This is a genomic window from Streptomyces sclerotialus, assembly GCF_040907265.1.
GTDB lineage: Bacteria > Actinomycetota > Actinomycetes > Streptomycetales > Streptomycetaceae > Streptomyces > Streptomyces sclerotialus.
This window is the reverse complement of record NZ_JBFOHP010000002.1, coordinates 4888190-5003532: the sequence shown is the minus strand read 5'-3', so window position 1 is coordinate 5003532 and position 115343 is coordinate 4888190. Positions and strand designations below refer to the sequence as shown.

93 protein-coding genes, 1 pseudogene and 1 riboswitch (2 of these 95 running past the window's edge) are annotated in these 115343 nt (G+C 72.8%); of the genes and pseudogenes, 41 read left to right on the top strand and 53 right to left on the bottom strand.

Annotation, left to right across the window (positions count from 1 at the left end; translation table 11 throughout):
- The 9 genes from AAC944_RS22235 to AAC944_RS22195 all read left to right on the top strand — a co-directional run.
- Positions 1-535, top strand: the 3' portion of a protein-coding gene (locus AAC944_RS22235; RefSeq protein WP_030609736.1) for a hypothetical protein. 608 nt of this gene lie to the left of the window's left edge; the window shows 535 of its 1143 coding nt (coding positions 609-1143); the start codon falls outside the window, past its left edge; the stop codon is at positions 533-535.
- A 36-nt stretch (positions 536-571) separates the two neighbouring features.
- Positions 572-1099, top strand: a complete 528-nt coding sequence (locus tag AAC944_RS22230; protein ID WP_030609739.1) for a phage baseplate assembly protein V — start codon at positions 572-574, stop codon at positions 1097-1099.
- Between the two features lie 55 nt (positions 1100-1154).
- Entirely contained in the window at positions 1155-1499 is a 345-nt protein-coding gene (locus AAC944_RS22225; RefSeq protein ID WP_030609741.1) for a hypothetical protein, read from the top strand.
- Positions 1496-1882 (top strand): GPW/gp25 family protein, encoded by a 387-nt coding sequence (locus tag AAC944_RS22220; RefSeq protein ID WP_030609743.1) that lies wholly within the window; start codon positions 1496-1498, stop codon positions 1880-1882. The genes AAC944_RS22225 and AAC944_RS22220 overlap by 4 nt, the downstream gene beginning before the upstream one ends.
- Positions 1879-5103: a putative baseplate assembly protein gene (locus AAC944_RS22215; protein WP_078888346.1), complete on the top strand. Its 3225-nt coding sequence runs from the start codon at positions 1879-1881 to the stop codon at positions 5101-5103. The genes AAC944_RS22220 and AAC944_RS22215 overlap by 4 nt, the downstream gene beginning before the upstream one ends.
- Complete coding sequence (locus AAC944_RS22210; protein ID WP_030609752.1) at positions 5100-8885, top strand: putative baseplate assembly protein; 3786 nt, start codon at positions 5100-5102, stop codon at positions 8883-8885. Before AAC944_RS22215 ends, AAC944_RS22210 begins: the two co-directional genes overlap by 4 nt.
- Positions 8885-11080: a hypothetical protein gene (locus AAC944_RS22205; protein WP_030609757.1), complete on the top strand. Its 2196-nt coding sequence runs from the start codon at positions 8885-8887 to the stop codon at positions 11078-11080. The genes AAC944_RS22210 and AAC944_RS22205 overlap by 1 nt, the downstream gene beginning before the upstream one ends.
- 73 nt (positions 11081-11153) lie before the next feature.
- Entirely contained in the window at positions 11154-12779 is a 1626-nt protein-coding gene (locus AAC944_RS22200; RefSeq protein WP_030609760.1) for a DUF6519 domain-containing protein, read from the top strand.
- 116 nt (positions 12780-12895) lie between these two features.
- Positions 12896-13822 carry a peptidoglycan-binding protein gene (locus AAC944_RS22195; RefSeq protein ID WP_030609763.1) on the top strand — a complete coding sequence of 309 codons (927 nt, stop codon included), beginning with the start codon at positions 12896-12898 and terminating at the stop codon, positions 13820-13822.
- 224 nt (positions 13823-14046) lie between these two features.
- Here the strand turns inward: AAC944_RS22195 and AAC944_RS22190 are convergent, their stop codons facing one another.
- The 5 genes from AAC944_RS22190 to AAC944_RS22170 form a co-directional block, all read right to left on the bottom strand.
- Positions 14047-15510, bottom strand: coding sequence for a hypothetical protein (locus AAC944_RS22190; RefSeq protein ID WP_037771489.1), 1464 nt, complete (start codon positions 15508-15510; stop codon positions 14047-14049).
- Positions 15511-15668: 158 nt separating this feature from the next.
- Positions 15669-16607 (bottom strand): hypothetical protein, encoded by a 939-nt coding sequence (locus AAC944_RS22185; protein ID WP_030609766.1) that lies wholly within the window; start codon positions 16605-16607, stop codon positions 15669-15671.
- A 365-nt stretch (positions 16608-16972) separates the two neighbouring features.
- Entirely contained in the window at positions 16973-18181 is a 1209-nt protein-coding gene (locus AAC944_RS22180; protein WP_030609769.1) for a VWA domain-containing protein, read from the bottom strand.
- A complete protein-coding gene (locus tag AAC944_RS22175; RefSeq protein ID WP_078888347.1) occupies positions 18178-20820 on the bottom strand; it encodes a DUF5682 family protein in 2643 nt (880 codons plus the stop codon). Before AAC944_RS22175 ends, AAC944_RS22180 begins: the two co-directional genes overlap by 4 nt.
- On the bottom strand, positions 20817-21974 hold the full coding sequence (locus AAC944_RS22170; protein WP_030609775.1) for an ATP-binding protein: 1158 nt from the start codon (positions 21972-21974) through the stop codon (positions 20817-20819). The genes AAC944_RS22175 and AAC944_RS22170 overlap by 4 nt, the downstream gene beginning before the upstream one ends.
- A 153-nt stretch (positions 21975-22127) precedes the next feature.
- Between AAC944_RS22170 and AAC944_RS22165 the strand changes: the two genes are divergently transcribed.
- Together AAC944_RS22165 and AAC944_RS22160 are read left to right on the top strand one after the other, a co-directional pair.
- Positions 22128-23666 carry an SWIM zinc finger family protein gene (locus AAC944_RS22165; protein WP_051871485.1) on the top strand — a complete coding sequence of 513 codons (1539 nt, stop codon included), beginning with the start codon at positions 22128-22130 and terminating at the stop codon, positions 23664-23666.
- A gap of 102 nt (positions 23667-23768) precedes the next feature.
- Positions 23769-25586 (top strand): DUF5691 domain-containing protein, encoded by a 1818-nt coding sequence (locus tag AAC944_RS22160; protein ID WP_368396402.1) that lies wholly within the window; start codon positions 23769-23771, stop codon positions 25584-25586.
- A gap of 146 nt (positions 25587-25732) precedes the next feature.
- Here AAC944_RS22160 and AAC944_RS22155 read toward each other — a convergent pair whose 3' ends face one another.
- Positions 25733-26200, bottom strand: coding sequence for a cobalamin B12-binding domain-containing protein (locus AAC944_RS22155; protein ID WP_438272749.1), 468 nt, complete (start codon positions 26198-26200; stop codon positions 25733-25735).
- Between the two features lie 871 nt (positions 26201-27071).
- Here AAC944_RS22155 and AAC944_RS36550 point away from each other — a divergent pair.
- Together AAC944_RS36550 and AAC944_RS22145 are read left to right on the top strand one after the other, a co-directional pair.
- Entirely contained in the window at positions 27072-28076 is a 1005-nt protein-coding gene (locus AAC944_RS36550; protein ID WP_078888366.1) for an alpha/beta hydrolase, read from the top strand.
- Positions 28077-28329: 253 nt separating this feature from the next.
- Entirely contained in the window at positions 28330-30075 is a 1746-nt protein-coding gene (locus AAC944_RS22145) for a M23 family metallopeptidase (protein WP_030609791.1), read from the top strand.
- A 123-nt stretch (positions 30076-30198) separates the two neighbouring features.
- Here the strand turns inward: AAC944_RS22145 and pcrA are convergent, their stop codons facing one another.
- On the bottom strand, positions 30199-32685 hold the full coding sequence (pcrA, locus tag AAC944_RS22140; protein ID WP_030609794.1) for a DNA helicase PcrA: 2487 nt from the start codon (positions 32683-32685) through the stop codon (positions 30199-30201).
- Positions 32686-33015: 330 nt separating this feature from the next.
- A riboswitch (cyclic di-AMP (ydaO/yuaA leader) is annotated at positions 33016-33210 on the top strand.
- Between the two features lie 8 nt (positions 33211-33218).
- Between pcrA and AAC944_RS22135 the strand changes: the two genes are divergently transcribed.
- Positions 33219-34400 carry a C40 family peptidase gene (locus AAC944_RS22135; RefSeq protein WP_030609797.1) on the top strand — a complete coding sequence of 394 codons (1182 nt, stop codon included), beginning with the start codon at positions 33219-33221 and terminating at the stop codon, positions 34398-34400.
- Positions 34401-34538: 138 nt separating this feature from the next.
- On the opposite strand, the gene AAC944_RS22130 is transcribed toward AAC944_RS22135, so the two are convergent.
- Together AAC944_RS22130 and AAC944_RS22125 are read right to left on the bottom strand one after the other, a co-directional pair.
- Positions 34539-34892, bottom strand: a complete 354-nt coding sequence (locus tag AAC944_RS22130) for a hypothetical protein (protein WP_030609800.1) — start codon at positions 34890-34892, stop codon at positions 34539-34541.
- 584 nt (positions 34893-35476) lie between these two features.
- Positions 35477-36277: an alpha/beta fold hydrolase gene (locus AAC944_RS22125; protein WP_196942832.1), complete on the bottom strand. Its 801-nt coding sequence runs from the start codon at positions 36275-36277 to the stop codon at positions 35477-35479.
- Positions 36278-36486: 209 nt separating this feature from the next.
- On the opposite strand from AAC944_RS22125, the gene AAC944_RS22120 reads away from it, so the two are divergent.
- A complete protein-coding gene (locus AAC944_RS22120) occupies positions 36487-37239 on the top strand; it encodes a GNAT family N-acetyltransferase (RefSeq protein WP_030609806.1) in 753 nt (250 codons plus the stop codon).
- Here the strand turns inward: AAC944_RS22120 and AAC944_RS22115 are convergent, their stop codons facing one another.
- A complete protein-coding gene (locus AAC944_RS22115; RefSeq protein WP_037771492.1) occupies positions 37240-37428 on the bottom strand; it encodes a DUF397 domain-containing protein in 189 nt (62 codons plus the stop codon).
- Positions 37421-38218, bottom strand: a complete 798-nt coding sequence (locus tag AAC944_RS22110) for a helix-turn-helix domain-containing protein (RefSeq protein ID WP_030609809.1) — start codon at positions 38216-38218, stop codon at positions 37421-37423. Before AAC944_RS22110 ends, AAC944_RS22115 begins: the two co-directional genes overlap by 8 nt.
- A gap of 90 nt (positions 38219-38308) precedes the next feature.
- Here AAC944_RS22110 and AAC944_RS22105 point away from each other — a divergent pair.
- Positions 38309-38551, top strand: a pseudogene (locus AAC944_RS22105) (ATP-binding protein); the annotation flags it as partial.
- 171 nt (positions 38552-38722) lie between these two features.
- Here the strand turns inward: AAC944_RS22105 and AAC944_RS22100 are convergent.
- The 3 genes from AAC944_RS22100 to AAC944_RS22090 all read right to left on the bottom strand — a co-directional run bounded on the left by AAC944_RS22100 (position 38723) and on the right by AAC944_RS22090 (position 42661).
- Positions 38723-39427 carry a LuxR C-terminal-related transcriptional regulator gene (locus tag AAC944_RS22100; RefSeq protein WP_030609812.1) on the bottom strand — a complete coding sequence of 235 codons (705 nt, stop codon included), beginning with the start codon at positions 39425-39427 and terminating at the stop codon, positions 38723-38725.
- Positions 39424-40749, bottom strand: coding sequence for a PspC domain-containing protein (locus AAC944_RS22095; protein WP_030609815.1), 1326 nt, complete (start codon positions 40747-40749; stop codon positions 39424-39426). The genes AAC944_RS22100 and AAC944_RS22095 overlap by 4 nt, the downstream gene beginning before the upstream one ends.
- 85 nt (positions 40750-40834) lie before the next feature.
- Positions 40835-42661: a protein kinase domain-containing protein gene (locus AAC944_RS22090; RefSeq protein ID WP_368396400.1), complete on the bottom strand. Its 1827-nt coding sequence runs from the start codon at positions 42659-42661 to the stop codon at positions 40835-40837.
- Positions 42662-42900: 239 nt separating this feature from the next.
- Here AAC944_RS22090 and AAC944_RS22085 point away from each other — a divergent pair, with 239 nt between their 5' ends.
- A complete protein-coding gene (locus AAC944_RS22085) occupies positions 42901-44433 on the top strand; it encodes a PspC domain-containing protein (protein WP_078888349.1) in 1533 nt (510 codons plus the stop codon).
- The gene (locus AAC944_RS22080; protein WP_030609824.1) at positions 44420-44665 is read left to right on the top strand and encodes a hypothetical protein; all 246 of its coding nucleotides are present in this window, start codon (positions 44420-44422) and stop codon (positions 44663-44665) included. Before AAC944_RS22085 ends, AAC944_RS22080 begins: the two co-directional genes overlap by 14 nt.
- Here AAC944_RS22080 and AAC944_RS22075 read toward each other — a convergent pair.
- The 7 genes from AAC944_RS22075 to guaA all read right to left on the bottom strand — a co-directional run bounded on the left by AAC944_RS22075 (position 44655) and on the right by guaA (position 51729).
- A complete protein-coding gene (locus AAC944_RS22075; protein WP_030609827.1) occupies positions 44655-45200 on the bottom strand; it encodes a DoxX family protein in 546 nt (181 codons plus the stop codon). The two genes, AAC944_RS22080 and AAC944_RS22075, sit on opposite strands and share 11 nt — an antisense overlap.
- 138 nt (positions 45201-45338) lie before the next feature.
- On the bottom strand, positions 45339-46706 hold the full coding sequence (locus tag AAC944_RS22070) for a hypothetical protein (RefSeq protein WP_368396399.1): 1368 nt from the start codon (positions 46704-46706) through the stop codon (positions 45339-45341).
- 164 nt (positions 46707-46870) lie between these two features.
- Entirely contained in the window at positions 46871-47656 is a 786-nt protein-coding gene (locus AAC944_RS22065) for a class II aldolase/adducin family protein (protein ID WP_030609833.1), read from the bottom strand.
- Positions 47657-47781: 125 nt separating this feature from the next.
- Positions 47782-48666, bottom strand: a complete 885-nt coding sequence (locus AAC944_RS22060; RefSeq protein ID WP_030609835.1) for a 2-hydroxy-3-oxopropionate reductase — start codon at positions 48664-48666, stop codon at positions 47782-47784.
- A 94-nt stretch (positions 48667-48760) separates the two neighbouring features.
- Positions 48761-49366, bottom strand: coding sequence for a Uma2 family endonuclease (locus AAC944_RS22055; RefSeq protein ID WP_030609838.1), 606 nt, complete (start codon positions 49364-49366; stop codon positions 48761-48763).
- An 88-nt stretch (positions 49367-49454) separates the two neighbouring features.
- Positions 49455-50042, bottom strand: coding sequence for a Uma2 family endonuclease (locus tag AAC944_RS22050; RefSeq protein ID WP_030609841.1), 588 nt, complete (start codon positions 50040-50042; stop codon positions 49455-49457).
- A gap of 103 nt (positions 50043-50145) precedes the next feature.
- Positions 50146-51729, bottom strand: coding sequence for a glutamine-hydrolyzing GMP synthase (gene guaA / locus AAC944_RS22045; protein WP_030609844.1), 1584 nt, complete (start codon positions 51727-51729; stop codon positions 50146-50148).
- A gap of 272 nt (positions 51730-52001) precedes the next feature.
- Here guaA and AAC944_RS22040 point away from each other — a divergent pair, with 272 nt between their 5' ends.
- Together AAC944_RS22040 and AAC944_RS22035 are read left to right on the top strand one after the other, a co-directional pair.
- A complete protein-coding gene (locus AAC944_RS22040; protein ID WP_196942837.1) occupies positions 52002-52415 on the top strand; it encodes a chorismate mutase in 414 nt (137 codons plus the stop codon).
- Between the two features lie 741 nt (positions 52416-53156).
- Positions 53157-54188, top strand: a complete 1032-nt coding sequence (locus AAC944_RS22035) for an LAETG motif-containing sortase-dependent surface protein (protein ID WP_030609849.1) — start codon at positions 53157-53159, stop codon at positions 54186-54188.
- Positions 54189-54251: 63 nt separating this feature from the next.
- Here the strand turns inward: AAC944_RS22035 and AAC944_RS22030 are convergent, their stop codons facing one another.
- The 3 genes from AAC944_RS22030 to AAC944_RS22020 form a co-directional block, all read right to left on the bottom strand.
- Entirely contained in the window at positions 54252-56063 is a 1812-nt protein-coding gene (locus tag AAC944_RS22030) for a GMC oxidoreductase (protein ID WP_030609852.1), read from the bottom strand.
- Positions 56064-56103: 40 nt separating this feature from the next.
- A complete protein-coding gene (locus AAC944_RS22025) occupies positions 56104-57741 on the bottom strand; it encodes a succinic semialdehyde dehydrogenase (RefSeq protein WP_030609854.1) in 1638 nt (545 codons plus the stop codon).
- 139 nt (positions 57742-57880) lie between these two features.
- The gene (locus AAC944_RS22020; RefSeq protein ID WP_030609857.1) at positions 57881-59518 is read right to left on the bottom strand and encodes a serine/threonine-protein kinase; all 1638 of its coding nucleotides are present in this window, start codon (positions 59516-59518) and stop codon (positions 57881-57883) included.
- A gap of 95 nt (positions 59519-59613) precedes the next feature.
- Between AAC944_RS22020 and kilB the strand changes: the two genes are divergently transcribed.
- The 4 genes from kilB (at position 59614) to AAC944_RS22000 (ending at position 63439) form a co-directional block, all read left to right on the top strand.
- Positions 59614-60087 (top strand): plasmid transfer protein KilB, encoded by a 474-nt coding sequence (kilB, locus tag AAC944_RS22015; protein ID WP_030609861.1) that lies wholly within the window; start codon positions 59614-59616, stop codon positions 60085-60087.
- A 182-nt stretch (positions 60088-60269) separates the two neighbouring features.
- Positions 60270-61274 carry a hypothetical protein gene (locus AAC944_RS22010; RefSeq protein ID WP_051871487.1) on the top strand — a complete coding sequence of 335 codons (1005 nt, stop codon included), beginning with the start codon at positions 60270-60272 and terminating at the stop codon, positions 61272-61274.
- 285 nt (positions 61275-61559) lie between these two features.
- Positions 61560-62213, top strand: a complete 654-nt coding sequence (locus tag AAC944_RS22005) for a response regulator (protein ID WP_030609867.1) — start codon at positions 61560-61562, stop codon at positions 62211-62213.
- On the top strand, positions 62210-63439 hold the full coding sequence (locus tag AAC944_RS22000; RefSeq protein WP_030609870.1) for a sensor histidine kinase: 1230 nt from the start codon (positions 62210-62212) through the stop codon (positions 63437-63439). The genes AAC944_RS22005 and AAC944_RS22000 overlap by 4 nt, the downstream gene beginning before the upstream one ends.
- Before the next feature lie 363 nt (positions 63440-63802).
- On the opposite strand, the gene AAC944_RS21995 is transcribed toward AAC944_RS22000, so the two are convergent.
- Positions 63803-64177, bottom strand: a complete 375-nt coding sequence (locus AAC944_RS21995) for an STAS domain-containing protein (RefSeq protein ID WP_030609872.1) — start codon at positions 64175-64177, stop codon at positions 63803-63805.
- A gap of 428 nt (positions 64178-64605) precedes the next feature.
- On the opposite strand from AAC944_RS21995, the gene AAC944_RS21990 reads away from it, so the two are divergent.
- Both AAC944_RS21990 and AAC944_RS21985 read left to right on the top strand, forming a co-directional pair.
- Complete coding sequence (locus AAC944_RS21990) at positions 64606-65223, top strand: sigma-70 family RNA polymerase sigma factor (protein WP_030609876.1); 618 nt, start codon at positions 64606-64608, stop codon at positions 65221-65223.
- A gap of 69 nt (positions 65224-65292) precedes the next feature.
- Entirely contained in the window at positions 65293-66660 is a 1368-nt protein-coding gene (locus AAC944_RS21985) for a zf-HC2 domain-containing protein (RefSeq protein WP_368396398.1), read from the top strand.
- Positions 66661-66704: 44 nt separating this feature from the next.
- On the opposite strand, the gene purU is transcribed toward AAC944_RS21985, so the two are convergent.
- Positions 66705-67577: a formyltetrahydrofolate deformylase gene (purU, locus tag AAC944_RS21980; protein ID WP_030609882.1), complete on the bottom strand. Its 873-nt coding sequence runs from the start codon at positions 67575-67577 to the stop codon at positions 66705-66707.
- 36 nt (positions 67578-67613) lie between these two features.
- Positions 67614-68126 (bottom strand): SCO4402 family protein, encoded by a 513-nt coding sequence (locus AAC944_RS21975; RefSeq protein ID WP_078888350.1) that lies wholly within the window; start codon positions 68124-68126, stop codon positions 67614-67616.
- A gap of 121 nt (positions 68127-68247) precedes the next feature.
- Here AAC944_RS21975 and AAC944_RS21970 point away from each other — a divergent pair, with 121 nt between their 5' ends.
- Positions 68248-69597 (top strand): ABC transporter substrate-binding protein, encoded by a 1350-nt coding sequence (locus tag AAC944_RS21970; RefSeq protein WP_030609889.1) that lies wholly within the window; start codon positions 68248-68250, stop codon positions 69595-69597.
- A 119-nt stretch (positions 69598-69716) separates the two neighbouring features.
- Here the strand turns inward: AAC944_RS21970 and AAC944_RS21965 are convergent, their stop codons facing one another.
- A complete protein-coding gene (locus tag AAC944_RS21965; protein ID WP_051871488.1) occupies positions 69717-71954 on the bottom strand; it encodes a hypothetical protein in 2238 nt (745 codons plus the stop codon).
- Between the two features lie 292 nt (positions 71955-72246).
- Positions 72247-73635 carry an NsdA family TPR-like regulatory protein gene (locus tag AAC944_RS21960; RefSeq protein WP_030609894.1) on the bottom strand — a complete coding sequence of 463 codons (1389 nt, stop codon included), beginning with the start codon at positions 73633-73635 and terminating at the stop codon, positions 72247-72249.
- Between the two features lie 506 nt (positions 73636-74141).
- On the opposite strand from AAC944_RS21960, the gene AAC944_RS21955 reads away from it, so the two are divergent.
- From AAC944_RS21955 to AAC944_RS21945, 3 genes are all read left to right on the top strand, one after another.
- Entirely contained in the window at positions 74142-74816 is a 675-nt protein-coding gene (locus tag AAC944_RS21955; RefSeq protein ID WP_030609897.1) for a bifunctional DNA primase/polymerase, read from the top strand.
- A 274-nt stretch (positions 74817-75090) separates the two neighbouring features.
- A complete protein-coding gene (locus tag AAC944_RS21950; RefSeq protein ID WP_051871489.1) occupies positions 75091-75915 on the top strand; it encodes an ABC transporter ATP-binding protein in 825 nt (274 codons plus the stop codon).
- Positions 75912-77555: a hypothetical protein gene (locus AAC944_RS21945; RefSeq protein WP_030609903.1), complete on the top strand. Its 1644-nt coding sequence runs from the start codon at positions 75912-75914 to the stop codon at positions 77553-77555. Before AAC944_RS21950 ends, AAC944_RS21945 begins: the two co-directional genes overlap by 4 nt.
- A 173-nt stretch (positions 77556-77728) precedes the next feature.
- On the opposite strand, the gene AAC944_RS21940 is transcribed toward AAC944_RS21945, so the two are convergent.
- Complete coding sequence (locus AAC944_RS21940) at positions 77729-78619, bottom strand: alpha/beta fold hydrolase (RefSeq protein ID WP_030609906.1); 891 nt, start codon at positions 78617-78619, stop codon at positions 77729-77731.
- A 771-nt stretch (positions 78620-79390) separates the two neighbouring features.
- A complete protein-coding gene (locus tag AAC944_RS21935; protein ID WP_030609908.1) occupies positions 79391-80083 on the bottom strand; it encodes an iron-dependent transcriptional repressor DtxR in 693 nt (230 codons plus the stop codon).
- 387 nt (positions 80084-80470) lie between these two features.
- Here AAC944_RS21935 and AAC944_RS21930 point away from each other — a divergent pair, with 387 nt between their 5' ends.
- Positions 80471-81235, top strand: a complete 765-nt coding sequence (locus AAC944_RS21930) for an SIS domain-containing protein (protein WP_030609911.1) — start codon at positions 80471-80473, stop codon at positions 81233-81235.
- Between the two features lie 109 nt (positions 81236-81344).
- Here AAC944_RS21930 and AAC944_RS21925 read toward each other — a convergent pair whose 3' ends face one another.
- Both AAC944_RS21925 and pdxH read right to left on the bottom strand, forming a co-directional pair.
- Positions 81345-82697 carry a PAS domain-containing protein gene (locus AAC944_RS21925; protein WP_037771573.1) on the bottom strand — a complete coding sequence of 451 codons (1353 nt, stop codon included), beginning with the start codon at positions 82695-82697 and terminating at the stop codon, positions 81345-81347.
- Between the two features lie 526 nt (positions 82698-83223).
- The gene (gene pdxH, locus AAC944_RS21920; RefSeq protein WP_438272748.1) at positions 83224-83904 is read right to left on the bottom strand and encodes a pyridoxamine 5'-phosphate oxidase; all 681 of its coding nucleotides are present in this window, start codon (positions 83902-83904) and stop codon (positions 83224-83226) included.
- A 403-nt stretch (positions 83905-84307) separates the two neighbouring features.
- Here pdxH and AAC944_RS21915 point away from each other — a divergent pair, with 403 nt between their 5' ends.
- Positions 84308-85411 (top strand): citrate synthase 2, encoded by a 1104-nt coding sequence (locus tag AAC944_RS21915; RefSeq protein ID WP_030609919.1) that lies wholly within the window; start codon positions 84308-84310, stop codon positions 85409-85411.
- A gap of 12 nt (positions 85412-85423) precedes the next feature.
- Here AAC944_RS21915 and AAC944_RS21910 read toward each other — a convergent pair whose 3' ends face one another.
- The 11 genes from AAC944_RS21910 to AAC944_RS21860 all read right to left on the bottom strand — a co-directional run bounded on the left by AAC944_RS21910 (position 85424) and on the right by AAC944_RS21860 (position 101114).
- A complete protein-coding gene (locus AAC944_RS21910; RefSeq protein WP_030609922.1) occupies positions 85424-86026 on the bottom strand; it encodes a TetR/AcrR family transcriptional regulator in 603 nt (200 codons plus the stop codon).
- Positions 86014-86766, bottom strand: coding sequence for an enoyl-CoA hydratase family protein (locus AAC944_RS21905; protein ID WP_030609925.1), 753 nt, complete (start codon positions 86764-86766; stop codon positions 86014-86016). Before AAC944_RS21905 ends, AAC944_RS21910 begins: the two co-directional genes overlap by 13 nt.
- Positions 86763-88340 carry a 4-coumarate--CoA ligase family protein gene (locus tag AAC944_RS21900; protein WP_030609928.1) on the bottom strand — a complete coding sequence of 526 codons (1578 nt, stop codon included), beginning with the start codon at positions 88338-88340 and terminating at the stop codon, positions 86763-86765. The genes AAC944_RS21905 and AAC944_RS21900 overlap by 4 nt, the downstream gene beginning before the upstream one ends.
- 81 nt (positions 88341-88421) lie before the next feature.
- Positions 88422-89585, bottom strand: a complete 1164-nt coding sequence (locus tag AAC944_RS21895; RefSeq protein ID WP_030609931.1) for an acyl-CoA dehydrogenase family protein — start codon at positions 89583-89585, stop codon at positions 88422-88424.
- Between the two features lie 49 nt (positions 89586-89634).
- Complete coding sequence (locus AAC944_RS21890) at positions 89635-91488, bottom strand: ATP-binding protein (RefSeq protein WP_030609933.1); 1854 nt, start codon at positions 91486-91488, stop codon at positions 89635-89637.
- Between the two features lie 8 nt (positions 91489-91496).
- The gene (locus AAC944_RS21885) at positions 91497-93095 is read right to left on the bottom strand and encodes an acyl-CoA carboxylase subunit beta (RefSeq protein ID WP_030609936.1); all 1599 of its coding nucleotides are present in this window, start codon (positions 93093-93095) and stop codon (positions 91497-91499) included.
- A complete protein-coding gene (locus tag AAC944_RS21880; RefSeq protein WP_078888351.1) occupies positions 93092-94813 on the bottom strand; it encodes an acyclic terpene utilization AtuA family protein in 1722 nt (573 codons plus the stop codon). Before AAC944_RS21880 ends, AAC944_RS21885 begins: the two co-directional genes overlap by 4 nt.
- Positions 94810-95616, bottom strand: a complete 807-nt coding sequence (locus tag AAC944_RS21875) for a TIGR03084 family metal-binding protein (protein WP_030609939.1) — start codon at positions 95614-95616, stop codon at positions 94810-94812. Before AAC944_RS21875 ends, AAC944_RS21880 begins: the two co-directional genes overlap by 4 nt.
- A 211-nt stretch (positions 95617-95827) precedes the next feature.
- Complete coding sequence (locus tag AAC944_RS21870; RefSeq protein WP_030609941.1) at positions 95828-96910, bottom strand: phage baseplate protein; 1083 nt, start codon at positions 96908-96910, stop codon at positions 95828-95830.
- Positions 96911-97105: 195 nt separating this feature from the next.
- On the bottom strand, positions 97106-97936 hold the full coding sequence (locus AAC944_RS21865; protein ID WP_078888369.1) for an EamA family transporter: 831 nt from the start codon (positions 97934-97936) through the stop codon (positions 97106-97108).
- A 277-nt stretch (positions 97937-98213) separates the two neighbouring features.
- Positions 98214-101114, bottom strand: coding sequence for an FAD-binding and (Fe-S)-binding domain-containing protein (locus AAC944_RS21860; RefSeq protein ID WP_030609945.1), 2901 nt, complete (start codon positions 101112-101114; stop codon positions 98214-98216).
- A gap of 124 nt (positions 101115-101238) precedes the next feature.
- Between AAC944_RS21860 and serC the strand changes: the two genes are divergently transcribed.
- Positions 101239-102357 (top strand): phosphoserine transaminase, encoded by a 1119-nt coding sequence (gene serC / locus AAC944_RS21855; protein WP_030609947.1) that lies wholly within the window; start codon positions 101239-101241, stop codon positions 102355-102357.
- A gap of 99 nt (positions 102358-102456) precedes the next feature.
- On the opposite strand, the gene AAC944_RS21850 is transcribed toward serC, so the two are convergent.
- Complete coding sequence (locus AAC944_RS21850) at positions 102457-103314, bottom strand: ABC transporter permease (RefSeq protein WP_368396397.1); 858 nt, start codon at positions 103312-103314, stop codon at positions 102457-102459.
- Entirely contained in the window at positions 103311-104342 is a 1032-nt protein-coding gene (locus tag AAC944_RS21845) for an ATP-binding cassette domain-containing protein (RefSeq protein ID WP_078888352.1), read from the bottom strand. Before AAC944_RS21845 ends, AAC944_RS21850 begins: the two co-directional genes overlap by 4 nt.
- A 119-nt stretch (positions 104343-104461) precedes the next feature.
- On the opposite strand from AAC944_RS21845, the gene AAC944_RS21840 reads away from it, so the two are divergent.
- The gene (locus AAC944_RS21840) at positions 104462-105217 is read left to right on the top strand and encodes a TetR/AcrR family transcriptional regulator (RefSeq protein WP_030609954.1); all 756 of its coding nucleotides are present in this window, start codon (positions 104462-104464) and stop codon (positions 105215-105217) included.
- Positions 105218-105228: 11 nt separating this feature from the next.
- Here the strand turns inward: AAC944_RS21840 and AAC944_RS21835 are convergent, their stop codons facing one another.
- Positions 105229-106278, bottom strand: coding sequence for a hypothetical protein (locus tag AAC944_RS21835; RefSeq protein WP_030609957.1), 1050 nt, complete (start codon positions 106276-106278; stop codon positions 105229-105231).
- Positions 106279-106368: 90 nt separating this feature from the next.
- On the opposite strand from AAC944_RS21835, the gene AAC944_RS21830 reads away from it, so the two are divergent.
- Positions 106369-107064: a GDSL-type esterase/lipase family protein gene (locus tag AAC944_RS21830; RefSeq protein WP_030609960.1), complete on the top strand. Its 696-nt coding sequence runs from the start codon at positions 106369-106371 to the stop codon at positions 107062-107064.
- Between the two features lie 13 nt (positions 107065-107077).
- On the opposite strand, the gene AAC944_RS21825 is transcribed toward AAC944_RS21830, so the two are convergent.
- Together AAC944_RS21825 and AAC944_RS21820 are read right to left on the bottom strand one after the other, a co-directional pair.
- Complete coding sequence (locus tag AAC944_RS21825; protein WP_030609962.1) at positions 107078-107548, bottom strand: VOC family protein; 471 nt, start codon at positions 107546-107548, stop codon at positions 107078-107080.
- A gap of 99 nt (positions 107549-107647) precedes the next feature.
- Positions 107648-108067, bottom strand: coding sequence for a hypothetical protein (locus tag AAC944_RS21820; RefSeq protein WP_030609965.1), 420 nt, complete (start codon positions 108065-108067; stop codon positions 107648-107650).
- A 132-nt stretch (positions 108068-108199) separates the two neighbouring features.
- Between AAC944_RS21820 and AAC944_RS21815 the strand changes: the two genes are divergently transcribed.
- From AAC944_RS21815 to AAC944_RS21800, 4 genes are read left to right on the top strand one after another with little or no spacing between them, the layout of a single operon-like run.
- Positions 108200-108964, top strand: coding sequence for a helix-turn-helix domain-containing protein (locus AAC944_RS21815; protein ID WP_368396395.1), 765 nt, complete (start codon positions 108200-108202; stop codon positions 108962-108964).
- Complete coding sequence (locus tag AAC944_RS21810) at positions 108961-109155, top strand: DUF397 domain-containing protein (RefSeq protein ID WP_030609970.1); 195 nt, start codon at positions 108961-108963, stop codon at positions 109153-109155. The genes AAC944_RS21815 and AAC944_RS21810 overlap by 4 nt, the downstream gene beginning before the upstream one ends.
- A complete protein-coding gene (locus AAC944_RS21805) occupies positions 109152-109370 on the top strand; it encodes a DUF397 domain-containing protein (RefSeq protein ID WP_078888353.1) in 219 nt (72 codons plus the stop codon). The genes AAC944_RS21810 and AAC944_RS21805 overlap by 4 nt, the downstream gene beginning before the upstream one ends.
- Positions 109352-110350 (top strand): aldo/keto reductase, encoded by a 999-nt coding sequence (locus tag AAC944_RS21800; protein WP_030609974.1) that lies wholly within the window; start codon positions 109352-109354, stop codon positions 110348-110350. Before AAC944_RS21805 ends, AAC944_RS21800 begins: the two co-directional genes overlap by 19 nt.
- A gap of 213 nt (positions 110351-110563) precedes the next feature.
- On the opposite strand, the gene thpR is transcribed toward AAC944_RS21800, so the two are convergent.
- The 3 genes from thpR to AAC944_RS21785 all read right to left on the bottom strand — a co-directional run bounded on the left by thpR (position 110564) and on the right by AAC944_RS21785 (position 113192).
- Positions 110564-111136: an RNA 2',3'-cyclic phosphodiesterase gene (thpR, locus tag AAC944_RS21795; RefSeq protein ID WP_030609977.1), complete on the bottom strand. Its 573-nt coding sequence runs from the start codon at positions 111134-111136 to the stop codon at positions 110564-110566.
- A gap of 114 nt (positions 111137-111250) precedes the next feature.
- A complete protein-coding gene (locus tag AAC944_RS21790; protein WP_030609979.1) occupies positions 111251-112657 on the bottom strand; it encodes an MFS transporter in 1407 nt (468 codons plus the stop codon).
- Positions 112658-112754: 97 nt separating this feature from the next.
- Entirely contained in the window at positions 112755-113192 is a 438-nt protein-coding gene (locus AAC944_RS21785; protein ID WP_030609982.1) for a MarR family winged helix-turn-helix transcriptional regulator, read from the bottom strand.
- A 131-nt stretch (positions 113193-113323) separates the two neighbouring features.
- On the opposite strand from AAC944_RS21785, the gene AAC944_RS21780 reads away from it, so the two are divergent.
- Entirely contained in the window at positions 113324-113512 is a 189-nt protein-coding gene (locus AAC944_RS21780; protein WP_030609984.1) for a hypothetical protein, read from the top strand.
- A 42-nt stretch (positions 113513-113554) separates the two neighbouring features.
- Here the strand turns inward: AAC944_RS21780 and AAC944_RS21775 are convergent, their stop codons facing one another.
- Positions 113555-115027: an NCS2 family permease gene (locus AAC944_RS21775; protein WP_030609986.1), complete on the bottom strand. Its 1473-nt coding sequence runs from the start codon at positions 115025-115027 to the stop codon at positions 113555-113557.
- A gap of 255 nt (positions 115028-115282) precedes the next feature.
- On the opposite strand from AAC944_RS21775, the gene AAC944_RS21770 reads away from it, so the two are divergent.
- Positions 115283-115343, top strand: the 5' end (the start) of a protein-coding gene (locus AAC944_RS21770; RefSeq protein WP_037771498.1) for a DUF2530 domain-containing protein. It continues 224 nt past the right edge of the window; the window shows 61 of its 285 coding nt (coding positions 1-61); the start codon lies at positions 115283-115285; the stop codon falls past the right edge of the window.

Below are 115343 nucleotides of genomic sequence, written 5' to 3'. Positions count from 1 at the left end.
GTCGACCGCGTTCTGGGGGCCTGAGCAGCGGCTCGGGCAGCGGCAGCATGCGCTGAACGTGAACATGGATGTGAATTCGACCGTTGATCAGCTGACCTTTGCCTATGACGGGACGGCGAGAGAAGAGCCGCAGGTGCGGGTGCAGGACCCCGTGACGCGGCAGGCGCCGTTGCTGGCACAGCCTGATATCAGTCCGCTCCGGCCGCCGCTCGGGCGGCGGGCCTCGCCGGCGCTGAAGCGCAAGACGCTCACGGGTACGGCGAAGAAGGACGAGGCGCTGGCTAAGGCGGAGGCGTTGGGGCGGGCTGCGACCAGTGCCGATGCGATCAGTGGGTCCGGGCAGTTGGACGTCAATCGGCACGGATACGTGCTGCGGCCGCGGGAGTTGGTCGGAGTGCGGGGAGCTGGTGTGACGTATGACGGCGATTACTACGTCAAGAGCGTCACTCATAACCTCCGGCCCGGGTCCTTCCAGCAGAACTTCACCCTGTCGCGGGAGGGCCTGATCGCCCGCAGCAACGTCGTTCGCCCGTGACGCCCATTCGTACCGCCCAGGAGAAAGACACCGCGCATGGCTGCTGCATCGAACAATCGCTTCCTCGGCAAGTTCCGGGGCCGGGTGGCGAGCAACGACGATCCGTTGCGGATGGGCCGGATCACCGCCCATGTGCCCGACGTGCTCGGGGACGAGGCGTCGACGTGGGCCATGCCGTGCTTTCCGTTCACGGGCGCGCAGGCGGGGCAGTACGTGATCCCGAGCGAGGGCGCGGGAGTGTGGATCGAGTTCGAGCAGGGGGACCCGAGTTTCCCGGTCTGGACGGGGTGTTGGTACGGGTCGGAAGCCGAGATGCCGGTGGATGCGCAGGCCGGGGCGCGGGCGGGTGCCGAGCCGGTGGTCATCGAGACGCAGGGGCATCACAAGATCGTGCTGTCGGACGTGCCGGAGGAAGGGATTCTGCTGCAGGCGCCTGGTGGGGCGTATGTGCGGATCAATGCGGCGGGGGTGCAGATCAACAACGGTGCCGGCGCGTCCATTTCCCTGGTCGGGGACCAGGTCGACATCAACGAGGGCCGGCTGACCGTGCCGAAGAAGCGATGACCCGAAAAGCCAGGATCAGGAAGCGTCAGCGGAGACGGGGGAGCGAGAAGACGTGGTGACCGGGAATCTTGTGCACGGCGGGGCGGTGATCAGCTGTCCGCACGGTGGCCGTGCCGTGGCCGCCGCTGCCGCCGCCGGCACGTCCGTACGGGTCGACGGCCTGCCGGTCGTCACCGCCGCCGACCTCTTCACGGTCAGCGGCTGCCCGCACTCCGTCGGCGGTCGCCCGCAGCCGTGCACCAGCGTGCGCTGGACGCCGGCCGGCGGCGGTGACGAGGTACGGATCGACGGGGTGCCGGTACTGCTGGACACCTCGGCGGCGATGTGTTTCAGCGCCGGGCTGGTGCCGCAGGGCCCGCCGGTCGTGGCGCCCGTCCACCAGGGGGTGTCCAGCCGATGAGGGCTGTGAAGAAGATACGGACCGAGGTCGCTTTTCCGTTCCGGGTGGACCGGCGGGGGCGGACGGCGCATGCGGATCATGACGAGCATGTGCGGGACCTGATCGAACAGTTGCTGTTCACGAGTCCGGGTGAGCGGGTCATGCGGCCGGACTTCGGGTGCGGGCTGCTGGACCTGGTGTTCACGCCGAACAGTCCGGAGCTGGCCTCGGCCGTCGAGCTGTCGGTGCAGGCGTCGTTGCAGCGGTGGCTCGGTGATCTCATCGACGTCGAAGCGCTGGACGTGGTGAACGAGGAGAACGTCGTACGGGTTCATCTGCGCTATGTCGTGCGCTCCACCGCGAGCCGGCGCGATGAGGTGTTCGAGGGGCGGGGCGAGATATGAGTGAGCAGCTCATCAGCGGTGACGTCAGCGGTGACATCAGCGGTGGGCTGGTGTGCCGTACCGACCGGCGGCGGGGGCGGATCAGAGCCGCGCGGCTGAACGGCATCGATGGAGTCGAGGTCGCCGATGACGGGGTGACGCTGACCGTCACCTTCCTGGGCAAGGCGCCGCACGGGCTGTGCCCGGAGAACGTCCGGATCGACGGCGGCCGCCGGATCACCGGGATCGAGGCGCTGGAGGTGTCGGTCGAGCGGGAGGAGGACCCCGAGCTCGACGATCGCCTGCACGTCACCCTCGACCGCACGGGGGACACCTCCCGGTACCGGCTGTCGATCGTCGACACGGATCCGTACGGGCGGCCGGGCACGGAGCCGTACGAGGGGTTCGACCAGCGGTACTTCACCGCCGACTTCCGGTTCCGGACCGACTGCCCGAGCCCCTTCGACTGCGCCGACCCAACGCCCGACGACTGCCCGGACACGTTCAGGCCCGCGCCCGTCATCGACTACACCGCCCGGGACTACGAGACGCTGCGCCAGCTGGTCCTGGACCGGCTGCGGCTCACCACGCCGGACTGGGTCGAGCGAAATCCGGCGGATCTGGGGATGACGCTGGTCGAGATGCTGGCGTACACCGCCGATCAGATCAGTTACCAGCAGGACGCGGTCGCGACGGAGGCCTACCTCGACACCGCGCGGCGGCGGGTCTCCGTGCGGCGCCACGTGCGGCTGATCGACTACCCGATGCACGACGGGTGCAGCGCGCGGGCCTTCGTGTCCGTCGAGACGGTGCGCGACCTGGTGCTGCTGCCGGGCACGTTCCGGTTCGCCGCGGTGGACTTCCGTACGTACGGGCCGCGGGACCGGCCCGCGCTCGGGACCGTCATCGACGACCGGGACCTGGCCGTGCTGGACGAGCGCGGGTCGGTGGAGGTCTTCGAGCCGGTCGGCGACGCGCCGCTGCGGCTGCGTCCGGAACACAACGCCATCCGGCTGTGGACCTGGGGCGATGAGGTCTGCGCCCTGCCGAAGGGGGCGACCTCGGCGACGCTGCGGGACGAGTGGGCGGACGAGGAGTGCGAGAGCCGCTCCCTGCGCCTCTCCCCCGGTGACCTGCTGCTCTTCGAGGAGGTGAAGGGTCCGCGTACAGGGACGCCCGGTGACCAGGACCCGGCTCACCGGCAGGCCGTCCGGCTGACCTCGGTCATCCCGGCCGTCGACCAGCTGGACGGACAGCCGGTGCTGGAGGTGACCTGGGCGCAGGAGGACGCGCTGACGTTCCCGCTGTGCCTGTCCACGCGGGGCGGGACGGACTGCGCGCCGGTGGCGGACGTGAGTGTGGCGCGCGGCAACGTCGTCCTCGTCGACCACGGGCGGTCGCTCACCTTCGGGGAGTGCCCGGAGGGCGTGCCGGAGACGGTGACCGTGCCGCCGGTACCCGCCGTGACCGGGTCCTGCGAGCCGCCCGCCTTCGGGTGCGGGGACAGCAAGGACGGCGGGAACGCCACCGCGCGGACCATCACCCACCTGCTCGACAAGACGAAGCACCACCGCGCGCTGACCGCCGACGACATCCGCGAGCTGTTCGAAGCCGTCGGGGAGGAGGCGACCGCGCGGGCCGGGCTCGGGCTGGAGCTGGCCGGGCAGCGGCGCGAGAAGGTCGTACCGGGAACGGTGTACGCGCAGGCCCAGGCGCTGCGCACGCTGCTCGCGCAGTCCGTGTACCCGGGCATCGGGCCGCGCTTCCGGCCGCTGCTGCACCGCTCCCCCGTCGCGCAGACCGTGCCGTTCCCGCGGCCTGAGCTGGTGGCCGCTGGGCAGGCGGAGCGGCTCGCCGGTATCCCGGAGCGGGTACGGGCGCGGCTGGTGGAGCTGTGGCGCAGCGCGCGGGACCACGACGGGCTGGCGGAGGCGGAGATCGCCGAGCTGACCGTGCTCTTCGGGCTCCGCATCCTGGAGCGCCTCGAACTGCACCGGCATCCCGTACGGGCGCTGCGCGAGCTGCTGCACCGCAGTGACCGGCTGCTGGCGGCCAAGCTGCGGCGGCTGGAGGTGCTGACGGCCCGGGCGCGGGCCGGTGCGGTACTGGACGGACGGATCGCCTGGGAGATCGCGCACAGCTGGGGCCCGGGGTACGCGGCGGGGCTGCATCCGGACGAGCCGGTGCTGCACGGCCCGGCGGCGAGCCTGGCGCCCGATCCCCGGGCCGCGCTCCCCGCCGTACGGATCGAGGACGGCGAGCACACCTGGGAGCCGCGCCGGGACCTGCTGGACAGCGGGCCGCGCGACCGGCACTTCGTGGGCGAGCTGGAGGACGACGGGCGGATCGCGCTGCGCTTCGGGGACGGCCGGTACGGCGCGCGTCCGGAGCCCGGCAGCCGGCTCACGCTGCACTACCGGCTGGGCGGCGGCACGGCGGGCAACGTGGGCGCGGAGGCCATCAACCACCTGGTGCTGAGTCGCCCGGCCGAGGAGTCGGACGGTGGGGAGCCGATGCCGGTGGCGGGCGTACGCAATCCGCTGCCCGCTATCGGCGGCGCCGCGCCCGAGTCCGTCGAGCAGGTGCGGCAGCTCGCGCCGCTCGACCTGAAGCGCACCCGGCGGAGGGCCGTCACCGCGGCGGACTACGCGGAGCTGGCGTCCGCGCTGCCGGGTGTGCAGCGGGCGGCGGCCGAGATCCGCTGGACCGGCAGCGCACAGGAGGCGCACGTGGCGATCGACGCGGCGCGTACCGGTGAGCCCACGCCCCAGCTGCTGGACTCCGTCGCGTACGCGCTGGAGAGCTGCCGGCGGATCGGGCACGACCTGGTCGTGGAGCCGGCCCGGACGGTGCCGCTGGACATCGAGATCGAGGTGTGCGCGGCGCCGGGCCATCAACACGGCCGGATCCTGGCCGAGTTGACCCGCGTACTCGGCAGCCGGCGGCTGTCCGGCGGACGCCTCGGCTTCTTCCACCCGGACGCGCTGACGTTCGGCGAACCGGTGCGGCTGAGCCGTCTCACCGCGGTCGCCGCGGCCGTACCGGGCGTGGAGAGCGTGCGGGTGACCCGCCTGCAGCGCCTCTTCTCCCGAGGAACCATCGACAACACCGACAACAGAGCACTGGAGGACGGTGTGCTGCGGCTCGGCCCGCTGGAGATCGCCGTGTGCGACAACGACCCGGAACGGCCGGAGAACGGCCGGCTGGTCATCGAACTCGGAGAGCTCGGGGGTGCGCGATGAGCGCCACGTGCGGCTGCGGCTGCGGGGGCGGCAGCGACGAGCGGCGCGCTCCCGACGCCCTCTACAACCCGCCGGGGCGTACCGCCCTGGACTACCGGGTGGGGACGTACGGCACGTTCCTGGCCGGGATGCTGGACCGGCTGGCCTCGCCCGCCTACCCGGCGCTGCGCGGCCTGACCGTCCGCACCCCGGACGACCCGGCGATCGGGCTGCTGGACGCCTGGGCGGTCCTCGGTGACGTGCTGACGTTCCACAGCGAGCGGATCGCGGACGAGGGGTACCTGCGGACCGCCAACGAGCACCGGTCGCTGGCGCTGCTCGGGCGGCTGGTCGGGCACCGGCCGCGGCCCGGCGTCGCGGCCGACACCCACCTCGCGTACACCCTGGACAAGGACCCGCGCGCCGAGGACGTGCCGGTCGTCATCCCGCGCGGGGCGCGCAGCCACAGCGTGCCGGCGGCGACGGGCGAGGAATCGCAGACGTTCGAGACGACGGAGGACCTCACCGCGCGCTGGGCGTGGAACGAGCTGAAGGTCCGCAGGCGGCGGCCCGCGCTGCTGGTCGCCGAGGACCTGAAGACTCGGTCCGAGCTGTACGTCTCGGGCACGAACACCTCCCTGCAGACCGGCGACCAGCTGCTGTTCGACTTCGGCGGCAGGGAGCAGCGGCTGCTGCCGGTCGCCAAGGTGCGCATCGACCGGGAGGAGGACGTCACCGCGATCGGGCTCCAGCAGTCCGCGCCGCCCACGCTCAGGGAGCTGGTCGACGAGCTGAAGCAGTGGATCACCGAGCCGGAGGACGGCGGCGATCCGGACGACCCGGACGAGCCCGGGCCGCCCACCCCGGAGACGCCGAACCCGCGGCCGGTCAGCAAGCTGATCGAGACCTTCGACACGCAGGTGCTGGCGCCGCTGCGCAAGGACCTGGAGGGTGACGCGGCCAGGACCCCGGCCGCGTTCGCCGAGCGGCTGGCCGGGCCGCACGAGCGGCTGGCCGAGGCGCAGGCGCTGGCCGCGCCGTACGAGGAGGTCGCGGCCTGGTTCGAGCAGCTCGAAGCGGTGGTGGGAGAACTGCGGGAGCGCGCCGGGGACTTGGAGCCCGCGCGGACCGTGCCGCCGTCGGAGCCGCAGCCGAAGAAGACCGGGGCCGGGCAGCCCACGCCCGCGCTGCGTGCCCTGGACGCCGTACTGCCCGCGCTCCGTACGAGCGTGGTGCGGCCCCCGTCCGGCGCGCGGGCCGTCTCGCGCGATCCCGGGCGCCTCTTCGCGCCCGGCTCGGACCTCACCGCGCGGCTGCTGTCCGCGCTGGACCCGAGGCTGTCCGACGGGATGTACACGGCGTGGCGGCAGGCCGCGCCCGCGACGCCCGCCGCGCTCCGCGCGCTGCTGGCGATGCGGGTGACGGCCGCGCCCTTCGGGGCCACCGCGCCGCTCAAGCCGGTGCAGGACGAGGCGGGCCGGGTGATCCGTACCGCCGACTGGCCGCTCACCGGCTCCGTGCTGACCAGCGTGCGGATCGTCTTCGACACGGCCGGCAAGGTGCCGGTGAAGGCGGAGTTCCAGCACGCCGAGACCGGCAACTCCGTGCAGTACTCGGAGAACCTGCCGTCGGAGAACTCCTTCGACCTGGGTCCGGGCCGGGTCCAGGTGTCCACCCGTACCGGACAGGACCGCGACCTGAGCTGGCTGGGCCGCCGCCCGACCGAGTCCCAGGAGCCGGGGGTCACCGTCCGGCTGCTCGCGGGGCTGCCCGAGCGCTCCCTGTTCGTGGCCCGCCCCGACGAGGAGGGGAAGGTCGAGGTCGCCGTCAACAACGGCGAGACCAAGACGTGGCACCTCGCGCCGGGCGAGAAGGACCAGTTCCGGCACGGCGAGTACGAGGTGACCGTGCGGCGCACGCCGGGCAGCGAGCCGCCCGCCGTGGAGATCGGCATCGCCACCGTCCCCGAGCCCGCCAACCGGTACGTCCTGCCGCTGGACTCCGTCCAGGACTCGATCACGGTCGGCAGCTGGGTGGCGGTCCAGCGGCCACGCAAGGGCGCCGAAGGGCCCGACGGCATCCCCGGCGACAAGAAGCTGGCGTTCGTCACCACCCGCGTGACGGCCGTGCGCACCGCCGCGTACACCAACTTCGGCATCACCGGGCGCGGTACGGAGCTGACGCTGGCCGACCCGTGGCTGGACGAGCACGACGTGGTGCTGTCGGCGATCCGGGACACCACCGTGCACGCGGGCGGCGAGCCGCTGCGGACGGCGGACGAGCCGCTGGGCGAGGACGTGCACGGCAACGAGCTGGAGCTGGCCGACCTGTACGACGGGCTGCGGCCCGGCCGGTACGTCGTCGTCTCCGGCGAGCGGACCGACATCCCCGGCTCGGCCGGGGTGCGCGGCACGGAGCTGGCGGTGATCGCCGCGGTCGACCAGCGGCTGGACGAGGAACTGCCGGGCGGCCATGTCCACACCGTCCTCACCCTGACCGCCGACCTCGCCTACCGGTACCGCCGCGACACCGTCCGCATCCAGGGCAACGTCGTGCCGGCCACCCACGGCGAGAGCCGGGACGAGGCGCTGGGCAGCGGTGACGCGGAGAAGACCAACCAGACGTTCGCGCTCTGGCAGTCCCCGCTGACCTGGCTGCCCGCCGACAACCCGCTGGGCGCCACCCCGGAGCTGGAGATCCGGGTCGACGGACTGCGCTGGCACCAGGTCGACAGCCTGGCCGGACGCGGGCCGCGCGAGCGGGTGTACGTGCTGGGCTCGGCCGGGGACGGGCGGGCGACCGTGACCTTCGGCGACGGGGTGCACGGCGCCCGGCTGCCCACCGGGCACGAGAACGTCCGGGCCCGCTACCGCTTCGGCACCGGCCACGCCGCCAACGTCAAGGCCGGCCGCATCACCCAGGCGATCACCCGCCCGCTGGGCGTCACCGGCGTCACCAACCCGCAGCCCGCCACCGGCGGCGCGGACGCCGACGGCCCCGGACTCACCCGCCGTACGGTCCCGCTCGCGGTCTCCGCGCTGGACCGGCTCGTTTCGCTCCCCGACTACGAGGACTTCGCGCGCTCCCGGGCCGGCATCGGCCGGGCCTCGGCGGCCCAGCTGTACGACGGGCGGCGGCAGGTGCTGCACCTCACCGTGGCCGGGGTGGACGACAACCCGGTCGCGGCCGATGCCGAGGTGCTCCAGGCCCTGCGGTCCTCGCTCGCCGAGTACGGGGACGCCGCGCTGCCGGTCCGTGTCGACGTGCGCGAGCTGGTCCTGCTCCTGCTGGTCGCCAAGGTCAAGGTCGCGCCGGACCACTCGTGGGCGGTGGTCGAACCACGGTTGCGGGCCGCCCTGTTGCGCCGGCTCGGCTACGAAGGGCGCGAACTGGGCCGGCCGGCCCGGCTGTCGGAGGTGCTGGCCACCGCCCAGTCCGTGCCCGGCGTGGACTACGTGGACGTGGACGCCTTCACCGGCGTACCGGCCTCCGCCACCCCCGCCGACCTGACGCGGCTCGGCGAGCGGCTGACGGCCCCGCAGACCACGGTCCCGGCCCGCCGGGCCACGTACGACGAGCAGGTGTACCGGGTCACCGACGACAGGGGCGAGTCGCTCAGCTCCGTCGCGGGCCGCAACGGGATCTCCCTCGCCGAACTGCTGCGTCTCAACCCCGACATCACCGATACGCGGCCGCTGGCCAAGGGCCGCTCGGTGTGTGTCTTCCGCGGTATCCGGCCCGCCCAGCTCGCGCTGTTCTCGCCGCAGGTCGCGGACACCATGATTCTGACGGAGGTCAAGTGATGTCCAGGGAGCCGGACGGGCTCGCGGAGCTGCTCCCGCAGTGGCACCGGCTGCGGGACGCGGAGAACGGCGAGCCGCTGCGCGCGCTGCTCGCCGTCATCGCCGAACAGGTCGATCTCGTACGCGACGGGGTCGAGCAGCAGTACGACGACTGGTTCGTGGAGACGGCGGCGGAGTGGGTGCTGCCGTACCTCGGTGACCTGGTCGGCTACCAGCCGCTGCCCGGATACGAGCGGGTGCTGGCCACCGGCCTGAAGGACGGCGGGCTGCCGGACTCCTCGCGGCGGCGGCTGGCCGAGGCGCTGGCCCCGCGCCGCGACGTGGCGGCCACGGTCGCCAACCGCCGCCGCAAGGGCACCCTCGCACTGCTGGAGGAGCTGTCCGCCGAGGTGGCCGGGTGGCCCGCGCGGGCCGTGGAGTTCTCCCGGCTGGTCTCGCACGCCCAGCCGGTGAAGCTGTACGGCTCGGGCACCGCGGCCGTCAACGGGCGGCGGGCCGCGCGCGGCCGGACGGTCGACGTACGCGACTCCTCAGCGCTGGACCTGGCGGGCGGGCCCTTCGGGACGGTCGCGCGCTCGGCGGACGTCCGCCGGGCCGACTCGCGGCGCCGCCAGGGCGGCCTCTCCCCCGCCGGGGTCGGCCTGTACGTGTGGCGGCTGAAGCCGTACTCGGTGACGCGGGCGCCCGCGTACTGCATCGACCGGGCCCGCAACCTCTACACGTTCTCCATCCTCGGCAACGACACCCCGCTGGTCACCAAGCCCGAGCCGGAGCCGTCGGCCACCCACATCGCGACCGTCGACAACGTCCCGGCGTACGTCCGGCGGCGGCAGCTGCACGACCGGCTCGCGGACTACTACGGGCCCGGCAAGTCCTTCACGATCTGGCGGGACGGGCAGCGGGAGCCGGTCGACCCGTCCGACATCGTCGTCGCCGACCTCAGCGACTGGCGCTACCGGCCCAAGCGCGGGCAGGTCGCGGTCGACCCGGAGCTGGGCCGCATCGCGTTCGGCTCGCGCTCGGCGCCGCGCCAGGGCGTGTGGGTGACGTACCACTACGCCTTCGGGGACGACCTGGGCGGCGGCGAGTACCTGCGCGACCGGGAGACGCCGGCGGGCGCGGCCGTGTACCGGGTCGGGCCCGGCCAGACGTACCAGCGGATCATGGACGCGTACGGGCAGTGGCAGAACGACCGGCGGGCCGGGCGCTGCGGCCCCGACGGCATCATCGAGATCACCCACAGCGGCGCCTACCAGGAACAGCTGGACTTCGACCTGGACCCGGGCGACCGCCTGGAGGTGCGCGCCGCCGAGGGCACGCGGCCGGTGATCCGGCTGCTGGACTGGTACAGCAACCGGCCCGACGCGCTGAACGTCCGGGCGCGCGAGGAGGACTGCGAGCCGGGCGCCGAACGCGGCCCCGCGCCCCGGCTCGTGCTGGACGGACTGCTGGTCACCGGCCGCGGCATCAACGTCCAGGGCCCGGTCGGCGCGCTCGTGCTGCGGCACTGCACGCTCGTCCCCGGCTGGTCGCTGGAGCCGGAGTGCGACCCGCACTCCCCCGAGGAGCCCAGCCTCGTCCTGGACCGCACGACCGCGTGCGTGGAGATCGACCGGACGGTCCTCGGCACCATCGAGGTCATCGGCGACGAGGTGTCCACCGACCCGCTGCCGATCCACATCAGGGACAGCGTCCTGGACGCCACCGGGCACGACCGTGAGGCGCTCTCCGCGCCGGACTGCCGGCACGCGCACGCGGTCCTGCACGCGCACCGCACCACGGTGATCGGCGAAGTCCACGTGCACGCCGTGCAGATCGCGGAGAACTCGCTCTTCACGGGGCGGCTGCACGTCGCCCGGCGGCAGCTCGGCTGCATCCGGTACTCCTACGTCACGCCGGGCTCCCGGACGCCGCGCCGGTACCGCTGCCTGCCCGACCTCGTCGGCCCCGAACAGGCCGGTGCCGTACGGCCGGTGCTGCGCAGCGAGCGGTACGGCACGCCCGCGTACGGGCAGCTGACCGCGCCGGGCGCGGACGGGCCTGCCGGGCAGGGCTGCCGGCGGGCCGCGGAGGACGGGGCCGAGCTGGGCGCCTTCCACGACCTGTACCAGCCGCAGCGCGAGGACAGTCTGCGGGCGCGGCTCGCGGAGTACACACCGGCCGGAACGGATGCGGGGATCTTCTTCGTGACCTGAGCCGATCCGCCCACCCGCCAGCCGACAACCACGAGCCTCATCACGAGCTTCATCACGAGGGGGAACCCTTCCCATGCACGCAGATCTCTCCCGCATCACCTTCCGGCCGGACGCCCGGTACTCCGCGGTCCTCGCCCAGCAGGGCCGCGTCCAGCTGGACGCGGACACCAACGAGCAGACCGCGATCCAGCTCTACCAGGCCCGGGTGACCGCCACCGACCTGATCGGGCAGCACGGCGGCCCGGCCGGCGACGCCGGCTTCAAGATCGACATGACGGGCGGCAGCCGCGAGCTGGACGACCTGTCGATCAGCCCCGGCCGGTACTACGTCGACGGCATCCTGGTCGAGGCGTACCGGCCGCAGCCGGGCGTCCCCGTACCGGACCCGGCCGAGGCCGACGCCAAGGACGACGACAAGGACGGCGAGAGCGCGGCCGCCGAGCCGCCGGCCACCTGGACGTACTGGGACCAGCCCGACGCCTACCGCGACGCGGAGCGCCCCGAGGACCGGCTGCCCACCCAGTTCCCGTACCTGGCCTACCTCAAGGTCTGGGAGCGCTCGGTCACCGCGGCCGAGGACCCGGCGCTGCGCGAGGTCGCGCTCGGCGCGGCGCTGCCGGACACCGCGGCCCGGCTCAAGGTCGTCTGGCAGGTGCTGCCGCTGCCCGGCGGCGAGCTGGACATCGAGGGCGACGAGACGAAGAAGGCCCCGGTCCGCGAGGCGTTCCGCAAGTGGGTCGCCGAGCAGCGCAAGGCCACCGCGCGGCTCGCCGTGCGCAGCGAACGCCCCGACCACGCCGACGACGACCCGTGCCTGGTCAAGCCGGACGCGCGGTACCGCGGCCCGGAGAACCAGCTGTACCGGGTGGAGATCCACGACGGTGGCGCCGCCAAGGACGCCACCTTCAAGTGGTCCCGCGAGAACGGCTCGGTGACCTTCCCGGTCGACGGCCTGGACGGCACCTGGGTCGAGCTGGCCACCCTGGGCAACGACGACAAGCTGGACCTGGACGTCGGCGACCTGGTGGAGTTCGTGGACTCCGCCGTCGCCAGCCGCCTGGAGGCGCACCCGCTGCTGCGCGTCGAGGAACTGGACCTGCCGGGACGCCGGGTACGCCTCTCCGGCGAGCCCGCGCAGGGCGTCGGGCGGCGGCCCGAGCTCCACCCGTACCTGCGCCGCTGGGACCAGCGCGAGGGCGGCCGTGCCCAGGAGCGGCAGACGAAGAAGGGCGCCGCGGGACAGCTGCGGAACGGCGCGGTGCGCGTCGAGGAGGGCGCCTGGCTGCCGCTGGAGGACGGCGTCGAGGTCTACTTCGCGGCCGGCGGCACGTACCGCACCGGTGACTTCTGGCTGGTCCCGGCGCGTACGGCCACCGGCAGCGTCGAGTGGCCGACCGACGCGGCCCGCCGCCCGCTGCTCCAGGGACCGCTCGGGCCGCAGGTGCACTACGCGCCGCTGGGCTGGGTGATGGGCGAGAAGACCGTGTCCGACCTGCGGCTGGCGTTCAAGCCGCTGGCGGCGGAGATCGCCGCGGCGAGCGAGGAGGAACTCGCCGCCGAGGAGGAGGCACGGGCCGCCGACGCCGCCGCCGAAGCGGAGAACGAGCCGGCCGACGTGGCGTCAGCGGGTCCGGCGCACGGCGCGGCACTCCGCTCGCAGACGACGGCGGAGGCGGAGGCCCTGTCGGAGGAAGGCTGAGCAGGCCTTTGACGTCACTGACGTCGGAGAGGTGAACGGGCGGCGCGCGGGAGGACCCGCGCGCCGCTGACCGGGGGACCGGCCCGCAGGAGCCGGGTCGAGGAAGGAGCACGACGATGGCCGAGCCGCTGAGCGCGTCGCGTTTGGTGGAGGTCCTGCGCAAGGAGGGCCTGACCGTCCATGAAGTCCGCAACTGGCGCCGCCACAACAGGAATTCCAAAGGCCCGTGGGGCCCGCTGAACGGCGTGATGATCCACCACACCGTCACCAAGGGCACCGAAAGCTCCGTCAACCTCTGCTACGAGGGCCGGTCCGGACTGCCCGGACCGCTGTGCCACGGCGTCATCGACAAGAAGGGCGAGGTGTGGCTGGTCGGCAACGGCCGCGCCAACCACGCGGGGCTCGGCGACTCCGACGTCCTGCGGGCCGTGGTCAACGAGTCGAAGCTGCCGAACGACAACGCGGCCAACACCGACGGGAACCGCCACTTCTACGGCTTCGAGTGCATCAACCTCGGCGACGGCGACGATCCCTGGCCCGAGGAGCAGAAGGCCGCCATCGAGAAGGTGTCGGCGGCGATCTGCCGGGCGCACGGCTGGACCGAGAGATCCGTCATCGGCCACAAGGAGTGGCAGCCGGGCAAGACGGACCCGCGCGGCTTCACGATGGACGGGATGCGGGACCGCATCAAGAAGCGGCTCGCGGGCAAGCCCGGCGGCGGCAAGGACGAGAAGCCCGCACCGGAGAAGCCGGCGCCCGAGAAGCCGGCACCGGAAAGGCCCCGCCCCGGCACCCGTTACGAGCGGTTCCCCGGCAGCGGCTTCTTCCAGGCCGGGGCGCACAGCCCGATCATCACCGCGATGGGCAAGCGGCTGGTCGCCGAGGGCTGCTCGCGCTACGAGGAGGGCCCGGGCCCGTACTGGACCGAGGCGGACCGGCAGTCCTACGCCGCCTGGCAGCGCAAGCTCGGCTTCTCGGGCAAGGACGCGGACGGCGTACCGGGCAAGGTGAGCTGGGACCGGCTGAAGGTACCGAAGTCCTAGCCACCGGCCTCGTGGGCCCGCACATACGGACGCCGCCGGGCTCCCCCTCCCCAAAGAGGGCGCCCGGCGGCGTTTCCGTTCCGGTTCGAGTGACCGCTCACCTCACGGACATGGCGCGTCCGTGCCGGCGTCCGTCCGGACGGCGTCCCCACAACGCCGTCCCCCGGACATGCGGCCCCTCGCGGTACCGGTACCGCTCCGGCTCACGCCGGAAATCGGGGGCTTCAGCCCGCCAGGGCCGGCAGCACCGGCAGGGCGGGGATGTTGGCGGGGCTGGTCAGGTCGCCCTGGGCGACGTCGACCGGGATGACGCGCTGCACACCGGCGACGGCGTCGCCCGCGGTCTCCTGGCCGTCGGCGGCCACGGTGGTGCCCAGACCCTGCGCGAACGGCACGGCGTCGGCGGCGACACCCTGCGCGTACGGGGCGGCGTCAGCGGCCACGCCCTGGGCGAAGGGGACCGCGTCGGTGACGGTGCCCTCGGCCAGGCCCTGCGCACCGGCGACCGTGCCCTGCGCGAACGGCACCGCGTCGGTGGCCGCGCCCTGCGCGAAGCCCTGCGCGTCGGTCAGCTTGCCCTGCGCGAACGGCACGGCGTCGGCGGCCGCGCCCTCGGCGAACGCCTGGGTGCCGGCGACCGTGCCCTGCGCGAACGGGGTGGCCTGGCCGGCCGCGTCACCGGCGAGCAGGCCCGCGCCGCCCACCGCGTTCTGGGCGACCGGCACGACCTGGCCGACGGCGCGCTGGGCGACGGGCGGCAGCACGTCGGCGGCGGCCTGGTCGACGACCGGGCGGGCACCGGCCAGGGCGCCCTGGGCCGGGTTGGTCAGCGTGCCGGGACGCAGGTCCGTACCGGCCGCGGAGGTGACGAGACCGGTGGCGGAGCCGACGAGGCCGGTGGCGGCGGAGGCGTCGGGCAGCTCCGAGGTGGCGGGCAGCTCGGCGGGGAGCTGGGCGGGGAGCTCAGCGGGGAGCTGGTCGGCGGAGAGACCGGCGGGCAGGTCGGCGGGCAGGTCGGCCGGGAGCTGGTCGGCGGAGAGACCGGCGGGCAGGTCCGCGGGGAGCTCGGCCGGCAGGCCGCTGGGCAGCTCGGCCGCGGGGACCTCGACCGGCAGGCTGCGCAGGTCGAGGGCGGGCACGCCCTCGACGGGCAGGAACGGCACGGCCGGGAGGCGGCCGCCGGCGGTCTCCTGGACCTGGCCGACGGTGCCCTCGGCGGTCTTCTTCACCTTGCCGACGGTCTTGCTCACCTTGCCGGCGCCCTTGACGGTCTTGGTGACCTTGCCGGTCTTGGCGACCTTGCCCAGGTCGGCCTTCTTCTGGACGCCGTTCAGCGTGCCGGTCACGTCGCCGAGACCGTCGGTGGGCAGCGCGTCGGTGGCGGGCAGGCCGTCGGTCAGGGCACCGGTGGCGGGCAGGCCGTCCATGGTGTGCACGTCGCCGCCGCCCAGCGCGCCGGTCACCTGGCCGGCCGTGTTCTCGACGGTGTCGGTCGCCTCGCCCGCGGTCTTCTTCACCGTGTCGGTCAGCTCGCCGGCCGGCAGCTTCTGCTGGAGGGTGCCGGTGAGGGCGCCGGTGTCCGAGGTGCTGACGGGCAGCTCGGCGGCGTTGGCACCGGCGGTACCGAGGGCGAACAGGCCGGTGGCGGCAGCGGCGACGACGATGGAACGGCGGATGTTGTTACGCATGATGGCGATGAGCCCTTCGGATTCCAGGGATGTGACGGGCAGACCTGTCCCGCCCCCGCGCGGCAGGTCAAGGGGTGCTGACGGCCGTCGGATCCCTGTGCGCGTCGTACGTCGACGAAGGCGCGTGTGTACGTCGGGGATCCGGCGGGAGGTCTGCCCTAGCCCGGGAATTCGAGGATGTCGGTGCTGCGCTCGCGCGTCGGCGCGCCGCTCGCGGCCCGTACGCCGCCGGGCACCAGCCCGAAGCGCGGGTCTCCGCCCGGCAGGACGGCGTGCTGGTCCCCGCCTCGGGGGCCGTGGCCGTCACCGGTGAGGTGCTGGGCCGGTGCGACCGGGCCCTGCGGAAGCTGGCCGGGCGGTCCGCCCTGGCCGGGGGTGTCACCGGACCGGTCGTCCGTGGCGTGCACGGCCGTACGGTCCTGGCCGCCGGTGGCGTCCGGGAGGACCGCCGACCGGTCGCCGCCGGTACGGTCCGTGCCGCACCGCTCGGGTACGGCCGCGTGCAGCCGGCCGCCGTCCCGCGCGTCGCTGTGCCGCGGCCGCTCGCCGCTCCCGTCCTGCCCCGCGCTGTCACCGGGCAGCCGCACCGGGAGCCCGGTGGCGTGCCGTACGCCGCTGACGACGTCGTGCACCGGAGCGGTGACCTGGTCGGTGACGGGCTTCAGCCGGTCCGTGAGCGGACGTACGGCCTCGCCGAGCCGCTCCTCGGACGCCTGCGCGCCCTCGGACAGCCGGGCCCCGGCCTGTTGCGCGATGCCCGGCTCCCGCTCCGTCACCGCGCCGGCCTCCGGCTGCCACGCCGCCCCGCCACCGCCGAGCGGCGAACGCCCGTCGGTGGCGGTGTCGGTGGTGGCGGCCGAACCGGTGTCGGTGGCGTCGGCGGAGCCGATGCCGGTGCCGGTGGAAGGAGTGGTACCGGTGGTGGCTTGCGTGAAGGCGCCCTGCGTCTGCTCGGTACCGCTGTCCGCCGCGTGTGCGGTGCCGCCGCCGAAGGCGACGGCGAGGACGACGAACCCGATCAGGAAGAGCCCGGTCAGCAGCGCACGCCGCACGGCCACGGTGCGCGGCAGGCGCACGGCGGCAGGCAGAGCGAGCACAGCAGACAAGGGGGACCTTCCCGGATGGACGGCGACCGGGACCAGGGCGTCAGGCGCCCCGGATCAACCAGCACGTCGCGGGTGATCGAGCGATACGGAGATACTTGCACGAGCAGCCAGGGGCGGCGCAAGTCCCCTGTGCCACCTGTCACTGTTACTCCGCCATGTCCGGTATCGACAGTGACGAAAGGGTGTACGACCTGCGAACACGCCCCTGTACCGGGGCCGGTGGGCCGCCTCGGAACCGCCGCGGCGCCGACTCGCCCTGGCACCGCATCGTCGTCAGGGGCGATGGCTGTCGTCATCGGCCCGGGCGGTCACCGCGTAGCGGGCCCGGGCGGTCACCCCGTGACGGAGCCGTGCGGTCACGCCGTCGTGTCGGGGACCGGCAGCGGGCGCTTCTCCAGCGCGGCCGCCATCACCTCCGGGAACAGATCGGGCGTACAGGCGAACGCCGGTGCACCCAGCGCCCCGAGAGCCGCCGCATGCTCCCTGTCGTACGCGGGCGCCCCCTCGTCCGACAGCGCGAGCAGCGTCACGAACTGCACGCCGGACGCCTTCATCGCCGCGACCCGCTTGACCATCTTGTGGCGTATCCCGCCCTCGTACAGGTCGCTGATGAGCACGACGACCGTCTCCGTCGGCCGGGTGATCCTCGACTGGCAGTACGCCAGTGCGCGGTTGATGTCCGTACCGCCACCCAGCTGCGTCCCGAAGAGCACGTCCACCGGATCGTCGATCTGGTCGGTGAGGTCGACGACCGAGGTGTCGAAGACCACCAGCCGGGTGGAGAGCGCGCGCATGGACGCGAGTACGGCCCCGAACACCGAGGCGTACACGACGGACGCCGCCATGGAACCTGACTGATCGATGCAGAGGATGACCTCCTTCTTGAGGGACTGTGCGGCCCGCCCGTGACCGATCAGCCGTTCCGGCACGACCGTGCGGTGTTCGGGCAGGTAGTTCTTGAGGTTCGCGCGGATCGTGCGGTCCCAGTCGATGTCGCGGTGGCGAGGCCGGCTGATCCGCGCGGAACGGTCCAGCGCGCCGGTCAGGGTGGCCCGCGTCCGGGTAGCCAGCCGCTTCTCCAGCTGCTCGACGACCTTGCGCACGACCGCCCGGGCGGTCTCCTTCGTCGTCTCGGGCATGGCCTTGTGCAGCGAGAGCAGGGTGCCGACCAGGTGTACGTCGGCCTCCACGGCCTCGAGCAGCTCCGGCTCCAGCAGCAGCGTGGACAGGCCCAGCCGGTCGATCGCGTCCCGCTGCATCACCTGGACGACGGAGGCCGGGAAGTAGCGCCGGATGTCGCCGAGCCAGCGGGCCACGGCGGGCGCGGATCCGCCGAGCCCCGCCGACTGCGTCCCGCCGCCTATCCGGTTGCCGCGCCCACCGGGCCCTCCCCCGTCCCCGGCGCCGGGCCCCTCGCCGTACAGCGCACCGAGGGCACCGTCCATCGCGGCGTCCCGCCCCCGCAGTTCACACCCGGTACCGTCGCCCTCTCCCCCGCCCAGCACCAGCCGCCAACGCCGCAGGCGCTCGTCGGCGTGGTGGGTGCCGTCCGTCTCGCTGGTCATCGCCTCTCCCCCGATGCTGTGGTGGTCCGGGCCGGGCCGGTGGTGCCGTGGCCCAGCAGGGCGTGCAAGGTCGGCAGGACGGCCGCGGCGCGGTCACGGTCCAGGCCGGGCCCGAAGCCGGGGGCCGCCGCTTCCTCGGCGCCGGCCCTGCCGTGACCGGCTGCCGTACCGCTGCCGCCGGCCGTTCCGGCGCCGGCGGGGCCGCGCCGGGCGAGCTCGCCCAACGTGCGCCGCACACCCGGCTCGAACTGCGAGAACGTCCGGCGCAGCAACGGCAGTACGTCCGTGAACGCCGCCCCCGGCACCCGCGTCAGCCAGTCGTCCAGCAGCGCCAGCAGCCGCTCGTCGTGGACCAGCAGCATCCCCCCGCCGGCGCCGCCCCCGACGAACCCCTCGATCCAGGCCGCGGCATCACCGGGCGGCACGCCCGGCGAGAGCGCGAGCCCCATGAGCCGCCCGGCACCACCGCCGTCCGCGAGGTCCTCGGTGCCGTCTGCCGGTACTCCGCTGTCGTCCGCCGGTTTTCCGCTGTCGTCCGCCGGTCCTCCGGTGTCGTCCAGCGCGCCGTCGTCGACGAGCATCCGCGCCGCGCGTCCCCGTATGAGCCCGGGTACCGCCTCCCGCTCCGCCAGTACGCGCAGCACGGCGGTCCACCGCTCCCGCAGGCCTGACGCGCCGTCAGGCGACGACAGCCCGGCCCCCTGATCTGCGCGATCCGACTGGACCATGCGGGGCAACTGATCGTGGGACAGCAGTGCCACGGCCTGCTGCGTCGCGTCGAGGTGCGTCCGCATCTCCGCCGCGCCCTCCGCGTCCAGCGACGCGCAGGCCGGCGGCAGACCCACGAAGACACGCTCGGCCAGGCCGGCCGCGACCTCGCGCAGCGCCGCCGCGTCCGTGCCGCGCACGTCGCCGTACCGCACCGACCGCACCAGCGCGGGCAGCGCCTGGGCGAGGTGGCCGACATCGGCGTCGAGCGCGGCCCGGTCGGCCAGTACCCGCATCACCACGGGGAGCGCGTCCGGCAGTTCGGCGAGCAGACAGCGCTCCGCCAGCGCCGTGACCTCGGCGAGCGCGTCGGCGTCCGCCGCGTCGGAGGCCGCCCGCGCCGTGGCGGCGGCGAGCACGGTCGTGCCCCAGATACCCGCCTCCGCGACCCGCACCGACAGCTCCGGCTCCCAGCGCAGCCGCCAGGTCTCCCGGAACGTGCCCGTGCTCGCCCGGGAGTGGGCGGGCACACCCCACGGGATGTCCAGCAGCCGCAGCCGGTGCAGCAGACGGCTGCGCGCGGCGTCGGTCTCCTTGCGCAGATCGAGCTCCAGCTCGCGTTCCTTCGCCTCCGGCTTGAGCCGCAGGGAACGCTGGAGCCGCGCGATGTCGCGCTGCAACGGCACGGCAGGCGCCGACCGCGGCACCTCGCCGAGTACGTCGCCGACCACCAGGCGGTCGTGGATCAGCGAAGCGGGGACGTCCGAGCCGTCGCCCATGACGGCGCGGACCGCGTCCGCGGCCTCGGTGAGCCCGGCGAGCGGGCGGCCGCGCATCGCCGCGAGCGACTCGGCGAGGCGTACCGCTTCGATGACGTGCGCGGTGGAGACCGCGTAGTCCTCCTCCCTGAGCAGGCCGGCGACCTTGGTCAGCCAGCGCTCCATCGGACGGTCGGGGCTGGAGAAGAGGTGGCCGTACCAGCCGGGCGAGGCGATCCCGGCTCCGTAACCGCTGTTCCTGGCCAGCCTGCGGTGCGTCCAGGGCACCCAGGTGACCGACACCTTCGCCTTCGGCAGGCCCTTGAGGAGGGCCCGGTCGGCGGTGACGGCCGTACGGCGGGTGAGTGCCGGGACGTGCCACGCGCCGCAGACGACCGCGATGTCGTCCCCGAACTCCCGCCGCGCCTCGCGCAGTCGGAGCCGCATGTGCGCTTCGCGCACGGCGTCCCTGGTGTGGGAGCCGCGACCCGTGCCGTCCCCGCCGTCCCCGTGCTCCTCCCGCAGCGCTCCCATGGCCTCGGCCAGCGCCTCGAACGGCGCGAGCGCGTCACCGGTACCACCGGCTTCGCCGCCCGTACCGCGGTGCTCGACCACGTCCTCCCACCAGCGCTCCGCGTCGTCGTACCCGGCCGCCGACGCGAGCACCCCGATCGGGTCGACCCGCGCGTCCGGCTCCGGGACAGCGGCCGTTTCCCGCTCCGGGACAGCGGCCGTTTCCGGCTCCGGCGCAACGGCCGTTTCCGGCCCCCGCTCCGGCCCCGCGAGGGAATGCGCCGCCGGAAGGTCGATGAAGCGGACCGGGACGCCGCGCCGTACTGCCCACTGGAGCGCCACCCACTCCGGGGAGAACTCCGCCATCGGCCAGAACGCGGCACGTCCCGGGTCGTCGGCCACGTGCGCGAGCAGCGCGACCGGCGGCCGCATCTCCTCGTCGGCGGCCAACGCCACCAGCGCGTCCGCCTCCGGCGGGCCCTCGATGAGCAGCGCCTTCGGCTCGTACTGCGCCAGGGCCGCGCCGACCGCACGGGCCGAGCCGGGACCGTGGTGCCGCACCCCGAGGAGCCACGGCCCGGCGGTCCGGCGCCCTGCCCCGTCGCGCCCCGCCGCCCCGCGTTCCCCCGCGTCGCGCTCCCCCGGGCCACGCTCCGTCATGCGCTCACCTCCCGGCAGGCGCGGTAGAAGTCCTTCCAGCCGTCGCGCTCGCGGACGACCGACTCCAGGTACTCCTGCCAGACGACCCGGTCAGCCGCCGGGTCGCGGACGACCGCGCCGAGGATGCCCGCCGCCACGTCCGCCGGCCGCAGCACGCCGTCACCGAAATGCGTGGCCAGCGCCAGCCCGTTGGTGACGACGGAGATCGCCTCGGCGGTGGAGAGCGTCCCGGACGGCGACTTGAGCTTCGTACGCCCGTCCGCCGTCAGGCCGTCCCGCAGCTCGCGGAAGACGGTGACGACCCGGCGGATCTCGTCCATGCCGTCCGGCGCGGCAGGCAGGTCCAGCGAGCGGCCGATCTGCTCGACGCGGCGCGTGACGATGTCGACCTCTTCGTCCGGCGTGGCCGGCAGCGGCAGCACGACGGTGTTGAAGCGGCGGCGCAGCGCACTGGAGAGCTCGTTGACCCCGCGGTCGCGGTCGTTGGCGGTGGCGATGAGGTTGAAGCCGCGGACCGCCTGCACCTCCTGCCCCAACTCCGGTACGGGCAGCGTCTTCTCCGACAGCACGGTGATCAGCGTGTCCTGCACGTCCGCGGGGATCCGCGTCAGCTCCTCGACCCGCGCGGTCATGCCCTCGGCCATCGCCCGCATCACGGGGCTGGGCACCAGCGCGTCCCGGCTGGGGCCGTGCGCGAGCAGCTGCGCGTAGTTCCAGCCGTACCGGATCGCCTCCTCCGGGGTACCGGCCGTGCCCTGGACCAGCAGCGTGGAGTCACCGCTGACCGCCGCCGCGAGGTGCTCCGACACCCAGGTCTTGGCCGTGCCGGGAACGCCGAGGAGCAGCAGCGCGCGGTCGGTCGCGAGGGTGGTGACCGCCACCTCCACGATGCGGCGCGGGCCGACGTACTTGGGCGTGATGACCGTCCCGTCGGGGAGCGTGCCGCCGAGCAGATACGTGGCCACCGCCCACGGCGAGAGGCGCCAGCGCTCGGGCCTCGGGCGGTCGTCCGCGGCGGCCAGCGCGGACAGCTCATTTGCGAATGCATCTTCTGCGTGCGGCCGCAGGGCCGTCCCGGCACCCTCCGCCGGCCCGGCTGCCGCGCCCGCCACGCGAGCGCTTTCCGCGCCGTTCTCCGTCTTCGCGTAAGACATGACTCCCCCTCGTCCCAGGCCGTCCGGCCCGCACCCCGCAACCCGCGGGCCGCTTGCGGATTCCAGACTGCACCATGCCACTGACAATCCGCCTCGGCGTGACAAACCAGCAGGTCAGAGCGATTGTCAGTGGCTGGGTCTAGCGTTTTCGACATGCTGGGAACGGATGGGGAACAGACCCTGAAACCCCGAGCGCAGGGGGAACGCTGGACGACCGGGCAGGTGCTGGCGGTGGCGCCCGACGCGGCGTCGCGCAAGGCCGGCGGAAAGCTCGCGACGCCCGGCCCGTGGACGGAGACGGGCGCGGGCGACGGAGCGGTGTGGGGCGTGTGCAAAGGGAGCGGCGGCACTCCCTACCGCACGATGACGGACACGACGGGGCCCGCCTTCAAGTGCAGCTGCCCGAGCCGCAAGTTCCCGTGCAAGCACGCGCTGGGACTGCTGTTGCTGTGGGCGGGAGAGGACGGTTCCGAGGGGGACGCGGAGCGGGCGGTGCCGGCCGGTGAGCCGCCGCAGTGGGTGGCCGAGTGGCTGTCCGGGCGGCGTGAGCACCGCGAGGACCGGCCGGGCACGGGGGACAAGGACGGGGGCAAGGGGGACAAGGGGAGCAAGGGGCTCGCCGATCCCGAGGCGGCGCGGCGGCGGGCGGAGCGCCGGGCGCAGCGGATCGGTGCGGGGGCCGAGGAGCTGGAGCGGCGGCTCGCTGACCTGCTGCGGTCGGGGCTGGCCGCGGCGGACCGCACGGGGTACGGCAGTTGGGACGAGACGGCGGCCCGCATGGTGGACGCGCAGGCGCCCGGACTCGCGGCGCGGGTGCGCGAGTTGGGGTCGATACCGGGCTCCGGGGCCGACTGGCCCTCCCGGCTGCTGGAGGAATGTGCGCTGCTCCACCTCCTCGACGAGGGGTTCCTCGGTATCGAGCGGCTGCCGGAGCCGCTGGCGGCCACGGTCCGCACACGGGTCGGCCTGCCGGCCGACGCGGCCGGCACCGGAGCCGCGGACAGGGCCGGGGCCTCGGACACGGCCGCGGACGGGGCCGCCAGTGGTTCCGTCCGCGGCTCCGCCGATGGTTCCGCCGTCCGCTCCCGGGAGCGGACGGTCCGGGACCGGTGGCTGGTACTGGCGCAGCAGGACCGTGAGGAAGGCCCACAGGGGAAGCTGACCACGCGGCGCATATGGATGAGGGGCGAGCGGACGCGGCGGATGGCGCTGCATCTGTCCTTCGCGGGACCGGGGCGGGCCCACGACCTCGCCCTGCCGCCGGGGCTCGTCCTGGACGCCGACCTGACGTACCACCCCGGCGCCCGCCCGCTGCGCGCCACCTTGGGCGAGCGGTACGCACCGGCCGCTCCGGGGGACATGCCGGCCGGGTGCGGTACGGACGCCGCGCTCGCGGCCTACGGTGACGCGCTGCGCGATGACCCGTGGCTGGACTCCTGGCCGGTGGTGCTCGCCGATGTCGTACCGATACCGGCCCGGCCGCCGGCGCCCGGGCGGCCGGGTACGGGCTGGCAACTGGCCGACGCGGACGGCGAATCGGCCCTGCCCGTGGACCCGCGCTGCGAGGGCGGCGCGGGCCTGTGGCAGCTCGCCGCCGTCTCCGGCGGCGGCCCCGTCACCGTCTTCGGCGAGTGCGGCCACCGCGGCTTCGTCCCGCTGACGACGTGGGATCCGGCCCCGGTGGCGCTCTGAGGGAAGCGGGCGGAGGGACGGGCAAGTGGGCGATCGAGCAAGTGGGCATCCGGGCAAGCGGTGAGCGGGAGGGGTACGGAGGCCGTGAGTGAGGCGAGAGGGATGAGTGGAAGCGCTGCTCCGTGGGGGGAGCTGGTCAGTGCCGCGCTGCTCGGGACGGAGCGGCGGACACCGGACGTTCCGGTGCGTGCGGGGCAGGACCCGGCCGCCGCGCTGCTGGACGCGGCCGCGGTGAGCACGGTACGGCGGCGGGCCGGCCTGCGCCCCGCCCCGGCGGCGGAACGGCCGGCCCCGGCCCCGCCGGACCCGCGCCCCGAGCTGCCGGACGCGGCGCGGCGCAGGCTCGCGCTGTTGCTGGCCGACCGTGGCGGGCACGCCGGCAGTCGGCGGGGCGCGGCCCCCGACCTGACGGAGCTGCTGCCGCAGTGGCTCGCCGCTGCCGGGGAGCGGGGGTACCGCGCGCCTGCCGCGCTGCTGCCCGCGCTGCTGGACGCGGCCAGGGCCCGTACGGATCTGCGGCCCGCCGCGCTCGCGCTGGCCGGGCCGCGTGCGCTGTGGCTGGCGCGGCTGAACGACGACTGGAAGTTCGCGCTGCGCGGCATCGGTGGCGCGGCGGCGATACCGGCCCGGCGGGACCAGGAGGCGAGTCGGCGCCTGTGGGAGGAGGGGCTGTTCGCTGAGCGGGTGGCGTTGCTGTCCGCGACCCGGCGCCTCGATCCGGCGGCGGGCCTGGCCCTGCTCACGAGTACGTGGGCCACCGAACGGGCCGAGGACCGGCTGATGTTCCTGGACTCGCTCCGGGACGGGTTGTCGTCCGCCGACGAGCCCTTCCTGGAGAAGGCGTTGTCCGACCGCAGCCGGAACGTCCGGGCGACGGCGGCCGAGCTGCTGTCCGCCCTCCCCGACTCCGCCCTGGCCGCCCGTATGGCGGAACGCGCGACGGCCTGCCTGCGGCTCGCGGTCCCGGGAGAGGAAGGGGAGGAAGGCCCGATGGCGGGACCAGGGGGAGGCCCGGAAGAGGGGACGGACGGGAGTACGGCCCGGTCGGGCGGGGATACGCCCCGGTCGGGCCGGGATTCGGCCGAGTCGGACGGGCGCGGTGCGGTCCTGGTCGTCGGGGCGCCGCAGGCCTGTGACGCGGGGATGGAGCGGGACGGGGTGGTGGCGAAGGCTCCCGCCGGGCGGGGCGAACGGTCCTGGTGGCTGGGCCAGTTGCTGGAGTCGGCGCCGCTGGGGGTGTGGTCCGGGCGGCTGGGCGGCCGCGGTCCGGCGGAGATCGTCGCGCTGCCGGTGACCGACGGGCGGCGTACCGAGGTGCACGACGCCTGGTGCCGGGCGGCGGTGCGCCAGCGGGACGCCGCCTGGGCGCGGGCGCTCCTGGGCCCCCCGTCCGCGGCAGCCGCGTCACAGGGCACCGACGTCACAGGCAGGGGCGCCACGAGCGCGGGTCTCTCGGGCCCCGGCACCCCGGGCGCCGGCGGGGAGGCCGGGTCGTCGCGGGACGCGGCGAAGCTGCTCGGCGTGCTGCCGGAGGAAGAACGTGCGGCGTGGGTCGCGGAGTTCATCGCGTCGCACGGGCTGTCGGACGCGTTCCGGCTGCTGGGGGTGTGCGCCGTGCCCTGGACGGAGCCGCTCGGCACGGCGGTCGTGGACGCCCTGGACATCGCGCGGGACGCCGGGAGTTACCCGTGGAGCTTCAGCGGAGTGATGGGGCTGGCCGAGCGGTGCCTGGACCCGGCCGCCGCCGACCGGCTCGACCGGCTCACGGCGCGGGGCGACGAACCGGAGGACGGCTCGCCGGGCGCTGACGGCTACTGGTCCGAGGCCTTCCAGCGCCTCGTCGGCACCCTCCGGCTCCGCGCCACGATGCACGCCGAGCTCGCCGGGCCGGGGCCGCGGTCCGCCGAGGCGGAGTCATGAGCCCCCGCGCGGCGCCGCGGCCCCGGGCGCCCGGACACCCCGAGGCCGGCCCGGCTCCCGCACCGACGCACAGGTCCGCGCCCGGACCGACGCACAGGTCCGCGCCCGGCCCGGTACCCGTCGCCGCAGTTCCCCGCGGCGCCCGGTCAGGCCGTCAGCTGGCGGACGTTGGCGGTCACCCATTCGACGATGGAGGCCGTCGTCGCGCCGGGGGTGAAGATCTCCGCGACGCCCTGCTCCTTGAGCGGGGGGATGTCGGCCTCCGGGATGATCCCGCCGCCGAAGACCTTGATGTCCTCCGCGTCGCGCTCCTTGAGCAGTTCGATCACCTTCGCGAAGAGGGTGTTGTGCGCCCCCGAGAGGATCGAGAGGCCGATCGCGTCGGCGTCCTCCTGGATCGCGGTGTCGACGATCTGCTCCGGCGTCTGGTGGAGCCCGGTGTAGATGACCTCCATACCGGCGTCACGCAGTGCCCGCGCGATGACCTTGGCACCGCGGTCGTGGCCGTCGAGCCCCGGCTTGGCCACCACCACACGGATCGGACCGGCGACGTTCGCTCCGCTCACTCCGCCTCGGCTCTCCGATTGACCCACTTGATGCCGAGCCACACCCATCACTGCCTCCAAGCCAAGCGCGGCACATGCCTTGACCAGTGCCGTCGAGCCGACAACCGAATACGCGGCCACCCGGGCGGCCGCCAGCGTGAACGAACGTTATCCCCAGCATCGCGTACGGAGCCGTTTCGCGACATGGAGGGAGGGGGAAATCACACGTGGGACACGTTCGCTACGCGCCGTACGCCGCATCACCTCCCGCCGCCGCGAGGCGGCGGGGGCGTCTGCGGGGCGGCGCAGGGAGCCGCAGCAGGTCGTCGCACCGCCGCGTCGTGAGCCGCGCGGCACGGAGGTGCGCATTCCGGGTACGTACAGGCCCTATGCACACGCACGGTGTGCGGGGAACAGGTACCGCGTCACGTACGGATGGGACGTACGTCAGACGTAGGAGCAGCGGGGACACACGTCGGGCCGGGTATCCGTCGGGTGCCGCCCTCGGTGACAACCACCGGCTGGTCCGTACCGGTACCGCAACTCACAGGCGAGCACGGTGTACGGGGACCGTGTACGCACCCGACGGCTCCCCATGAGGGCATGACGGGGGACAGAGGCGTCCTCCGCGTGCCGTTCGGGAGGTCGGCCGATGAAGGCCTTGCCCTTTCTCTGCTGTCTGATCCGCCCCTCCGCCGCCATGCTGCGCGTCACGGCCTGGGAGCTGGCGGTGCTCGCCGGGCACCTGCTGCTGTACCCCACGGGCGTCTCGCAGGAGCAGGCCGCGGCAGCGGCGGCACGCGCCCGTGCCCGTGCGGCCGCCGCTGCCACCACCACTGACGCCGCCGGTACCCACCCCGACGCCCCCGCCGCGCTCGACGCGGTCGACGGGGCCGCCGGCACCACCGTCGGCGCGGTACGGCACGCCGTGACCGATGACATCGCCCGCGCCCGGGGGGCCAGAACCAGAGCGGACACCGCACCGGGCGCCGAACCGAACACCGGGGCGGACGCCACAACGGGCGCCGCAACGGGCGCCGGGACGAAGACGACCGGAGCCGGCCGTCGGCCGCGCGCCAAGGCAGCGGCCGCAACCGGCACCGGGACCGGAACAGGCGCCGGGACCGCACCAGGTACCGACGCGGGAGCGCAGGCCGGGTGCGGGGCTGAGCGGCTGCCCGCGCCGGCTCTCCTGCCGACCGAGGGCCGGTCGCACCCGCCCGTGCTGCTGCTGCACGGCTTCATCGACAACCGTTCCGTCTTCGTACTGCTGCGCCGTTCGCTGCGCCGGCACGGCTGGCGCCACCTGGAGGCGCTCAACTACTCCCCCCTCACGTGCGACATACGCAAGGCCGCCGAGCTGCTGGGGCGCCACGTGGAGGATCTCTGCGAGCGGACCGGTCACCGCCGTATCGACATGGTCGGACACAGTCTCGGCGGTCTGATCGCGCGGTACTACGTGCAGCGGCTGGGCGGGGACGCACGGATCCGGACACTGGTCACGCTCGGTACGCCGCACGGGGGCACCCGCCTCGCGGCGCTGCTCCCCGCGCACCCGCTCGTGCGCCAGATGCGGACGGATTCGGACGTGATCAAGGATTTGGCCCGGCCCGCGCCGAATTGCCGGACGCATTTCGTCTGCTTCTGGAGCGATCTCGATCAGATGATGGTTCCGGCCGAGACGGCACGGATCGATCATGAAGATCTCCGGGTCCGGAACATCCATGTCTCCGGTGTCGGACATCTGGCCTTTCCGGTCAACGGTGCGGTCGCCGCCGGCATCCGCGAGGCGCTGGCCTCCCCGGATCCGACGGACCCGGCACAGCCGGCGAGTCCCGGCATCCCGCCCGGCACATCACCCGTGCCCTCGTCCGGGTCCTCGTCCGGGGCGCCGCCCGGGACCTCCCCCGGAGAAACCGCCTCCGACCAGGCATCCGTCGCCTGACCTCCCGGATCCGGCCAACCCGGCCCGTCGTCGGGTCGAGCGTCCGAACCCCCGCGCCCGACCCGACATCCACACCAATTGATCTCGAACATTCTTCGAACGCGGCGCCAAGAACGCGCCTGACGTCCTCCGAAAGACGGCCAAATGCCCGGTCTGGAAGGGCCCGAAACCTACGGAAGATTGTCGCCGTCGCATACCGCCGGGTACAGTCGCCGCTAATTCTCCTGCTGCCGAGGCGAAAGAGAAGTTGGTGGTGAACGACCGTCACCCGTCGGGGAACCAAGACCCGACCGGCTCTGCTGCTGACGCCTCGTACGGGCCCCATCCCGGTTACGAGTCGCACGGGCAGCAGGACACCCAGCTCGGTTACGCCGCGTACGACGGGTACACCACCGGAACGTACGACACCGGGGCGTATGCCACCGGAGCGTACGACCCGACCATGTACGAAGCGGCCGCCTACGACTCCGGGGCCTACGGCACGGTGACCTACGACGGTGGGCCGACGCACGACGGCGGAGCGTACGACACCGGCAGCTACGACGTGAGCGGTGCGTACGACGCCAACGCGACATACGACACCGGTACGTACGCCACCGGGTACGGGACGGGCGCGTACGACCCGTATGCGTACGGGTCGTACGACAACACCGGCAGTGACACCGGCACCGGCACCGGTACCGGTACCGGTACCGGCAGCTTCGACATGAGCGGTGCGTACGATCCGAGCGCGTCGTACGACGCCGACACCGGTGCGTACGACACCACTGGCGCGTACGGCATCGCTGGTACGTACGATGCCGCCGGTTCGTACGACGGGTACGCCGCGCAGGACGCCGGTGCCGCCACCGGGCAGTGGGACAGTGAGGCCTGGTCCGGCGCCGAGGGGTACGACTCGGCCTATCAGGGCGCGCAGTTCGAGACGGCCCAGTACGAGCCAGGCCAGTTCGAGGCGGACCCGTTCGAGACGGCCCAGTTCGACGCGACGCAGTTCGGGACCGGCCCCTTCGACACCGGACAGTTCGACACCGCGCAGTTCGACATCGGTCAGTTCGATGTCGCGGGCGACGACGCGGCAGCCGCCGTCGGCGAAGCCGCCCCCGACGGCACGGCCTACGACGAGGCCCCCGACGACGATCTCCACTCCGCCGTCACCACGATCATCCCCGCCCCCGCCGTCTCCCCCGAGGGCGCTCCCGAAGGCGCCGGGGCCGCTCCCGGTGGCCGCCGGGCCGCCCGGCGTGAGGCGCACGGGAGCGGCGGCGGCCGGGGCCGGCGGCGTACGCCGAAGAAGTCCGCGCTGCTGACCGTCGCCGTGCCGTCCGTGGCGGCCATGGGCGTGTGCGCCGTGGCGGCCGCCTCCGTCTCCGGAGCGACGGACAAGGACGAGGACACCGCCGTGCAGGCCGCGTCGGACGCCTCGGCCGTGAAGCCGTCCGCCGCGAACAACAAGCTGGACTCCCAGCTCTCCAACCTCAGCGCGGACGCGAACGACTTCGCCGACCGTGCCAGCCGTACGCAGGAACGTCTCGACCTGCAGGCCCGGGCGGCCGCCGAGAAGAAGCGCAAGGCCGAGGAGGCCGCGCGCAAGGAGGCGCTGCGTCCGAAGTTCGCATTGCCGGTCAAACAGCACGGGCTGAGCGCGCTGTACGGGCAGGCCGGCGTCAACTGGATGTCGCTGCACTCCGGGATCGACTTCCCGGTCAGCTACGGCACGCCCGTGATGGCCGCGACCGACGGCACGGTCGTCACCAAGTGGAACCCCGCCTACGGCAACATGGTGGAGATCACCGCGCCGGACGGCACCGAGACCTGGTACTGCCACCTGAGCAGCGCCAAGATCCGCTCGGGCACGGTCAAGGCCGGCGACGTCATCGCGTACTCGGGCAACTCCGGCAACTCCACCGGGCCGCACCTGCACTTCGAGGTGCATCCGGGCGGCGGTGACGCGATAGACCCGCTGCCCTGGCTGCGCTCCAAGGGCCTCGACCCGAACTGAGGGTCTCGTCTCCAGGGGCCTCGTCCCCGGGGGCCTCGTCCCCACTGAGCCGACCGGAACCACGTACGCCGGTGGCCCGGTCCCCCGAGGGGGCCGGGCCACCTGTGCGTACGGCGCGGACTGCTACAGCTTCTCCACCGGCGCGTACCGCAGCAGCAGCCGCTTCGGCTTCTCGCCGCCGAAGTCGATCGTCGCCTCGGCGTTGTCGCCGCTGCCCTTGACCCCGACGACCGTGCCGAGCCCGAAGCTGTCGTGCGAGACGCGGTCACCGATGGCCAGCGCGACCACCTGCCGGTCCTTCGCCCGCCGGGTCGCGAAGCCGCTCGGCCCGGCCTTGCTCCGCGAGGAGGTGACCGAGGAACCGAAGCCGCCGCCGGACAGGCCCGAGGAGAGCCCGCCCATGGAGGCGGACGGCGTCGCCGGCCCGGTCCGCTTCCATTCGACGTACTCGTCCGGGATCTCCTCCAGGAAGCGGGACTGCGGGTTGTACTGGGGCTGGCCCCAGGCGCTGCGCATCGTGGAGCGGGTGAGGTAGAGCCGCTCCTGGGCGCGGGTGATGCCGACGTACGCCAGCCGCCGCTCCTCCTCCAGCTCCTTGGTCTGGCCGAGCGCGCGCATGTGCGGGAAGACGCCGTCCTCCATGCCGGTCAGGAAGACGGTCGGGAACTCCAGGCCCTTGGCGGTGTGCAGGGTCATGAGCGTGATGACGCCCGTGCCCTCCTCGTCCTCGTCGGGGATCTGGTCGGAGTCGGCGACCAGGGCGACCTGCTCCAGGAAGTCGGAGAGCGTGCCGGGTCCCGGGGCGGCGGCCCCTGATGTCTCCGTCTCGGCGCGGTCCTGCTCGAATTCGAGGGCGACCGCCGCGAGCTCCTGGAGGTTCTCGATCCGGGTCTCGTCCTGCGGGTCCGTGGACGCCTGGAGCTCGGCCAGATAGCCCGTACGCTCCAGGACCGCTTCCAGGACGGTCGCGGGCCCGGCGCCGGACTCCGCGATGGTCCGCAGCTCCTCCATGAGCGTGTTGAAGCGCTTGACGGCGTTCGCGGAGCGGGCGGCCATGCCGTACGCCTCGTCGACGCGGCGCAGCGCCTGCGGGAAGGTGATCTTCTCGCGCAGCGCGAGCGCCTCGATCATGGCCTCGGCGCGGTCGCCGATGCCGCGCTTGGGCACGTTCAGGATGCGGCGCAGCGGGACGGCGTCCTCGGGGTTGGCCAGCACGCGCAGGTACGCGAGGACATCCCGGACCTCCTTGCGCTCGTAGAACCGCACGCCGCCGACGACCTTGTAGGGCAGCCCGACCCGGATGAAGACCTCTTCGAAGACACGGGACTGGGCGTTGGTGCGGTAGAAGATCGCGACGTCGCCGGCCCTGGTCTCGCCCGCGTCCGTCAGCCGGTCGATCTCGTCGGCGACGAACTGCGCCTCGTCGTGCTCGGTGTCGGCGACATAGCCGGTGATCTTCGGGCCGGTGCCGGCGTCCGTCCAGAGGTTCTTCGGGCGGCGGTTCTCGTTGCGCTCGATGACGGCGTTGGCGGCCGAGAGGATCGTCTGCGAGGAGCGGTAGTTCTGCTCCAGCAGGATCGTGGTCGCGTCCGGGTAGTCCTCCTCGAACTGGAGGATGTTCCGGATCGTGGCGCCGCGGAAGGCGTAGATCGACTGGTCGGCGTCGCCGACGACGCACAGCTCGGCGGCGGGCACCTCGGGCGTCCCGGGGCCCACCAGCTCGCGCACGAGGGTGTACTGGGCGTGGTTGGTGTCCTGGTACTCGTCGACCAGGACGTGCCGGAAGCGGCGGCGGTAGTGGTCCGCGACGTCCGGGAACGCCTGGAGGAGGTTCACCGTCGTCATGATGATGTCGTCGAAGTCCAGGGCGTTGGCCTCGCGCAGCCGTGCCTGGTACATCGTGTACGCCTCGGCCAGGGTCTTCTCGAAGCCGTCCGCGGCCGTCGCGGCGAAGTCCTCGTGGTCGATGAGCTCGTTCTTGAGGTTGGAGATCTTCGCACTGAAGGACTTGGGCGGGAAGCGCTTGGGGTCCAGGTCCAGATCGCGGCAGACCAGGGCCATCAGCCGCTTGGAGTCGGCGGCGTCGTAGATCGAGAACGACGACGTGAAGCCCAGCTTCTTGGACTCGCGGCGCAGGATGCGCACGCAGGCGCTGTGGAAGGTGGAGACCCACATGGCGTTGGCGCGCGGGCCGACCAGCTCCTCCACGCGCTCCTTCATCTCGCCCGCGGCCTTGTTCGTGAACGTGATCGCGAGGATCTGGCCGGGGTGGACGCCGCGTGCGCCGAGCAGATGCGCGATGCGGTGCGTGAGGACGCGGGTCTTGCCGGAGCCGGCGCCCGCGACGATGAGCAGCGCGCCGCCGCTGTGCACGACGGCGGCCTTCTGCTGGTCGTTCAGCCCCTCCAGCAGCGCGGCCGGGTCGACCGCCGGGCGGGCGGCGCCGTCGCGGTAGTACGCGTCCCTCGGCGCGGGTGCGTCGTAGCGGCCGCCGAAGAGGTCGTGCGGCACCTCCTCCGCTGCCGGACGGTCCTCGTCCTCGGGAGGCGGCGGCTCCTCGTCCTTGGGCTCGAGGTCCGCCAGGAAGCTGTCGTCAAAGAGGCTGCTCATCGCCCACCGAGTCTAGGCCGCCCCACCGACAGCCCGGCCCCGCCCGCGGAATTCGGGGGCAAGGACACACCTGGGGCGGGGCGGACGGGCGGCCGCGGAGCATACGGCACGCGGCATCCGGTCACGGACGGACAACACCACCGGACAGTCCGTGGTCACAGCCGGGCGCACATCGGCACGGACACGATCAGGTCACGAAAAGATTGCGGGCAAATCGAACATCAGCCTTCACAGGAGTCACACGAGTTGGTTACCGTGCCGACCGGGCAGCCCGCCCCACCGCCGGTGACAGCACCGGCACGGGCCGCCCCGCCGAGTCCGGCCTGTCCGTACGCACGACAGCCGGAGCCGGGGACCCTCCCTCCTGTCGCCGCCTTCGGCCCAGGAGGGCCCACGTACGACCGGGGTGAATCGGCCGCTGCGGAGCGATCCGCACGGCCGTAGGGCACCTTCCGTAGTACGCCGCAGCAATGCGGCATCGCCCGAACCCGACAGCTAACCCGGTAGGCGGTCCACGGAAGGAGTCGCCGGCCTTGGCGTCTCATCGCAAGCCGCGCACCCGCATGCTCACCGTGCCCGCGCACCGCCGCACGGCGGCCGGGCTCACCACCGCAGCGCTGGCCTCGGTCACGCTGCTCACCCAGACCGCGGACGCGGCCCCCAGGAAGCCCGAGCCCTCCATCGAGGAGGTCAAGAAGAAGGTCGACGGCCTGTACCGGCAGGCCGAGGTCGCCACCCAGAAGTACAACGCCGCCAAGGAGCGCGCCGGCACCCAGCGCGAGAAGGTGGACGGGCTGCGGGAGGCCGCGGCCCGGCGGACCGAGAAGATGAACGAGGCCCGGCGTGAGCTGGGCACCTTCGCCTCCGCGCAGTACCGCTCCGGCGGGCTGAGCCCGACCGCGCAGCTGATGCTGGCGCAGGACCCGCAGCAGTTCGTGGACCGCAACCACCTGATGGAACGGCTCACCGGCCGCCAGCAGGAGGCCGTCGCCGACTACCAGGACCAGCAGGCGCAGGCCGCACGTAAGCGGACGCAGGCGGTCAAGGGCCTGGAGGAGCTGCAGAAGTCCCAGGAGACGCTGAAGACGGCCAAGCAGGACGTCCAGGGCAAGCTGACCGAGGCCCGGGAGCTGCTGTCCCGGCTGACCGCGCAGGAGAAGGCGCGGCTCGCGGAGCTGGAGCGCAAGAAGGAGGCCGAGGCGCAGCGCAAGGCCGAGGAGCTGGCGCGGGAGCAGGCCGAGCGCGAGCGGCAGGAGCAGCAGGACGGCGGTACGGGCGGCGGCACGGGCGGTACGGACGGCGGGTCCGGGTCCGGGACGGGCAGCGGGTCCGGTACCGGCTCCGGGACGTCCGACGGTGCGTACGCCACCAAGGCGGAGAAGGCCATCGCCTTCGCCCGCGCGCAGCTGGGCAAGCCGTACGTCTGGGGCGCGACCGGCCCCACGTCGTACGACTGCTCGGGGCTCACCCAGGCCGCGTGGAAGGCGGCGGGCGTTTCGCTGCCGCGGACGACCTGGGACCAGGTGAAGACCGGCACGCGGGTCGCGACGAAGGATCTGCAACCGGGTGACCTGGTCTTCTTCTACGACGACATCAGCCACGTCGGGATGTACATAGGCGACGGCAAGATGATCCACGCCCCGAAGCCGGGCACGAACGTCCGCGTGGAGTCGATCTACTACATGCCGATCTACGGGAACGTACGACCGGCCTGAGCCCCTGGCCAGCCCCCGGAACGACGAAGTGCGCGGCCGCCCTCGGGCAGCCGCGCACTTCGCGTGTCGTGTGTCCGTCGCGCCGGACCGGGCCGGGTGTACCGGGACCGGGCCGGGTGTGCCGGAACGGGCCGGGTGTCAGGTCCAGAGCACGGCGATGCAGATGTTGACGACCGTGAGCAGGCCGACGAGCCCGAAGAGCGGCTTCTCGACCTTCTCCTCGTCCCGCTTCACGTAGACCAGGCCGAGGATCACGATCAGGACGGCGAGCTTGACGCCGATCTTGATGTTGTCGACCGCGTAGTCCTGCATCTGGTTCAGGCCCACCAGGACGACGCCGGTCACCAGCATCGTGATCGCGCCGTGCAGCATCGCGGGCACGAAGCGGGCGGTGCCCGCGCCCATCGCCTTCATCTGCGTGAGGAAGCCGCCGAGCAGCGAGGCGATGCCGATGATGTGCAGGATGACGAACACATTGATCACTACGTCCATAGTGGTCGATCGTAACTGCGCCGCCGCGCCGCCCGGCGGGCAGGTCCGCCCCGCCACGGCTCGAACGGTCGCTCGCCTTCCGGTCGCACTGTCGCACGTCGCCGGTCAGCAGCGTTCACCCGGCGGCGGAAGCGGGCACGGCCCAGTGAGGGAACGGGCAATCGGCGGCAACGACCGCCCGGCCGCCGCCGGGAGGTTTAGCGTCCTCGTTCAGGCGGCCGGCTCCCCACCACCGTCGGATCCGCCCCGGCGGCCGCCGGCCGCCCCCGCCGAAGGTACGGCGGTGGTCCGCTCCCCCTTGAACACGGACCGCCGCCGTACCAGGGGAAGCAGCGGGGCCTCAGGGGCGTCATGACGCTTTGCTGACGCGAGTGGGCCTACGGAATTACTGAGACAACTGACGTCACATGGCACCGTTTCAGCCACCCGCGCCGCCCGTTTTCCGATCTGGTCCAGCGGTCGATCAATTCCGCCGCGGAATTCGACCGCCCGGTCGCATTTGGTCCTCCGCGCCACCCGGCCAGCCGGTAACACCGGGCCTTCCGGCCATATTCAGCCACAGAGAAACCGCACCGGCGCACCGGTCAATGCAGTCGCGGCACATGGCCGCTCACCACGAAGTCCCGCAGCAGGTCCATCGACTGTTTCGGCGCCTCACGGAAGACGCCGTGCCCCGCGTCGGCCAGCACGTGCAGCCGTACGTCCGTGTGGCTCAGCCGGTGCGCGAAGCGGCGGGCCGCCGAGGCGGTCGCCACCGGGTCCTGCTCGCCCGCCAGGATCATCGTCCGGCACGCCAGCCGGTCCAGCCCGCGCCACGGGTCGAAATCCCGCGCCAGCACGGTCCTGAAGTGGTCCAGCACGTCATCGTTCCAGCGCACCCGGCGCAGCCGGTCCCGGCCGGCCGCGTCCCCGCCCGGCTGCCGCGAGTACAGCGGCAGACAGATCCGCTCCCACGCGTCGGTCGTCTCGTCGCCCACGTCACCCGCCCAGTACCGCAGCGCCACGTCCCGCGCCTCAGGCCCTCCCAGCCGTTCGAACATCTCCAGCCGTTCGTACGTGTCGCCGGGCATCACGCTGTCCAGCACCAGCCCCGCGAACCGGTCCGGGTGCCGGATGGCCGCCAGCAGCGCGACCCACCCCCCGCTGGCCGAACCGACCAGCACGGGCCGCTCGATCTCCAGCGCGTCACAGAAGTCGATCGCGTCGTCCGCCCACCGCTCCCACGTCCACTGCCGCGGCTCGCACCGCACCGAACGGCCGCTGCCCCGCTGATCCAGATAGATGACCTGAGCGAAACCGGCCGCGGCGGAAAGCTCCGGCTTGAACAGGGTGTGATCAGCGCCCGGTCCCCCGTGGAGCAGGACGATCGTCGGCCGTTCGGCCATGTCCGGACCGTCCGTCACCAGTTGGGCCCCCTCCACATCGAAGTAGAGCCGAACACCATCACCGATATGTACCCGCACGGCCCTTGACCTCTCTCAAGCAGCCTTCTTTTTCCAAGGATTCGGGTGGCCCCGGCAGCGTTATGCAAGGGGGCCGAATTCGACCGTCACTATTGCGAAGCTCTCGCAATACGATCGGGTCCGTGGACACAATGACCGAGCACCACCGCGTGCCCGTGGCACGGCCCGAGGTCGTGCGCGCCTGGGTGGACGGCTGGGTGCGTTCGCGCGGCACGGACGGCGCGGTCGAGGTACCGGGCGGCTTCCGGATAGCCGTCGGCCGCACCGACCAGGTCGCGCGGTACGTCCTGCCCTCGGCGGACCCCGCGGTGCTGCGCCGCCTGTCCGTCGCGCTCATCACGCCGGGCCTGTGGCTGAAGGTCTGCGCGCCTCGCTCGGCCGTCGAGCCCGCGCTGCCGGCCTCCTGGGAGTTCCGGACGCCGGAATATCTGATGACCGCCCCTCTGGTCCGCGCGGTGCGCGACGGCTCGGGAACGGCGGGGGTGCCCGACGGGCTCGGGGACGGCCTGGTACCGGGCGCCGCGCCCGCACCGCCGCCGGACCCGGCCGTGCTGCCGGGCGGGTACGTCGTCGAGACGGTCGCCCAGGGCGGCCTCGTCGACGCGCGTGCGTTCGCCGCCACGGGGGAGGTGGCGGCGGGCGGCCGCGTCGCGCTGGCCGGCGCGACGGCCGTCTTCGACCAGGTCCGCACGGACCCGGCACACCGCCGCCAGGGCCTGGGCCGGGTCGTGATGACGGCCCTGGCTGCCCGCGCCGCCCAACGGGGGGCGACGCAGGGCGTCCTGGTGGCCCGGGACGACGGTCTGTCCCTGTACCGGGCCATGGGCTGGGAGCTCCACTCTCCGGTCACCACGGCGGTGCTCCGCAGACGGGGTACGCGGTGACTATTCGCCTCCGGCGGCGTACGCGACAAATGCCGCCCAGGCCGCGGGGGCTATCGCCAAAAGGGGGCCTTCGGGCCCCGCTTTGGAATCCCTCACGTATACGCGTGCCGCGTGGGCAGCGACCTCGACGCAGGCACCGCCCTCGTCGTCGCTGTAGCTCGACTTGCGCCACACGAGCTCGTCACTCATATTCCGCCGCCACCTTCCTCACGAACTCAGCCGACTCCTCGACGCAGAGGGCATGTTGGCGGATCATGCCATGCCGCTGCGTCAACTCACTGACCTTCTCGGCGTCAGCGTAGAGCGCGCTCGTCCGCTGGCCTTCGACGTAGACGTACCGGTCGTGGTCGGTCGTCTCCAGGAGCACCATGGGGCCAATGAGGGCCACTCCGCTGCAGCGGCCCATGGGGAGCACCTGGATCGAGATGTTCCGCAACTCACCGATCTCCAGCAGCCGGCAGAGCTGCCGGTGCATGACCTTGCCGCCGCCGACGCCGGTCCGCAGCGCTGCCTCGTAGATGACGAAGTCGAACACCGCACGCGGCCGGGGCCACAGCGCCTCCTGGCGGCGCAGCCGGGCACTCACCCGTTCCTCGACCGTCTCGTCGTCCGAGGGGGGATAGGTCTCGCTCATCAGGACCCGGGCGTAGTCCTCGGTCTGGAGCAGGCCGGGGATGAGCAGCGGCTCGTACCAGTGCACGGCGATGGCTTCGGCTTCCAGGGCCATGTACTCCTGCGAGCGCGTCGGGTACGGCGCCGGTTTCAGGTAGCTATGCGCTGCCAGGAGCAGGCCGCGTGCGCTGCACATGTCGTCGGCGACCTGGAGGAGGCGGAGGGACGGGCGGCGGCGGCCGAGCTCCATCGACTTGACGGTCTCGTACTCGTAGTTGGCCTCCCGGCCCAAGTCCTCCCGGGAGACACCCGCCTGGGTCCGCCACAGCTTGATCTGGTTACCGCAGTAGCGCCAGGCGTCCGACACAGCCCACCTCCGGGGTCGCGCCGTGTACAACGTCATCGTGTACACGAGTCGTGGCTCCATAACGTAAGCCCGAGCGGTCACGCTCTGCGCATGACTGACGGAACACCTCAGGACATCGAGTGGCGTTTGCCGCGAAGCGCACGGAGCGTCGGGAGGGCGCGTACACTGCTCGCCGCACAGGCGCGGGCGTGGAAGATTCCCGACGAAGTCGCGGACACCGCCGTGCTGTTGCTCAGCGAGCTGGCGACCAACGCGTGCCGGCACGCGCACGTGTCACCGGGCCGGGAGCTGCGCGCACGCGCCGTCGTGCGCGGTGGCCGGCTACGCCTGGAGGTCGCGGACGCGAGCAGCGTGCCGCCGGAGCCGCGGGACGCCGGGCCCGGCGACAAGTCGGGGCGGGGCTCGCCCTCGTCGCCGCGCTCGCGGACGCGTGGGGCACCGCGCCCCGCCCGTACGGCGTCGGCAAGACCGTGTGGTGCGAACTCCGCCTGCCGTCCGACGACGTCAGATCAGGCGGCGGGCGGTCGCCCAGCGCGTCAGCTCGTGGCGGTTCGAGAGCTGGAGCTTGCGGAGGACCGCCGAGACGTGCGACTCGACCGTCTTGACGGAGATGAAGAGCTGCTTGGCGATCTCCTTGTACGCGTAGCCGCGGGCGATCAGCCGCAGCACCTCGCGCTCGCGCTGCGTGAGGCGGTCGAGGTCCTCGTCGACCGGCGGGGCGTCCGTGGACGCGAACGCGTCGAGGACGAAACCGGCCAGGCGGGGTGAGAAGACCGCGTCGCCGTCCGCGACGCGGAAGATCGCGTCGACGAGGTCGGTCCCCGTGATCGTCTTCGTGACGTAGCCGCGCGCGCCGCCGCGGATGACGCCGATGACGTCCTCCGCCGCGTCGGAGACCGAGAGGGCCAGGAAGCGGACCGGGCGTTCCGGGTCGGCCATCAGGGACGCGGACCGGCGCAGGACCTCCACACCACCGCCTCCGGGCAGGTGCACATCCAGCAGGACGACCTCCGGCCGGGTGGCCGTGATCACCGTGACCGCCTGGTCGACGTCGGCGGCCTCGCCGACCACCTCGACGCCGGTCACGTCGGTCTGCCCGATCTCGGCCTGGACGCCCGTACGGAACATCCGGTGGTCGTCGACGAGGACCACCCGTGCCCGCCGGGCCTCCCCCTCGCCGCTCCCCTGCGCTGCTTCGGTGGCGTTCATTCCGCGGCCCTCTCCATTTCCAGTTCCACTTCCGTCCCCCCGTCCGGGGCCGAGCGCAGCCGTGCCGTACCGCCGTTGCGCTGCATCCGCCCGATGATGGACTCCCGTACGCCCATCCGGTCACCCGGCACCGCGTCCAGGTCGAAGCCCGGCCCCCGGTCGCGTACCGAGACGAACACCGTCCGGCCCTCCACCTCGGCGAAGACCTGCACCGCGCCGCCGCTGCCACCGTACTTGGCGGCGTTCACCATCGCCTCGCGCGCGGCCTGCATCTGGGCGCCGAGCTTCTCGTCCAGCGGGCAGTCGCCGACGACCACGACCTCGATCGGCACGCCGTGCGCGTCCTCGACCTCGGCCGCCGCCGTGCGGACGGCGTCCGCGAGCCGGTCCGGCTCCTCGTCCTCGTCCTTGCCGCGCCCCTCCGGCTTGTAGAGCCAGGCGCGCAGCTCCCGCTCCTGGGCTCGGGCGAGGCGGGCCACCTCCCGGGGGTCGTCGGCGCTGCGCTGGATGAGCGTGAGGGTGTGCAGGACGGAGTCGTGGACGTGGGCCGCGACCTCGGCCCGCTCCTGGGCACGAATGCGCATCAGGCGCTCCTCCGAGAGGTCCTGCGTCATGCGCACCAGGTAGGGGCCCGCGAGCAGGGCGATGCCGACGACGACGGCGAGGGCGGCCTGGAGGACCGAGCCGAGGTTCCGCACCGAGCCCTGGAGGATCACGATGGCGGTGACGCCGATGCCGACCAGGAGGACGCCGGCCGCGCCGCGCACGAAGGGCAGCACGCCCTTGCGTCGGCCCAGCTCCAGCCACTGGGCGCGGCGGGCGTTGTCGGCCTGCCGCCACACGAGGGCGACGCCCGCGCCGATCAGCACCACCGGCCACAGGTAGGCGTTGGCCCGCCCGCCGAGCTCGAAGTTCGACGCGAGGACGAAGGCGCCGATGACCAGCGCGATGAGGGCGAAGAGCTGGCCCTTGTCGGGGCGGCGGACGCGGCGGCGGCGCCCGTCGGGGCCCGCACCCTCAAGGCCGTACGCGCCGTACGCGCCGTACGCCGGGTGCCGGTGGGCGTCGACGCCGCCGACCCCCAGGGGCACGAAGAACCAGAACGCGGCATACAGAAGGGCGCCCATGCCCTGCGCCACGAGGAGCGCGACGAAGACGACCCGTACCCAGGAGACGGGCAGCCCCAGGTGGCCGGCCAGGCCGCGGGCGACACCGCCGAGGAGCCGGCCGTCGGCGCTGCGGTAGAGGCGGCGCGGGGGCGGGCCGTCGGGGTCGGGCACCGGGGCGTAGGGGCCCTCGGTACGGGGTGGGGCGGTCGTCATGCTCCCGATCGTCACATGCGGACGGACGCCCGGGCATCAGGGTCGTCCCTGATCGTCCCCTGATCGGTCGCGTGCCTGCTTCCGCCTACTTCTCCCGGAAGCCGTCGCGGGCCACGTTGAAGACGTTCTGGTACTGCGCCCACTGGGCCTTCGGCGCGGACAGGTAGAGCGCGTACTCGTTCTCGCCCTCCTTGCCGAAGCCGAGGTCGATGGCGCGGAACTCACGCGCCCGGCCCTGGAAGGTGAACTCCCAGATCGCGGCGGGCTGCCCCTGGAAGAGCGTGTCCTGCAGCCGCAGCCGCTCGTACCCCTCCGACTTGGCCTTGAGCTGCTGCTCGACCTGCTCGAAGTGGCGGACGTGGTTGGAGCTGGCGAAGCCCAGCACGCTGACCTTGAGGCCGACGAGGCCGGACGGATGGAGGTAGTCGACCTCGTTGCGGTCCGGCATGGCCTTGCGGGTCCAGCCGTCCGGCACCGGGAAGGAGACGCCCATCTTCTTCTCGGTCACGAGGTGGTAGCCCTCGGGGACCTTCGGCGGGGCCTGCTCGCCGGCGCTCGCGGAGGCGGACGGCTCGTCGGATCCGCCGGGGACCGCCTGGACCCCGCCGCCGTCCCGCAGGAGGTGCAGCACCCCGGCCGTGACCGCGCCCGCTGCCACGACGGCCACCGCGCCCCACAGGACGAAGCGCAGGGGGCGGCGGCGGGCGGGGGCCGGCCGGTCGGCCGCCGCCAGGTCACCCACGGGGACACGGCTGGTGGCGGAGGTGTCGCGCTGGGCGGGGACGCCGGAAAGACCGCCGGCCTGGGTGTCACGGGGACCGATGGCCGTGCCAGGGTTCGTACCCGCACCCGTACCGACGCCCCAGCTCGTGCGCGCACCCGGGCCCGTGCCATGACCCGGGCCCGTACCGGCTCCCGGGCCCGTACCGGCACCTCTGTCCGTGTCCGTAGCGGTGTACGCGGTGGCCTTCGCAGGGTCGGTCCCCGGGTCGGCCCCCGGGTCGGTCTCCGGGCCGGTTCCCGAGCCCGTTCCCGTGCCTGCCCCCGTCGTCGTGAAGTTCGTCGTGAACGCCTCCGTGGTGGCCTCGGAGGCGGGTGCGCGGAGGGTGCGTTCGACGGCCTCGGCCGTCGGGCGGTCCGCCGGCTCCTTGGCGAGCAGCGCCTCGATGAGGGCCGTGAGCGGTCCGGCGTTGCGGGGCGGCACCAGCGGGTCGACGGCGATCGCGTACGCCGTCTCGACCGCGGTGCTCTTGCGGAACGGCGGCCGGCCCTCGACCGCCTGGTACAGCGTCGCGCCCAGCGCCCACAGGTCGGAGGCGGGGCCGGGGGTGCCGCCCTTCACCCGCTCGGGGGCCAAGTAGTCGATGGAGCCGACCAGTTCGCCGGTCTTGGTGAGGGTGGACGTACCGGAGGCCACCGCGATCCCGAAGTCGGTCAGCACCACCCGGCCGTCCTCGCCGAGCAGGACGTTGCCCGGCTTCACGTCGCGGTGCAGGACGCCCGCCGAGTGCGCGGCGCGCAGCGCGGCGATCATGCCGCGGCCGATGCGGGCGGCCTCGGCGGGCGGTACGCCCTCCCCGGCGAGCACGGCTTCCTTGATGACGTCGCCGAGCGTCACGGAGGGCACGTACTCCATGACGATGCAGGGCAGGCCCGCGTCGTCCACGACGTCGTGCACGCCGACGACGTTGGAGTGGTTGATGCGCGCGGCGGCCCGGGCTTCGCGGCGGGTGCGCTCGTTGCGCATGGCCAGCTCGTCCGGCTCCAGCTGGAGCGAGGAGGCGTGCAGGCGCTTGACGGCGACCTGACGGCCGAGCAGTTCGTCCTGGGCCCGCCAGACGGTGCCCATGCCGCCCTGACCGATGCGTTCGAGCAGGCGGTACCGCCCGGCGACCAGCCGACCCTCGTCCACCGCAGCCTCCGACACCGCACGCCCTCCGGCTCCCCCATAACCCGTCAGGTAACAACGATAGTCAACGGAGCCACACCTGTTACGGGCCGGTCATGGTCGACTGTCGAGCATCGGCAGTCGTAGACGATCAGAACCGGTCGATATCCGGCGGCCCTCGGACCGCACCCCCGGGTGATCTCAGGGACCGGCCAGGGTTGTCACTGATACCGGGCGCCGGTTCCGCTTGCCACCATGGGCGCATGAACGATGCTCCCCCTCCCGGGCCGCAGACCGGCGCGACCGCCGATCCCCCGCCCCCGCCCCCGCGCCCGTTGCGGCGCAGCCGCCAGAAGGTGGTGGCCGGGGTGTGCGGCGGCCTGGGGCGGCACTGGGACCTGGACCCGGTGATCTTCCGCATCGTGCTCGCCGTACTGGCCGTCAGCAGCGGCATCGGCCTCATCGTGTACGGCTTCGCCTGGCTGCTGATCCCGGTGGAGCACGAGGACGAGAACGAGGTACGGCGGCTGCTGTCCGGGCGCGTCGAGGGCGCGGCGCTGACCGCGATCCTGGTGGCGCTGGTCGGCTGCGGGCTGTTCCTCTCGGTGCTCGGCCGGGGCGGCGGCCTGGCGTTCACGGTCATGCTCGCGCTCGCGGTGGCCGGTTCGGCGTACTGGTCGAAGCAGCGGCGGGCCGCGGCGCACGGCGCCGGACCGGTGGACCCGGTGACCGCACAGGCCGTCGCGGACGCGCCGCCCGAGACGCAGGCACCGCCCGCGCCGGGCAGCCCCTCGTGGTGGCGGGACCCGCTCACGAAGGACGGCCCGGCGGCGGGCACGCACGCCGGCCGCACCGGCTATCTCTGGGGGCCCGCGGACACGCCGTCGTACGAGGCGTCAGCGGGCGGCGCGCCGGGCCGGGCCGGTGCGTACGGGGACGGCCGGGGCGCGGGAGCCACGGCGCGGCGGGACGCCCCGGAGGGGCGGCGGCCGAAGCGCGCCGGGCGGTCGATCGGCGGCCTGACGTTCCTGCTGGCGCTGGCCGTCGGCGCGACGGCCGCGACGGCCTCCTGGCACGACGCCTCGGTGCCGGAGAGCCTGCAGGCGGGTCTGGCGGCCGCGCTGGTGGTGTTCGGGCTCGGCATGGTGCTCAGCGCGTGGCTGGGCAGGACCGGCGGCGGCACGGTGTTCATGGTCGTGGTCACCGCACTGCTGCTCGGCGCGACGGCCGTGCTCCCGCGCGACATCAGCACGGACTGGGACGACCGTACATGGCTGCCGTCGTCAGCGGCGGAGGTCCGGCCCTCGTACGAACTGGGCGCGGGCCGGGGCAGCCTGGACCTCGGCGCGCTGCGGCTCACGCAGGGGCAGACCGTCCGGACCCGTGCCGAGGTGGGCGCCGGGCTGCTGCGGGTGACGCTGCCGGACGGCGTACGGACGCGGGTGCACGTCGAGGTCGGGCTCGGCGACATCCAGCTGCCGGACGAGGCGCCCGAGGACGTGGACGTCTCGGCGGACCGGTCCCGTACGGTGACGCTGCCCGCGCACGGCCTGAAGAAGGGCGAGCGGCTGCACGGCACGCTGGACCTGCACCTCGAAGTGGGGCTCGGACAGGCCGAACTGCATTACGGGCCGACGCCGGGCACCCGGCCGCCGGCTCCGGGAACACCGGCGGTTCCGGCAACACCGACAACTCCAGGCACACCGGCAGCTCCAGGCACACCGACGGATCCGGGGACACCGCCGGTTCCGGGCACGCCGGGACGAGAGGAGGCGGCAGACGGTGCTGCGGCATGAATTCCGGCCCGGCAGGCTCGTGACGGGCCTGACCGCGCTGGGCATCGGCGGCGTCTACGTACTGGACTCTGCGGGCCGGGTCGCCGTACCCGGCGCCTGGCCCCTGATCGCCCTGCCCGCCGGGCTGTTCCTCACGGGAGCGGTCTCGGCGCTGTACGGCCTGGCCCGCCGGGGGCGGCGCAAGGACGGGCAGCCGCCGCCACCGGAGGACGGGGCCCCCGTCAGCCGATGAGGTGCCGGCCGAACCGGCGGCGGCGCTTGGCGAGCAGGGCGTCGAGGGAGAGGTACGGCGTACCGGCCAGCACCAGCGGCAGCCACGCCATCAGGTACGCGAGGTCGTTGCCGAGGTAGTACGGCGTGACCGACCAGCTGACGGTCAGCCAGAGGCTCAGCGAGATCAGCGCGCCGCCGAGCGCCGCGACCCGGCCGAGGACCCCGAGCAGCACCCCGATGCCGACGGCCAGCTCACCCGCCGCGAGCGCGTAGCCGAAACCGGCGGGGCTGTTGAGCGCCAGGTCGACCAGGGCCGGCACCCCGGCGGCGTCCCGCGACTGGCGCATCGTCTCGCCGATCGAGCCGGTGCCGGAGGCCGCGAAGAACCCCGGATCGGTGAGTTTGTCCAGGCCCGCGTAGACGAAGGTGACGCCGAGGAAGATCCGCAGCGGCAGCAGCGCGTACCGTCCGAGCGCGCCGCGCAGCCCGCCGGGGCCGTGCCCGCCGCCCGTTCCTCCGTGGTCGATCGCGAGCGATCTGCCCGTGTGCACCATGATGTCCTCCCGCCTCTGCGTCGCCGCCCGGCGCGGACGATTCTGCCCACGGGCAGGCGTTCGAAGACTGATACGGGCCGGGCGTCACAGAACATTCAACGGAACCGCCCGGATCAGGGTGCGCCGATCACCCGTACGTCACTCCTGCACGAAGAGCGGGTAGGCGGCGGATTCGGCGCCGGCCGCCGTGATGACCCGTACCTCGGCGCGGCCCGGTTCCACGTCGGCCGGTACCGGGACGACCAGCACCCCGTCCGACGGGTTGGCGAAGCCGCCGGGGACCGGCACCAGCGGTACGTGGACGTCGACCGTTCCGATCCGGACGACCGTGCGGGCCAGCCGGTGCGGCGGCTGGGCGCCCGGCGGCACGAAGCCGCTGCCGCGGATCTCGATGTCGTCGCCGGTACGGACCGGCCCGTCCAGGCCGCCGATCTCACGGGCCCGCACGACGGAGAGCACGACCGGGCGGGCGCCCTCCGCGTACTTGCCCGCCAGGTACGTCACCGCGCTGACCGCCGCCAGCACCACCAGCCCCCACGGGAGGTCCGGCAGCCGGTCCGGTTCGGCGGCGAGGCGGACCGCGGCGAAGACCACGGCGACCGCGTTCAGGAGCACGTACTGCGCGTCGGCGAAGCTGCCGCGGCCCGCGTCGTCGGTCAGCAGGTCCCCGGCGCGCGGGTACTCGGCGGGCACCTTCTGCTGCCGCCCGGTACGGATACGGACGGACGCCAGCCGGGCCGCGGCGACCGTGGCGGCGCAGGCGAGCGCCACCACGGTGAGCAGCCCGGCGCCGCGCGAGAGGTCGAGCCCCGCCAGCAGCCGGCGGCGCTCGGCGGCGTCCGGGGCCAGCGCCAGCCGCGCGGCGAACATCAGGACGGCCCAGACGACGGGCAGCAGCCAGGCCGTGGCGACCGCACGGGAGGTGGACAGCCGGTTGTCCGGGCCGGTGACGGGCGCGAGGAGACCGCCGTGGTGCCACCGGGCGGCCGCGGTGAGCAGCGCGGCCAGGACGACGGCAGCCGCCAGCGCCGCCGTACGGGAGTCCGTCCAGCCCGCGCCGATCGCGGTGAGCGACTGCACGACGAGCAGGGCGCCGACCGCGCCCCACAGGACCAGGGGCGTACGGCGCCGGACCGCCTCGCCGCGGGCCCGGCCCGCGGCGGCGGCGCGCTCGGCGACCGCCCGCGCCGACTGGGCCAGTTCGTCGGAGATCCACTGGCGCGCCGCGCCCGCGGAGTGCGCCAGGCCGTACGGTACGCCGCGCCCGGCGGCGAAGTCCTCGCGCAGCGCGAGGAACGCGGCGACCGCCTGCCGGTGTCCCGTGCGGGCGCCGCGCGGACAGTCCCCGCAGTCGCACTCCGTACGCGTACCCGCTTCCGTGGCCCGGCCCGCTGCCGCGGCCGTGGCGGACCGGCCGTGCCCGCCCGCCGTGCCCTGCCCGTGCTGCCCGTGCTGCTCGTACGGCCCGTGCTGTCCGGCCTGTCGGCCCGCCGCGTCCACCGACATGTCCGTACCGCCCGCTACCCGTAGTCGCCGTCCACCGCTCCCTGATGGCAGCGTTGGCAGCGCATTGTGCCGAGCGCGCGGGGCCGGCGCCAACCGCCCTGTTCCGAAGGGTGAGACCGGCCGCGCGTACGTTTCGGACGGCCGCGCGTACGGGCCCCGGGCGCTCAGCCGAACAGGTCCGGCTCCTCGCGGCTGATCTGCTGGAACAGCGGCTGGTAGTTGATCCAGGCCACCAGGTCGCTGCCGAGCTGCTCCCTGGTGCGCAGCGCACTGCCGTGATCGATGAGTACGGGCTTGCCCGCGGCCTTCGCCGCCAGCTGCACCTGGCAGCACCGTTCCATCGCGAGGAACCACCAGGCCGCCGCGTCCACCGAGTCCCCGACCGTCAGCAGCCCGTGGTTGCGCAGGATCACCGCCTTGTGCGGCCCCAGCGCGGCCGCGATCCGCCGCCCTTCCGCCTCGTCCACGACGACACCCGTGTACGCGTCGAAGACCGCGTGGTCCTCGTAGAACGCACAGACGTCCTGCGTGATCGGCTCCAGCGGCTCGCCGAGCGAGGCCAGCGCCCGGCCGTAGGTGGAGTGGCTGTGCGCAGCGGCGACCACGTCCGGGCGGGCGGCGTGGATCTGCGCGTGGATCGCGAACGCGGCCTGGTTGACGTGGTGACGGCCCTCGACGACCTGCCCCTGGCCGTTGACGAGGATCAGGTCGCTGACGGTGACGTGCCGGAACGACATCCCGAAGGGATTCGCCCAGAAGCAGTCGGTGAACTCCGGGTCCCTGGCGGTGAGGTGGCCCGACACCCCCTCCTCGAAGCCGTACCGCCCGAAGAGCCGCAGCGCAGCGGCGAGCCGCTCCTTGCGGTACCGGCGCTCCTCCTCCAAGGTCGCATGCGTCGGCGGCATCGCGAACCGCAGCTGGTCGGTGGGTATCGGCGTCGGCTCAGGCATCCCGGCTCTCCCTCGTGCGTGACTCGCACGGGAAGCTACGCCGGGGTAGGTGAAGAGACCAGACGCGGCACGGGCGGGTGCCGTGGAGGTGAGGTGAACTCCCGGCTCCCGCCCGTCCGCCGTGCTTACTTCTCGTCCTCGCCGCTCATCAGGCGGACGCCGCGCAGCAGCGCCGAGTGGTCCAGGTCGCCGTCGCCGCGCGCCACTGCCGAGGCGACGAGCTGGGCGGCGGTCGCGCCGACGGGCAGCGTCGCGCCGACCGCGCGGGCGGCGTCCGTGACGATGCCCATGTCCTTGTGGTGCAGCGCGAGCTTGAAGCCGGGGCGGTAGTCGCCCTCCAGGAAGTTGGCCATCTTGCGGGTGAGGACGGCCGAACCGGCGAGCCCGCCGTTCAGCACCTCCAGGGCGGCCGGCAGGTCGACGCCGGACTTCTCCAGGAAGCCGACGGCCTCGGCGCAGGCCTGGAGGTTGACGGCGACGATCAGCTGGTTGGCGGCCTTCACGGTCTGGCCGGCGCCGTGCGGGCCGCAGTGCACGATGGTCCTGCCCATCGCCTCGAAGACCGGGCGGGCGGCGTCGAAGTCGGCCTGCTCGCCACCAACCATGATCGAGAGCACTCCCTCGATCGCGCCGGCCTCACCGCCGGACACGGGCGCGTCCAGCACCCGCACGCCGCGCTCCTTGGCCCGCGCGGCCAGGTCGATCGACGTCTGCGGCGTGATCGACGACATGTCGATCAGCAGCGCGCCGTCCTTCGCATGGGCGAGGATGCCGTCGTCCCCGTACGCCACCTCTTCGACCTGCGGCGAAGCGGGAACCATCGTGATGACCACGTCGGCGTCCCGGACGGCCTCGGCGATGCTCGCCGCCTCCGTCCCCCCGGCCTCGACGAGCGCGCCCGCCTTGCCCGGGCTGCGGTTCCACCCGCGCACGGTGTGCCCGGCCTTCGCCAGGTTGACCGCCATCGGGCTGCCCATGATCCCGAGTCCGATGAAACCGATGGTGCTCATGCCGTACGCCCCACTTACTTCCGCATCGCGGAGTCTTGTTGCCGTAGTACGGAATCAATTTTCCGCGCAGAGGGGTGGAGCGTCAACAGCCTGATCACACGCTCCGCCTGCCGCCGACGGCGGTGAGGTCGATATCGATGGGGAAGGGGACGGAGACTTTCAAGTGGTCGTGATAGATACCTGTCGGCGTATACACCCTGGTAGCGGGATCGATCTCGTAGACGTAGACGACCGGCAGGCCGTAGCTCTTCTCCACCCGCCAGAAGTGGGGGATTCCGGCTGCTGCGTACTTGCCCGGCTTGACCTCGCGGTCGCGCTCCCTCGAGTCCTCCGACACCACCTCGATCACCAAGATGACGTCCTCGGGCTTGTACCAGCTCTGCTCGACCCCCGTATCGGCGTCCGCTCGGTATACCAGGATGTCGGGCTCCGGCCGGTTCTTGTCATCCAGCTTCACCGTCATCTCCCGGTCGACGTCCAAGCCTTCCGGCATGTGCGACAGCAGCGCGTACTCCAACAGCCACATGGTGCGGGTGTGGAACTTCAGCTGCGGGCTCATGAAGACGAGGCTCCCGTCGATCAGCTCCGTGTGCGGAGGGAGATTCGGAAGCCGGTCGAGATCGTCCGCGGTCCAGCCGCCCTCGGGCGGGCGGGGCCACTCGTACTGGTCGTCCAGCCCGTACTCGCGTGCGGCGCTCATGGTTGCTCCCATGCGACGGAGTCTCGTCTGCTCAGCCAGAGTACTCAGCGACAACGCTCATGCCGCCACTCATACGTATGAACGGCGGTCAGAGGTTTTCGATCTCCGTGAGGTCGATGTCGATGTCGAAGGGGGTGGTGAGCTTGAGGCGGTCATGGTGGATCGCGACGGAGTGGTACGTCCGGTCTTCCTTGCCGAGCTCGAAGACGTGGACGGTCGGGCGGTCGTCGACGCCGGCCATCTCGACCCGCCAGAAGTACGGGATCCCGGCCCCCGCGTACTTGTGCGGCTTGGTGTCGCGGTCCCGGGCCTCGGACTCCGGCGAGACCACCTCCACTGCGAGCAGCACGTCCCGGGCCCGGACGCTCATCTGGTCCCGACGGCACGCTGCCATCCGGCGGACGACGGCGACGTCGGGTTCCGGGGCGTTCCTCGCGTCGACCAGCATGACCATCTGGCGGAGCACCCGCAGATCGGCCGGCGCAGCGCCACGCAAGCCGCCGACCAGGAGATCGGTGGTGCCGCTGTGGAAGAAGCTCTGACATGCCGCGAAGACGAAGCTGCCGTCGAGCAGCTGGGTGTGGGCCGGGAGGCCGGGGAGGCGGAAGAGGTCGTCGGTGGTGAAGCCCTCGTACGGGGGCCGGGGCCAGTCGGGGAAGAGGTCGCGAGGGTGCACGGGAGCAGGATCGCCGCACACGGGCTCCCGTGGGGGTGAAACGGCGAGGCCGCCACTCGTGCGCGTGAGTGGCGGCCTCGGCAGCGACGGGGGACCTGTCAGGTCACTCCCACTCGATGGTGCCCGGGGGCTTGCTGGTGACGTCGAGGACGACGCGGTTGACGTCCTTGACCTCGTTGGTGATGCGGGTGGAGATACGGCCCAGCACGTCGTACGGCATGCGGGTCCAGTCCGCCGTCATGGCGTCCTCGGAGGAGACCGGGCGGAGGACGATGGGGTGGCCGTAGGTGCGGCCGTCGCCCTGGACGCCGACCGAGCGGACGTCGGCCAGCAGGACCACCGGGCACTGCCAGATGTCGCGGTCCAGGCCGGCCGCGGTCAGCTCCTCGCGGGCGATGGCGTCGGCCTCGCGGAGGAGGTCGAGGCGCTCGCGCGTGACCTCGCCGACGATACGGATGCCGAGGCCGGGGCCGGGGAAGGGCTGGCGCTGGACGATCTCGTCCGGCAGGCCCAGCTCGGAGCCGACCATCCGGACCTCGTCCTTGAACAGCTGGCGGAGCGGCTCGATGAGCTTGAACTCCAGGTCCTCGGGGAGGCCGCCCACGTTGTGGTGCGACTTGATGTTGGCCGTGCCCGTGCCGCCGCCGGACTCGACGATGTCCGGGTAGAGCGTGCCCTGGACCAGGAACTCGACCGGCTCGCCCGGGTCCGCCTCGGCGACGATCTCGGCCTGGGCCTGCTCGAAGACGCGGATGAACTCGCGCCCGATGATCTTCCGCTTCTCCTCGGGGTCGGAGACCCCGGACAGCGCGTTCAGGAAGCGCTCCGAGGCGTCGACGACCTTGAGCTGCACGCCGGTGGCGGCGACGAAGTCCTTCTCGACCTGCTCGGTCTCGCCCTTGCGCATCAGACCGTGGTCGACGTACACGCAGGTCAGCTGGTCACCGATGGCCTTCTGGACGAGCGCGGCGGCCACCGCGGAGTCCACGCCGCCGGACAGGCCGCAGATGGCACGCTTGGAGCCGACCTGCTCGCGGATCGCGGCGACCTGCTCCTCGATGATGTTGCCCATCGTCCAGTTGGGCTCGATGCCCGCGCCGCGGTAGAGGAAGTGCTCCAGTACCTGCTGGCCGTGCGTGGTGTGCAGCACCTCGGGGTGGTACTGCACGCCGTACAGCTTCTTCTCGTCGTTCTCGAACGCGGCGACCGGGACGACGTCCGTGGAGGCCGAGACCGTGAAGCCCTCGGGAGCGGCGGAGCAGGCGTCGCCGTGCGACATCCACACCTGCTGCTCGACCGGGGTGCCCTCGAAGAGGGTGGAGCCGGGCTTGGAGACGGCCAGCGGGGTGCGGCCGTACTCACGGGCGCCGGTGTTGTCCACCGTGCCGCCGAGCTTCACGGCCATCAGCTGGAAGCCGTAGCACATGCCGAAGACGGGAACACCGGCCTCGAACAGGGCACGGTCGAGGCTCGGGGCACCCTCCTCGTAGACGGACGACGGGCCGCCGGAGAGGATGATGGCCTTGGGGTTCTTCGCGAGCATCTCCTCGACCGGCATGGTCGAGGGCACGATCTCGCTGTAGATCCGCGCCTCACGGACACGGCGGGCGATGAGCTGGGCGTACTGCGCGCCGAAGTCGACAACGAGGACGACATCCGGGGCGGCGGCGGGGGGCGCTGCTGACACTTCGGCGGCCTTCCGGCGGTGGTGGTGCGATGGGGTTGGACTTTCGATTCTAACGGGCACATACTGAGCACCATGTTCACGCAGCGCACCTTCGTCTTTACCTATGGCACCGGCCCGTCCGGCTGCCATGGTCGCGCTGCATGAACCGCTGATACCAGCGACGAGCGACTTCCCAGGCGCCCCGGGCCGTGCAGGCCCGGGGCGCTGGTGTTTCTCCGTCCGGGCGGCGCGGTTCCGGGACCTCCACGACCGAGAGCCCCCAGGAGACGGACATGAGCAGCAGCACCCGGACGGCAGTGAGCACGACGGCCGCGCGCACGACGACCGTGACCGATGTAACGGCTGCCGGACGCCCGGCGGAGGGCGCATCCGCGGCAGGCGCACCGGCCGCCGCGCCGAAGGTGATCAAGCCCCGCCCGGAGACCGGCGCGCGGACCGAGGAGGCCGCCGCCGTGATCGGCGACGCGCGCCGCCGGATCGACGATCTCGACGGCCGGATCATCGGCCTCGTACAGGAACGGATGGCCGTGTCGGCCGTGATCCAGAAGGAGCGGATCGCCTCCGGCGGGCGCCGGGTGAACCTCGCCCGCGAGATGGAGGTCCTGGCGCACTTCAGGGACCAGCTGGGCCGCCCCGGCACCGCCCTCGCCATGACGCTGCTGGAGCTGTGCCGCGGGCGCATCTGAGTTCGGGCGGTCTCTCACCCGTACGGACCGTGACCGGGCGGCGCGGGGCTTCGTTGTTCCCGGTGCCACGTCAGCCAGGCGCGGCCTGCAGAACTACGCGTAGACGCCGCCCGTGGGCGGGAACGCCGGAGCGATGAGACGCCGGCCGCGCTGAAGCGGACGGCGCCGTGGGACCTCGCTGCGGTGCTGTGGCCGGTCGGCAGGGGACAGCAGCCCGGCCACATCCGATGGGGCGGTCGGCCCCGGGGACGCCTGGGGCCGACCGCATCCGGTCGAAACGGTTGCGCCGGGTGAGGCGTATCCAGCACGATGCAGGAAGAGCCGAGTACCTCGCACAGAGGTGGCTTCTGGTACTGCCATTGGTCTACACCATGGAACGAATGGTTCCTGCAGGCCCGCGCCGGCCGTACCGGAAACCCCGAGTACGACCAAGAGCCTTAGGCGCTGCCCCCCGGCGCCTTCCTTCGGCGCCGCCGCTGCCCTGACGCCGGCGCCGAGCAGCAAGGGCCCCGCGGTCGCCCGCACCCCCTCGCGGACGGCACCACGGGGCCCTTCGCTCTGCCGCCACCCGGCCCGCCCCGTCCCCTCGCAGATATGCGCGATCTTGCGTACAACCTTTTCGGTATTCGGCTGGTCATGTACGTGTAAACGCACGGCCATACCGCGCCCCACCGCGACGGCCCGCTACCGCTTTCGTGCCGCCCCCTCGGCACTCCGGACCCCCGAAGAGGTCTAGACACGATGAAGCTTCGCCGTGCACTGACGGCTGCCGCAGCGACGGCCGTCATCGCTCCCGCCGCGCTCATGGCGGCGCCGGCCGCATGGGCGACGGACGAGCCCAGCGCCACCCCGTCCGCCGAGGCACCGACGGAGCCGGGCGACGGGGGCACCTCGCCCGACCCGACGCCCGAGGAGCCGACCGACCCGGCGCCCTCGGGATCCGCCGACCCGACGGACCCGCCGTCGGAGGAGCCCTCCGGTGACCCCACCGAGCCGCCCACCACCGAGGACCCGACGGAGGACCCCACCGACGGCCCCACCGACGAGCCGTCCACCACCCCGTCGGCCACCCCCTCCGACGAGCCCACCGAGGACCCCGCCTGCGAGGAGGAGTCCGAAGAGGCGGCGATCACCACCACCCTGCGCGGCCTGCCCAGCAAGGTCGTGGCCGGCTCCGGCTGGCACGGCTTCACGTTCCGCGCCACGAACGTCTCCGACAAGGCGATGAAGTCGGTCGACGCGTACGTGATGCTGTCGGCCATCGACAACGGTGACTTCGACGACGTCTCGCACCTGCTGACCGTGCAGTGGTACGACGAGGGCGCCGGTGTCTGGGAGAACGTCGACGAGTACGGCTACTTCGCCTCCCTCGCCGAGCTGGCGCCCGGTGAGTACGCCGACGCCAAGCTGCGCCTGAAGGTCGACGCCAAGACGCCGGGCAGCTACGGCTTCGCCTTCGCGGTCGGCGCGTACCACGACGAGGACGACGTCTGCGGCTACTCCGAGGGCTCTGAGTACGAGTTCGACGTCCTGGTCGCGGGCAGCAAGCCGGGCACCGTGCCGCCTGCCAAGCCGCAGCCGAGCGACAAGAAGCCGAACAAGCCCGCCCCGCAGGGCGGCATGAAGGAGCTGCCGGTCTCCGGCAAGCTCGCCGAGACCGGTTCCTCCTCGGCGCTGCCGATGATCGCGGCGGTGGCCGGGGTCACGATGGCCGTGGGCGCCGGGGCGATCTTCGTCGTGCGCCGCCGCAAGACGGATGGTGCTGCCGCGTAACACCGGCCAGCTGTGAGGGGCCGCACCCTGGTCCGCCGGGTGCGGCCCCTCGTGTGCGAGCGGTCAGGGCTTCTTCGGCGGCACCGCCGGTACCGGCACGAACGGAAGCTTCAGCGCCGCGAACGCCTTCTCCGGTACCGCCGGGTGGTGCGGTTCCACCGGGGACACGCGCGCGTACGGGCGGCCGGCGGCCGGGCGGGGGTCGGGCTCGCCCTTGTTCGGCCAGAGGGACATCGCGCGTTCGGCCTGCGCGGTGATGGTGAGGGACGGGTTGACGCCGAGGTTGGCGGAGACCGCCGAGCCGTCGACGACGGAGATGCCCGGGTGGCCGAAGAGCCGGTGGTACGGGTCGATGACGCCGTGGTCCGGGTCCTCGCCGATCGGGCAGCCGCCGAGGAAGTGGGCGGTCAGCGGGGTGCCCATCAGCTCGCCGACGTTGCTGCCGGCGAAGCCGTTGATGTCCTCGGCGATCAGGGTGGCGGCCTCGGCGGCGGCCGGGATCTGCGCCGGGTTGGGCGCGCCGTGTCCCTGGCGCGCGGTCAGCAGGCCCTTGCCGATGCCGCGCGGCTTCCGGTACGTGGTCAGGGAGTTGTCCAGGGACTGCATGACCAGGCCGATGATGGTCCGCTCGGACCAGCGGCGGTTGGAGAGGGAGCGGGCCAGCAGCACGGGGTGGCGGACGGTTCTGCCGAGCCAGCCGAGGACGCGGGCCGCGGCGCCGTCCCGTACCGGCACCTGGAGGACGGACAGGCCGCCCATCGCGTTGGAGCCCTTGCCGTAACGGACCGGTTCGATGTGGGTGTGGGCGTCCGGGTGGATGGAGGACGTGATCGCGACCCCGCGGGTGAAGTCGACCTTCTTCTCGCCGGTCTTCTTCCGGTAGCGGCGGTTGTCGGTCAGCGCGCCCACCAGGGCCTCGGAGTTGGTGCGGGTCAGCTCGCCCAGCTTGGGCGAGAGGTGCGGCAGCAGGCCGGTGTCCTTCATCCGGTGCAGCAGGGTCTGGGTGCCGTAGGTGCCGGCGGCGAGCACGACGCGGCGGGCTGTGAACGTGCGGCCCTTGCCCTTGCGCTTGTCGTCGGTGGGCAGGGTCCGGACCGCGAAGCCGCCGCGGGAGTCCTCGGTGACGGCGACGACCGAGGTCATCGGGTGGATGACCGCGCCCGCCCGCTCCGCCAGGTACAGGTAGTTCTCGGTGAGGGTGTTCTTCGCGCCGTGCCGGCAGCCGGTCATGCACTCGCCGCACTCGGAGCAGGCCCTGCGGGCCGGGCCCGCGCCGCCGAAGTAGGGGTCGGACACCTCGCCGCCGGGTGCCGACCTCGACGTGCCGTCGGCGTCCTTGCCGTCGCCGAAGAAGACGCCGACGGGGGCGAGGTGGAAGGTGTCGCCGACGCCCATCTTCTCGGCGGCGGCCTTGAGGTGGACGTCGGAGGGGGTCACGGTCGGGTTCAGCCGTACGCCGAGCATGCGCTGGGCCTGGTCGTAGTACGGCTTGAGCTCGTCCTGCCAGTCGGTGATGTGGCCCCACTGCTGGTCGTCGAAGAACTGCTTCGGCGGGACGTAGAGGGTGTTGGCGTAGTTGAGGGAGCCGCCGCCCACTCCGGCACCTGCCAGGACCATGACGTTTCCGAGCAGGTGGACGCGCTGGATGCCGTAGCAGCCGAGGGCCGGGGCCCAGAGGTAGTTGCGCAGGTCCCAGGAGTTCTTGGGCAGCGTCTCGCGGGTGAAGCGGCGGCCGGCTTCCAGTACGCCGACGCGGTAACCCTTCTCGGTGAGGCGGAGGGCGGATACGGAGCCGCCGAAGCCGGAGCCGACGACGAGGACGTCGTAGTCGTAGGCCGGCTGCTCCTGGTTTCGGGCAGAGTTCTCCCCTGGCATCGGCGCTCCTTGAAGTGTGCGGGTCGGGGCTGGGGGACGGTCAGCGCAGCCGGAAGGCCTTCATCGCCTTGAGACTGCGGGTCATGAACGCCGCGTACTTCTCGTCGTCCATGCCGAACGACGGGGCCAGCGGCATGACGCGCTGGTGGGCGACGGTCTGTGCCTCGGTGTACTTGAGGATGCCCTCGGAGCCGTGGCGGCGGCCGAGGCCGGAGTCGCCCATGCCGCCCATCGGGGACTGGACGCTGCCGTAGCCCGCGGCGTAGGACTCGTTGACGTTAACGGTGCCGGTGTTCAGCTGCGCTGCGACCTTGCGGCCGCGGCGGCCGTCCTTGGTCCAGACGCTGGAGTTCAGGCCGTACGGGGTGGCGTTGGCGAGGGTGATCGCCTCGTCCTCGTCGCGGAAGCGGTAGAGGGAGACGACCGGGCCGAAGGTCTCCTCGTGGCAGACGGCCATCGGGGCCTGGACGCCGTCGAGGACGGTGGGCTCGTAGAAGAGCGGGCCGATGTCGGGGCGCGGCCGGCCGCCCGTGAGCAGCTTGGCGCCCTTGGCGACGGCCTCCTCGACGTGCCGGGTGACGGTCTCCAGCTGGCGCTCGCCGACGAGCGAACCCATGTCGGCGCCGTACGCGAGGGCATTGCCCAGCCGCATGGCCTTCACGCGGGCCACGAAGCGCTCGGCGAACTCGTCGGCTATCGACTCGTGGACGTACAGCCGCTCGATGGATATGCACAGCTGGCCGGCGGAGGAGAAGCAGCCGCGTACGGCGCCGGCGGCGGCCTTGTCGACGTCGGCGTCGTGCAGCACCAGCATGGCGTTCTTGCCGCCCAGTTCGAGGGAGCAGCCGACGAGGCGGGCCGCCGCGCCCTGGGCGACCTCGCGTCCCGTGCGGGTGGAGCCGGTGAAGGAGACGTAGTCGGCGTGCTTGACGACCTCGGGGCCGACGACCGGTCCGTCGCCGAGTACGACCTGCCAGACCTCCGGCGGCAGGCCCGCCTCGATCAGCTGCTCGCGCGCCCACAGGGCGGTCAGCGCGGTCTCGGTGTCGGGCTTCATCACGACGGCGTTGCCCGCGGCGAAGGCGGGGAGCGCGTCGCCGACGGACAGCTCGAAGGGGTAGTTCCAGGGCGCGATCTGGCCCACGACGCCCTTGGGCTTGCGGAGTTCGGTGACCTTGGTGAGGGTCGGCACGACGCCGGTGTGGCCCTTGGGCTTCAGGTACGCCGGGGCCTTGCGGCCGTAGTGGCGGGCGGCGACGGCGACCGCCTGGACCTCTTCGTGAGCGTGCAGCCGGGCCTTGCCGGTCTCCAGCTGGATGAGGTCCAGCACCTCGGCCTGGCGCTGGAGTACCAGGTCGTGGAAGCGGAGCAGGACCGCGGCGCGCTTGCGCACCGGGGTGGCCGCCCACTGGCGCTGGGCCACGCGGGCCCGCTCGAAGGCGTCCGCGACGTCCTCGGGGGTGGACTCGGGCAGCTCGGCGAGGACCTCGCCGGTGAACGGCGTGTGGTTCGCCGTCCGGCCGCTGCCGACGACGCCGCGGGTCAGGCGGGCGACCAGGTCCTTGGTGACCACGTCGGCGGCGGTGCGGGTGCCCGCGGCGGCGGAGGCCACCGGGTTGCCGTCGGCCGGGGCTGCGGTGACGTCAGCGGTCTGTGCGGTGTCCAGCGAGTCCGTCATGGCGCCGAGCGTATGCCTCCGGGCACACTTTGTGTACCCGCCGGTAATGAGTTTTCACCGGGCGCCCACAATTGTGCCAGCGTTCGCTGGCCGGAACGCCTCTGTCCAGGGGATTCGTATCTCCGCGAGCGGCGCGCTGTCATCCGGTGGCCGGGGCCCGGAGCACGTGGAACGTGGCCAGCGCGGTATCGAAGTGTCGTTTCGCCTCGGCCCGGTCGCCGAGCGGCGCCGAGATCCACACGTCGTACATCCGGCCGCCCTCGGTCCAGCTGAGGTCGTACGTACGGCGCGGCCCGCCGTCCTCGGGAGCCCCGTCCCAGGTGAACTCCCACAGCGCGGCCCGGTACCCGCGGTGGGTGGTGGCGGTGACCCGGCCGTCACGGTAACCGCGGTAGTTCCGCGGCCCTTCGGCGTGCGCCTCCCGCATCGTGCCCAGCGGCCCGCCCTGCTGCGGCGGCTGCACGTGGATACCCAGCCGGAACCGCTTGCCGGCCGAGTAGTAGTACACCCGCGGCTTCTCGAAGGAGCGCGTGAAGCCGTCCGGCACGGCGAGCGCGAAGCCCTCCGGATCGCGGACGAGGTCGTACCCGCTGGGCGCGGTCTCCCCCGGCCCCGGGTCCCCGGTCGCCGTCGGCGCCGCCGTCTGGGCCGGGGGCTTCACCGGTCCCCCGTCGCCGCCCGCCCCGTCCAGCACCAGCACCGCGATCCCGGCACCCGCACCGGCCAGCACCAGGGCGGCCGTCACGGCGAGCAGCACGGTACGGGTCCGGCCGGTGTGCGGCCGGGCCGCGGCGCCCAGCGCCCGGCCGTCGAGCGCGTCCCGGAGCGGCGCGGACGGGCCCCGCGCGGTCGCGGGAAGGGAGGGCGGCCGCTCCTCGGGCGTGACGGCCGCGCCCGGCTCCGGCATCCGGCCCGTCTGGAGGTAACCGCGCAGCAGCCGCTCGGTGGCCGCGACGGTCAGCCGGCGCTCCGGGTCCCGCTCCAGCAGCCCGTGGACGACCGTGTGGAGCGGCCGCGCCGCCTCGGGAATGCGTATCTCGTCGGACAGCACGGCGTGCAGCACCCCGCCGATGGAGTCCCGGTGGAAGGGCGTCCGGCCGCCGCTGAGCACCGTGCACAGCAGCACACCCAGCGACCACAGGTCGCCCTCGGGCCCGGTGCCGCGGCCCGCCATCCGCTCGGGCGCGGTGTACTCGGGCGAACCGACGAACGTCCCGCTCTCGGTCAGCGTCGCACCGCCCGGCACCTGCGCGATACCGAAGTCGGTGAGGACCACCCGGCCGGTGCCCGCCTCCAGCAGGACGTTCGCCGGCTTGATGTCCCGGTGCAGCACGCCGCGGGCGTGCGCCACGCGCAGCGCACCGAGCAGCGCGACGCCGATCCGGGCCGCCTCCCGCGGGGCCAATGGACCGCCGCTCGCCAGCCGGTCGGCCAGCGAACCGCCGTCCACCAGCTCCATCACGATCCACGGGCGGTCGTCCTGCGTCACCACGTCGTGCACGACGATGACGTTGGGGTGCTTGATCCCGGCGACCGTACGGGCCTCGCGCAGCATCCGCTCGCGCAGCACGGCCATGTCATCGGCACCGCGGGTCCGGCCCGGCCCGCCGCCGAGGGTGCCGGGTTCGTCGTCGAGGTTCAGCTCCTTGACCGCGACCTGCCGGCCCAGCAGTTCGTCGGTGGCCCGCCAGACCGTGCCCATCCCGCCACGGCCGAGCCGGCCCTCCAGCCGGTACCGGCCGGCGATCAGGCGGCCGTGTCCCCCGAAGCTCCCCATGAAGCCCATCTTGCCCCACCGTTCGCGAAGCGGAAGAAGGCACCGGGCTCTCCGCACCCTGTCGCCGAGCGGCCCCGAGGTGATCAACTGTCCGCATGGAGGCAGTAGTCACGAGCGTGGTGGCGGTGGTCGGCACGCTGCTCGGCGCCGGCACCACCCATCTCTTCCAGCGCCGCGAGACCGAACGCAGCCACGCCCTCGCACGCGAGGAGAAATTGCGGCAGGAACGCATCGACGCCTACTGCGCCTACGCGGGCGCACTGCTGGAGTACCGAAGGGTGCTGGTCCACCGCTGGTTCGTCCTGCACGACGGGGACGAGCTGTGCGGCGAGGACACCCCCGAACTGCGCGAGGAACAGTACAAGGCACGGCGCACCGCCCAGGAAGCGATGTTCCGGGCACAACTGGTCAGCGACGACACCGCCGTCGTCGAACTGACCGAGCAGCTGATGGCAGGGGTGACGGAACTGCACTCGGTCCCGGACCGGAACGCACTCACCACACTGCGGTCCCGCACCCGGCAGGAGATCCGCGACTTCGTCACCACGGTCGCGCGCCGGGTGCGCTGAACGGGACACCGGAGCCGCCGGGCGGCACCGGGGACACCCGGCACACACGAGTGGAACCTCCGTGCGCACCTGCGCCGTCCTTGAACAGTGACAGTGGACGGCGGGCGCACCGCGCGGCGGTCACCCGCACTGCGACAGCGCGGCGTACGGCGTGGCGGCACGCGGCGGATCGGGGGTCGGTCATGGTGACGCACGACGGCGGGCTGCTCGACGTACGGCCGGGTGCCGACCCCGGCCGGGCCGCGCCCGAACACAGCGGCGCCTACCTCACCGCCGGACTGGCCCTCGGCCTGTACGCCGGCGCACTCATCGCCTGGGTCGTGACCGGCGCGCTCGACGCCCGGGTGGGTCCCGTCGACTTCGCCGAAGGACTCTTCAACCCGCTGACGGGTCCCGTGGGCACACTGGGACCGCAGGAATGGGCGCTCGCTGCGGCATCGGCCGCGGTGGCCGGGGCCGCGCTGGCGCAGCGCACCCTCGCCCGCCCGGCCGCCCTGCTGCTGGCCTGCCTGATACTGGCCCGCTCCCTGCGTGAGGGCATCGGCCTGCTCCACCCCGGCTACCGCTCCACGTACAGCTTCGAACCCATGGGCGGCTGGACCCTCGCCACCCACGTACTGGGCCTGCTCGCCGGAGCCGTCGTGCTGAGCGTCCTGCTGCCGGCCCGCGCCGAACCGGGCCCGGGCGGCTCCTCCTGGGGGCGCGGGCGGCTCTCGCGGATCTGCGGGGTGCTGTTCCTGCTGAGCGGGCTGTTCGAGGCGGCCTGGCTGGTGCATCAGCTCACCGACGGCACGACGGGAACGGTCTCCTACCTGGCGAGCGCCGTCGACGCGGCCGTCAGCCCGTCCCCGGACGCACCGCTCGCCGGGGCGGCCTTCGCCGCCGTCGCCGCGCTCGTCGGCTGGCTGGTGATCGGCCGGCTCGCGCTGAGCGGGCGGCGGGACGTGCGGGGCGCGCTGCTGGTCTTCGCCGCCGTACAGCTCTACCTCGTCATACGGACGGTGGTCGGTTACACGGTCACCGGCGCCTTCAGCGCCGGGACGCGCACGGTCGAAGGAACGCTGGACCTCGCCACCACCGCATACTTACTGGCCGCGATGACCTCGGTACTGGTACTCACCACGGGCCGGACGGCCGGCCCGTGCCACGGCACCACGCACTCCTGGGCACGGACCCGGCCGGAGTGAGCACACGCTCCCGAAGGGGACGTCCGGCACCTCCGGTATCTCCGGTATCTCCGATACCGAACGCACCGAAGGCGGCCGTCGCGTGTGGGGGTCGCGGCGGCCGCCGGTGTGAGCTGCACCGCGTGTCCGGCTTGTGGCCTCCTCAGTGGTGCAGCATGAAGAGCACTCTGCCCGCGGGTGCCGTCCCGCGGCATCCTCCGCAGGTCGCGTGCGCACCCCCGCCCAACGGCGGGGGTCACGCCGGGTCCCGCGGGGTTGGTACGGCACGACAGGAAGGGGCGACCGGTGATCCGTGTCGCTGTGGTGGACGACGAGCGGCTGGTCCGGTCCGGGCTGCGGATGATCCTGGGAACGGCGCCGGACGTGGAGATGGTCGCGGACTGCGGCGGCGCCACGGCCGTCGAGACGGTACAGCGCAGCGGGGCCGAGGTCGTGCTGCTCGACATCCGGATGCCGGACGTCGACGGTCTGACGGTACTCCGTGGCCTGCGCGCCGCGCCCGAGCCCCCCGCCATCGCCATGCTCACCACCTTCGACGCACAGGAGTACCTGACCGCGGCGCTGCGTGAAGGCGCGTCCGGCTTCCTGCTGAAGGACTCCGATCCCGAGCAGCTGATCCGCGCGGTGCGCACCCTCGCGGCGGGCGGCAGCGTGCTGGACCCGGGCGTCACCCGCGCCGTCATCGGCGGTTACCTCACCGCCGAGACCCAGGCGGCGGCCGCCGAGGCCGTACGCGCTCTCACCCCGCGCGAGTCGGAGGTACTGGCGCTGCTCGGCGAGGGTCTGGGGAACGCGCAGATAGCCGGCCGGATGGGCCTCGCGCCCAGCACGGTCAAGGACCATGTGAGCGCCCTGCTCGGCAAGCTGGGCGGCATCAACCGCGTACAGGCGGCGATCGTCGCGGACCGCGCGGGCCTGGTCACGGGAGGTCCCAGATGACCCCGGCAGGCACGACGACGGAGCCGGCCCCGCCGGCGGACGCGGAGGACGTACCGGCGGCCGGGCGGAACGGCACCCGCGCGGGCCGGCTGCGGCAGCACGCCGTCCTCGTCGTCCCCACCCTGCTCGGCATCGCCGACTCCTTCCTCGTCAACGACCTCGACCAGCCCCTGGAACTGGGCGTCTCGCTCTTCGCCGCACTCGCCCTGCTGCTGCGGCGCCGCTTCCCCCTCACGGTCTTCCTGGCGACCATGCCCGGCCTCTACATCGGCTACATCTGGTTCGCGCCCATGATCGCCCTCTACACGGTCGCCGCGCTGCGGCCGGGCCGCGCCCGCCTCGGCTGCTGCGCGTTCCTGCTGATCGCCGCGCACTTCTTCCCGTACCCGATCGCCGACTGGGAGCCGACCGCGTACCGGGAGAACACCCTCGTCCTCATCGACGCCTCGGTGACCTCCGCCGGACCGATCGCACTCGGCCTGCTGGTCCGCACCCGGCGCGAACTGGCCGCCCGGGTCGCCGACCTCACCCGCAGCCTGGAACGCGAGGACCGGCTGATCGCGGACCGGGTACTGGCCACGGAACGGGCCCGGCTGGCACGCGAGATGCACGACGTGGTGGCCCACCAGGTCAGCCTGATCAGCCTCCAGGCCGGGGCACTGCAAGTGGCCTCGGAGGACTCCGCGGCGCGGGACGGGGCCCGGACCATCCGGCAGCTGTCGGTACGGACGCTGGAGGAACTCCGGCACATGGTCGGCATTTTGCGCGCCGCGGGCGGCGGCCCGCGCGAGGAGCCGGACGGCGCCGCGCAGCAGGAACTCGCGCCCCAGCCGGACCTGACCGAACTGCCCCGGCTGATCGAGATGTCCGCGCTGGACGTGACCTACGAGAACGGCGTGGACGAGGAAACGCCGACGGACCGGACCGTGGAACGGGCGGCGTTCCGTACGGTCCAGGAGGCGCTGACGAACGTCCGCAAGCACGCGCCGGGGGCACGGGTACGCGTACGCGTCGCGCAGCCGCGTACGGCGGAGGCCGGGCTGCTGGTGGAGGTACGCAACGGCCCACCGGACGCGGAGGCGGACGCGCCGCAGCTCCCCGGCGGCGGGCACGGCCTGGTCGGCCTGCGGGAACGGGCCCAGAGCCTGGGCGGCACGCTGGAGGCCCGCCCCACCCAGGACGGCGGCTTCGTCGTACGGGCGGAATTCCCGCACCGGGCGGCGTGAGGGGGCGGGGCGTGGGGGCGCGGCCTTAGGGGCGGCGCGTGAACGCGGGGACTGGACGACGTGAGCGCGGGCTGGGCGTGGGCGCCGGGGGGGGCTGGGCGCGTGAACGCGGGGGGGGCCGGGCGTGAACGCGGGGGCTGGGCGTTCACGGAGCGTTGTCAGACCCGCCCACTACTGTGTTGAGAAGGGGACCTCGCACTCCCCCCATGGGGGAGAAATCGAGGGAAACGGTACGTCTGGGGTGCACTCTTGGGGCACATCCGGAGAAACGGTACGGCGAACGGGGCCGGGGCCAGGCCGTGGAGGTCGGGGCCGTGGAGGTCGGGGCCGTGGCAGACGGGGCCGTGGCAGACGGGGCCGGGGTCAGGCGGAGAGCGGGGCTGCCGTTTCGTCGACGGCGGTGGTCACGTCCGGGTAGACCTCGAAGAGCCGGCGCACGCCGAGCGCCGCGAGCACACGGTTCACGTGCGAGCCGTCGACCGCGCCCTGGGCGGGCAGGATCAGCCGCAGCCGGCCCTGGCAGGAGCGCATCAGCCGGCGTGCGGCGATCAGTACGCCGACGCCGCTGGAGTCGCAGAACTGCACTCCGGACAGGTCGAGGACGACGCTGCGGCGCCCCTCCGCGACCGCGTCGTGGACATGCTGGCGCACCGAGGGGGACGTGACCAGATCCATCTCACCGGACACCCGCAGCACTGCCCAGCGGCCCTGCTCGTCCTCTGCCACCTTCAACGTCACGCGCTCGAAGCCTTTCGCTCGCTCTCGGACCGGACGCCTCCGGAGCCATCCGGAACGCACCCTTCCCCGCATCGGCTGCCCGACCCTGCTCCCCTGAAACTCCTCGGGATTCCTCGCGCAACAGGCCGCCACAACCCAGGCTATGCCCTGGATCACCGGCTTTTCTCTCCGCATCCGGTCACACACGAATAACGCGCGGGCAAAAATGGGCATGAACGATCTGTATCGGTCGACTTCTACCAGGCGTCACAATCACAAAGTGACGGGACCTATACCATCCGCAGTCGCCGCCCGGCTCGTTTTGCCGCAAAGGAAGGTGCGCCGACGGACCGGAGCACTACATTCGATGCACGCGCACACACGACGGACTCTGTGACGATGAACTTCTGTGACGGTGGGCACAGCGGCGACGGGGAAGGGGGCCGTGGATGGTGAACGAAGCGCCACCGCGCTGGGACAGGCGGATGCAGCAACGGCTCGCCCGCGGCGAAGCGGCCGCACTGGGCGAGCTGTACGACCGTTTCGCTTCGCTGGTGCACAGCCTCGCGCATCGCGTCCTGGAGGACGAGTCGGCCGCCGACCGGATCACCCGCGAGGTCTTCGGCTACATATGGGAGAACCCCGACGCGTACGACCCCAAGCAGGGTTCGCTGCGCTCCTGGGTCGCCACCCTCACCCACCGCCAAGCCGTGCACCGGCTGCGCCAGGTCGAGGCCGCCTCCGCACAGGACTGCGGCGCCGACGCACCGGAACCGGCCGAGATCGAGCAGAAGATCAACGCCGCCTCCACCGCGGCCCGCGCCGACTACATCGTCACCTCCATGCCCGCACCGCTGCGCGCCGCACTGGAACTGGCCTACTTCCAGCGGCGCGACTACCGCCAGACCGCCGCCGACCTCGGCGTCACCGAGGACGAGGCGCGCCGCAGGCTCCGGCTCGGCCTGCAGCTCCTCGCGACCGCCCACAACCACCTGGCGGGACCGCCCGCACCGGGCCGCCCGGGCAGCCCACCGGCACCCGGCTCCGGATACGGGCGGGCGCTGTGAACGGCCCGGAGGACTGGGACCGTTACGGCCCGCAGGGCCCCGAGGAACCGGGGCGCCCCTGCCCCGGCCATGGCGAGCGCCCGCGCATACCGGCCCCCCCGCCGCGCCGCCGAGGACCAGGGGCCGCTGCCCGACGTCCGCCCGCCCGCACCCGGCGCGGGCCCGCGTCCGGAGCGGGACGCCCTCAAGAACGCGCCCGAGGACCCTTCCGAGGGCGTCGACACGGGGAGCGCGAGGGACGCGAAGGACGCGAGGGACGCGCAGGACACCGCCACGGAGAAGGACGGAACCACGGATCAGGACCCGGCCGGCGAGGACCGGCCCGAGCCGCCGCACGCGGTGCTCAAGTCGCTGCTGGGTGCCTGGGCGCTGGCCGCCTGTTCGGCCGAGGAGACCGCCGCCGTCGAGGCGCACCTCACGGACTGCGCCGCCTGCGCCGACGAGGCGCTGCGGCTGCGGGACGCGGTCGGCCTGCTGCACCCCGCCGACAGCCTGGACCTGGACCCGCTGCTGCGCAGCCGGGTGCTGGAGGGCTGCCTGGGCCGCCGGCCGGCCCGTATACCGGTGCCCGAGTGGGCCGGTCCGTACGACGCGGAGACCGCCAAGCTGGACGCGCTGCTGCGGGACATGGGCGAGTCGGAGTGGCGGGCCCCGGTTCGGCTGCGGTGGTTCGAGAACGACCGCGAGGCCGGGCGGACGACGACCGTCGCGGGCGTCATCGGCCATCTGATGTCCGTGGACGGCCTGGTCGCGACGGCCCTCGGGCTCACCGACCCGCTGGGCGCCGAGATCCCGGCGGACTCCCCCACCGACCCGACGGAGCGCACGCTCGCGTACTGGCGTACGGCGGTGCACGAGGATTCCCCGCTCGCCACCCGCGAACCCTGGCGCGAGCAGACCCACGCCCTCATACGGACCGTGGCCTTCGCAGGCCGCGGAGCCGCCGAACTGGCCGTGCCGTACGGCGACTTCCGGCTGCCGCTGCGCGACTCCCTGCTGGAGCGCGCCTTCGAATGCTGGGTGCACGCCGGTGACATCGCCGACGCCGTGGACTATCCGTACGAGGCCCCGGCCGCGCACCACATGCACGGCATGGTCGACCTCGCCGCCCGGCTGCTGCCGTCGGCGCTGGCCGTACGGCGCCGGGCGGGGCTGGCCACGCCGCCGAGGCGGCTGGTCGAGGCGGGCACACCGGGACGCACGCTGCACCTGGAGGTGGAGGGCAACGGCGGCGGCCATTGGTACATCGCGCTGGACTCACCGGGCGCGCTCGGCACCCCGGACCACACCGTCGCGCACATCGCGCTGGACAGCGTGGAGTTCTGCCAGCTGGCGGCGGGGCACGTGTCCCCCGAGGACGCGGCGGCGGGCCAGCACGGCGAGCGGGACGCCATCCGGGACGTCCTCTTCGCCACGGCATCGCTCTCGCGCCTCTGACCTCCCGTACGGTCGGAGGCGCGAGCAGCGGAACGCCGAACCGTTCAGGCGAAGACGACCGTACGGCTGCCGTTGAGCAGCACCCGGCGCTCGCTGTGCCACTTCACCGCGCGGGCCAGCGCCTGGCACTCCACGTCCCGGCCGGTGGCGACGAGCTGGTCGGGGGTGACGTCGTGGCCGACCCGCGCGACCTCCTGCTCGATGATCGGGCCCTCGTCGAGGTCGGCGGTGACGTAGTGCGCGGTGGCGCCGATCAGCTTCACGCCGCGGGCGTGCGCCTGGTGGTACGGCTTCGCGCCCTTGAAGCTCGGCAGGAAGGAGTGGTGGATGTTGATGATCCGGCCCGACAGCTCCTTGCACAGGTCGTCGGAGAGCACCTGCATGTACCGGGCCAGGACGACCAGCTCGACCTGCTCGGCGCGGACCAGCTCCAGCAGCTGCGCCTCGGCCTGCGCCTTGGTGTCCTTCGTCACCGGGATGTGGTGGAAGGGGATGTCGTACGAGCCGACCAGCTCGGCGAAGTCGGTGTGGTTGGAGACCACGGCCGCGATCTCCACCGGCAGCGCGCCGATGCGGGAGCGGAAGAGCAGGTCGTTCAGGCAGTGCCCGAACTTGGACACCATCAGGATGACGCGCATCTTTTCGTCACCGCGGTGGATCTGCCAGTCCATCTGGAAGGAGTCGCCGACGGCGGCGAAGCTGGCGCGCAGCTTCTCCAGTGTGACGGCGGTCTCGGCGCGGAAGTGGACCCGCATGAAGAAGAGCCCGGTGTCCCGGTCCCCGAACTGCTGGCTGTCCACGATGTTGCACCCGGTCATGAAGAGGTAGCTGGACACCGCGTGCACGATGCCCTGCTTGTCCGGGCAGGACAGGGTCAGGACGTACTGATCGGAGAGGGCGGGCTTCGACTGGCTCATGAGGACAAAGGGTCGCACATTCCGGCCCCGGTTCGCTCACTCCTGCGGTTCCAGGCCCCTGGTGAGGATGGCCAGCACTTCGAGGGAGCGGGGCGGGGCTTCCGGGTCCTCGCCGTCGGCCGTCGCCATGCGGACGTGGGCGTCCCGCGCGGCCCGTACGGCCTCGGGCCAGCCGTGGTGCTCCAGGTACGCGCCCACCGGGGCGTCGGCGCCGACCTGGTGCAGGATGCGCAGCACCCGGAGTACGGCGACGTCGACCAGCGCGGCTTCCTGGGAGTCCCGGAAGATCGTGCCGACGTACTTCTCGGCGGACCAGTTGTCCAGCCAGGTGTCCTCCACCAGCCGGTACACGGCGTCGGTCACATCGCCGTACCCGGGCAGGCCGGCCACCCAGGTCTCCTGCTGGAAGACGGGGTCGGAAAGCATGTGCAGCGCTGAGCGCACATTGGCGCGCCAGCGCCACCACGGCATGTCGTTGAGCGGCATGGCGCCCATGGTGGTCGAGCGGCGGCCGCGACGGGAAGACTTATCCGAACCTTGCACAGCAATCGATCGTACGTTCTCGGTCAGAAAGCGGCGGCCAGGCCTCCCCTGCTGTTCACCTTCGCGTCACTTTCCGTTACCCAGCAGGCACGCGGGTGTTCTGTACTGGCCGGAACAGTGCGGGAACATGACCGGACGGCGACGTTCCCTCCCCCGCCCCTGCCCTCACGCCACCCCGATCCGCTCAGCGGTGGCGGGTACGGCGGTGCTGGCGACGCTGCTGACCGGCTGCGGCTCGCTCCCCGGCGCCTCGAACTCCGTCAGCAGCGGTGACGAAGCCCCGCTCACCGTGATGACCTGGGCACCCTCGGGCACCAAGGGCACGAACATGGCCGGGATGCCGGCCATGGCCGAGGCGTACGCGCGCTGGGTCAACGCCAAGGGCGGCATCGCCGGCCACCCCCTGAAGGTCATCACCTGCAACGAACGTAACGATTCGGTCGCCGCGGCACGCTGCGCCCAGAAAGCCGTCTCCGCGCGTGCCGTCGCCGTCGTCGGTTCCTACAGCCGCCAGGGCCGGTCCTTCATGGGCCCGCTGGAGGCCGCCGGCATCCCGTACATCGGCGGCTACGGCGTCTCCGGCGAAGAATTCGACAGTCCGCTGTCCTACCCGGTCAACGGCGGTCAGGCGGCGCTGCTGGCGGGCAACGGGCGGCAGCTGGCCGCCGAGTGCGAGCAGGTCTCGCTGGTCCGCCCGGACACCATCCAGGGCGACCAGATGCCCCCGCTCCTCAACGCCGGCCTGGCCACCGGCGGCCGCGCGCCGGCCCACGACGTCCGGGCGCCCGAGAACGCCACCGACTACACCGAAGCGGCCCAGAAGGCCCTGGACGAGGTCGGGGCCGACCCGGCCCGCTACGGGACGGCGGAGTTCGGCGCCCGGGCCAGGGGCGCCTGCGTCACCGCCACCATCGGTGAGCACACCGACACCTTCTTCGACTCCTTCCGGCGCCTCCAGGAGGACAAGCCGAAGGTCCAGATGGCGTCCGTGCTCGGCAGCGTGAACCAGACCCTGGTGGACCGTACGGGCGGCAAGTCCAGCCCGCTGGAGGGCGCGCTGGTCACCGGCTGGTACCCGGACGCCCGCGACCCGCGCTGGAACACCATGCGCGACGTGATCACCGAGCACGCCTTCGACGACAACCGCATCGACCCGGCGGACGCCGGCGTGCAGACCACCTGGATCGCGTACACCGTGCTGCGCGCGACGGTCGAGCAGGTCACCGAGGAAGGCCAGGACGTCACCGCGCGCTCCCTGCAGCAGGCGCTGGACCGCGGCGACCGCGCCGTCGACACCGGCGGCCTGACCCCGAAGCTGCGCTGGCGCTACGACGACATGCTCGCCGTGCAGTCCTTCCCCCGGATCGTGAACGCGATGGTGACCTACCAGGTCGTACGGGACGGCCGGCTGGTCACCACCCACTCGGGCTTCGCGAACCTGGCGAGGACGCTGGAGAAGCCGCGGAAGGACGCCTGACGGACGACGGCTCGTTCCGGGCTGGAAGCGCTGCTCCGGGCTGGAAGCGCTGCTCCGGGCTGGAAGCGCTGTTCCTGACTGGGAGCGCTGTTCCTGACTGTTAGAGCTGTTCCTGACTGTTAGAGCTGTTCCGGGCTGTGCTCGGTCAGGCCGTACTTCTGCGCGATCGGGTTCCACAGCTTCGCGGCTTCCTTCTTGGCCGTGGTGGCCTGGCCGCTGGCGGTGTTGCCCTGCACGGCCGCCTTGGTGCCGCGCGCCTTGCCCTTGTGGCAGCCCTTCTTGCCCGCGTGCGCGACCTGGTCGGCCCAGGTGGCGTAGTGGTTGTCGGCCGCCGCCGAGGACTTCCACGCGTTGGTCAGCGCGGTGGTGAGCGCGAGGTGGTCCGGCACCTGGTCGACGGAGAGCTTGCCCAGCCGCGTCACCAGGTCGTTGCGCTGCTTCGCCGCGTCCCGCAGGTCCTTGGCCGCGTCACCGAGCTTGGTACAGGACTTGATGTTCCCGACCGCGCCGATCACCGCGGAACGGCTGTTGTTGCTGTCCTTGAGCAGCGCGTCCAGCTCCTTGGCCTGCGCCTCGGCCGGGTCCGCCGTCGGCGAGGGCTTCTCCTGCTGCGCGGTGCCCGCCGACGTCTTGCCGCTGTCCTTCTTCGGACTCTCCTCGTCACCGCCGCTGAGCGCGTAGCCGACGCCCAGGCCGGCGCCGACGCAGACCACCACGACGGCACCGATGATCGCGGCGGGCGCGAGCTTGCGGCGGCGCTCGCCACCACCGCCGTGCCCCTGCCGGGACTCGGACGCGTACGCGCCCTGCGGCTGGAAGCCGGCCGGCTGCGGAGCCGGACCCGGCTGCTGCGGTGCGGCCCCGGGCCGCTGCCCCGCCGCGCCCTGCGCCCCGTACGGCTGCGGTCCGCCGAAGCCCTGCGCCGGCGGCTCCTCGAAGCGCGGCATCTGCTGGGTGGCGGCCGGGGAATCGTCCTCGGCGGCACCGGCCTTGCCCGGCCCGTCGCGGAAGAGGCCGTCGAACTCGGCCGGAGTCGGCCGGTCGCCCGGCATCCCCGGCCGGATGGCGAACGGCGCACCCGGAGGCGGCTGCGGCGTACCGCCGCCGACCGGCGGGATGAGCTGGGTCGCCGCCTCGGCCCCGTCGGGGGAGGCGGGCGCCTTCGGCATGACCGGCCGCCGCAGCATCGTGGTGGACTCGGCGTCCGACTCGGGCCGCTTGTTCTCGGGCGGCAGTGAACCGGGCATCGGTCCTGCCGCACCCTGCGCGGGCGGCATGGGCTGGGCACCGGGCCCGCCCTGCTGCCCCTGCTGCCCCTGCTGCCCCGGTTGTCCCTGCTGGGCCGTAAAGGGCGGGATGAGCTGGGTGGCCTCGCTGTCACCGGTCGCCGGCGGGATGAACTGCGTGGCCTCGCCGTCCCCCGCCGCGGGCGGCAGCGGACCGGCGCCCTGGCCGGTGGCCTGACCGGCGCCCTGGCCGGTGGCCGGCGGTGGCAGCGGCGCGCCCGCCCCCGGCCCGTCGGCGACGGGCGGCAGCGGGGCGGCGGGCTGCCGCTCGGCGCGCACGAGCGCACCACCGGAACCACTGCCGGAATCACTACCGGCCTCGTCCGGCTGGGGAGCGGCGGGCTGCTGGGCCTGCTGCTGGGGCGGCTGGGTCTGCTGCTGGGGCGACTGGGCCTGCTGGGGGTAGCCATGACCGGCGCTCTGGCCGGGCTGACCGGGTCGGCCTGCGGCCTGGCCGGGCTGCGAGTCCTGGCCGGTCCGGCCGCCGTACGTGCCCTGAGCGCCGTAGGCGTCCTGCCCGGCGAACGGGGACTGCTGGCCGGCGTACGGGGACTGCCCGTAGGTGCCCTCGTACGGGGGCTGCGCACCGTACGAAGGCTGCGCACCGTACGAAGGCTGCGCACCGTACGAAGGTTGCGCGCCGTACGGGGTCTGGGCGTCGTACGAGGGCTGCGCGCCGTAAGAGGGCTGAGCGTCGTGAGGAGGCTGCTGGCCGTATGCGCCCTGCGTGCCGTACGTGTGCTGGGCGCCGTACGTGTGCTGCGCGCCGTACGCGTCCTGGCCGCTCTGGTACCCCGCGCCGGGCTGCGGCTGCTCCGGCGGCATCGGGGGTACCGGCGGCTGCCCCTGGGGCGGCGGGTAAGCGCCCGGCTGCCGCGCCCCGTAGGAACCGGAACTCTGCTGCGGTGCCTGTGACGGGCCCCACGGCTCGCCCCACGGCTGGCCGGCGGCGGGTGCGGACTGCTGGTCGGGCACGTACGGCTCGCCGCCGTTCGCGGGCAGCACCACACCCTCGCGCGCGGGTCCGCCCGCAGGGTTCTGCGGGTCGCCACCCTGTCCGCTCTGCGTCACCGGGACTCCTACTTCTGCTTCTTACGGAATCGTCGGCTCACGCTACCGGGTGGCAGACACGTTCGACCACGTCCCCTGGTCACCGGCCACTTGACGCACAACAGCCCCACGCGGCTATTCCGGAGGATCGACGGACAAACAGGACGCGCCCTTCAGTACGCGCGATCGGTGCACGAGGCGGTGCACGGATGATGCTCGGATGGTGCACGGATGGTGCTCGGGTGCTGCACGGGTACGGCGTGCCGACGGGCCCCGTCCCGGTCACCCGGGGCGGGGCCCGTCCCCTCTCCACCTACGCCGCTCGTAGCTCCAGCCGCGCGGCGAACTCCCGTACCACCGCCTCTTCGCGGTACGGCTCCAGGCGCGCCTGGAAGTCCTCCAGGTACTCCATGCCGCGCGAGGAGCGCAGTCCGCCCAGCAACTCGGCCGCCCGCGTGCCCGTGTGGCAGGCCTGCTCGATGTCGCGCTGCTGCACCTGCGCACTCGCCAGCAGCACCAGACCGATCGCGCGCCGCCGCGCCCGGCTCTCGGGGTGCCCGGCGAGCGCCTGCTCGGCCTGCTGCTCGGCCGCCGCGGCCTGCCCCAAGTCCCGGTGGCAGTGCGCCAGTTCGTCAGCCAGGTAGGCGGGGTCGAAGTGCGAGATCCACTGCGGGTCGTCCCCCGCGTCCGTACCGGCCTCGGCCCGTTCCATCGCGCTGACCGCACGCCCGGCCACGGTCTGGAACGCCCGTTCGTCCCCCATCAGGGCATGCCCGCGCGCCTCCGCCGCACAGAACATCGCCTCGGCCCGCGGCGTCACGTGTCCGCGCGTGCCTTCCTGCGCCGCCCGCGCGAGCTGGGCGATCTCGCGGGGGTTGCCGAGCGAGGCGGCGAGGTGGCTCATGCTCGCGGCGAGCACGTAACCGCCGTAACCACGGTCGCCGGCCGCCTGGGCCAGCCGCAGCGCCTGGATGTAGTACCGCTGCGCCAGCCCCGGCTGTCCCGTGTCGACCGCCATGTACCCGCCCAGCTCGGTCAACCGGGCGACGGCGGCGAACAGTTCACGGCCGACCGACTCACGGTACGAGCCCGCGAGCAGCCCGGAGACCACGCTGTTCAGGTAGTGCACGACGACCGGGCGGACGTGCCCGCTGCCGTACCGGTGGTCCAGCTCACTGAGGGCGCTCGTCATCGAGCGCACCGCCTCCACGTCCGAAAGCCCCACCCGCGCACCGGCGTTGCGTGCGACCTGGGTGTCGGCGCCGGTGATCAGCCAGTCCCGGCTGGGCTCGACCAGCGCGGAGGCGGCGACGGTCGAACCGCTGAGGAAGTCGCGGCGGCCCACGTCGCTCCGCCACAACTCGCAGACCTGCTCTATCGCGCCGAGGACGGTGGGCGAGAACTGCAGCCCGACGCCGGAGGCGAGGTTCTTGCCGTCGGCCATGCCGATCTCGTCGATCGTGACCGTACGCCCCAGTTTGCGGCCCAGCGCCTCGGCGATGATGGCGGGCGCCCGGCCGCGGGGCTGCTGGCCGCGGAGCCAGCGGGCGACGGACGTCTTGTCGTAGCGCAGATCCAGGCCGTGCTCGGCGCCGCACACGTTGACGCGGCGGGCTAGCCCGGCATTGGAACAGGCAGCTTCCTGGATGAGCGCCTGCAGCCGTTCGTTCGGCTGCCGCGCTACGAGTGGCCTGGCGGCCATGCTGTACCCCCTGTGTACTGCGGCGCGTTCACCGTCGAACGCCGTCCCCGTCCATCATTGCCCGCCCGTACCCGCGATATCCGTGATACCCGCGATATCCGCGTTACTCGGGATATCAGCGATATCACCACTACCTTCCACATGCTGCCAATTGCCCGTTGCGCCGTCTCGCCTTTCCCCCTCCCTCTCTCGACTTCGGCCACATCCGCCGGGCACGGCTGCACGAGCAGGTACGCGTACGAGCACATCCGGGAAGGCGCACGGCGCCCGCCTTCTGTCCACGCGGCACCACCGCACCGGGGCACGTCCCTCGGGACGCCCACGGCCCACGGCCCGCCGCCGGGCGGCCTCTCCGCCCCTCAGGCAAGTGGCTACCCACCCTCCACCGCACGGCCCCGTACGCGCCCCCCGCCCGTGCATCCATGCGCCCCACGTGCAAGAACGTTGCGCCGGGCCGTGCCACGGGTTGGCCGTAACCCTTGGTGACAGCGGGAGTTGTCCCCATCGTGGAACGAAGCAGCGGAGTCACAGGAGCCCCACAGGTCCTCCAGCAGCGCGGCGAGCGGCTGCTGGACATCGCGGTGCGTTACGCGGCGGAACGCCATTGGGACGTACTCCCCGGCGCATGGCTGGAAGACGACGGTGCGACTCCGTACTGTTCATGCGGCGACCACGGCTGCCCCGCCCCCGGCGCCCACCCGCTCGCGGCCGACTGGTCCAGGAGCGCCACCGGCAGCACATCCGTCATCCACAGCCTGTGGACGGAGCATCCGCGCGCGGCGATCCTCCTCCCGACGGGCCGCACCTTCGACGCCCTGGACGTACCGGAGACCGCCGGCTGCCTGGCCCTCGCCCGGATGGAACGGCGCAGCCTGCCCCTCGGCCCGGTCATCCGCACCCCGAACCGCCGGATGCTCTTCCTCGTCCTCCCCGGCGCCACCCCCAAGGTCCCAGGCCTGGTACGGAAACTGGGCTGGCCCCACCCCGCCACCCTCGACCTGACCGCCCACGGCGAGGGCACCTACCTCCCCGCCCCGCCCACCCGCACCGGCCGCCACGCCCCGGTCCAGTGGGCCATCCACCCCACCCCCGCCAACCGCTGGCTCCCCGACGCCGAAGACCTCCTCACCCCCCTCGCCTACGCCTGCGCCCAAGAATCCCCGACCCCCCGCTTCCGCTGAGCCCGCCACACGGCCACCTCGACTGCCGGTGCGCGCCGGGGGTGGAGGGGAGTGAGGAGTGCCCGCTGGACTCGGCCTGGGGCCCCTCCCCCTCCCCCTCCCCCTCCCCCGAGTGTTGCGGTGACGGCTTCCCCCAGGCCGCCGGCCCCGTGGCCGGCCCGGGCGCCGGTCCGGTGTGCGCGCTGGCGGTGCTGGTTCTTCGGGGGGTGCTTATCGTTGGGCGTGGCGGGGGCTCGACCGGTCTCTGCTGTGACGTCCGAGGACAGGGGAACCGGTGACGATCGAAAGTTCAGGTGCTGGAGAACAGGCTGGCACGGCGGTGAGTCCGGCGGCGGTGCGTATCCACAGCCTCTGGAAGAAGTATGGAGATCACACCGCGGTCGCGGGCATCGATCTGACGTTGCCGGCCGGGCGGTTCATCGGGCTCGTGGGGCCGAACGGCGCGGGCAAGACGACCACGCTCTCGATGGTGACCGGGCTGCTGCGGCCGGACGCGGGGCAGGTGGAGATCGGCGGGCACGACGTCTGGCGCGACCCGGTCGCCGTGAAGTCCCGGATCGGTGTGCTGCCTGAAGGGCTGCGGCTGTTCGAGCGGCTGTCCGGTGCCGAGCTCCTCTCGTACATCGGGCGGCTGCGGGGGCTGCCCGGCGACGAGGTCGACAAGCGGGCCGGGCAGCTGCTGGACGTGCTCGATCTGTCCGGGGCCCGGAACAAGCTGGTCGTGGACTACTCCACCGGTATGCGGAAGAAGATCGGGCTGGCGGCGGCGCTGCTGCACAACCCCGAGATCCTCTTCCTCGACGAGCCGTTCGAGGGGGTGGACCCCGTCTCCGCGCAGACCATCAGGGGGGTGCTGGAGCGGTACACCGGTTCCGGTGCGACCGTCATCTTCTCCAGCCATGTGATGGAGCTGGTCGAGTCGCTCTGCGACTGGGTCGCGGTCATGGCGGCCGGGAAGATCCGTGCCGACGGGCCGATCGCCGAGGTACGCGGTGACGCGCCCACGCTCCAGGACGCGTTCCTGGAACTGGTCGGCGCGGGCGGCCGCGCGCGGGCCGGGCAGGACCTGGACTGGCTGGGCGGGAGCGGTGCCCGATGAGCACGCAGGTCCAGCCGGTGAGCCGGCCGACCGGCACCGTCCCGGCGCCCGCCCTCACGCCCCTCTTCGTACGGCTGAAGCTGTCACTGCTGAAGAACGGCCTGCGGCAGTCCGCCGGCCGCACCGTCGCGTACGTCGCCTCCATCGTCGTCACGCTCGTGTTCGCGGCCGGCATGCTGCTGGGGCTGATCCTGCTGCGTGGCGTGGCCGGTGCCCCGGCGCTGGCCGTGCTGCTCACCGCGATCCTCACGCTCGGCTGGGCGGCGATGCCGCTGTTCTCCCCGTCGGGTGACGAGACGCTGGACCCGACGCGGCTGGTCATGCTGCCGCTGCGGCCCCGGTCGATGATCGTGTCGCTGCTGGTCGCCTCGCTGATCGGCATCGGGCCGGTCTTCACCCTGGCCCTGGCGGCCGGTTCCGTCGTCACCGTGGCGCGCGGCGCGGCGGCCGCGGTCGTCGGTGTCGTCGCGACGGTACTGGTCCTCCTGGTGTGCGCGGCGCTCGCCCGCGCCGTCGCCACCGCGAACGTACGGCTGCTGACCAGCCGCCGCGGGCGGGACCTCGCGGTGCTCAGCGGTCTGTTCGTGGCGCTCGGCGCACAGGGCATCAACATCGCGGGGCAGAAGCTCTCCGAGGCGGGCGGCCTGACGGCGCTGGCTCCGGTCGCCGACGTGGTGCGCTGGATCCCGCCGGTCTCCGCCGTGGACGCGGTGGCCGCGACGAGCGAGGGCGCGTACGGGCGTGCCGCGCTCGGGCTCGGGCTCACCGTGCTCGCGCTGGTGCTGCTGCTGTGGTGGTGGCTGCGGACCCTCACCCGGGTCATGACCTCGCCCGACTCCTCCACTCTCCAGGCCGTGGAGAAGGACAGCGGCCGCAGGCGTGCCGACGGGGCGGGCGGCTGGGCGCGGCTGCTGCCGGCCGGTCGTACGGGGACGGTCATCCAGCGCACGCTGCTGTACGCCTGGCGGGATCCGAAGACGAAGATGGGCTGGGCCACGGGGCTGGGCGTCGGCCTGCTCGTTCCTGTCGTCTCGCTCGTGCAGGGCAACGGCAGTGTCTACACGGCCTGCTGGGCGGCGGGGCTGCTCGGTATGCAGATGTACAACCAGTTCGGGCAGGACACCTCGGCGTTCTGGATGGTGGCCTCGACGATCTCCGCGCGGCGTGACGCGTACGTGGAGCTGCGCGGGCGGGCGCTGGCGCTGTGCCTGGTCGCGGTGCCGTACGTGACGCTGGTGGTGGTCGGTACCGCGGCGCTGCTCGACAGCTGGGACGTGTTCCCGGAGGCGTACGGACTCTCGCTCGCCCTCCTGGGCGCGCTGGTCGCCACCGGCGCGTTCGCCTCCGTGCTCTTCCCGTACTCGATTCCCTCCGAGGGCAACAAGAACGTCGCTCCGGGGCAGGCCGCGCTGGCCTGGTTCAGCATCCTGGGCGGGATGGTCGTGGGCGCGCTGCTCTGTGCTCCGGTGCTCGGCCTGACGATCGGTCTGCATGTGGCGGGGCTGGACGGGCTGCTGTGGCTGGTCCTGCCGGTGGGCGTGGCGTACGGGATGGGCGTGGCCTTCCTGGGGCTGCGGCTGAGCGCCCCGTATGTGCTGCGCCGGCTGCCGGAGATCCTGGTGGCGGTGAGCCGGGGGTAGCCCTGGCTTCGGCGCGCGGGCCGGCCGGTCCGCGGGCCGGTCCGCGGGCCGGGACGGTCCGTAGGCGTGGACCGGAGCGTGTGCCCCGGAGCGTGTGCTCCGGGGCACTTCTGCATGGGGGGGCCGGGCCGGTACCGCCCGGGCCCGGTGGCCTTCGGCAGTCAGGCCGGCGGTCAGACCGGCAGGCTCGGCAGGGCCGTGTGCAGGAACGGCTCCAGGACGCGGCGCCAGTCGTCGGGGCGTTCCCACGGGACGAGGTGGCCGGCGTCGGCGATCTCCGCGTAGGCGCCGCGCGGGAGGACGCGGACCATCTCCTGCGCCTCGGCGCGGCCCAGTTCGCCGTCGAGGCCGCGGACGACCAGCGTCGGGCACTCGACCAGCGCCAGCTCCTCCCAGTGCGCGTCGTGCACCCATGCCTCGCGGACGGCGAGCATCTGGCGGCGTGAGAACACCGGGCGCCAGCCGTCCGCGCGCTCGGCCATCACCTCGGCGAAGAACTCGCCGCGGACCGGGCGGGGCCGCTCCAGCGTCGGGTCGTCCTCGCCGAACCACTTGCGGACGTCGGCGAGCGTGGCGAACGGGACCGGCCAGGAGCGGAACCACTCCTCCCATTCGCGCTGTGAGGCCGCGCCCAGGGCGGAGGCCCGCATGTCGCAGATGACCAGGGCGCTGACGAGGTCGGGCCGCCGCGCCGCGATCTGCCATGCGGTGAGCGCGCCCATGGAATGGCCGATAAGGGCCACCGGCGCGAGATGGAGCTCCTCGATCGCGGCGATCGCGTCGTCCACGTACGTCATACGGTCGAACGGTCCGTCGGCCGGCTTCTCGCTGCGGCCGTGACCTCGCTGGTCCAGGCCCACGGGGCGGTAGCGCGCGCCGAGCCAGCGGGCGGTCTCCGCCCAGTGCGCCGCCCGTCCCATCAGTCCGTGCAGGAGCAGCACGCCGGGGCCGCGTCCGTTGTGCTTCCGCTCCACTCCCTCACCGCCGGCCTTGGGAGGGTCGGTGAACTCCCAGGCCGCGAGCCGTACGCCCCCGCTACCTGTCACGTCGATGCGCCGCACCATTGCTTGGCACCCCCATCCGTCCCTTGAGCAGCCCCACACTATCGAACCTGTTTTCGAATGTATCGCCGTTGTGTCTCAACACCCCTCGTACGAGTGACCATGCTCAAGGATTGGCCGCTCGCGGCACGGGGAGAGTGTGAGCGGGAGGCGGGCCCTGACGGGAAGAGGGCCCGCGGGGGAAGACCCTGGGAGCTCGGGGCTCCGGGTCTTCTCGGGGGGACATGGGGAGGCAGGGCCCCGGCTGCTCGCAGCGCCGGGGCCCTCGCTGTCGGTGACCCCCCAGCCAGGCGACAATTCCGTCCGCGGACTCATCAGAGCCCCCTCCCCGAGGGGTCGCCGCGACCGCCTGGATGTTCCCCGAAACACCCGCCGCCGCCCGGCCCCAGGTCCTCAACGCATCAGGTCATATGCGCCCGTGCGCATGCGACAGCGCCAGGGTGACACGGAGTCGCGCCCACCGCTCGCATTCCGCCAAGTCCATGCCGGGCAAGGAAGCGGAACCCTTCATGGTGCAGGCCATTGCTCCAGGTCAGGGCCGCGAGAAGGGTGAAGGGAGCAGCGGAAAAATCTTCTCGGGCAGAGAAGCGGAACGTTCCGCGAGCAACGGGCGAACGTTCCGCGAGAAGCGTCAGGGGGAGCGTCGTACCGGGTGGGCGCCTGCGCAGGGAGTGCGGAGGCGGCACCACGCCGGTGGACACTCCGGTGAAGCGGAGCGGCGGTACACCGGAGGGGCGACCGCCGGGAGCGCGCCGGCGGACGGGCCGGCGGGGATCAGCGCTTCGCCACGAAGACGTGCTGGGCGATGTCCGTGGCCAGCTCCGCGGCCTCGCCGCTGCTGCCGACCAGGACGCCGGTCGGCGACTCCGTCACGCTCACCACTGCCCCCGGCTGCACCCCGGCGCGCCGCAGCGTGTACATCAGCTGGGCGTCCGTCTGGATGGGCTCGCCGATGCGCCGCACGACGACGGTCTTGCCGTCGGCGCCCGGGTCGAGGTCCATCAGGCTCAGCAGGCCGTCGTCCAGGAACGCATCGGCCTCCGCCTTCTCGCCCAGCTCGTCCAGGCCCGGGATGGGATTGCCGTACGGCGACTCGGTCGGGTGCCGCAGCAGCTCCAGGACGCGGCGCTCCACCGCCTCGCTCATGACGTGCTCCCAGCGACAGGCCTCGGCGTGCACCTGCTCCCACTCCAGGCCGATCACGTCGACGAGCAGGCACTCGGCGAGCCGGTGCTTGCGCATCACGCGGGTCGCCAGGCGGCGGCCCTCCTCGGTCAGCTCCAGATGGCGGTCGCCGGCGACCGTGACCAGGCCGTCCCGCTCCATGCGCGCCACGGTCTGACTGACCGTCGGGCCGCTCTGGTCGAGCCGCTCGGCGATCCGAGCGCGCATCGGGACCACACCTTCCTCTTCGAGTTCGAGGATGGTGCGGAGATACATCTCCGTGGTGTCGATCAGTCCGGACATGCGTGCCCCTCGGCTGTGTCGTGCGATGGCCCTGGACTCAATTCTGACGCATCCCACCGACAACGGTGGCGCCCGCGGGCCGAAGGGTGACTCCGGCCCGCGGACCGCAGGGCTACGCCAGGCCCTGCCAGGCCCGTGACCAGGGACGTGCAGAGCGGCGCCCGCCGCCCGCCGGCACCTTTCGGCCGTACGCCGCGGGTGCCGTATTGACAGGGCACTGGTCCAGACCGCAACGTGATCCGCGCCACGACCGCGGGACCGGCCTCGGCCATGCGCCACGGCAACGACCGTGTACCGCTGCGGGCGTCCGTGTACCACTGCGGCGGAAGACGGCCGTCCGGCTCCGACCGGCCGGGCGGGACCATACGAGGAGAGGGGCGCTCCGCGATGGGCGACAGCGAGAGCACAGGGCTGGCCGGGCAGTATTTCGACGCCGCGATCGACCTGCTGCGGACGGTGCGCGACACCGAGGGCGAGCGGATCGCCGCGGCCGGGACGCTGATCGCCGACACCGTGGAGGCAGGCGGCCGGATCTTCTGCTTCGGGGCCGGGCACTCCTCGCTGCCCGCCCAGGACACGGTCTACCGCGCCGGCGGTCTGGCGGTGATGAACCTGCTGCCCGTACCGGGCGTGGTGGGTGTCGACGTGATGCCCGCGACGCTCGGCAGCGCGCTGGAACGGGTCGACGGGCTGGCCGCCGCCGTCCTGGACACCAGCCCGGCACGGGCCGGCGACCTGCTGGTGATCATTTCGCTGTCCGGGCGGAACCCGCTGCCCGTGGAGATGGCACTGAACGCCCGCGCGCTCGGCCTGAAGGTCATCGGGCTGACCTCGGTCGGGTACGCGGACGGCACCAAGTCCCGGCACGTCTCCGGTACGTACCTCAAGGACCACTGCGACATCGTGCTGGACAGCCACATCCCGGTCGGCGACGCGGAGCTGACGGCGCCGGGTATCGAAGCGCCGTTCGCGCCCGCCTCCACGGTCGTCACCAGCGCGGTCATGCAGGCGGTCGTGGCGACCGCGGCCGGGGCGCTCGCCGAGCGCGGCATCGACCCGCCGCTGCTGCGCTCGGGCAACGTCGACGGCGGCCACGACTGGAACGGCCGGGTCATGCGCGAGTACGCGGACCGGATCTTCTACCGGCACTGAGCGGTCCGGAGACCGCGGAACCGACGGCCCGGATGCCGCAACCCGCCGTCGGCCCGGTGAGCCCGAACCGGTAGCGCGGGGCGCGGAGCCCGGCCCCGCGCCCCCGGTGTCATCTCTTGCCCAGCACGTCCGCCAGGTCCAGGGACGCGGCGATGCGGGAGGCGACGTCCTCGGCGTACGCGGCGTCCGCGCGGTCGAACGGGCGGCGGGAGGCGCCGCGCAGGAACGTGGCCACCCCCACCGTCCGGCCCCGGCTGCGCAGCACCACGCACAGGCCGTGCACCGTCCCCTCGGGCCACTTCCGGGCCGCCGCCCAGCCTTCCGGCGAGGCCGCCAGGCCCGCGCTGGCCCGGACCGAGCCGCGGCGCCGGTACGCCTGGACCGCCGGGTGGCCCGGTACGTAGGCCAGCGGGATGCCGGTGACCGCGACCGGCTGCGAGGGGCCGGGCGCGCCCGCGGGTGAGGCGAGGGCGCGGACCAGCCGCGGTACGGGGTCGGCGTCGTCGGGCCGCTCGGTGGCGTCCGCGTCCTCGATGGGCGTGTCCGCGTCCATGCCGGAGAGCGGGAGGCCGGAGGGCGACGGCGTGGCGGAGAGGTCGACCAGGCCGTGGTCGGCGAAGCCGGCCAGCGCGAAGTCGAGCTGGAGGGCTGCCGCCTCCATCGGGTCCTCGCACTCGGCCGCCGCGCGGCCCGCGCGGTGCAGCTGGTGGGCACGGAAACGCTGCAGCGAACTGTCCTGTTCGCTGCGCTTGGTGTCGGTGATGTCCTGGAAGAGCCAGCCGACGCCGAGGGGGACGGGCTCCTCGGCGAGCGGGGAGGCCAGCCGCAGGAAGCCGCTGCGCCAGCACCGGCGGGGCTCCTCCGCCTCTTCGGAGCGCAGCGTCACCCACAGTTCGGTGGCGGCCGGGGGCGCGCCCTCCGCCAGTACGTGCTGGAGGGCGCCCTCCAGCTCCTCGACGCCCTGGGCGAGCAGGTCCCCCAGCGGACGCCCGAGCACGTGCGTGCGCCCCAGTCCCAGGGCGCGCGCGGCGTGGGCGTTGACGACGGCGGGGCGCAGGTCGGCGTCGACGAGCACCACGCCCCAGGACGCGTCGTCGAAGAGGGCCTCGCTCAGCGCGATGGAGCGTTCGAGGTCGATCTGGGTGTGGACCTCGCTGAAGGCGCAGTACACGCCGGCGGGCTCGCCGTCCGTGCCGGTGACGGCGGAGGACTGGGTCCGTACGAGCACCCGGCCGCCGTCCTTGGTGAGCAGCGCGAACTCGTGCACCTGGCGGCCCGGGGAGGTCATCGCGGCCATCAGGACCGCGTGCACCTCGTCGGCGTCCTCGGCGCGGACCGCCCAGCCGGCCAGGCCCGCGCGGCCGACCGCTTCGGCGGCGGTCCAGCCGAGGATGCGTTCGGCCTCGCGGTTCCAGTGGGTGACGGTGCCGTCGGCGTCGAAGGCGCACAGGGCGGCGTCCATGCCGTCCAGGAGGGCCGCGAGCAGCCCGGAGTCCTCGCTGTCGGGTGGCGGCGGATCCTGGTCCGCGCCCTGGGCGTGGCTCTGGTCCGGGCGGCCCGGCTCTCCGGGCAGCGCGGCGTTGAAGTGGCGGGACGAAGCAGTCACTGGCACCCCCTGCTGGACGCGGCTGCACGTGCTGCACGTCGGATCATTCAACTGGAACGTGACGCAGCCCACACCCCATTCCGGGAAATCGGTGCCCGCCGGAAATTCGGTTGTGGGGAGCCGGAAGGGTTCCTAGTGTGTGGTGCACACGAGAAGGGAGGTGGTTCGGCAGATGTATGCACACCGGACGCGTGAGGTGGCTGCGGGCTAGCGGCCCGTCGCTTCACTCAGTGCAGCGCCGGACCAGCGCACGAGAGTTGTGTGCAGCCGGCCAATCCCAAGCAGTCACCCGACCCGCGGGCCGCCGGTTCGTCCGACCGGCCCCCGGCGCCTGCCGGCGCCGGGGAAACGGCCCGCGGGTCGTCTGCGTTTCCCGCCGCTCTCACGGCGCCAGGCGCTCGACCGTCCAGCCGCCGCCCGGCGTGCGGACGTACCGCAGCCGGTCGTGCAGACGGTTCTCGCGCCCCTGCCAGAACTCCACGCTCTCGGCGGCGATCCGGTAGCCGCCCCAGTGCGGCGGCGCCGGCACCTGCTCGCCCTCGGGGTAGCGGGCCGCGAGGTCGGCGTACGCCCGCTCCAGCTCTTCACGGGAGCCGACCACCGAGGACTGCTCGCTGGCCCAGGCGCCCAGCTGGGAGCCGTGCGGGCGGGTGCGGAAGTACGCTGCGGTCTCGTCGCGGCCGATGCGCTCGGCGGAACCGGCGACGATGACCTGGCGGGCGAGCGGGTGCCAGGGGAAGAGCAGCGAGACGGCCGGATTCCGCCCCAGCTCGCGGCCCTTCCTGCTGGCGTAGTTGGTGAAGAAGACGAAGCCGCGGTCGTCGAACGCCTTCAGCAGGACGGTGCGGGAGCTGGGCCGCCCGTCCTCGTCGGCGGTGGAGACGACCATGGCGTTGGGTTCGTGTATGCCGCTCGCGGCCGCTTCCTTGAACCAGCGCGCGAACTGCTCGTACGGAGTGCCCGCGAGGTCTTCCTCGGCGAGGCCGTGCGCGCGGTACTGGGCGCGCATCGATGCGGGGTCGGGGTGGGCTGCGGATGCGGCGTCGGCAGGGTGCACGGGCATATCTTGCAGCATCCGGCGGGCGGCGCGGGTGGTCGGCGGCCGGTCCGTGAGCCACTGGTGGCCGGGCAGTCTGCCCGCCTTCGGACGCGCGTAACCCTCCCGTCAGGAAATCGCACAGTGTGCCGGATGTCACGCTTCCCCGCACGTGCCGAAATCACCAAAATCATCTGCTGGGACGCTGTGGGCTCCGCACATCCGGAGATATGGTGTCCGCCCCCGAAACGCCGGAACGAACCTGACGCGCCGTCCCCGCCGCGGTCCGTCCGGGAACGGGGACCGCCGGGCGAGCGCGAGCAGTCCAGGCAAGGAGCACCGACGACCGCATCGCACATGACCGCACGGCCCCGACCGCACGGCAGCGTGGCCACGGGCCGCACTGCCGTCCCTAGCTTGAGGAGCAGCTTTGTCCGACTTCGTACCCGGGCTCGAAGGAGTCGTCGCGTTCGAAACGGAGATCGCCGAACCTGACAAGGAAGGCGGCTCGCTGCGGTACCGCGGCGTCGACATCGAAGACCTGGTCGGCCATGTGTCGTTCGGGAACGTGTGGGGCCTGCTGGTCGACGGTGCCTTCAACCCCGGCCTGCCGCCCGCCGAGCCGTTCCCCATCCCGGTGCACTCCGGCGACATCCGTGTGGACGTGCAGTCCGCGCTCGCCATGCTCGCCCCGGTGTGGGGCCTGAAACCGCTGCTGGACATCGACGAGGCCGAGGCGCGCGACAACCTGGCGCGGGCCGCGGTCATGGCGCTGTCCTACGTCGCGCAGTCGGCCCGCGGGCAGGGCCTGCCGATGGTCCCGCAGAAGGAGATCGACAAGGCGGAGACCGTCGTCGAGCGTTTCATGAAGCGGTGGCGCGGCGAGCCCGACCCCAAGCACGTGAAGGCCGTCGACGCGTACTGGACGTCGGCCGCCGAGCACGGCATGAACGCCTCGACCTTCACCGCCCGCGTCATCGCCTCCACCGGTGCCGACGTGGCCGCCGCGCTCTCGGGTGCGGTGGGCGCGATGTCCGGTCCGCTGCACGGCGGCGCGCCGTCCCGCGTGCTGGGCATGATCGAGGAGATCGAGCGTACGGGGGACGCGAAGGCGTACGTGAAGAAGGCGCTGGACCGCGGCGAGCGGCTGATGGGCTTCGGGCACCGCGTGTACCGCGCCGAGGACCCGCGCGCCCGTGTGCTGCGGCGGACGGCCAAGGAGCTGGGCGCGCCCCGCTACGAGGTCGCCGAGGCGCTGGAGAAGGCGGCGCTGGAGGAGCTGCACAACCGGCGTCCCGACCGGGTGCTGGCGACGAACGTGGAGTTCTGGGCGGCGATCACGCTGGACTTCGCCGAGGTCCCGGCGCACATGTTCACGTCGATGTTCACCTGCGCCCGTACGGCCGGGTGGAGCGCGCACATCCTGGAGCAGAAGCGCACGGGCCGGCTGGTGCGGCCGTCCGCGCGGTACGTGGGCCCCGCGGCGCGCAACCCGCGTGACATCTCGGGGTACGAGGACATCGCAGGCCGCTGACGGCCGGCGCCCTCAGTGGCCCAGTGCCCCGTCCAGGAGACGGGACCACTGGGCCACTACGCCTTCGCGGCGGGTCGTGTCGTCGCTGAGCAGGGTGGCCAGCCCAAGGCCCCGGGCCATGTCGAGAAAGCCCTGGATGGTTTCCCGTACGCCCGGGACCGATTCGTCCGCTGCCAGGAGTTCGACGGCGATGCGGTGGGACTCGCGACCCACCCGCGCCTCCAGTTCGGTGACGCGCTCGCGGAGCTGGTCCTCGTTGGAGGCGGCCACCCAGAGGTGGAGGGCCGCGCGGAAGAGAGGGCCTGTGTAGAGGTCGACGATGGCCGCGACGACGGTTCCGCGGTCGGCCCTGTGGTCCGGGAAGAGGGTGCGGAGGGCCTGGGAGCGTTCCTCGGCCACGTATTCGACCGCCGCCGTGAAGAGGTCCTCGCGGGTGGGGAAGTGGTGCTGCGCCGCGCCCCGGGAGACGCCCGCGCGCTCGGCCACGACGGAGACCGTGGAGCCCGCCCAGCCGTGTTCGGCCAGGCAGGAGACGGCGGCTTCGAGGAGCTTGCGGCGGGTGGCGCGGCTGCGTTCCTGCTGGGGTTCTCGGCGTGGTGAAGTCATCGTGACCATGATGGCTCCCGGCGTTCGAGGAAGGCCGTCATGCCCTCCCGTGCTTCGTCCGAGGAGAACAGGCGGGCCGACCGGGAGGCCAGGGCGGCAGTGTCCCGGTCGAAGGCGCGGAGCGTATCGGCGGCGGTGAGCTTCTTGGACTCGGCAAGGCCCTGCGGCGAGCCCTTGCGCAGGCCCTCCAGTACCGGCCCCAGCGCGGCGTCGACGTCCTCGGCGGCCAGCGTCACCAGCCCCGTCCGGGCGGCTTCCGCGGCGTCGAAGCGCTCGCCGGTGAGGTAGTACCGGGCTGCCGCGCGGGCGTCCATGCGCGGCAGTACGGTCAGGGAGATGACGGCCGGGGCCAGGCCGAGGCGGGCCTCGGTGAAGGCGAAGGTCGCGGCGGTGCCCGCCACGGAGATGTCGCAGGCGGCCAGGAGCCCCAGGCCGCCGGCCCGTACGTGTCCCGTGACGCGGGCGACGACGGGCCTGGGCAGCTCGACGAGCGTGCGGAGGAGGCGGGCCAGCCCCAGCGGGCCGTCCTCGGCCCGGCCCGATGCCGCTTCGGAGAGGTCGGCGCCGGCGCAGAACGTGGTACCGGTGTGGGTCAGGACGACGGCTCGGGTGCCGGGATCCTCGACGGCATCGGCCAGTGCCTGGTGGAGCTCGGTGACCAGGGCGGCGGAGAGGGCGTTGCGATTGTGGGGCGAGTCGAGGGTGAGGGTGGTGATGCCGCGCTCGTGGGAACGGTGAACGAGCGTCATGGGGTCCTCCTTTCCCGGGCGCGGAGTTCGCGCCGCAGGATCTTGCCGGTGGCGGCGCGCGGTACGGCTTCCGTGAACTCCACCCGCCGGATCTTCTTGTAGGGGGCCACCCGCTCCGCAACGTACGCGATGATCTCCCGTTCGGTGAGCAGGGCCCCCGGCTGAGGCACGACGTAGGCCTTGGGGATCTCGTTGCCGTCGGCGTCGGTGACGCCGATGACGGCGGCGTCGGCGACGTCCTCGTGCTGGAGGAGCACGGCTTCCAGGTCGGCCGGCGCGACCTGGTAACCCTTGTACTTGATCAGCTCCTTGACGCGGTCGACGACGTACAGCCAGCCGTCGGCGTCGCAGTGGCCGATGTCGCCGGTGTGCAGCCACCCCGCGTCGTCGATCATCGCGTCGGTGGCCTCGGGGCGGCCCAGGTAGCCCTTCATGACCTGGGGGCCGCGGATGAGGATCTCACCGGTGGCGTCCGGACCCAGGTCGGTGCCGCCGTCCAGCGCGAGGATGCGCATCTCGGTACCGGGCAGGAGTTTGCCGACCGCTCCGGGCGGCGCGTCGCGCGCGTCCCGCGGTACGACGTGGGTGCCGGGCGAGAGTTCGGTCATGCCGTACGCCTGGAGGAGCGGCGGCACCTTCAGGCGCGCGGCGCAGGCGGCCGCCAGCTCGGCGTCCAGCGGCGCCGCGGCGCTGAGCAGGTACTCCAGGGAGGAGAGGTCTCTGCCCTCGACCGCCGGGTGCTTGGCGAGCGCCAGGACGATGGGCGGGGCGACGTACACGGCGTTGACCCGGTACGTCTCGATGGCGCCGAGGAAGGTGTCGAGGTCGAAGCGGGGCAGGACGACGACCGTGGCGCCCTTGCGGAGCGGGGCGTTCATCAGGGCGGTGTAGCCGTAGATGTGGAACATCGGCAGGACGGCCAGGACGCGGTCGCCGGGGCCCGCGGTGAGGACGCCGTCGAGCTGGACGAGGTTGGTGGAGATGTTGCGGTGGGTGAGCATCACGCCTTTGGGGGCGCCGGTGGTGCCGGAGGAGTACGGCAGGCACGCCAGGTCCTCGGCCGGGTCGAGGGTGACCTGCGGCTCGGGCGCCCGGGTGGCCAGCAGGTCGGGCAGGGACCGGTGGCCGGGCGCCCCGTCGCAGACGAAGATCTCCGTCACGCCGCCGCACTTCTCCGCGGCCGTGCGGGCGGTGGGCAGCAGCGCGGCGACCGTCACCAGCCAGCGGGCGCCGGAGTCACGCAGCTGTTTGGCGGCCTCCTCGGGGGTGGCGAGCGGGTGGACCGGGGTGACGGCGGCGCCGCAGCGGGACGCGGCGTAGCAGACGACGGGGTAGGCCAGGGAGTTCGGGCTGTGCAGGGCCAGTACGTCGCCCTTGCGGACGCCCGCGTCGGCGAACGCCGCGGCGAGGCGGCGGGTACGGGCGTCCAGTCCGGCGTAGCTGAGGGTGGTGCCGGTCACCCCGTCGATCAGGGCCGTACGGTCACCGTGCGCAGGGACCGAGTGGCCCAGTACGGCTTCGTGGACGGGGAGGTCGAGGGGGGCGACGCCGGGGTACTCGCTGCGGAACACCATGGACTCACGGCCCTTCGCTCGGTGGTCGGCAGCCGGCTTCTGCGGCTGCGGTGTCGGACGATGTTCCGCAGCATGGCGGCATCAGTAGGACTTGGGGAGCCCCAGGGACTGGTGGGAGACGAAGTTCAGGATCATCTCGCGGCTGACCGGTGCGATTCTGGCCACCCGGGCCGCGGTGATCATCGAGGCGAGGCCGTACTCCGCGGTGAGGCCGTTGCCGCCGAGGGTGTGCACGGCCTGGTCGACGGTCTTCACCGCGGCCTCCCCCGCCGCGTACTTGGCCATGTTGGCGGCCTCGCCCGCGCCCATGTCGTCGCCTGCGTCGTAGAGGTGGGCCGCCTTGTGCATCATCAGCCGGGCCAGCTCGATGTCGATGTGGCACTGGGCGAGCGGGTGGGCGATGGCCTGGTGGGCGCCGACCGGCACCTTCCAGACCTGCCGGTCGCGGGCGTACTCCACCGCCCGGCCCAGGGCGTAGCGGGCCATGCCGAGGGCGAAGGCGGCGGTCATGATGCGCTCGGGGTTGAGCCCGGCGAACAGCTGGAGGAGCCCGGCGTCCTCGTCCCCCACCAGTGCGTCGGCGGGCAGCCGTACGTCGTCCAGCACCAGCTCGAACTGCTTCTCCGGCGCGGCCAGCTCCATGTCGATGGGGCTGCGGGAGAAGCCCGGGGTGTCGCGCGGGACGATGAAGAGGCAGGGCTTGAGCTTGCCGGTCCGTGCGTCCTCCGTGCGGCCGACGATCAGGGTCGCCTCGGCGATGTCGACGCCGGAGATGAAGACCTTGCGGCCGTTGAGTATCCAGCCGCCGGTCTCCGGGTCGCGGCGCGCCGTGGTGGTGATGCGGTGCGAGTTGGAGCCCGCGTCGGGCTCGGTGATGCCGAACGCCATCTTGCGCGAGCCGTCGGCGAGGCCGGGCAGCCACTGCCGCTTCTGCTCCTCGGTACCGAAGCGGGCGATGACCGTGCCGCAGATGGCGGGTGAGACGACGAGCATCAGGAGGGGGCAGCCGGCCGCGCCCAGCTCTTCGAGGACGACGGCGAGTTCGGTGATGCCGCCGCCTCCGCCGCCGTACTCCTCCGGGAGGTTGACGCCCAGGTATCCGAGCTTCGCCGCCTCGGCCCACAGTTCGTCGGTGTGCTTGCCGTCGGCGACGACCTGGGTGAAGTACGCGCGTCCGTACCGTTTGCCGAGGGCGGCCACGGCTTCGCGGAGGGCACGTTGCTCATCGGTTTCGATCAGGCTCATGCGGTGCTCCTTCGGGCCATCGAGCCCGTCCGGCGATTGAGGACAAACGTCAGTGGGACACGACGGCCAGCAGGGCGCCCATCTCGACCTGCCGGCCGGCTTCGGCGTGCAGTGCCGTCACCGTGCCGGTCGCGGGCGCTGTGATCTTGTGCTCCATCTTCATGGCCTCCAGCCACAGCAGCGGCCGGCCGGCTTCGACACGGGCCCCCTCGGCGACCCCGTCCGCGACGCGGACCACGGTGCCGGGCATCGGGGCCAGCAGCGATCCCGGCTCCTGGCGGTCGGCGGGGTCGGGGAAGCGGGGCAGTGCGGTGAGGGCCGTGGCGCCGAGGGGCGAGTCGACGTGGACCCGGTCGCCGTGCACGGCGACCTCGTAGCTGCGGCGCACGCCGCCGGTCTCCAGGACGACGCGGCCGGCCGATACGGCCACGACCTGCACGCCGTCCGCCGCGAGGCCGTCGCGGGTGTGCCGGTAGCGCACCTCGTGCTCCGCGCCGTCCGCATCGGTGCGGTACCGCTTGAGCTGCGGCTGCGAGGGCACGTTGCGCCAGCCGCCGAAGCGCGAGCGGCCGTGTGCGTCGGCGAGGGCGGCGGCCAGCGGGGCGCACGGGTCGGGGGCGGCGGCCGTGAGGGCGGACAGGTGGCGGCCGTAGAACCCGGTGTCCATCGCACCGTCCGTGAACTCCGGGTGCCGCAGGGACCGTACGAGCAGGTCGCGGTTGGTGACCGGGCCGTGGATCCGGGCCCGTTCCAGGGCGCCCGCCAGCTTGCGTACGGCGGCGGCGCGGGTCGGTGCCCAGGCGACGGCCTTGGCGAGCATCGGGTCGTAGTGGATGCCGATGGTGTCGCCGTCGGTGTACCCGGAGTCCAGGCGGACGCCGGGGACGGCGAGGCGGTGCAGGGTGCCGGTCTGCGGGGCCCAGCCGTGGGCCGGGTCCTCGGCGTAGAGGCGGGCCTCGACGGCGTGGCCGCGCGGCTCCGGCGGCGCCTCGGGCAGCGCCTCGCCCTCGGCGACGCGCAGCTGGAGCGCGACCAGGTCGATGCCGAAGATCTCCTCGGTCACCGGGTGTTCGACCTGGAGCCGGGTGTTCATCTCCAGGAAGTGCGCGGTGTCGCCGACGACGAGGAATTCGACGGTGCCCGCGCCCCGGTAGTCGGTCGCGCGGGCCGCCCGTACGGCCATCTCGTACAGTCGCGCCGCCAGTTCGGGACCGATGCCGGGGGCCGGGGCCTCCTCGATGACCTTCTGGTGGCGGCGCTGGAGGGAGCAGTCGCGGGTGCCGAGGGTCCAGACGGTGCCGTGCGCGTCGGCGAGGATCTGCACCTCGACGTGGCGGCCGTCCTCGAGGTACGGCTCGACGAACACCTCGCCGTCCCCGAAGGCGCTGCGGGCCTCGGCCCGTGCGGCCGCCAGCTCCTCGTCCAGTGCGGCGAGTTCCCGTACGACGCGCATGCCGCGTCCCCCGCCGCCCGCCGCCGCCTTCACCAGCACCGGCAGGTCGTCCTCGGTGACCTCGGTGAGCGGGACGATGCCCATCAGTTCCTTGGCCCGGGTCTTGGACGCCATCGCCTCGATGGCGGCGGGCGGCGGGCCGACCCAGGTCAGGCCCGCGTCGGCGACCGCGGTGGCGAACTCCGCGTTCTCGGAGAGGAAGCCGTAGCCGGGGTGGACGGCGTCGGCCCCGGCGTCCAGCGCGGCCTTCACGATCAGGTCGCCGCGCAGGTAGGTGTCGGCGGGCGCGTCCCCCGGGAGGCGTACGGCCGCGTCCGCCTCCTTGACGTGCGGCGCGTCGGCGTCCGCGTCGGAGTGCACGGCGACGGTGGCGATGCCCAGTTCCCGGCAGGTGCGGAAGACACGGCGGGCGATCTCGCCGCGGTTGGCGACAAGGACAGAAGTGATCAAGGGGAGCCTCACATCCGGAAGACGCCGAAGCCGCCGCGGGCGCCCTCGTACGGTGCGGTGTGGATCGCGGACAGGCACAGGCCGAGGACGGTGCGGGTGTCGCGGGGGTCGATGACGCCGTCGTCGTAGAGCCGGCCGGACAGGAACATCGGCAGCGACTCGGCCTCGATCTGCTGCTCGACCATGGCGCGCAGCCCGGCGTCGGCCTCGTCGTCGTACGGCTGTCCCTTGGCGGCGGCCGAGGCGCGGGCGACGATCGACAGGACGCCCGCGAGCTGCTGCGGGCCCATGACGGCCGACTTGGCGCTGGGCCAGGCGAAGAGGAAGCGCGGGTCGTAGGCGCGGCCGCACATGCCGTAGTGGCCGGCGCCGTACGAAGCGCCCATCAGCACCGACAGATGCGGCACGCGCGAATTCGAGACCGCGTTGATCATCATCGCGCCGTGCTTGATGATGCCGCCCTGCTCGTACTCCTTGCCGACCATGTAGCCGGTGGTGTTGTGCAGGAAGAGGAGGGGGATGTCGCGCTGGTTGGCGAGCTGGATGAACTGTGCGGCCTTCTGCGACTCCGCGCTGAACAGCACGCCCTGCGCGTTGGCGAGGATGCCCACCGGGTAGCCGTGCAGCCGGGCCCATCCGGTCGTGAGCGAGGGCCCGTACAGCGGCTTGAACTCGTCGAAGTCCGAGCCGTCGACGAGCCGGGCGATGACCTCGCGCGGGTCGAACGGGACCTTGAGGTCGCCGGGGACGATGCCCAGCAGCTCGTCCTGGTCGTACTTGGGCGGCTCGGCGAGCGGGGGATCGGCGTGTGCCTTGCGCCAGTTGAGGCGGGCGACGACGCGGCGGGCGTGCCGCAGCGCGTCGGGCTCGTCCACCGCGAAGTGGTCCGCGAGCCCGGAGGTGCGGGCGTGCATCTCGGCGCCGCCGAGGGACTCGTCGTCGCTCTCCTCGCCGGTGGCCATCTTGACCAGCGGCGGCCCGCCGAGGAAGACCTTGGCCCGCTCCTTCACCATGATCACGTGATCGGACATGCCGGGGACGTACGCGCCGCCCGCCGTGGAGTTCCCGAAGACCACGGCCACGGTCGGTATCCCGGCCGCCGACAGCCGCGTGAGGTCCTTGAAGAGCGCCCCGCCCGGAATGAAGATCTCCTTCTGGCTGGGCAGGTCCGCGCCCCCTGACTCCACCAGCGACACGACCGGCAGCCGGTTGGCGTACGCGATCTCGTTGGCCCGCAGCGCCTTCTTCAGCGTCCAGGGATTGGAGGCGCCGCCCCGTACGGTCGGGTCGTTGGCGGTGACCAGGCACTCCACGCCCTCGATCACGCCGATGCCGGTGACCAGCGAGGCGCCGACCTGGTAGTCGCTTCCCCACCCGGCGAGCGGCGACAGCTCCAGGAAGGGGGTGTCGGGGTCGAGGAGCAGCTCGATGCGTTCGCGGGCGAGCAGCTTGCCGCGCTTGCGGTGGCGTTCGACGTACTTCTCGCCGCCCCCGGCGACCGCCTTGGCCTGTTCGGCGGCCAGCTCGTCCAGCTTGGCGAGCAGCGCCGCGCGGTTCTCCGCGTACTCGGGGCTCGCGGTGTCCAGCCCTGTGCCGAGCACGGTCACAGCAGTACCTCCGGTATGTCCAGGTGGCGGGCGCGCAGCCACTCACCCACGGCCTTGGCCTGCGGGTCGAAGCGGGCCTGCGAGGCCACGCCCGCGCCCAGCAGTCCGTCGATCACGAAGTTCAGCGCCCGCAGGTTCGGCAGCACGTGCCGCTCGACGGGCAGGGCCGCGGCCTCCGGGAGGAGCGTGCGGAGCCGGTCGGCGGTCAGCTCGTGCGCCAGCCAGCGCCACGCCTCCTCCGTGCGCGCCCACACCCCGACGTTGGCGGCGCCGCCCTTGTCGCCGCTGCGGGCCCCGGCGACGAGGCCGAGGGGCGCGCGGCGGGTGGTGCCGTCGTGGTGCAGCGGCTCGGGCAGCGGAGGGTCGGGCTCCCGCACCAACTCCCGGGTAGCAGCCGGTGGCGCGACTTCCACCCGGCGGCCGTCCGGCACCACGGCGACGTGCGGGACCTCCCCCGCCGGTACGTACGCCGCCTCGAAGACGCCGTACGGGGCGCCCTTGCCGGGCGGGGCCGTGACGTGGAAGCCCGGGTAGCTGCCCAGCGCCAGCTCGACCGCCGCACCGCTGATGACCCGGCCGACCGCGTCCTGGTCCGGGTCCCGGACGACCAGCCGCAGCAGCGCGCTGGCCTCCTCCTCGGACGCCGCGTCCGGGTGATCGGTGCGGGCGAGGTGCCAGTCCACCTCGGCGGGGCGCCGCCCGGCCGCCGCGAAGGCCGACTCCATCTGCTCGCGCACGAGCTGGGCCTTGAGGTCCACGTCCAGTCCGGTGAGCACGAAGGTGACCTCGTTGCGCCAGCCGCCGAGCCGGGTCAGGCCGGTCTTGAGGGTGGGCGGCGGCGCCTCACCGCGTACACCGTCGATCCGTACCCGGTCCGGGCCGTCCTCGGTGAGCCGTACGGTGTCCAGCCGGGCGGTCACATCGGGCCCCGCGTACCGCGCGCCCGTCGTCTCGTACAGCAGCTGCGCGGTGACCGTGCCGGCCGTGACGGCACCGCCGGTGCCCGGGTGCTTGGTGATGACGGACGAGCCGTCGGCGGCGATCTCGGCGAGCGGGAAGCCGGGGCGGCGCACGTCGAGGGCGCCGAAGAAGGAGTAGTTGCCGCCGGTGGCCTGGGTGCCGCACTCCAGCACGTGCCCGGCGATCACCGCACCGGCCAGCCGGTCGTAGTCGTCGGGCCGCCAGCCGAAGTGCGCGGCAGCTGCCCCGCTGACCAGCGCGGCGTCGGTGACCCTGCCGGTGACGACCACCTCGGCGCCGGCCCGCAGGCACTCCGCGATGCCGCCACCGCCGAGGTAGGCGTTGGCGGTCAGCGTGCCGTCGGGCCAGCCACCGCGCGTGAGCAGGTCGTCGCCCTCGACGTGCGCGACACGCACGGGCACGCCCACCTTCTCGGACAGCTCCCGTACGGCGTCGGCGAGTCCGGCCGGGTTCAGGCCGCCCGCGTTGGTGACGATCCGTACGCCGCGCTCGGCGGCCGGCCCGAGGCCGGTCTCCAGCTGCCGCAGGAAGGTTTTCGCGTAGCCGCGGTCCGGGTCCTTCAGGCGGTCGCGGCCCAGGATGAGCATGGTCAGTTCGGCGAGGTAGTCGCCGGTGAGGATGTCGAGGGGGCCGCCGGTGAGCATCTCCTCCAGCGCGCCGAAGCGGTCGCCGTAGAAGCCGGAGGCGTTGCCGATGCGGAGGGGAGCCGTGGGCTCCCCGGATATCGCGGGGGTCACGCGGTGGGCTCCTTCGGCGCTGCGGAGCGGGGGCCGCGGCCCGGGCCCGGCGGCCCGGCGAACGCCTGCGCGATCCCGAGCCACCGCTCGGCCTCCGCGCCCTCGGCCGTCACGTCCACGTCGTCACGGTGCGCCCGCTGCGTGACCAGCAGGCAGAAGCCGAGCGCGTCACCGGTCACCCGCTGCGCGGCGTCCTCGGGGCCGTAGGTCCACACCCCGCCGTCCGGGGCGCGTAGCTCGACCCTGAACTCCTCCTCCGGAGGCGTGAGTCCGTGGGCCAGGAAGGCGAAGTTCCGGGCCCGTACGCCGATGTGGGCGACGTGCCGCAGCCGGGCGGTGGGCTCCCGTACGACACCGAGCGCGTCGGCGACGTCCTGGCCGTGCGCCCAGGTCTCCATCAGCCGCGCGGTCGCCATCGACGTGACACTCATCGGCGGCCCGAACCACGGCAGCCGGCCGCCGCTGTACCCGGCGAGCACGTCGTGCAGGGCCGCGCGGCCCGCGCGCCAGTGAGCCAGCAGTTCGGCGGGCGGGCGGCGGGCCCCTTCCGCGGCCCCCTCGTCGACGAAGGTGTCCGGGGACGCGAGCGCCACCTCGGCGGCGCGCCGGAAGCCGTCCGGGTCGGTGGCCGCGCTCAGCGCCTGCTGGTCCGTCCAGGCGAGGTGGGCGATCTGGTGGGCGACCGTCCAGCCGGCGGCGGGCGTCGGCAGCGCCCAGCGGTCCGCGGCGAGCTCTCCCACGAGGCCGTCCAGCGCCTCGCCCTCCGCGCGCAGGTCGGCGAGCACCGGGCTCGGATCGGACACGCTGCACTCCCCTCGTCCGCCCCCTGAACGCAAGTGCGCAGGGGGAGTTGGTGTGTGGGCGGTCGGGCGGTGATGCGGGTTAGAGCGTGGCAGCGCGTCCCGCACCAATCAAGCATGCGTGCATGATTTTTTCTGCGCGATGCCCCCGGGGTCCAAGGGGAAGCCGGAGAACGGCTGGTCAGCCGGGAGGCACGTACGGCCTGAAGTCAGGTCAGCCGTGTGCGTACAGCGAGAAGCGGCGCCGGTTGATCTTGCCGGACGTGAAGCCCGCGACCAGGCGGTCGCCGCCGCGGTGCAGCACCGCCAGGCCCTCCGGCTCGCGGGGGTGGAGCTTCAGGCCCGCCACCGTGCGGACGTCCTGGAGGACGGTGCCGGTGCGCAGGTCGATGCCGGCCAGCCGGGCGTTGCCGCGTCCGGACGCGGGGTTGCCGGGGCCGTACGGGCTGCCGGTGAGCTGGTACGCGTAGTCCCCCGACAGCGCCAGCCCCTGGTGGAAGACGCCCTTGCGCAGGGGCGGCTGCGGGACGTCGGCGAGCGGCTTCGCGCCGCGCTTGCCGAAGTCGTCCAGGTCGTAGAGCGCGTAGCGGTAGGCGCCCCTGCGGCGGTAGCGGAGCAGCAGGCGGCGGGTGGTCATGTCGATCGCCGGCTGGTTCTTGCTGGTGCCGGGCTGCGGGTGGAAGGCGGCCAGTGAGCGGTCGCCCGCCCGCAGCACGCGGTTCGGGGCGTAGGTGAAGCGGGCGATGCCGCGGCCGTATCCGGAGGCGGGGTTGACGTCCCACTCCGTCCACAGCAGCGGGCCCCTGCCCGGGCGTTCCTGCACGCCGATCGAGCCGCCGTGGCCGAAGCCCTTGAGGTACATCCGGTCCTTCAGCCGCCCGGACATCGTGAGGCGGTTCAGGGTCAGGTCGCCGCGGGCGACCCGCTGTGCGTGGGTGTACGTCCGGGTCTCGCCTCTGAGGCGGACGCCGCCCTGGACGACCTGGAGGGCGTAGATGTAGCCGTTGCCCTCGTCGAACGCGAAGGACTGCAGGACGGAGCTGTGCGTGAGCCGCTTGTTGCGGACCAGCGCGGTGGCGGGCCCGGACACGTCGATGTAGCCGCTGCCGCCGGGGGCGGCCCCGGGCATGCCGAAGTCGGGCATGCCGACGTCGGCGGGTGCCGGCTTCACGGTGGGTACAGCCCCGGGGCGTGGTGGCCGCGGGGCCGCCTCGGCCCGGCCGGCGAGCAGCACCGGCCCGGCGAGGACCGCGGCGCCTCCGGACCTGAGAAGTTCCCTGCGCCCGATCCCCGTCATACGCGTCGCCCCTCCGTCGCCGTTCCGGACGCCGTCGCCGTACGTCCTCGTTCCGTACGGGAGAAGGCCTGACCGGCGGCGGGTAGCCGCCACACCCCTTTTCCGGCGGCTTCATCCATCCGCCTGCGGCCCCTCACGCCAACGGCGGCAGGGGGCCGGGCCGGACGCGTGCCGGAACGGGCCGGGCGCGGGAGGTCAGTGGCCGGAGCTCGCCGAGCGGACGGCGCCGACGCTGGCGAGGACGACCATGGCGATGGCGGCGATCTCCGCCCAGCCGAGCGCCTGATGGAGGACCAGGAAGCCCGCCGTAGCCGCCGCGGCCGGCTCCAGGCTCATCATCACCGCGAAGCCGGAGGCCGGGAGCTTGCGCAGGGCCAGCAGCTCCAGGGTGTACGGCAGGACCGAGGACATCATCGCGACGGCCGCGCCCAGACCGATGGTGACCGGGTCGAGCAGCGCGGCCCCGGAGGTCGCCACGCCCAGCGGCAGGCTCAGGAGGGCCGCGACGGTCATCGCCAGCGCCAGCCCGTCGGCCTGCGGGAAGCGCTGTCCCGCGCGGGCCGACAGCAGGATGTACGCCGCCCACAGCCCGCCGGCCGCCAGCGCGCACCCCGCGCCGAGCAGGTTCAGTCCGTCGAAGCCCGCACGGCCCAGCAGCGCGACGCCGCCCAGCGCGAAGGCCGCCCAGAGCAGGCTCAGCGCGCGCCGCGAGGTGACGATCGACAGGATCAGCGGGCCGAGGAACTCCAGGGTGACCGCCGCGCCCAGCGGAATGCGGTCGATCGCCACGTAGAAGAGCGAGTTCATGCCGGCCAGCGCGACGCCGAAGCCGACCACGGTGGCCCAGTCGCCACGCGAGTAGCCGCGCAGCTTCGGGCGGCAGGCCACCAGCAGGACCAGCGCCGCGACGACGAGGCGCAGGGTGACCACGCCGAGCGCGCCGGCCCGCGGGAAGAGCATGACCGCCACCGAGGAGCCGAACTGCAGCGAGATGATGCCGCCGATCACCAGCCCCACGGACACCATGCGGCTGCGGGAGCCGCTCGCCCGGTCCGCCCGTTCGGCCCGCCGGACCTCCTCCGAGGCCGGTACCGCTACGGGCACCGCGCCCGCGTCGGGCGCCGCGAGCTGCGGGGACTCACCGGCGTCCGAGAGGCCGGAGGAGGCACGGGTACGGGGGCCGGCCTGGACGCCGGACTGGGGAGACGATTGATTCACGTCCCCCAAGCTACGGTCCGACCACCAGCGCGGAAAAATGCAATTTCCGTGAATACGTTGCGATCGCACATTTCCGGCCGTTCCGTCACAGGTGCGCCGCCAGCACCTCCGCGAGATGACGCCCGGGACGTTCTCCCAGCTGGGCCAGTTGCGTACGGCAGGAGAAGCCGTCGGCGACGATCTCGGCGGACGGGTCGGCGCCCCGCACCGCAGGCAGCAGCTGTTCTTCTGCACACGCTACGGAAACGTCGTAATGGCCGCGTTCGAAGCCGAAGTTGCCCGCGAGGCCGCAGCAGCCGCCGCTCAGCTCACCGGTCAGCCCCGCCCGCTCACGCAGCCGGCGCTCGGCCGCGTCGCCGAGGACCGCGTGCTGGTGGCAGTGGGTCTGGCCGGCCACCGGGCGGTCGACGCGCGGCGGCCGCCAGTCCGGCGCGTACTCCTCCAGGTACTGCGCGAAGGTCCGTACCGAGCGGGCCAGCTGGGCCGCGCGCGGGTCGTCCGAAAGCAGTTCGGGCAGATCGGTGCGGAGAGTAGCGGCACAGCTCGGCTCCAGGACGACGACCGGCGAGCCGAGCGACGGCCCGACGCGGTCCAGCGTGCGCCGCATGACCTTGCGGGCCCGGTCGAGCTGGCCGGTGGAGACGTAGGTCAGGCCGCAGCAGACGGCCTTGTCCGGCGCCGCCGGAAGGACCACCTCCTTGCCCGCGGCCTCCAGGACCCGCACCGCGGCCTGCCCCACGGACGGCGCGAGATAGGTGGTGAAGGTGTCGGGCCAGAGGGTGGCGGCCTTCGCACTCGGGATGATCCGCGGCCGGGAGCCGGTCGTACGGGCGCGGAAGCGGCGGGCGAACCAGCGCGTGAACGGCTCGGCCGCGAGCTCCGGGATCGTGCGCTCCGGCGCGATGCCGCCCGCCCGCTTGGCCAGGGCGGCGAGCGGCCCGACCCCGGCCGCCGCGTTGAGCACGGGGGCCAGCCGCGCGACGGAGGCGGCACGCAGCCACTGCGGCAGCCGGCCCATGGCGTAGTGCGCGGCGGGCCGCAGCCGGCCCTTGTAGTGGTGGTGCAGGAACTCCGCCTTGTACGTCGCCATGTCCACGCCCACCGGGCAGTCGCTGCGGCAGCCCTTGCAGGACAGGCAGAGGTCGAGCGCGTCGTGCACCTCGGCCGACCGCCAGCCGCCGGTGACCACTTCGCCCGCCAGCATCTCGTGCAGCAGCCGGGCGCGGCCGCGGGTGGAGTGCTGCTCCTCGCCCGTCGCGCGGAAGGACGGGCACATCACGCCCGCGCCGGAGACGGAGGTGGTGCGGCACTTGGCGACGCCGACGCAGCGCCGGACGGCGGCGGAGAAGTCGCCCTTGTCGTGCGGATAGCCGAACTCCACGTCGACCGGCTGCTTCGGCAGCACGGCGAAGCGGAGGTTGTCCTCCATGCGGTGCGGACGGACGAGCATGCCGGGGTTGAGCCCGCCCGCCGGGTCCCACATGTCCTTGAAACGTCCGAAGAGGTCCGTCAGTTCCGGCCCGTACATCTTCGGCAGCAGCTCGGCGCGGGCCTGCCCGTCGCCGTGCTCGCCGGACAGCGACCCGCCGTGCGCGACGACCAGGTCCCCCAGGTCGTACGAGAAGTCCCGGAAGCGGCCGATGCCGGCCTCGGTGAGCAGGTCGAAGTCGATGCGTACGTGGATGCAGCCGTCGCCGAAGTGGCCGTACGGGGTGCCGCGCAGTCCGTGCTGGGCGAGCAGCGCCCGGAAGTCGCGGAGGTAGCCGCCGAGCCGCTCCGGGGGCACGGCGCAGTCCTCCCACCCGGGCCATGCTTCTCCCCCACTCTCGGCTCCGCTCGAGCGGGAGGTGCCCCCACCGTCGGGCATCCGGGTCGCCGTACCCGAGGCGTCCTCGCGCACCCGCCACAGGGCGCGCTGCCCCGCCGGGTCGGACACCACCGCGTGATCCGTCGTACCGGAGCCCGCCGCCCGGCACAGCTCCTCGGCACGCGCCCGCGCCTCCTCCGGCGATCCGCCGCCCGTCTCCACGAAGAGCCAGGCGCCGCCCTTCGGCAGGCCCCCGGCGTCCGGCACCAGGTCCGACGCCATGCCCTCGACCGTCAACGGCCGGTACGGCAGCAGGGTGTGCGCGGCCTCGGCGGCGGCGCTCTCATCGGGGTACCCCAGCACGGCCAGGGCCCGGGCCTTCGGCGCCTCGACCAGCTTCACGGTCGCCGCGGTGAGCACCCCGAGCGTGCCCTCACTGCCCGTCAGCCCCCGCGCGAGGTCGACGCCCTTCTCGGGGAGGAGGGCGTCCAGCGCGTACCCGGAGATCCGGCGCGGCAGCTCGGGGAAGCCGGTGCGCAGCAGCGCGAGGTTCCCGTCGGCCAGGGCGCGCACGCCGTCCGCGAGGGCGTCCGGCACCCCGTCGAACCCCTGGGCAGCCCGGACCCGCTCACCCCCGTACGTCAGCACGTCCAGGGCATGCACGTTGTCCGCGGTCGTCCCCCAGGCCACCGAGTGCGAGCCGCAGGAGTTGTTGCCGATCATGCCGCCGATCGTGCAGCGGCTGTGCGTGGACGGGTCGGGACCGAAGGTCAGGCCGTGCGCGGCGGCCGCGGTGCGCAGCTCGTCGCAGATCACGCCGGGCTGGACCACGGCCGTCCGCGCCTCCGGGTCCAGCGAGAGGATCCGCCGCATGTGCCGGGTGAAGTCCAGCACCACGCCCGTACCGGTGGCCTGCCCCGCGATGGACGTACCGCCGCCGCGCGGCACCACCGGTACGCCGTACTCCCGGCAGACCCGCAGCGCGGCCTCGACGTCCGCCGCGTCCCGTGGCGCGACGACCGCCCGCGGTACCCGCCGGTAGTTCGACGCGTCCATGGTCACCAGCGCCCGGTCGGCCGCGGTGCCCGACACCTCCCCCCGTACGGCCGCCGTCAGCGCCCGTACCAGTTCCTGGTCCGCCGTCCCTGTCCCTGTCTCCCTCTGCGCACGCTCAGCCATACCCTCAGCCTGCCCCGCCGGACGCCGGGAGATGGGCTCCGAAGCGCTGCCATCCCCGGACACTCCCGTCTCAACCGCTGGACTCCGGTCAGAACCCGGCGGTCCGACGGATTAGGCTGCGCACGTGGCTGAGATCCAGATTCCCGCTGACATCAAGCCCGCCGACGGTCGCTTCGGCGCGGGCCCCTCCAAGGTGCGTACGGAGGCGGTCGACGCGCTGGCCGCCACCGGAACCTCCCTCCTCGGCACCTCCCACCGCCAGGCCCCGGTGAAGAACCTGGTCGGCAAGGTGCGCGAGGGCGTCCGCGACCTCTTCCAGCTCCCCGAGGGCTACGAGGTCGTGCTCGGCAACGGCGGCTCCACCGCGTTCTGGGACATCGCGACGCACGGCCTGATCGAGCGCAAGTCCCAGCACCTCACCTTCGGCGAGTTCTCCTCGAAGTTCGCCAAGGCCAGCAAGCTCGCGCCCTGGCTGGAGGAGCCCACCATCATCTCGTCCGACCCCGGTACGCACCCGGAGGCGCAGGCCGAGGAGGGCGTGGACGTCTACGCCTTCACGCACAACGAGACCTCCACCGGTGTCGCCATGCCCATCAAGCGGGTGGCGGGCGCCGACGAGGGTTCGCTCGTCCTGGTCGACGCCACCTCCGGCGCCGGCGGCCTGCCGGTCGACGTCTCCGAGACGGACGTCTACTACTTCGCCCCGCAGAAGTCCTTCGCCTCCGACGGCGGCCTGTGGATCGGCGTCTTCTCCCCCGCGGCCCTGGAGCGCGCCCGCGCCGTCCACGCCTCCGGCCGGCACGTCCCGGAGTTCTTCTCGCTCCCGACGGCGATCGACAACTCCCTCAAGAACCAGACGTACAACACCCCGGCGCTGTCCACCCTCTTCCTGCTCAACGAGCAGCTGGAGTGGCTCAACGGCCAGGGCGGTCTGGACTGGGCGGTCCGTCGCACGGCGACCTCCTCGCGCACCCTGTACGGCTGGGCCGAGGAGTCCAAGTACGCCACCCCGTTCGTCACGGACCCGGCCAAGCGCTCGCAGGTCATCGGCACGATCGACTTCAACGACGACGTGGACGCCGCGGCCGTCGCCAAGGTGCTGCGCGCCAACGGCATCGTCGACACCGACCCGTACCGCAAGCTCGGCCGCAACCAGCTGCGCATCGCGATGTTCCCGGCCATCGACCCGGCCGACGTCGAGGCGCTGACGAACTGCATCGACTACGTGATCGAGAAGCTGTAGCAGCTGGAGAAGCTGTAGTCGCCCCCGTGCACCGACGCACGTACGGGCCCCGGCGAGGTGATCGCCGGGGCCCGTACGCGTCTTCCGCCCGCGGCCCGCTCAGCGGCTGAGGCGCTGGAAGCGGCGTACCGCCAGCGGCAGGAAGACGGCCGTGAGGAGCACCGGCCACACCACCGCCATCAGCAGCGGGTGCTGCTCCACCCAGGACGTTCCGCTCCCCACCGGCGTGCCGAACAGCTCACGCGTGGCCGCGGCCGTCGAGGAGACCGGGTTCCAGGACGCCAGGAAGCCCAGCCAGTCCGGCATCAGCTGGGGCGCGACGAAGATGCTGGAGATCATGGTCAGCGGGAAGGCGACCGCGAACAGGCCGCCCGCCGCCTCCGGGTTCGGGACCAGCAGCCCGAGCCACACCCCGACCCAGATCAGCGCGAACCGCAGCCACAGCAGCAGCGCGAAGGCGGCGAGGAAGCCGAGGCCGCCGTCGGGCCGCCAGCCCATGACCAGTGCGGTGAGCATCAGGATCGCCAGCTCGGCGCAGGCGACGACGAGGTCGGTGACGCCCCGCCCGGCGACCACCGCGGACGGCGCCATCGGCATGGAGCGGAAGCGGTCGATGACGCCCTTGGTGGAGTCGTGGACCACCACCGTCGCGGTGTTGATGAACCCGAAGGCCATCGTCATCACGAACATGCCCGGCATCAGGAAGTCCCGGTAGTCCCCGCCGCCGGGCACCTTCATGGCGCTGCCGAAGACGTATCCGTACAGCAGCACGGAGAGGATCGGGAAGCCCAGCTGCCAGGCGATGTTGACCGGCTGGCGCTGGTAGTGGGTGAGGCCGCGGCGGACGACGTTCCAGCAGTCGGCGAGCGCCCAGCGGAGGGCGGAGCCGTCCGCGGCACGCGCGCGGGACTCCTCCCCGGTCAGTCCGTACGTGCGCGTGCGCGTACTCGTGCTCATGCGGCGGCCCCCTCGGTCTCCGTGCGGTGCCCGGTCAGACGCAGGAACACGTCGTCCAGGCTCGGCCTGCGCAGCCCGATGTCCTGGACCGGTACGCCCTCGTCCTGGAGGGTGCGCGCCACGTCGGTGAGGGCTGCGACCCGGTCGGTGACCGGCGCGTGGACGCGCAGCTCGGCCTCGTCCGTCTCCGGTTCGCCGTCGGCGGCCCGGGCGACGACCTTCGCCGCGCGCGGGATGTCGGCCCGCTCCGTGACCACGACCTCGATCCGGTCGCCGCCGACCCGGTCCTTCAGCCCGTCCGGGGTGTCGTCGGCGATGGCCCGGCCGTGGTCGATGACGGTGATGTGCGAGGCGAGCCGGTCGGCCTCCTCCAGGTACTGCGTGGTGAGCAGCACGGTGGTGCCGTCGGCGACCAGCGCCCGTACCGCGTCCCAGACCTCGCCGCGGCTGCGCGGGTCCAGGCCGGTCGTCGGCTCGTCCAGGAACAGCACGGCGGGGGCGAGGACCATGGAGGCGGCGAGGTCGAGCCGGCGCCGCATGCCGCCGCTGTACTGCCCGACCCCCTTGCCGGCGGCGTCCGTCAGGCCGAACTGCTCCAGCAGCTCGGTCGCGCGCTGCCGGGCCCGGCGGCCGCCCAGGTGGAAGAGACGGCCGAACATCTCCAGGTTCTGCCGGCCGGTCAGCACCTCGTCCACGGCCGCGTACTGGCCGGTCAGCCCGATCCGGCCGCGCACCTCGCGCGGCTGCCGCGCCACGTCCAGGCCCGCCACCCGCGCCCGGCCGCCGTCGAGCCGCACCAGGGTGGACAGGATGCGGACCGCGGTGGTCTTGCCCGCCCCGTTCGGCCCGAGCAGACCGTGCACGGTCCCCCGCCGGACCGTGAGATCGAGACCGTCGAGCGCGCGCTTGCTCCCGTACGTCTTGCGCAGCCCCTCCGCGAGGACGGCTGTCTCCGCTGTTCCTGCTGTCTGCGCTGTTCCTGCTGTCTGCGCTGTTCCCGCTGTTCCTGCTGTTCCCGCTGCTCGCATGGGCTCCCCTCCGTGCCGCCCACCCCACTGGGTACGCCGTACCCACTTCCGCGTACACCGTACTCCATTGCGCGTACGGCGTACCCAGATTTTTTCCGGCGGCCTACCATGGCCCCACGATGACCACGACAGAACACAGCGGCAGCGGAGACGTCTCGCGCAGCATGGAGCTGCTCTGGGGCACCGGCGAGCGCCCCACCCGCGGCCCGAAACCCGGCCTCACCCTCGACGCGATCGTCACCACCGCGGTGACCGTCGCCGACACCGACGGCCTCGCTGCCGTCTCGATGCGCCGGGTCGCCACCGAGCTGGGCGTCGGCACGATGTCGCTGTACCGGTACGTACCGGGCAAGGCGGAACTGCTGGACCTGATGCTCGACAAGGTCGTGGAGTTCGACCTGTCCGCCCACCCTCCGGCCGACCAGGGCTGGCGCGCCGCACTGACCGCCGTGGCACACGGCAGCCGCCGCCTCTATCAGCAGCACCCCTGGCTGCTCCAGGTCGACCAGGCCCGTCCGATCCTCGGCCCCAACGCGCTGGACGGGATGGAGTACGCCCTCCAGGGACTGTCCGGCACCCGGCTGACCGGCCGCGAGAAGATCCACGTCCTGGTCGCCCTCGACGGCTTCGTCACCGGCGTCACCCGCGTCGAGGTGAACCAGGCCCAGGCCGAGAAGCGCAGCGGCATCAGCGACGCCGCATTCTGGAAGGCCCAGGAGCCCGTGCTCACGCGCGTGATGGAGAGCGGACGCTACCCCCAGCTGGCGGCGCTGCCCGAGGACGCCTTCGAGGAAGCCGGTGACGACATCTTCGAACTGGGCCTCACCCGCCTCCTGGACGGCCTCGCGCCGTTCATCGAGGGGCGCGAGGGATAGGCGTCCCGCCCTCAGCCGCGGCGGCCCCGGCGGCGGATGGCCAGGACGGCGGCGATGGCGATGCCGATGACGACGACGCCGGTGACGGCCGGGCTGCTCTTCTCCGAGGAGTCGGAGGAGTCCGAGGAGTCGGAGGAGTCGGAGGAGCCGCCGGAACCGTCCGTGCCGCTCCTGCCGCCGTCCCCCGGAGTCGCGGACCCGTCACCGGACACCGACTCCGGAAGCTGCTCACCGCTCAGCCCCATCGGCTCGACCTGACTGTCCGCCCCCTCCGACCCGAACATCAGCGTCCGCCCGTCCGGCGTGAACGTGACCGACTCGCCCTGCCCCTGGAACGGTACGCCGGTGCTGCCGATGTCGTCCTTCGGGCGGCCGTCCACCCAGCGGTACATGCGGCCCCCGAAGTAGCTCCGCAGCATCAGCCGCGAGCCGTCCGGCGAGAAAGCACCGTCCGTCACCCACATGTCGATACCGGAGACACGCCGGAAGACGTTCGTACCGGACGTACTCAGCCGCTCGGGCCCGGCGTACAGCGCCGCGCCCCCGTCCTCCTTCTTCGACACGATGTAGACCCGGCCGGTCTTCGGGTGGACCATCATCGCCTCGGCGTTCCGCGGCCCGTCCGCGTACGTCACGTCGTACTGGGTGGCGGTCACCGTCTGGTCGCGCAGCTGCTTCGGCTCGGGGAACCGGTAGACCCACACGTGGTCCCAGGACCCGTCCAGGTTGTCGCCGATGTCGCCGACGTACAGATCGCCGTCCGGCCCGACCGAGATCGCCTCGACGTCGCGCGGATCGCCCACGCCCCGCATGGTGACGGTCGCGACCGTCCGGCCCGTCCGGGAGTCCACGGCGTAGACGTACGGCCCGTCGTCGCTGTCGTTGTGCGTCCAGTACACGCCGGGGTGCGCACGGCTGGCGGCCAGCCCGCTGGACTCGGTGATCCGCGGGTCCTTGACGGTGAACGGCTCCGGCTCGCCGCCGGGCGCGGCCACGGCTCCGGAGGCCGACGCGAAGAGCAGTACTCCCGCGGCACCTGCCGCGCACAGAAGCGAACGCATGCCCCCAGCTTCCCACCAGCTGGGCGGTCCGCGGTGGCGCGTGGCCGGCGTCACGTACCGGCCACGCCGGTGATCGGCGAAAATGGCCGGATGCGGATCATGTTCGTCGGCGACTCCATGACCATCGGCTCCGCCGGCGACTACACCTGGCGTTACCGCATGTGGCAGCACCTCAACCGGACGTACGGCGGCCCCTACCGCATCGTCGGCCCGCGCGACACGCTCTACGACATCGCCGCCGCCGAGCCCGTCTCGTACGACTACGGCGACCCCGCCTTCCCCGAGCGCGCCCGCCGCCACCTCGCCGGCTGGGGCGAGGGCTGGCTGCACATGGCCCCGCTCATCGCCGACGCGGTACGCACCCACAAGGCCGACACGCTGCTCATCTCGCTCGGCCTCATCGACCTCGGTTTCTACACGGACGCGGACCAGACCGCCGCCAACGTCCGCCGCTTCCTCACCGAGGCCCGCTCCGCGCAGCCGCACCTCCGCGCCGTACTCCTCCCCGTCATCCCCAACATCCGGGCGACGACGGACGCCCCCTTCGCCGCCGAGTGCGACCGCTTCAACGAACTCCTGGCGAAGACGGTCGCCGACCTCTCCACCTCCGCGTCCCCTCTGCTCCTCGCCTCCCCACCCGAGGACTACCTCCTCGACCGCGACACCTACGACGGCACGCACCCGTCACCGTCGGGCGAACACCTGCTCGCCGCGGCCTTCGCCGACGCGCTGCACCAGGGCTGGGACGTGGGCGCCCCGTACGAACCGGCGGTCTTCCCCCGCTGACCTGGCGCATCGCTCACCCGGCCGAGGGCGCCTGCCCCCGGAGCAGTTCGTTGCCGCGCCGGGCGACCTCCTCCGGCGACAGGTCCTCGACCTGGGTCAGGAAGACCCACACGTGCCCGAAGGGGTCCCTCAGCATGACGGTCCGGTCCCCGTAGAACATGTCGGTGGGCGGCTGGAGCGACTCCGCACCGGCCGCGACGGCCCGGCGGTACAGCGTGTCGACGTCCTCGACGTACACGTGCAGACCCACCGTCGTGCCACCCGCCGTCCGCGGGGTGAGGAAGCCGCCGCCCCCGTCGCCGACCATGAGCACCGAATCCTGGATCCTGATCTCGGCGTGCAGGACGCGGCCGTCGGGGTGAGCGATGCGCATGACCTCCTCGGCCCCGAACGCGGCCTCGTAGAAGGCCATCGCCTCGGCGGCCCCGTCGATCATGATGTGCGGTACTGCGGCGTAGCGATAGCGCCCGGGAATAGTGGCCATGATTGCGTCCCCCGATTCGGAGCCCCTGTGTGCTGACCTCACCGACGCTACGACCTCAAGTCAACTTGAGATCAAGGCCGACGTCCGTGGAGACGCGACCTAGGCCGACCCGGCCACCACCCGCACGGCCATCTCCTGCAACAACTCAGGCTCCACGAAGGGCGCTTCGGCGCACGGCAGGGACCGCCAGTCGAGCGGCCAGGTGTCCCCGTACAACGCAGGCACCCCGACGAACGCCGCGTGCCGCCCGCCGCGCCCCACCACCTCGGCTCCCACCGGCCACGCGTATGCCGCGGCGGTGCGCGGCGGCAGCAGGAAGTAGGAGTTCCGGCCCCGGGTCGCGTCCCGCACGATCGGCCCCGCCCGGAAGTCCGTGAACTGCATCAGTTCGTACGCCACTTGCTCGCCGAAGAAGTCGCCGATCCGGACGGCGTCGAAGTGCACCCCGACGAGCCGCAGCGCATGCCCTGACGCGGGCACCCAGGCCGGTACGAGATCGGGTGAGATTCCAAGGTTCATGCCCCGAAGCGTTGCGCTCGCGGATTGACTGTGACCAGTGCCACACGACGGCCGTGAGGCGTCGTGAACGAAGGGGAGGGTGCTGTGAACAGGAGTGGACACGGCTCCGGCAACACGAGGATGTTCGGCGCCATGCTGCGCTTCCACCGGGAGCAGGCCGGCCTGACCCAGGAAGCCCTGGGCAGACGGATCGAGTTCTCCAAGTCCCAGGTAGCGATGGTGGAACGGGGCGACCGCCCGCCGAAGGGAAAGTTCGTCCCCCGGGCGGACGAGGCGGTGGGTGCACGGGGTGCACTTCTGGCAGCGGCTGTGGAGCTGCACGTCAGCCGAATGCCCTACTGGTTCGAGGAGTTCGCCGACGAGGAGGCGAGATGCCTGGCCCTGCACTCGTACATGCCACTGGTGATCCCCGGGCTGCTCCAGACCGAGGCGTACGCCCGGGGGCTCTTCGGCTGCCACTATCCAGCACTGGACGACGAGCAGATCGAAGCTCGGGTGACCACCCGGCTCGCACGCCAGCGGCTCCTGCAACGCAAGCCGGCGCCGGACCTGGCCTTCATCCTGGAGATGAGCACGCTCACCCGCCCCATCGGCGGCCCCCAGGTGCTCAAGGAACAGTTGCGACACGTACTGGAAGTCGCGAAGCTCCGGCACGTCCAGGTCCAGGTGATGCCACCGGACCGCCAGACCCACGCCGGCCTCGACGGCCCCATGGTGCTGCTGTACACCTCGGACCACCGGCAGTTGGCGTACGTGGAAGGCCAAAGCGGAAGCTACTTCGTCGCCGAACAGCCCGAGCTAGGGAACTTGTTCGGCAAGTATGGCATTCTGCGGGCACAGGCTCTCGGCCCCGAAGAGTCCACCGACCTCATCGAACAGGTGGTACGGGAACTATGACGTCTGACCTGCAATGGACGAAGTCCTCCCACAGCGGCCCCCAAGGCGGCGACTGCGTCGAGGTTGCCGTCACCCCCGTCCTCGTCCACATCCGGGACTCCAAGGACATAGCCCGGCCCGCGATCACCTTCTCCCCCAGCGCCTGGACCGCGTTCCTCACGCGTACCGGACAGGTGGCAGAGGCTCCATGAGCACCGACCTGAACTGGCACAAGAGCAGCTACAGCGGCGACCAGGGCGCGTGCGTGCAGGTCGCCGTCGCTACCACCTGCGTCCACGTCCGGGACTCGAAAGACATATCGCGGCCCGCGATCACCGCGTCGGCCGACACCTGGAACAGGTTCACGACCTTGATTCGAGTGCGCTCCAAGGCGTTGGCTGAGGGGTCATGGAGTACACGCAGCTAGGACGTACCGGGCTCAAGGTCAGCCGACTCGTGCTCGGGACGATGAATTTCGGGCCGCAGACCGACGAGGCCGACAGTCACACGATCATGGACGCCGCGCTGGGCGCGGGGGTCAACTTCTTCGACACGGCCAATGTGTACGGCTGGGGTGAGAACAAGGGCCGTACCGAGGAGATCGTCGGGTCCTGGTTCGCCAAGGGCGGGGGCCGGCGCGACAAGGTCGTGCTGGCGACCAAGGTCTACGGGAACATGGGGCCGGACGGCGACACCGTCTGGCCGAACCACGACAAGCTGTCCGCGGTGAACATCCGGCGGGCCGTGGACGCCAGCCTCAAGCGGCTGGGGACGGACTACATCGATCTGTACCAGTTCCACCACGTGGACCGGAACACGCCCTGGGATGAGATCTGGCAGGCGATCGACGTCCTCGTGCAGCAGGGCAAGATCCTGTACGCGGGGTCCTCGAACCACGCGGGCTGGCACATCGCGCAGGCCAACGAGACCGCCGCGCGCCGCGGCTCGTACGGGCTGGTCAGCGAGCAGTGTCTCTACAACCTCGCCGAGCGGCGGGCCGAGATGGAGGTCATCCCGGCGGCCGAGGGCTACGGGCTCGGCGTGATCCCGTGGTCGCCGCTGCACGGCGGGCTGCTGGGCGGCGCCATCCGCAAGGAGCGCGAAGGCGGCGGTGGCCGCACCGCCTCCGGGCGGGCCGCCGACACACTCGCCGACCCCACCGCGCGGGCGCAGATCCAGGCGTACGAGGACGTCGTGGACAAGTACGGGCTGGAGCCGGGCGAGGTCGCGCTGGCGTGGCTGCTGACACGGCCCGGCGTGACCGGACCGATCGTGGGGCCGCGTACGACGGACCAGCTCGCGTCGGCGCTGCGGGCGGTGGAGCTGACGCTGCCGGACGAGCTGCTGCGGTCGCTGGACGAGATCTTCCCGGGGCCGGGGCCGTCGCCGGAAGCCTTCGCCTGGTAGGCGGTCAGGAGGCGGCGGCCGCCCGGCGTGAGGTCACTGCGGGCTCACTGGAGGGCGGCCGCCACGACGACGACGATCAGCAGCACGGCGAGCAGGCCGGACATGATCCGGTTACGGGTCTTGGGGTCCACCCTTCGAGCGTAACCGGACGGCCGGTCGGGCCCGCAGCCAGTACCGGCGTCCGTCCGGTGTCCGCCCCGCTGCCCGCCGCGCTCAGTGGCCCAGCGGCCAGGACGCCACCGTCTCGTAGCGGGGCTGTTCGCCGGGGACGCCGGAGGCGGGGAGGTTGCTGCGGACGAGGGCCAGGTCGGTCACGGTCCACTCCTCGCTCTCGTACTCCGCGAGCGCGTCGGCGAAGGCGGTGAGGTCCACGCGGGCCTCGCTGCCCCGGGCGCGGGCGAGGGTCAGATGCGGGGTGTACCGGCGGTGCCCGCCCATGTCCACGCCGGTCCGGCGGGCCGCGGCCCCCGCGGAGTCGGCCAGGTGCCGCATCGGGTCCAGGCCGCCCGCCGCGCCCGCCCACAGCACCTTGTGGTCGAACCGGCCGCCGCCGCGTATCCGCAGCGGGAACGGGCGGTGGCGGTGGGCCGCGCGGGCCAGCCGGGTGTGCAGCTCGGGGAGGAGATCCTCGGCCACCTCCCCGTAGAAGGCGAGCGTGAAGTGCCAGCCCTCATGGCCGGTCCAGCGGAGGCGCTCAGCGCCGGGCAGCCGACGGAGGACCTTCACCTCCGCTGCCAGCTCGTCGATCGCCTCCTGTGGCGGCAGGACCGCTGCGAAGAGTCTCATGCGGTCATTTTCGCGCGCGCAGCGCCGCTGGAGCCGATCGCGCTGTTCCCCGCGGCCCTTCGGGGGCGCGGGGAACAGCGCGAGCAACCACGACGCGTCCGCAGACGGCAACGCTCAGGCCGCGGCAGCCACCCGGTCCCGCCGAGCGCCGGCTCCGTCGCGCGGGACGAGCGCGACGTGCTGGTGGCCGCGGCGGAGGTCGATCTTCAGGCGAAGGCCGCCGGCGCGGGCCAGGAAGAGGCCGACGCCCACCGCCGCCAAGGCGGAAATCGCGCCGCCGGTGAGGAAGCCGATCCGGGCGCCGTACGCGTCCGTGACCCAGCCGACGAGCGGGGCGCCCAGCGGGGTGCCGCCCATGAAGACCATCATGAACAGGCTCATCACGCGGCCGCGCATGGCGGGGTCGGTGGCCAGCTGGACGCTGGAGTTGGCGGTGACGTTGATCGTCAGGCCGCACATGCCGATCGGGACCAGGAGGACCGCGTACAGCCAGAAGGTCGGGGCGAGGGACGCGGCGATCTCCAGGACGCCGAAGAGGAGCGCTGCGCCCACCAGCAGGCGGAGGCGGGACGTGCCGCGCCGGGCCGCGAGCAGCGCACCGGCCAGCGAACCGGCCGCCATGAGCGTGTTGAGCAGGCCGTACGTGCCGGCGCCCGAGTGGTAGACCTTGTCGACGAAGGCGGTCAGCCAGATCGGGAAGTTGAAGCCGAAGGTGCCGATGAAGCCGACCAGGACGATCGGCCAGATCAGGTCCGGGCGGCCGGCGACGTAGCGCAGGCCCTCGCGGAGCTGGCCCTTGCCGCGCGGCACGACCTTGCCCGGGTACAGCTCGGCGGGGCGCATCATCAGCAGGCCGATGATCGGCGCGATGAAGGACAGGCCGTTGAGCATGAACGCCCAGCCGCTGCCGACGGCGGTGATCAGTACGCCGGCGACGGCGGGGCCGACCAGCCGGGCCGACTGGAAGTTCGCGGAGTTCAGGCTGACGGCGTTGCGCAGGTCGTCGGGGCCGACCATCTCGGAGACGAACGACTGCCGGGCCGGGTTGTCGACCACGGTGACCAGGCCGAGCAGGAAGGCGACGAGGTAGACGTGCCACACCTGGACGCTGCCGGTGAGGGTGAGCACCGCGAGGGCAAGTCCCGTGAGGCCCATCGCGGCCTGGGTGAGCAGCAGCAGCTTGCGCTTGGGCAGCCGGTCGGCGATCACGCCGCCGTACAGCCCGAAGAGCAGCATGGGGAGGAACTGGAGCGCGGTGGTGATGCCGACCGCGGCGGAGGAGCCGGTCAGGCTCAGCACCAGCCAGTCCTGGGCGATGCGCTGCATCCAGGTACCGGTGTTGGAGACGACCTGGCCGGTGGCGAAGAGGCGGTAGTTACGGTTGCGCAGTGAGCTGAAGGTGCCCTTGCGCGGCTTGGCGGCAGCCGCGACGGGTTCCGCGGGGGCGGGGGCAGCGCCGGTCCCGCGGTCGTTGTCGTAGTCAGGTGCGGGGGCGGAATCTGTTCCGGATCCCGTACTCAAGTGGGTTCGCCTCCTCGGCGGTCGGTGGCTTCGTATCGCGGTTACACAGGTGGCTCCGGCTGCTGCGACTCGTCCTGCTCGGCCCGGCGCTCGCGCGCTACAGGTGCGCGAGCTTCTCCAGTACGGGCGCGGCGGCGCGCAGCGCCTCCCACTCCTCCTCGTCCAGGCCCGAGGCCAGATCGGCCAGCCAGACGTTGCGCTTGCGGCGGCTCTCCTCGAGCATCTCCTCCGCCTGCTCGGTCTGGGTGACGACCTTCTGGCGCCGGTCGTCGGGGTGCGGCTCCAGCCGGACCAGCCCCTTGGCTTCGAGCATCGCGACGATGCGGGTCATCGACGGCGGCTGGACGTGCTCCTTGCGGGCCAGCTCACCGGGGGTGGCCGTGCCGCAGCGCGCGAGGGTGCCCAGTACCGACATCTCGGTAGGGCTCAGCGATTCGTCGACCCGCTGGTGCTTGATCCGGCGGGACAGGCGCATGACGGCGGACCGCAGCGCGTTCACGGCGGCAGCGTCGTCGCCGAGGGACAGTTCCGGCATGTTTGTTAGCGTAACTCATTACTCTCGCTAAAGAAAGTCGGAGAACGCCGGACTGCATGCATCACCCAAATGAGTGAGAGGGTGGCGGAAAGTGACGCGCCAGAACGGGCCGGACGTGGAACGTTGACCGCATGGGATCGAGAGTGCTCAGCCTGCGCGTCGACGGTGAGCTGCTGGAGCGCATCGGACAGCACGCGGCCAAACGCGGCATGAGCGTCCAGGATTACGTGATCCGGACGCTCATGCGCGAGGACTTCGACGAACGCTTCAAGACGTCGGTCGAGGAGACGGAACGGTTCTACGCCGCTCCGCCGATATAGCGGAGTTGTTGGCTCCGCCGGTACGGCCGGGGAAACCGGTGACTACTTCAGGCCGAGCGCCTGCTCGATCGGGTTGAGCAGGAAGTAGACCAGGAAGCAGAGCCCGACGACGTTCAGCAGCCACGGGACCTGCCGGAAGCGGCCGGTCGCGGCGCGCAGCAGGATGAAGGCCAGGACACCGACGCCGATGCCGGTGGTGATGCTGTACGTGAACGGCATCGAGACGATCGTCAGGAACGCCGGGATGCCGACGGTGAAGTCGCTCCAGTCGATCTCGCGGACGTTGGACGCCATGATCAGGAAGCCGACGACGAGCAGGGCGGGCGTGGCGGCCTGCGACGGCACGACCGTGGCGAGCGGGGTGAAGACCAGCGTGAGCAGGAAGAGTCCGCCGGTCACGACGTTCGCCAGGCCCGTACGGGCACCCTCGCCGACGCCCGCGGTGGATTCAACAAAGCACGTGTTGGCCGAGCAGGAACCGAGGCCTCCGCCCGCGACGCCGATGCCGTCCATCATCAGGATCCGGCCCATGCGCGGCAGCTGGCCGTTCTTGTCGGCCAGGCCGGACTCCTCGCCGACGCCGATGATCGTGCCCATCGCGTCGAAGAAGCCGGAGAGCAGCACGGTGAAGACGAAGAGGCAGCCGGTGAGGATGCCGACCTTCTGGAAGCCGCCGAAGAGGCTGATCTGACCGACCAGGCCGAAGTCGGGGGTGCCCACCAGCGCGTCCGGGATCTTCGGCACGGCCAGGCCCCAGGCGCTGTCCGGCAGGTCCGCGACGGTGTTGATGACGATCGCGACGACGGCCATGACGACGATCCCGATGAGGATCGCGCCCTTGACCTTCCGGACGGTCAGCACGAACATCAGCGCCAGGCCGAGCACGAACACCAGCACCGGCCAGCCCTGGAGCTGGCCGCCGGTGCCCAGGGCGAGCGGCACGGTGGTGTGCGCGGAGTCCGGGTTGCGGCTGACGAAGCCCGAGTCGACCAGGCCGACCAGGCTGATGAAGAGGCCGATGCCGATGGCGATGGCCCGGCGCAGCCCGTTGGGGATGGCGTCCATGACGCGCTGCCGCAGGCCCGAGGCGACCAGGATCATCAGCACGATGCCGGCCCAGACGACCATGCCCATCGCGTCCGGCCAGGTCATCTTGGGCGCGAGCTGGAGCGAGACCAGCGCGTTGATGCCCAGTCCGGCGGCGAGCGCGATCGGGACGTTGCCGACGACGCCCATCAGGACGGTGGTCACGCCCGCGACCAGCGCGGTGGCGGTGACCAGCTGGGCGTTGTCCAGGTGGTGCCCGTTCATGTCCTGACCGCCGGCCAGGATGATCGGGTTCAGGATCACGATGTAGGCCATCGCGAAGAAGGTGGCCAGGCCGCCGCGCAGCTCACGGGAGACCGTGGAGCGGCGTGCGGAGATCTGGAAGAACCGGTCGAGACCGTTCTTGGGCTCGGGCGTGGCGCCGGACGGGGAATCGGCGTCGGCCTGGGTGGTGGCCGGGGTGGGCATGGGTGGTGACCTCAGTGGTACGGGCCTGGGGAGGCGCGGGCGGTCCGGGGCCCGGACCACACAACGATCGGATCAGTTTTGTTCTATCAGACGATAGAAACCGGTCAGATCCAGAAAGGTTCAGTATGAATAAACAAATCAATGATCGCTATCTCCGCGCGTAGACCCCTGTGCCGACAGGGCCGGACCAGGTTCGCGGCGCTTCGGCGAGTGCCGGGGACAGCCGGCGGCCCCGCCCGCCGTAAGCTTGGTGGTATGTGGAAGAAGTCCGAACTGCGCGAGGCGCCCGCCCCACTGGAAGGGCCCGTCGTCGCCA

Coding starts and splice junctions, on each gene's coding strand:
- AAC944_RS21820 (WP_030609965.1), bottom strand. CDS start 108,067: ATGAACCTTGGAATCTCACCCGATCTCGTACCGGCCTGGGTGCCCGCG.
- AAC944_RS21870 (WP_030609941.1), bottom strand. CDS start 96,910: ATGACGGGGATCGGGCGCAGGGAACTTCTCAGGTCCGGAGGCGCCGCG.
- AAC944_RS22085 (WP_078888349.1), top strand. CDS start 42,901: ATGAACGATGCTCCCCCTCCCGGGCCGCAGACCGGCGCGACCGCCGAT.
- AAC944_RS21850 (WP_368396397.1), bottom strand. CDS start 103,314: ATGAGCACGAGTACGCGCACGCGCACGTACGGACTGACCGGGGAGGAG.
- AAC944_RS22175 (WP_078888347.1), bottom strand. CDS start 20,820: ATGACGGAGCGTGGCCCGGGGGAGCGCGACGCGGGGGAACGCGGGGCG.
- kilB (WP_030609861.1), top strand. CDS start 59,614: ATGGAGGCAGTAGTCACGAGCGTGGTGGCGGTGGTCGGCACGCTGCTC.
- AAC944_RS21910 (WP_030609922.1), bottom strand. CDS start 86,026: ATGGTCACGATGACTTCACCACGCCGAGAACCCCAGCAGGAACGCAGC.
- AAC944_RS21775 (WP_030609986.1), bottom strand. CDS start 115,027: ATGCCCACCCCGGCCACCACCCAGGCCGACGCCGATTCCCCGTCCGGC.
- AAC944_RS21830 (WP_030609960.1), top strand. CDS start 106,369: ATGCGGATCATGTTCGTCGGCGACTCCATGACCATCGGCTCCGCCGGC.
- AAC944_RS22170 (WP_030609775.1), bottom strand. CDS start 21,974: ATGTCTTACGCGAAGACGGAGAACGGCGCGGAAAGCGCTCGCGTGGCG.
- AAC944_RS22035 (WP_030609849.1), top strand. CDS start 53,157: ATGAAGCTTCGCCGTGCACTGACGGCTGCCGCAGCGACGGCCGTCATC.
- AAC944_RS22095 (WP_030609815.1), bottom strand. CDS start 40,749: ATGACGACCGCCCCACCCCGTACCGAGGGCCCCTACGCCCCGGTGCCC.
- AAC944_RS22025 (WP_030609854.1), bottom strand. CDS start 57,741: ATGACGGACTCGCTGGACACCGCACAGACCGCTGACGTCACCGCAGCC.
- AAC944_RS21905 (WP_030609925.1), bottom strand. CDS start 86,766: ATGACGCTCGTTCACCGTTCCCACGAGCGCGGCATCACCACCCTCACC.
- AAC944_RS21825 (WP_030609962.1), bottom strand. CDS start 107,548: ATGGCCACTATTCCCGGGCGCTATCGCTACGCCGCAGTACCGCACATC.
- AAC944_RS22180 (WP_030609769.1), bottom strand. CDS start 18,181: ATGACCAGCGAGACGGACGGCACCCACCACGCCGACGAGCGCCTGCGG.
- AAC944_RS21840 (WP_030609954.1), top strand. CDS start 104,462: ATGACCACGACAGAACACAGCGGCAGCGGAGACGTCTCGCGCAGCATG.
- AAC944_RS21865 (WP_078888369.1), bottom strand. CDS start 97,936: ATGGTGTCCGTGGGGCTGGTGATCGGCGGCATCATCTCGCTGCAGTTC.
- AAC944_RS22195 (WP_030609763.1), top strand. CDS start 12,896: ATGGCCGAGCCGCTGAGCGCGTCGCGTTTGGTGGAGGTCCTGCGCAAG.
- AAC944_RS22220 (WP_030609743.1), top strand. CDS start 1,496: ATGAGGGCTGTGAAGAAGATACGGACCGAGGTCGCTTTTCCGTTCCGG.
- AAC944_RS22130 (WP_030609800.1), bottom strand. CDS start 34,892: ATGGACGTAGTGATCAATGTGTTCGTCATCCTGCACATCATCGGCATC.
- AAC944_RS22075 (WP_030609827.1), bottom strand. CDS start 45,200: ATGGTGCACACGGGCAGATCGCTCGCGATCGACCACGGAGGAACGGGC.
- AAC944_RS21900 (WP_030609928.1), bottom strand. CDS start 88,340: ATGGTGTTCCGCAGCGAGTACCCCGGCGTCGCCCCCCTCGACCTCCCC.
- pdxH (WP_438272748.1), bottom strand. CDS start 83,904: ATGCCCGTGCACCCTGCCGACGCCGCATCCGCAGCCCACCCCGACCCC.
- AAC944_RS21925 (WP_037771573.1), bottom strand. CDS start 82,697: ATGGACGCCGCCCTGTGCGCCTTCGACGCCGACGGCACCGTCACCCAC.
- AAC944_RS21780 (WP_030609984.1), top strand. CDS start 113,324: ATGGGATCGAGAGTGCTCAGCCTGCGCGTCGACGGTGAGCTGCTGGAG.
- AAC944_RS21930 (WP_030609911.1), top strand. CDS start 80,471: ATGGGCGACAGCGAGAGCACAGGGCTGGCCGGGCAGTATTTCGACGCC.
- AAC944_RS21800 (WP_030609974.1), top strand. CDS start 109,352: ATGGAGTACACGCAGCTAGGACGTACCGGGCTCAAGGTCAGCCGACTC.
- AAC944_RS21835 (WP_030609957.1), bottom strand. CDS start 106,278: ATGCGTTCGCTTCTGTGCGCGGCAGGTGCCGCGGGAGTACTGCTCTTC.
- AAC944_RS22000 (WP_030609870.1), top strand. CDS start 62,210: ATGACCCCGGCAGGCACGACGACGGAGCCGGCCCCGCCGGCGGACGCG.
- AAC944_RS21990 (WP_030609876.1), top strand. CDS start 64,606: ATGGTGAACGAAGCGCCACCGCGCTGGGACAGGCGGATGCAGCAACGG.
- AAC944_RS21985 (WP_368396398.1), top strand. CDS start 65,293: ATGGCGAGCGCCCGCGCATACCGGCCCCCCCGCCGCGCCGCCGAGGAC.
- thpR (WP_030609977.1), bottom strand. CDS start 111,136: ATGAGACTCTTCGCAGCGGTCCTGCCGCCACAGGAGGCGATCGACGAG.
- AAC944_RS22165 (WP_051871485.1), top strand. CDS start 22,128: ATGCTGGGAACGGATGGGGAACAGACCCTGAAACCCCGAGCGCAGGGG.
- AAC944_RS21805 (WP_078888353.1), top strand. CDS start 109,152: ATGAGCACCGACCTGAACTGGCACAAGAGCAGCTACAGCGGCGACCAG.
- AAC944_RS22160 (WP_368396402.1), top strand. CDS start 23,769: ATGAGTGGAAGCGCTGCTCCGTGGGGGGAGCTGGTCAGTGCCGCGCTG.
- AAC944_RS21845 (WP_078888352.1), bottom strand. CDS start 104,342: ATGCGAGCAGCGGGAACAGCAGGAACAGCGGGAACAGCGCAGACAGCA.
- AAC944_RS22065 (WP_030609833.1), bottom strand. CDS start 47,656: ATGCCTGAGCCGACGCCGATACCCACCGACCAGCTGCGGTTCGCGATG.
- AAC944_RS21935 (WP_030609908.1), bottom strand. CDS start 80,083: ATGTCCGGACTGATCGACACCACGGAGATGTATCTCCGCACCATCCTC.
- AAC944_RS21970 (WP_030609889.1), top strand. CDS start 68,248: ATGACCGGACGGCGACGTTCCCTCCCCCGCCCCTGCCCTCACGCCACC.
- AAC944_RS22100 (WP_030609812.1), bottom strand. CDS start 39,427: ATGAACGCCACCGAAGCAGCGCAGGGGAGCGGCGAGGGGGAGGCCCGG.
- AAC944_RS21810 (WP_030609970.1), top strand. CDS start 108,961: ATGACGTCTGACCTGCAATGGACGAAGTCCTCCCACAGCGGCCCCCAA.
- AAC944_RS21960 (WP_030609894.1), bottom strand. CDS start 73,635: ATGGCCGCCAGGCCACTCGTAGCGCGGCAGCCGAACGAACGGCTGCAG.
- AAC944_RS22215 (WP_078888346.1), top strand. CDS start 1,879: ATGAGTGAGCAGCTCATCAGCGGTGACGTCAGCGGTGACATCAGCGGT.
- AAC944_RS22020 (WP_030609857.1), bottom strand. CDS start 59,518: ATGGGGAGCTTCGGGGGACACGGCCGCCTGATCGCCGGCCGGTACCGG.
- AAC944_RS22060 (WP_030609835.1), bottom strand. CDS start 48,666: ATGAGCACCATCGGTTTCATCGGACTCGGGATCATGGGCAGCCCGATG.
- AAC944_RS22230 (WP_030609739.1), top strand. CDS start 572: ATGGCTGCTGCATCGAACAATCGCTTCCTCGGCAAGTTCCGGGGCCGG.
- AAC944_RS21785 (WP_030609982.1), bottom strand. CDS start 113,192: ATGCCGGAACTGTCCCTCGGCGACGACGCTGCCGCCGTGAACGCGCTG.
- AAC944_RS21815 (WP_368396395.1), top strand. CDS start 108,200: ATGCTGCGCTTCCACCGGGAGCAGGCCGGCCTGACCCAGGAAGCCCTG.
- AAC944_RS22125 (WP_196942832.1), bottom strand. CDS start 36,277: ATGGCCGAACGGCCGACGATCGTCCTGCTCCACGGGGGACCGGGCGCT.
- purU (WP_030609882.1), bottom strand. CDS start 67,577: ATGAGCCAGTCGAAGCCCGCCCTCTCCGATCAGTACGTCCTGACCCTG.
- AAC944_RS21940 (WP_030609906.1), bottom strand. CDS start 78,619: ATGGTGCGGCGCATCGACGTGACAGGTAGCGGGGGCGTACGGCTCGCG.
- AAC944_RS21945 (WP_030609903.1), top strand. CDS start 75,912: ATGAGCACGCAGGTCCAGCCGGTGAGCCGGCCGACCGGCACCGTCCCG.
- AAC944_RS22120 (WP_030609806.1), top strand. CDS start 36,487: ATGACCGAGCACCACCGCGTGCCCGTGGCACGGCCCGAGGTCGTGCGC.
- AAC944_RS22205 (WP_030609757.1), top strand. CDS start 8,885: ATGTCCAGGGAGCCGGACGGGCTCGCGGAGCTGCTCCCGCAGTGGCAC.
- AAC944_RS22010 (WP_051871487.1), top strand. CDS start 60,270: ATGGTGACGCACGACGGCGGGCTGCTCGACGTACGGCCGGGTGCCGAC.
- AAC944_RS21860 (WP_030609945.1), bottom strand. CDS start 101,114: ATGGCTGAGCGTGCGCAGAGGGAGACAGGGACAGGGACGGCGGACCAG.
- AAC944_RS22190 (WP_037771489.1), bottom strand. CDS start 15,510: ATGCGTAACAACATCCGCCGTTCCATCGTCGTCGCCGCTGCCGCCACC.
- AAC944_RS22155 (WP_438272749.1), bottom strand. CDS start 26,200: ATGGGTGTGGCTCGGCATCAAGTGGGTCAATCGGAGAGCCGAGGCGGA.
- AAC944_RS22055 (WP_030609838.1), bottom strand. CDS start 49,366: ATGAGCGCCGCACGCGAGTACGGGCTGGACGACCAGTACGAGTGGCCC.
- AAC944_RS22200 (WP_030609760.1), top strand. CDS start 11,154: ATGCACGCAGATCTCTCCCGCATCACCTTCCGGCCGGACGCCCGGTAC.
- pcrA (WP_030609794.1), bottom strand. CDS start 32,685: ATGAGCAGCCTCTTTGACGACAGCTTCCTGGCGGACCTCGAGCCCAAG.
- AAC944_RS22030 (WP_030609852.1), bottom strand. CDS start 56,063: ATGCCAGGGGAGAACTCTGCCCGAAACCAGGAGCAGCCGGCCTACGAC.
- AAC944_RS22040 (WP_196942837.1), top strand. CDS start 52,002: ATGAGCAGCAGCACCCGGACGGCAGTGAGCACGACGGCCGCGCGCACG.
- AAC944_RS22115 (WP_037771492.1), bottom strand. CDS start 37,428: ATGAGTGACGAGCTCGTGTGGCGCAAGTCGAGCTACAGCGACGACGAG.
- AAC944_RS22210 (WP_030609752.1), top strand. CDS start 5,100: ATGAGCGCCACGTGCGGCTGCGGCTGCGGGGGCGGCAGCGACGAGCGG.
- AAC944_RS21895 (WP_030609931.1), bottom strand. CDS start 89,585: ATGAGCCTGATCGAAACCGATGAGCAACGTGCCCTCCGCGAAGCCGTG.
- AAC944_RS22070 (WP_368396399.1), bottom strand. CDS start 46,706: ATGTCGGTGGACGCGGCGGGCCGACAGGCCGGACAGCACGGGCCGTAC.